Origin of the sequence: Pseudoalteromonas sp. S2721, assembly GCF_005887425.1 — a bacterium.
In the GTDB taxonomy this organism is placed as follows: domain Bacteria; phylum Pseudomonadota; class Gammaproteobacteria; order Enterobacterales; family Alteromonadaceae; genus Pseudoalteromonas; species Pseudoalteromonas simplex.
Genome location: NZ_PNCZ01000009.1, coordinates 115,343 through 203,246 on the forward strand (window position 1 = coordinate 115,343; position 87,904 = coordinate 203,246).

The 87,904-nt window shown below is 41.6% G+C and carries 77 protein-coding genes (1 of these 77 only partly in view); 39 read left to right on the top strand and 38 right to left on the bottom strand.

Translation table 11 applies throughout. From position 1 onward, the window contains the following. Together ppnN and CWC02_RS04245 are read right to left on the bottom strand one after the other, a co-directional pair. Nucleotides 1-1,115, bottom strand: the 5' portion of a protein-coding gene (gene ppnN / locus CWC02_RS04240; protein WP_138616608.1) for a nucleotide 5'-monophosphate nucleosidase PpnN. 229 nt of this gene lie to the left of the window's left edge; 1,115 of the gene's 1,344 nt are visible here — the first part of the coding sequence; it begins with the start codon at nucleotides 1,113-1,115; its stop codon lies off the left edge, out of view. 71 nt (nucleotides 1,116-1,186) lie between these two features. Beyond that, nucleotides 1,187-2,722, bottom strand: a complete 1,536-nt coding sequence (locus tag CWC02_RS04245; RefSeq protein WP_138616610.1) for a GGDEF domain-containing protein — start codon at nucleotides 2,720-2,722, stop codon at nucleotides 1,187-1,189. A 201-nt stretch (nucleotides 2,723-2,923) separates the two neighbouring features. On the opposite strand from CWC02_RS04245, the gene CWC02_RS04250 reads away from it, so the two are divergent. Then, nucleotides 2,924-4,705 carry a M61 family metallopeptidase gene (locus CWC02_RS04250; RefSeq protein WP_138616612.1) on the top strand — a complete coding sequence of 594 codons (1,782 nt, stop codon included), beginning with the start codon at nucleotides 2,924-2,926 and terminating at the stop codon, nucleotides 4,703-4,705. Between the two features lie 20 nt (nucleotides 4,706-4,725). Here the strand turns inward: CWC02_RS04250 and CWC02_RS04255 are convergent, their stop codons facing one another. From CWC02_RS04255 to hisG, 12 genes are all read right to left on the bottom strand, one after another. Next, a complete protein-coding gene (locus CWC02_RS04255; RefSeq protein ID WP_138616614.1) occupies nucleotides 4,726-5,520 on the bottom strand; it encodes a glycosyltransferase family 25 protein in 795 nt (264 codons plus the stop codon). Between the two features lie 64 nt (nucleotides 5,521-5,584). Next, on the bottom strand, nucleotides 5,585-5,770 hold the full coding sequence (locus CWC02_RS04260) for a DUF1289 domain-containing protein (RefSeq protein ID WP_138600737.1): 186 nt from the start codon (nucleotides 5,768-5,770) through the stop codon (nucleotides 5,585-5,587). Nucleotides 5,771-5,806: 36 nt separating this feature from the next. Beyond that, entirely contained in the window at nucleotides 5,807-6,319 is a 513-nt protein-coding gene (locus tag CWC02_RS04265; RefSeq protein ID WP_138616616.1) for a hypothetical protein, read from the bottom strand. Nucleotides 6,320-6,470: 151 nt separating this feature from the next. Next, the gene (locus tag CWC02_RS04270; protein WP_138616618.1) at nucleotides 6,471-7,208 is read right to left on the bottom strand and encodes a DUF4097 family beta strand repeat-containing protein; all 738 of its coding nucleotides are present in this window, start codon (nucleotides 7,206-7,208) and stop codon (nucleotides 6,471-6,473) included. Between the two features lie 191 nt (nucleotides 7,209-7,399). Further along, nucleotides 7,400-8,014, bottom strand: a complete 615-nt coding sequence (gene hisIE / locus CWC02_RS04275; protein WP_138616620.1) for a bifunctional phosphoribosyl-AMP cyclohydrolase/phosphoribosyl-ATP diphosphatase HisIE — start codon at nucleotides 8,012-8,014, stop codon at nucleotides 7,400-7,402. Further along, nucleotides 8,005-8,784, bottom strand: coding sequence for an imidazole glycerol phosphate synthase subunit HisF (gene hisF, locus CWC02_RS04280; protein WP_054552014.1), 780 nt, complete (start codon nucleotides 8,782-8,784; stop codon nucleotides 8,005-8,007). The genes hisIE and hisF overlap by 10 nt, the downstream gene beginning before the upstream one ends. Beyond that, complete coding sequence (locus tag CWC02_RS04285; protein WP_063707479.1) at nucleotides 8,766-9,500, bottom strand: 1-(5-phosphoribosyl)-5-[(5-phosphoribosylamino)methylideneamino] imidazole-4-carboxamide isomerase; 735 nt, start codon at nucleotides 9,498-9,500, stop codon at nucleotides 8,766-8,768. The genes hisF and CWC02_RS04285 overlap by 19 nt, the downstream gene beginning before the upstream one ends. Before the next feature lie 27 nt (nucleotides 9,501-9,527). Further along, complete coding sequence (gene hisH, locus CWC02_RS04290) at nucleotides 9,528-10,118, bottom strand: imidazole glycerol phosphate synthase subunit HisH (protein ID WP_063707478.1); 591 nt, start codon at nucleotides 10,116-10,118, stop codon at nucleotides 9,528-9,530. Further along, entirely contained in the window at nucleotides 10,115-11,176 is a 1,062-nt protein-coding gene (hisB, locus tag CWC02_RS04295) for a bifunctional histidinol-phosphatase/imidazoleglycerol-phosphate dehydratase HisB (protein WP_138616622.1), read from the bottom strand. Before hisB ends, hisH begins: the two co-directional genes overlap by 4 nt. Continuing rightward, nucleotides 11,173-12,270: a histidinol-phosphate transaminase gene (gene hisC / locus CWC02_RS04300; RefSeq protein WP_268842737.1), complete on the bottom strand. Its 1,098-nt coding sequence runs from the start codon at nucleotides 12,268-12,270 to the stop codon at nucleotides 11,173-11,175. The genes hisB and hisC overlap by 4 nt, the downstream gene beginning before the upstream one ends. After that, nucleotides 12,260-13,561 (bottom strand): histidinol dehydrogenase, encoded by a 1,302-nt coding sequence (gene hisD / locus CWC02_RS04305; RefSeq protein WP_138616626.1) that lies wholly within the window; start codon nucleotides 13,559-13,561, stop codon nucleotides 12,260-12,262. The genes hisC and hisD overlap by 11 nt, the downstream gene beginning before the upstream one ends. A gap of 6 nt (nucleotides 13,562-13,567) precedes the next feature. Continuing rightward, complete coding sequence (gene hisG / locus CWC02_RS04310) at nucleotides 13,568-14,467, bottom strand: ATP phosphoribosyltransferase (protein ID WP_138616628.1); 900 nt, start codon at nucleotides 14,465-14,467, stop codon at nucleotides 13,568-13,570. Between the two features lie 344 nt (nucleotides 14,468-14,811). On the opposite strand from hisG, the gene CWC02_RS04315 reads away from it, so the two are divergent. Both CWC02_RS04315 and CWC02_RS04320 read left to right on the top strand, forming a co-directional pair. Continuing rightward, the gene (locus tag CWC02_RS04315) at nucleotides 14,812-15,045 is read left to right on the top strand and encodes a hypothetical protein (protein ID WP_054552021.1); all 234 of its coding nucleotides are present in this window, start codon (nucleotides 14,812-14,814) and stop codon (nucleotides 15,043-15,045) included. Between the two features lie 90 nt (nucleotides 15,046-15,135). Continuing rightward, nucleotides 15,136-16,101 carry a sensor domain-containing diguanylate cyclase gene (locus CWC02_RS04320; RefSeq protein ID WP_138616630.1) on the top strand — a complete coding sequence of 322 codons (966 nt, stop codon included), beginning with the start codon at nucleotides 15,136-15,138 and terminating at the stop codon, nucleotides 16,099-16,101. A 27-nt stretch (nucleotides 16,102-16,128) separates the two neighbouring features. Here CWC02_RS04320 and CWC02_RS04325 read toward each other — a convergent pair whose 3' ends face one another. Together CWC02_RS04325 and CWC02_RS04330 are read right to left on the bottom strand one after the other, a co-directional pair. Next, nucleotides 16,129-17,412 (bottom strand): cation:proton antiporter, encoded by a 1,284-nt coding sequence (locus CWC02_RS04325; protein ID WP_054552023.1) that lies wholly within the window; start codon nucleotides 17,410-17,412, stop codon nucleotides 16,129-16,131. Between the two features lie 225 nt (nucleotides 17,413-17,637). Then, nucleotides 17,638-18,717, bottom strand: a complete 1,080-nt coding sequence (locus tag CWC02_RS04330) for a mechanosensitive ion channel family protein (RefSeq protein ID WP_138616632.1) — start codon at nucleotides 18,715-18,717, stop codon at nucleotides 17,638-17,640. A gap of 387 nt (nucleotides 18,718-19,104) precedes the next feature. Here CWC02_RS04330 and CWC02_RS04335 point away from each other — a divergent pair, with 387 nt between their 5' ends. The 5 genes from CWC02_RS04335 (at nucleotide 19,105) to CWC02_RS04355 (ending at nucleotide 26,356) form a co-directional block, all read left to right on the top strand. Beyond that, nucleotides 19,105-21,300: a M4 family metallopeptidase gene (locus CWC02_RS04335; protein WP_138616634.1), complete on the top strand. Its 2,196-nt coding sequence runs from the start codon at nucleotides 19,105-19,107 to the stop codon at nucleotides 21,298-21,300. A 69-nt stretch (nucleotides 21,301-21,369) separates the two neighbouring features. After that, a complete protein-coding gene (locus CWC02_RS04340) occupies nucleotides 21,370-23,232 on the top strand; it encodes a M28 family metallopeptidase (RefSeq protein ID WP_138616636.1) in 1,863 nt (620 codons plus the stop codon). A gap of 104 nt (nucleotides 23,233-23,336) precedes the next feature. Continuing rightward, nucleotides 23,337-25,253 (top strand): DNA repair helicase YoaA, encoded by a 1,917-nt coding sequence (yoaA, locus tag CWC02_RS04345; protein WP_063707466.1) that lies wholly within the window; start codon nucleotides 23,337-23,339, stop codon nucleotides 25,251-25,253. A 10-nt stretch (nucleotides 25,254-25,263) separates the two neighbouring features. Continuing rightward, entirely contained in the window at nucleotides 25,264-25,956 is a 693-nt protein-coding gene (gene tsaB / locus CWC02_RS04350) for a tRNA (adenosine(37)-N6)-threonylcarbamoyltransferase complex dimerization subunit type 1 TsaB (protein WP_054552026.1), read from the top strand. A gap of 76 nt (nucleotides 25,957-26,032) precedes the next feature. After that, nucleotides 26,033-26,356: a hypothetical protein gene (locus tag CWC02_RS04355; protein ID WP_054552027.1), complete on the top strand. Its 324-nt coding sequence runs from the start codon at nucleotides 26,033-26,035 to the stop codon at nucleotides 26,354-26,356. 102 nt (nucleotides 26,357-26,458) lie between these two features. On the opposite strand, the gene CWC02_RS04360 is transcribed toward CWC02_RS04355, so the two are convergent. After that, complete coding sequence (locus CWC02_RS04360; RefSeq protein WP_138616638.1) at nucleotides 26,459-27,748, bottom strand: alkaline phosphatase; 1,290 nt, start codon at nucleotides 27,746-27,748, stop codon at nucleotides 26,459-26,461. A gap of 110 nt (nucleotides 27,749-27,858) precedes the next feature. Here CWC02_RS04360 and CWC02_RS04365 point away from each other — a divergent pair, with 110 nt between their 5' ends. From CWC02_RS04365 to rnd, 3 genes are all read left to right on the top strand, one after another. Continuing rightward, a complete protein-coding gene (locus CWC02_RS04365; protein ID WP_054552029.1) occupies nucleotides 27,859-28,710 on the top strand; it encodes an alpha/beta fold hydrolase in 852 nt (283 codons plus the stop codon). 117 nt (nucleotides 28,711-28,827) lie between these two features. Further along, nucleotides 28,828-30,489: a long-chain-fatty-acid--CoA ligase FadD gene (gene fadD / locus CWC02_RS04370; RefSeq protein ID WP_138616640.1), complete on the top strand. Its 1,662-nt coding sequence runs from the start codon at nucleotides 28,828-28,830 to the stop codon at nucleotides 30,487-30,489. 48 nt (nucleotides 30,490-30,537) lie between these two features. Next, a complete protein-coding gene (gene rnd / locus CWC02_RS04375; RefSeq protein WP_063707455.1) occupies nucleotides 30,538-31,668 on the top strand; it encodes a ribonuclease D in 1,131 nt (376 codons plus the stop codon). 30 nt (nucleotides 31,669-31,698) lie between these two features. Here rnd and CWC02_RS04380 read toward each other — a convergent pair whose 3' ends face one another. Then, complete coding sequence (locus CWC02_RS04380) at nucleotides 31,699-32,145, bottom strand: hypothetical protein (protein WP_138616642.1); 447 nt, start codon at nucleotides 32,143-32,145, stop codon at nucleotides 31,699-31,701. 412 nt (nucleotides 32,146-32,557) lie between these two features. On the opposite strand from CWC02_RS04380, the gene CWC02_RS04385 reads away from it, so the two are divergent. Beyond that, nucleotides 32,558-32,875, top strand: a complete 318-nt coding sequence (locus CWC02_RS04385; protein WP_138600778.1) for a hypothetical protein — start codon at nucleotides 32,558-32,560, stop codon at nucleotides 32,873-32,875. A 132-nt stretch (nucleotides 32,876-33,007) separates the two neighbouring features. Here CWC02_RS04385 and CWC02_RS04390 read toward each other — a convergent pair whose 3' ends face one another. From CWC02_RS04390 to CWC02_RS04420, 7 genes are all read right to left on the bottom strand, one after another. Further along, complete coding sequence (locus CWC02_RS04390; RefSeq protein ID WP_138616644.1) at nucleotides 33,008-33,838, bottom strand: sugar phosphate isomerase/epimerase family protein; 831 nt, start codon at nucleotides 33,836-33,838, stop codon at nucleotides 33,008-33,010. Nucleotides 33,839-33,905: 67 nt separating this feature from the next. Continuing rightward, the gene (locus tag CWC02_RS04395; RefSeq protein ID WP_138616646.1) at nucleotides 33,906-34,661 is read right to left on the bottom strand and encodes a gluconate 2-dehydrogenase subunit 3 family protein; all 756 of its coding nucleotides are present in this window, start codon (nucleotides 34,659-34,661) and stop codon (nucleotides 33,906-33,908) included. Between the two features lie 2 nt (nucleotides 34,662-34,663). Then, the gene (locus tag CWC02_RS04400) at nucleotides 34,664-36,343 is read right to left on the bottom strand and encodes a GMC family oxidoreductase (RefSeq protein WP_138616649.1); all 1,680 of its coding nucleotides are present in this window, start codon (nucleotides 36,341-36,343) and stop codon (nucleotides 34,664-34,666) included. A 1-nt stretch (nucleotide 36,344) separates the two neighbouring features. Beyond that, on the bottom strand, nucleotides 36,345-37,037 hold the full coding sequence (locus CWC02_RS04405; protein ID WP_138616651.1) for a 3-keto-disaccharide hydrolase: 693 nt from the start codon (nucleotides 37,035-37,037) through the stop codon (nucleotides 36,345-36,347). Nucleotides 37,038-37,063: 26 nt separating this feature from the next. After that, complete coding sequence (locus CWC02_RS04410; protein WP_138616653.1) at nucleotides 37,064-38,284, bottom strand: MFS transporter; 1,221 nt, start codon at nucleotides 38,282-38,284, stop codon at nucleotides 37,064-37,066. A 34-nt stretch (nucleotides 38,285-38,318) separates the two neighbouring features. Then, nucleotides 38,319-39,371 (bottom strand): sugar phosphate isomerase/epimerase family protein, encoded by a 1,053-nt coding sequence (locus CWC02_RS04415; RefSeq protein ID WP_138616713.1) that lies wholly within the window; start codon nucleotides 39,369-39,371, stop codon nucleotides 38,319-38,321. 5 nt (nucleotides 39,372-39,376) lie between these two features. Beyond that, nucleotides 39,377-40,537, bottom strand: coding sequence for a Gfo/Idh/MocA family protein (locus tag CWC02_RS04420; protein WP_138616655.1), 1,161 nt, complete (start codon nucleotides 40,535-40,537; stop codon nucleotides 39,377-39,379). Between the two features lie 163 nt (nucleotides 40,538-40,700). Between CWC02_RS04420 and CWC02_RS04425 the strand changes: the two genes are divergently transcribed. Then, nucleotides 40,701-41,426, top strand: a complete 726-nt coding sequence (locus CWC02_RS04425) for an AraC family transcriptional regulator (protein ID WP_054552042.1) — start codon at nucleotides 40,701-40,703, stop codon at nucleotides 41,424-41,426. On the opposite strand, the gene CWC02_RS04430 is transcribed toward CWC02_RS04425, so the two are convergent. After that, nucleotides 41,423-42,283, bottom strand: coding sequence for a glucosamine kinase nucleotide-binding domain-containing protein (locus CWC02_RS04430; protein ID WP_138616657.1), 861 nt, complete (start codon nucleotides 42,281-42,283; stop codon nucleotides 41,423-41,425). The two genes, CWC02_RS04425 and CWC02_RS04430, sit on opposite strands and share 4 nt — an antisense overlap. Before the next feature lie 2 nt (nucleotides 42,284-42,285). Continuing rightward, entirely contained in the window at nucleotides 42,286-43,014 is a 729-nt protein-coding gene (locus CWC02_RS04435; RefSeq protein ID WP_171043814.1) for a copper homeostasis protein CutC, read from the bottom strand. A 390-nt stretch (nucleotides 43,015-43,404) separates the two neighbouring features. Here CWC02_RS04435 and CWC02_RS04440 point away from each other — a divergent pair, with 390 nt between their 5' ends. Both CWC02_RS04440 and CWC02_RS04445 read left to right on the top strand, forming a co-directional pair. Then, nucleotides 43,405-46,194: a TonB-dependent receptor gene (locus tag CWC02_RS04440; protein ID WP_138616661.1), complete on the top strand. Its 2,790-nt coding sequence runs from the start codon at nucleotides 43,405-43,407 to the stop codon at nucleotides 46,192-46,194. Between the two features lie 73 nt (nucleotides 46,195-46,267). Then, on the top strand, nucleotides 46,268-46,684 hold the full coding sequence (locus tag CWC02_RS04445) for a GNAT family N-acetyltransferase (RefSeq protein WP_119852929.1): 417 nt from the start codon (nucleotides 46,268-46,270) through the stop codon (nucleotides 46,682-46,684). A gap of 39 nt (nucleotides 46,685-46,723) precedes the next feature. Here the strand turns inward: CWC02_RS04445 and minE are convergent, their stop codons facing one another. The 3 genes from minE to minC are packed head-to-tail and all read right to left on the bottom strand — an operon-like array spanning nucleotide 46,724 to nucleotide 48,508. Continuing rightward, the gene (gene minE / locus CWC02_RS04450) at nucleotides 46,724-46,987 is read right to left on the bottom strand and encodes a cell division topological specificity factor MinE (protein WP_054552047.1); all 264 of its coding nucleotides are present in this window, start codon (nucleotides 46,985-46,987) and stop codon (nucleotides 46,724-46,726) included. Between the two features lies 1 nt (nucleotide 46,988). Further along, entirely contained in the window at nucleotides 46,989-47,798 is an 810-nt protein-coding gene (gene minD / locus CWC02_RS04455; RefSeq protein WP_054552048.1) for a septum site-determining protein MinD, read from the bottom strand. Between the two features lie 5 nt (nucleotides 47,799-47,803). Then, on the bottom strand, nucleotides 47,804-48,508 hold the full coding sequence (gene minC, locus CWC02_RS04460) for a septum site-determining protein MinC (protein WP_054552049.1): 705 nt from the start codon (nucleotides 48,506-48,508) through the stop codon (nucleotides 47,804-47,806). A gap of 156 nt (nucleotides 48,509-48,664) precedes the next feature. On the opposite strand from minC, the gene CWC02_RS04465 reads away from it, so the two are divergent. Then, on the top strand, nucleotides 48,665-48,946 hold the full coding sequence (locus CWC02_RS04465; RefSeq protein WP_054552050.1) for a YcgL domain-containing protein: 282 nt from the start codon (nucleotides 48,665-48,667) through the stop codon (nucleotides 48,944-48,946). Then, nucleotides 48,939-49,964 (top strand): lytic murein transglycosylase, encoded by a 1,026-nt coding sequence (locus CWC02_RS04470; protein ID WP_138616663.1) that lies wholly within the window; start codon nucleotides 48,939-48,941, stop codon nucleotides 49,962-49,964. The genes CWC02_RS04465 and CWC02_RS04470 overlap by 8 nt, the downstream gene beginning before the upstream one ends. Nucleotides 49,965-50,077: 113 nt before the next feature. On the opposite strand, the gene CWC02_RS04475 is transcribed toward CWC02_RS04470, so the two are convergent. From CWC02_RS04475 to CWC02_RS04485, 3 genes are all read right to left on the bottom strand, one after another. Next, nucleotides 50,078-50,467 carry a hypothetical protein gene (locus CWC02_RS04475; protein WP_138616665.1) on the bottom strand — a complete coding sequence of 130 codons (390 nt, stop codon included), beginning with the start codon at nucleotides 50,465-50,467 and terminating at the stop codon, nucleotides 50,078-50,080. Between the two features lie 509 nt (nucleotides 50,468-50,976). Beyond that, a complete protein-coding gene (locus tag CWC02_RS04480) occupies nucleotides 50,977-52,011 on the bottom strand; it encodes an IS110 family RNA-guided transposase (protein WP_138616667.1) in 1,035 nt (344 codons plus the stop codon). 226 nt (nucleotides 52,012-52,237) lie between these two features. Further along, nucleotides 52,238-52,795, bottom strand: a complete 558-nt coding sequence (locus tag CWC02_RS04485) for a GbsR/MarR family transcriptional regulator (RefSeq protein WP_138616669.1) — start codon at nucleotides 52,793-52,795, stop codon at nucleotides 52,238-52,240. A 250-nt stretch (nucleotides 52,796-53,045) separates the two neighbouring features. Here CWC02_RS04485 and adhP point away from each other — a divergent pair, with 250 nt between their 5' ends. The 6 genes from adhP to CWC02_RS04520 all read left to right on the top strand — a co-directional run bounded on the left by adhP (nucleotide 53,046) and on the right by CWC02_RS04520 (nucleotide 58,163). Next, nucleotides 53,046-54,056 carry an alcohol dehydrogenase AdhP gene (gene adhP / locus CWC02_RS04490; RefSeq protein WP_138616671.1) on the top strand — a complete coding sequence of 337 codons (1,011 nt, stop codon included), beginning with the start codon at nucleotides 53,046-53,048 and terminating at the stop codon, nucleotides 54,054-54,056. A gap of 387 nt (nucleotides 54,057-54,443) precedes the next feature. Beyond that, a complete protein-coding gene (locus CWC02_RS04495) occupies nucleotides 54,444-55,112 on the top strand; it encodes an HNH endonuclease signature motif containing protein (RefSeq protein ID WP_138616673.1) in 669 nt (222 codons plus the stop codon). Beyond that, nucleotides 55,112-55,528: a hypothetical protein gene (locus CWC02_RS04500; protein ID WP_138616675.1), complete on the top strand. Its 417-nt coding sequence runs from the start codon at nucleotides 55,112-55,114 to the stop codon at nucleotides 55,526-55,528. The genes CWC02_RS04495 and CWC02_RS04500 overlap by 1 nt, the downstream gene beginning before the upstream one ends. Before the next feature lie 281 nt (nucleotides 55,529-55,809). Then, nucleotides 55,810-56,871, top strand: a complete 1,062-nt coding sequence (locus CWC02_RS04510) for a DUF6236 family protein (RefSeq protein WP_171043812.1) — start codon at nucleotides 55,810-55,812, stop codon at nucleotides 56,869-56,871. Nucleotides 56,872-56,988: 117 nt separating this feature from the next. Then, nucleotides 56,989-57,465, top strand: coding sequence for a S8 family serine peptidase (locus CWC02_RS04515; RefSeq protein WP_138616681.1), 477 nt, complete (start codon nucleotides 56,989-56,991; stop codon nucleotides 57,463-57,465). Between the two features lie 11 nt (nucleotides 57,466-57,476). After that, a complete protein-coding gene (locus tag CWC02_RS04520; protein WP_138616683.1) occupies nucleotides 57,477-58,163 on the top strand; it encodes a hypothetical protein in 687 nt (228 codons plus the stop codon). 254 nt (nucleotides 58,164-58,417) lie between these two features. Here CWC02_RS04520 and CWC02_RS04525 read toward each other — a convergent pair whose 3' ends face one another. Next, nucleotides 58,418-60,826 carry a TonB-dependent receptor gene (locus CWC02_RS04525; protein WP_502705395.1) on the bottom strand — a complete coding sequence of 803 codons (2,409 nt, stop codon included), beginning with the start codon at nucleotides 60,824-60,826 and terminating at the stop codon, nucleotides 58,418-58,420. Between the two features lie 197 nt (nucleotides 60,827-61,023). Then, nucleotides 61,024-62,292: a Xaa-Pro dipeptidase gene (locus tag CWC02_RS04530; protein ID WP_138616685.1), complete on the bottom strand. Its 1,269-nt coding sequence runs from the start codon at nucleotides 62,290-62,292 to the stop codon at nucleotides 61,024-61,026. A 147-nt stretch (nucleotides 62,293-62,439) separates the two neighbouring features. On the opposite strand from CWC02_RS04530, the gene CWC02_RS04535 reads away from it, so the two are divergent. The 3 genes from CWC02_RS04535 to CWC02_RS04545 all read left to right on the top strand — a co-directional run bounded on the left by CWC02_RS04535 (nucleotide 62,440) and on the right by CWC02_RS04545 (nucleotide 65,364). Then, nucleotides 62,440-64,263 (top strand): DUF885 domain-containing protein, encoded by a 1,824-nt coding sequence (locus CWC02_RS04535; RefSeq protein WP_138616687.1) that lies wholly within the window; start codon nucleotides 62,440-62,442, stop codon nucleotides 64,261-64,263. 79 nt (nucleotides 64,264-64,342) lie between these two features. Further along, nucleotides 64,343-64,840 (top strand): YcgN family cysteine cluster protein, encoded by a 498-nt coding sequence (locus CWC02_RS04540; protein WP_138616689.1) that lies wholly within the window; start codon nucleotides 64,343-64,345, stop codon nucleotides 64,838-64,840. Next, entirely contained in the window at nucleotides 64,840-65,364 is a 525-nt protein-coding gene (locus tag CWC02_RS04545) for an RNA methyltransferase (RefSeq protein ID WP_138616692.1), read from the top strand. Before CWC02_RS04540 ends, CWC02_RS04545 begins: the two co-directional genes overlap by 1 nt. 26 nt (nucleotides 65,365-65,390) lie before the next feature. Here the strand turns inward: CWC02_RS04545 and CWC02_RS04550 are convergent, their stop codons facing one another. Beyond that, a complete protein-coding gene (locus CWC02_RS04550) occupies nucleotides 65,391-67,127 on the bottom strand; it encodes a hypothetical protein (protein WP_138616694.1) in 1,737 nt (578 codons plus the stop codon). 179 nt (nucleotides 67,128-67,306) lie between these two features. On the opposite strand from CWC02_RS04550, the gene CWC02_RS04555 reads away from it, so the two are divergent. Then, nucleotides 67,307-68,992 (top strand): M1 family metallopeptidase, encoded by a 1,686-nt coding sequence (locus tag CWC02_RS04555; RefSeq protein ID WP_249364078.1) that lies wholly within the window; start codon nucleotides 67,307-67,309, stop codon nucleotides 68,990-68,992. Nucleotides 68,993-69,051: 59 nt separating this feature from the next. On the opposite strand, the gene CWC02_RS04560 is transcribed toward CWC02_RS04555, so the two are convergent. Then, entirely contained in the window at nucleotides 69,052-70,005 is a 954-nt protein-coding gene (locus CWC02_RS04560) for a carbohydrate kinase family protein (RefSeq protein ID WP_138616696.1), read from the bottom strand. Continuing rightward, nucleotides 70,005-71,222, bottom strand: a complete 1,218-nt coding sequence (locus CWC02_RS04565) for an AGE family epimerase/isomerase (RefSeq protein ID WP_138616698.1) — start codon at nucleotides 71,220-71,222, stop codon at nucleotides 70,005-70,007. The genes CWC02_RS04560 and CWC02_RS04565 overlap by 1 nt, the downstream gene beginning before the upstream one ends. A gap of 137 nt (nucleotides 71,223-71,359) precedes the next feature. Between CWC02_RS04565 and CWC02_RS04570 the strand changes: the two genes are divergently transcribed. The 12 genes from CWC02_RS04570 to CWC02_RS04625 all read left to right on the top strand — a co-directional run bounded on the left by CWC02_RS04570 (nucleotide 71,360) and on the right by CWC02_RS04625 (nucleotide 87,579). Continuing rightward, nucleotides 71,360-72,631, top strand: a complete 1,272-nt coding sequence (locus tag CWC02_RS04570; RefSeq protein ID WP_054552064.1) for a sugar MFS transporter — start codon at nucleotides 71,360-71,362, stop codon at nucleotides 72,629-72,631. Nucleotides 72,632-72,978: 347 nt separating this feature from the next. Next, nucleotides 72,979-74,877 carry a methyl-accepting chemotaxis protein gene (locus tag CWC02_RS04575; RefSeq protein WP_138616700.1) on the top strand — a complete coding sequence of 633 codons (1,899 nt, stop codon included), beginning with the start codon at nucleotides 72,979-72,981 and terminating at the stop codon, nucleotides 74,875-74,877. A 19-nt stretch (nucleotides 74,878-74,896) separates the two neighbouring features. After that, entirely contained in the window at nucleotides 74,897-75,976 is a 1,080-nt protein-coding gene (locus CWC02_RS04580) for a diguanylate cyclase (protein ID WP_235373360.1), read from the top strand. Then, a complete protein-coding gene (locus CWC02_RS04585) occupies nucleotides 75,977-76,582 on the top strand; it encodes a DsbA family protein (protein ID WP_138616702.1) in 606 nt (201 codons plus the stop codon). It abuts the gene before it with no gap. A 176-nt stretch (nucleotides 76,583-76,758) separates the two neighbouring features. Beyond that, on the top strand, nucleotides 76,759-77,511 hold the full coding sequence (locus CWC02_RS04590) for a DUF3450 domain-containing protein (protein ID WP_138616705.1): 753 nt from the start codon (nucleotides 76,759-76,761) through the stop codon (nucleotides 77,509-77,511). Between the two features lie 10 nt (nucleotides 77,512-77,521). Then, entirely contained in the window at nucleotides 77,522-78,889 is a 1,368-nt protein-coding gene (locus CWC02_RS04595) for a MotA/TolQ/ExbB proton channel family protein (RefSeq protein WP_054552069.1), read from the top strand. A gap of 3 nt (nucleotides 78,890-78,892) precedes the next feature. Then, complete coding sequence (locus CWC02_RS04600) at nucleotides 78,893-79,420, top strand: MotA/TolQ/ExbB proton channel family protein (RefSeq protein WP_054552070.1); 528 nt, start codon at nucleotides 78,893-78,895, stop codon at nucleotides 79,418-79,420. Nucleotides 79,421-79,465: 45 nt separating this feature from the next. Then, nucleotides 79,466-79,879, top strand: a complete 414-nt coding sequence (locus tag CWC02_RS04605) for an ExbD/TolR family protein (RefSeq protein ID WP_036971869.1) — start codon at nucleotides 79,466-79,468, stop codon at nucleotides 79,877-79,879. 12 nt (nucleotides 79,880-79,891) lie between these two features. Next, entirely contained in the window at nucleotides 79,892-80,497 is a 606-nt protein-coding gene (locus CWC02_RS04610) for an energy transducer TonB (protein ID WP_054552071.1), read from the top strand. 17 nt (nucleotides 80,498-80,514) lie between these two features. Next, nucleotides 80,515-81,822 (top strand): tetratricopeptide repeat protein, encoded by a 1,308-nt coding sequence (locus tag CWC02_RS04615; protein ID WP_138616707.1) that lies wholly within the window; start codon nucleotides 80,515-80,517, stop codon nucleotides 81,820-81,822. A gap of 291 nt (nucleotides 81,823-82,113) precedes the next feature. After that, a complete protein-coding gene (locus tag CWC02_RS04620) occupies nucleotides 82,114-84,867 on the top strand; it encodes a beta-helix domain-containing protein (RefSeq protein WP_138600834.1) in 2,754 nt (917 codons plus the stop codon). Between the two features lie 78 nt (nucleotides 84,868-84,945). Next, nucleotides 84,946-87,579 carry a TonB-dependent receptor domain-containing protein gene (locus tag CWC02_RS04625; protein WP_138616709.1) on the top strand — a complete coding sequence of 878 codons (2,634 nt, stop codon included), beginning with the start codon at nucleotides 84,946-84,948 and terminating at the stop codon, nucleotides 87,577-87,579. Nucleotides 87,580-87,904: the final 325 nt, after the last annotated feature.

The window sequence follows — 87,904 nt, forward strand, 5'->3', positions numbered from 1 at the left end:
TGATCTAAATGTAAATCTAAGCTCGACATATTAGCATGAGTTGGTGCAAACGGCTGTTGGAAATCATGGTCGATTTTTAGCGTCCAGTTAAAGTAGTAAGCGTCACCTTGACTCTTTCTGTATTCACGCACATCAGCCATTTTCGCTTTGAGTGTTTTACCCACACGTTCAGGGTCATCAATAATTACTTCAAATTTCTCAAGCGCCGCTTTACCGAGTGTTTTCTCAACGAATTTACACAGCTCAATAAAGTAGTTTTCACTTTCTTTAGGTCCAGTTAAGATCACTGGTAAACATTGTTTTTCGTTATCAGGATGCAACAAAATACCTAAAAGGTATAACAACTCTTCTGCAGTGCCTGCACCACCTGGGAAAATGATAATGCCATGGGCGGTACGAATAAATGCCTCTAAGCGCTTTTCGATATCGGGTAAAATCACCAATTCATTTACAATCGGGTTAGGTGGCTCAGCGGCAATAATACTTGGCTCGGTTAAACCTAAGTAACGATTATCTGTAATACGCTGTTTAGCATGGCCGATGGTGGCACCTTTCATTGGGCCTTTCATTGCACCTGGGCCACAACCAGTACAAATGTTTAAGCCACGAAGGCCGAGTTCGTAGCCAACCTGTTTTGTATATTTGTATTCAACTTCGTTAATTGAGTGGCCGCCCCAGCAAACTATCATGCTCGGATCACTATTCACTCTCAGTGCGCCTGCATTTCGCAGCATGTCGAATACCATATGAGTAATGGTTTTTTGCTCTGTTAAGTCTTTTTCGTATTTTTGACAAATAAACAGAATATCGCGAATAACCGAGAAGATATGTTCATGTATACCAGTGATAATTTCACCATCAACAAAAGCGGATTCGGGTGGGTTTTCAAGTTCAATTTTAATACCACGCTCGCGGCTTAATAAGCGAATATCAAAGTCTTCGTATTTATTGTAAATTTCAGAGCTTGAATCGGTGTGGCTGCCCACATTGAGAACCGCGAGCACACAGTTCCTAAATAATTTATAGCGCTCGCTGGTGGATGACTGTTCGAGTAGATCAACTTCTAGTTGCGATAGTAAATCCAGTACACCTGTAGGATTCAGTTGTTTTAACATAAGCACTCTCCTGGCTCATCTATGAGCCTTTATCATTGTGTGTCAAAGACCTCACCATTGAGATAAGGGCTTTATTTGCTAATGCAAACTTTATTTCGTCCTTCATTTTTTGCTTTGTACAGAGCATCGTCGGCACGATCAAAAGCAATCAGCGGGGTATCACCTTTTTTAAGTTGGGTAGCACCAAGAGAAATAGTGATTTCTACTTGCTTATCTTTAAATTTAAACGGTATTGCCTGAATATTTTTGCGCAGTTTTTCAAGAGAGCTAACTGCATTTTCAATAGACATGCCTGTCATTAATAACACAAATTCCTCACCACCGTAACGGGCAATAAAGTCTGATTTACGAATTGATTTTTGTAGTGCTTTAGCAATAACTTGCAATGTTTTATCGCCAGCACTGTGGCCATACCTATCATTAATAGATTTAAAGTGATCGACATCAAGCACCACAAATGTCACATCAGACTCTTGGATGTTAAATAAATGAAATTCATGATTAAAACGTTCATCGAACGCGGCTCTGTTTGGTAGCTTTGTTAAACCATCAAGTAAGCTTTTATAGCGTTGTTCATTTAACCGTTTTTTGTAAGTTGAGAGTTTGCTTTCTAAATGACTTATTCTTTTATTAATGTCGTTAAAGCTATTTAATAAATGCTCTCTTTCACTCTGTTCTAATTTTTCTTTTGCAATTAAATCATCACTTAATGATTTTAACTCTTCTTCGACTAGCTCTTTGAGGGACGATATTGACGTTGCTTGTTGCGTCTGAGTATTAAGGTTTTTAATTTTTGCTTCTATTTGCTTATTTAGCGACTCGTACTCAGCGCTAAGTGACTCAGAATGTTTACTGGTTGAAACAATTGAATGATGTAAATCTTCAATTGTTTGATTTAAAGAGATCAAAAAACTCTGTGCTGATTGACGCTCTTTACTCATATTACGAGTAATAATCGTGATAATTTTTAGAGCAGAATCAAGTAAATCATCAATACAGTCGTTATGTGTAATGTTATTCTTTATTGCTTTGATTTGTTCAGCGCTTTCATCCTCTAAAACGAGATCATTTGCTAGGTTAAGTAGTTCGGCTGCAAGCTCGGGTTTAATTTGTGATTCAGTTTCACTTTTTGTCGAAAGCTTTGCCTGTAAAGCTTGATGATAAATTATTACCAGTTTAGATAATAAAGGGATAAAGTCATGGTTAGATTGGATGTTATTTAACTCATGATCAAGCAAATGGCGTAAAGAACGACGGGCATCATCCGGTAAACCTTTTACTTTTTGTAGCTGCTTTCCTGCATCATTGACACTGTTGTTAAGTTCGCGTTGTAAAGCAATTTGCTTTGCTTCTTGGTGTTTTAATAGCCCTAGAACATCATCAATAAAAGGTGAAAGAAGGTTAAAGTCAACCCCTTTTTTCAGAGCACTTCTAAACTTAGCGAGGCGATTATCTAACTCAATATCTAAGCCCTTACAACTTAGAGATAACTTTGCAGCAAACTGAGAAAGAACCTCAACTTGGTGTTTGCGTGCATCCTCAACAACCGTCCGGGCATCGATTGCTTGTTTTAACTTTTTATTAAGAAGATCATGCTGTTGCTGCACCGAGTAATACCGCCGTTATTAATCAACTGTCTATAAGCTAAGTTTACAACAAAATAGTACGAAATGTAGGTTCCAAGTCAAAAACTTAGCTATTTTGTCTATCAAACTTGTTGCAATGGCTGTTTATCGGTTTTTAATTCACATTTTTTATCGCAATTGTTAGTCTATTTCGTAATTTTGATAGTAATAAAAAGAGTTGTTATGAAAAAGTTTTTGGCAATGTCTATTTTGGCGGCCTGTTCTAGCAGTGCGTTTGCAGATGTGAACTACTCACTGTCTATCACTCAGCCAGAGCACCATTTAGGTAATGTAAGTGTTGAATTTCCGCAAACAGCACAAGCGCATTTAGATATTAAACTTCCAGCTTGGCGTACTGGCCGTTACGAAATTTTAAATCTTGCCAATGGTGTGCGCTTTTTCGAAGCAAAAGATGATGATGGTAAAGCATTAAAGTGGGAAAAAATTGACCACAGCACGTGGCGTGTTCATCTAAACGAACCTACTCAAGTCAATGTTGATTACCAAGTTTACGCTAACGAGCTAGGTAAACGTGCTCGTCATATTGATGACAGCCATGCCTTCATTGATGCATCAGGCTTTTTCATGTTCAGTGAATCATTCCGTCAAGATCCAGTTAAAGTTGAACTAGATGTACCAAAAGCATGGCGTTCAGTATCGGGTATGGAAAATGCGGGCTCTAAACACAGTTTTAAAGCCGCTGATTACGATATTTTAGTTGATTCACCAATCGAAACGGGTATCAACGAGCTACACAAGTTCACCGTTGATGGCCGTGAATATGAGTTAGTTATTTGGGGTGAAGGCAACTACGACGTAGATCAAATGCTAACTGACCTTAAAAAGCTAGTGACAACCGGTAATGTAATTTGGGATAGCTACCCGTATGAGCGTTATGTATTTATGGTGCATGCTACGTCAGGAGCAGGCGGTGCAACAGAGCATTTAAACTCAACAATTATCCAGCGCCCACGTGACCGTTTTGGTTCTCGTAAAGATTACCTTGCGTTTATCAGCACCGCAGCACACGAATTTATTCATACTTGGAACGTAAAAGCATACCGCCCTAAAGGTATCGCACCGTACGACTACACCAATATTAACTATGCGAAAACATTATGGATTGCAGAGGGCTCAACCAGCTACTTTGAAGATCACTTAATGGTGCGTGCTGGTATTGAAACAACTGATGAGTTCTTCGGTACGTTAACGAAAACCATTAATCGTCACTTACAAACACCGGGTCGCGAAGTACAAAGTGCAACTGAAACAAGCTTTGATAAGTGGATTAATCAAGGCGGCGACCACGCTCGCAACTACAGCACTAATATCTATTTAGAAGGTGCGTTGATTTCAATGGCACTCGATATTGATTTGCTAGAAAAAAGCGATGGCAAAATTAGTTACCGCGATGTTCACCGTGCGCTTTATAACAAGCACCGTTTACCAGATGGTTTTACACCAGATGATGTTAAAGCGATTTTAAAAGAGCTAACTGGTCGTGATTACAGTGCTTGGTGGCAATCGAATGTGGACGAGCCAGCTGCTATCGACTTTGATTTGTTACTTGCAAAAGTAGGCTTAGGTTTAATTCGCCCAGAAGGCGCAAAATCAATACCGAGTATTGATTCGTTTGCTAAAAACAGCGGTGAGTTACTCACCCTAACGCATGTTCGCCGTGGTGGCGCTGCATGGCAAGCGGGCTTAACAACGGATGATAAAATCGTCGCGTTTAACAAAAAGCATGTGGGTAAAGATTTAACAGCCAGCCTCGAAACGTTCAAAGCAGGCGACACAGTGACTGTTGACTTCATTCGACGCGATGCACTGCAAAGTACAACGCTAACACTTAGCGAAGATTTTGATAAAGAGAAAAAGGTCAAAGCATTAAAAGATGCAACACCAGCTCAAATGGCATTGTTTAAAGCATGGATGGGTGTTGGCCACCCAAATCAAGCTAAATAACAGCCAAGCTAAATAAATCGTTAATGATTTTTGATTGGTAAGAGAGGAGCTGCGGCTCCTTTCTGTTTGCTTGGTACTTGCTGCGCTTTTACAAACTGATTAGTGTATTTTGCGTTTAGTAGTGCACTTTGTAGCTGCTGTTTTTTACGTCGCCAAAACGACTTTTTAACTTTGCTTGATCTATCACGAATATCGCTTTGTGAATTATCGGGTTGTGATACCGGATAGGGCAGTAAAGAATACCCATAAACACCGGTTTCCCACACATGTTGTAAATCGCAGTCAACGGGGCGGCCAAATTCGGCAGTGGCTCGTAATAGCGCTTTTGCACCTTCAAAACTAACAGCCGTAGCACAGCAGCCAGACATAAGCTTTTTATGAATAACTAAATGTTGCTCATCGGCAAGGGGTTTAGTAAAGGCAATGTCGCGATTACGGTCTTTATAAGCCGCTAACTTTATTAGCTGCCAAGGCTGTTTTAATGTATTTATGTTTTCAATTGCACTGTGAATAGAGCGGTCGAGAACAAAGTCATCTTCTAAAATAATGGCGTAATCTAATTGCCTATCGACAATGGTTTGCCATGCTTTTCTGTGACTCAGGTAACAGCCAATTTCACCTTTACTCAAGGGCTTATGGTATTTGTTTAGGTTTAAATCAGCACTATAGTGCTTGGTTATCTCTATATCAGACAGCTCTCTACCATCAATTGCATCAAGGCGTTCAAATGCCAAATTTTGTGCATTTAGCTCATGGCTAACACGGTTTAATCGTTCAGTAGAGCTTGCTAAGTTAATTACAAAAATAGCGGTCATTATCGTTACCTGATGGTCAGTTTGAATCAGGCTAACAAGCTTTAATGACGCTTGGGTGTCAGAACTATTTCGCTTTTATGTCAGGGCGAGGAGTATTTAAAATCGCTTGCTTTTCTTGCTCGGATAAAATGATCCAATCAAAAATTTCATCATTACTGCGACCACAGCCAGTGCAATAGCCATTTAGGCGATGACATTGACCGATGCAATCTGTTTTAAATTGGCTGGTTGGTTTTTTTGATTTTGTCATAGTGATGTGAAGGCTAATATAGCCTTCATGAGTGTATTACTTGCCTTCAATTGGCTTACCAATTTCAAGAGTGGTAGACCAAGGCTGTTTGCGTGATAGGGTTTTACCCGAATGAATTGAGATAACAGGGTTGTTTTCATCAAGTACAAACGTGGTGCGTAGCGATTCAGCAGACTCTTTTTGTGTTTGATGCCAGTTATTACTTGCTAAACAAGCTTGGGTAAAATTAACCGCACGGGTGTGATCGGTAACAGCTTGTTGCTGTTGCTCGTAGTTGCCTACACAGCGGTAGGTAACATTGTCTTTATCAAGCGCCGTGATTTGACAGTTATCGGCAATAAGGTTGTATTTTGCTGTCCATGTTTCCATGTATTTTGTATTTACACGGCTACGTTTTAAGCCTTCAAAGCGGTTATCGTAAGCACCTAATAGGGCGTTAATTTTCTCGCAAGGGGTTAAGTTATCAATGGCTGTTTGTTGTTCAGTTGTTAGTCCTGTACAACCGGTTAAAACAAGGCCAGTTAGTAAGGCGGCGAGTGGCTTTTTCATATCAGGCTATCCTTTTAAATAGCAGTTCCTTAAACGTTTCCTAAAGGATACCTAAGCCCTTGTAAAAATGCTAATAAAGATTGGTGATTACAAAGCAAAATGCCCTCGTAAAGGAGGGCATTTTAGTTGCGTATATGGTAAAAGCGCAGGCTTACATTTTAGTTTTACCAGCAATGTTGGTCACTTTTACTGAACCAGAGCCATCACTTAGTAACTCAAAGTTTGCTGCAGTATCAACGCGAATGCTGCCTGAGCCATCTGAAACGACAACATCACCCGAAATATCATTTAAGTCGATACCACCAGAACCATCGTGTACTTCGATATTGCCTTGTGCGTTGGCAACATCAATATTACCTGAGCCGTCATGAATTTTAATATCACGGCTGATATTACGTGCCTCTATGCTACCCGAACCATCATTGATTTCTAATGTGCCTGTAATGTCATTTGCGGTAATTGAACCTGAACCATCGTTAATCACTGTATCAGCGACTTTGCTGATAATAATTTCACCAGAGCCATCGTGCACTTTTACATTAAATGAACGAGGGATCGCAACAGTTAAATCAATGCGAGTTTGCTTATTGGTGTGGTAATCGCACTGGCCTGCACTAAGTGCTGCGTTATTGCCTTTAGCTTCAAGGTTTAAGCAGTATTCATCATGAGGCTTTTCTTGATAAATCTCGGCTTTAACGGTTACTTCATCACTGTCACTACCGGTTATGTGTAAAAAACCAGAGCCTGCTTCTACTTTTAAAGCGCTTAGTGAAGCTGCATCTAGCGCTAGGTTTTTAGTTTCTTGTAGTGACATATCACCCCAAGCAAATGTTTGTGCTGATAATAAGCCTGCGGCAATGAGTGAGAGTGTTTTTACTGTACTTAACATGGTTCTTCCCTTCATATCTATGGTGTTATTAGCTTAGTCGCAGGTGCTGATAAAAAAGGTTTAATGGGTTTAAAAACTTTTTACTATCGAAAAGCTTTTTGGCGTTTAGAGTTTAGAAGTATACAGTCTGAATGTAATAGTTTATAAATTGAAAAGATGCACCTAAAAAGGTGCATCTAACTGAACTTAATTTACTTATGGCGACCTTGTAAACAGCTCACCACATCAGCCAATGATAGGCCTTGGCGCTGTAATAACACGGTTAAGTGATACAGTAAGTCTGCCGATTCATTGGTTAATTCATCGTTATCATGCTTCATGGCTGCAAGGGCAACTTCAACGCCTTCTTCACCCACTTTTTGGCAACTACGGCTTAAGTCTTTTGCAAACAAAGACGCAGTGTAGCTTTTGCTTGGATCATCGTCTTTACGCGAGACAATCACATGTTCAAGCTCAGCTAAAAACGACAAGCTAGGTTTAGCATCATCGCCGAAGCAGCTTTGTGTACCAAGGTGGCATGTTGGCCCAAGTGGGTTTGCCAGTACTAATAGTGAGTCGTAATCACAGTCGGTGTGCACAGAAACGACTTCAAGGTAGTTTTCTGATGTTTCGCCTTTGGTCCATAAACGCTCTTTAGAACGCGAGTAAAAGGTTACTTTTTGTTTGTCGAAAGTGGCAGCTAATGCATCTTGATTCATAAAGCCTTGCATTAAAATCACCCCAGAGCTTGCGTCTTGCACAATAGCTGGGATCAATTCGCTTTTGGCAAAATCGACTTGAGAAAGAGTGTCTTTGGTTAATTGCATAGTCTTGCCGCTACATTATTATCAGTTAAAAATTGTTTTAGTTCGCCAATATCAATGACGTTCTTGTGAAATACGCTAGCAGCGAGTGCGCCATCAACTTGACTTTGCTGAAACACATCAACAAAGTCTTGCATCGTACCTGCGCCGCCTGATGCAATCAGAGGAATATCGCACAGTGCACGCATTTTTGATAGCTGAACATTGTCGTAGCCTTTACGCACGCCGTCTTGGTTCATACAATTGAGCACGATTTCACCAGCACCTAGGTCTTGCACGCGCTTAACCCATTCTTCGGTTTTGTAGCGAGTACGGCTTGATGCATTTGGGTCGCCAGTCAGCTGGTACACTAAATATTCGCCAGTGTTTTCATCATAAAAGCTATCAATACCCACAACTACGCATTGTTTACCAAACTCATCGTGTAATTCTTTGATAAGCTCTGGGCGAGCAATTGCAGGGCTATTAATACTGATTTTATCTGCACCACGTTCTAAAACACGTGCTGCATCGGCAACAGATTTAATGCCGCCTGCCACACAAAATGGAATATCAATGTGGCGTGCAATATTCTCTACCCAATTAACATCAAGTAGGCGTTTTTCGACGCTGGCACTGATTTCATAAAACACCAGTTCATCCGCACCGGCATCGCTGTAGGCTTTGGCAAGCGTTAAAATATCACCAACCACTTCATGGCCTTTAAATTTAACGCCTTTAACGACTTGGCCGTCTTTTACATCTAAACAAGGGATTATGCGTTTTGATAACATGCTAGCGCCTCCTCAACATTAAAGGCACCATCAAGCAATGATTTACCTAAGATAACACCGCCAACGCCCAGTTTTTTCAGCTTTGCAATATCATCAAGTGAGCTTACACCGCCTGATGCTTGAACTTTAATCTCGCTGTTGTGGTTGGTTAAATCTTCATAAAGTGCAAACGAAGGGCCAGTCATGGTGCCGTCTTTACTGATGTCAGTACACAGAAAATCAACCACGCCAAGTGCCACGTAAAAATCAACAAGTTCGAACAAACCAAACTCAGATTCACTTAACCAACCATGTGTTGCGGGTGCCCAGCCGTTGTCAGTTTTATTAACATCCAGTGCGATAACAAAGTGAGAGCTGCCAAATTTTTCAATCCACGCCTTTACTTGTTCGCGCTTTTCAACGGCCATTGAGCCGATCACGACTTGGTTAGCACCGGCTTCAAGCCAGTCAGCAACATCTTGCTCAGAGCGAATACCACCGCCCACTTGATAAGGCACATTAAGCGCTTTGGTTGCAGCTTGAATATGCTGCCACTGTTTTTTATTTGGATCGCGCGCGCCTTCTAAATCAACTAAGTGCAGTTTGCCTGCGCCGCTGTTTGCGTACTCTTGCAAGCGTGCGCCAAGTTCGTAAGGGTAAAATTGTGCTGTATCATACTTACCTTGGTATAAGCGCACAATTTGGTTTTGTAATACATCGAGTGCTGGAATAATCACGTTTATTTCTCTTATTTTTTGCTGCGCTTACAGCTGCCAATCTAAAAAGTTTTGTAAAAGTCGCGTGCCTACTTTGGCGCTTCGCTCTGGGTGGAACTGCATGCCTGCGTAGTTATCTTTAGCAACAATTGCTGAAAAAGCTTGCCCGTATTCACCGCTAACTAGGGTGGCATCGTTCACTGTGTGAGCAAAGCTATGCACAAAGTACACTTGATCTTGCGCCGATAACCCTTTGGTAAGGGCATGCTCTTTTAACACGCTTAGGTCATTCCACCCCATGTGTGGTGAGGTTAATGTGCCCACTTCTAAGTGCTTAACAACACCCGGAATTTTGCCAAGGCAATCAACATTGCCTTCTTCTGTGCTGTCGCAAAGTAATTGCATGCCTAAACAAATGCCCATTAGCGGGCGTTGATATTCATCAATTGCTTGCTGCCAACCACCGTCTTTTAAACGCTTCATGGCAACAGAAGCATGACCTACGCCGGGTAAAATCGCACGTTCAAAGCCTTTCAGTTGTTCAGGGGAGGTGATCACCTCTGGCGTCTTCCCTAAGCGCTCAAAGGCAAAACGAACTGAGTTAATGTTGGCACAACCGGTATTAATTATGGCAATCATAAACACCCCTTAGAGCTGGCAGTTTGTTGTGTGGCATCTTTTGCAATCGCAGCGCGAAGTGCTCTTGCAAACGCTTTAAATAAGCCTTCAACTTGGTGATGACAGTTACCATCGCTAACCGACAGAATTAGGCTCATGGCGGCATTATCACTTAAGCTTTTAAAGAAGTGTTCAACCATTTGCACGTCTAAGTCGCCCACTTTTTCACGGCTAAAATCGGCATTTAATACAAACGAGGCGCGACCCGATAAATCAATTTGCGCTTCTGCTTTGCATTCATCCATAGGGAGTGCAAAACCATAGCGACCAATTTGCGTTTTTGTACCTAGCGCTTGTTTAAGGGCAAGGCCAAGTGCAATGCCGATATCTTCAACTAGGTGATGCTCATCAATGTGTAAGTCGCCAGTGGCCTGAATATTAAGTCCGATATTGGCGTGTGTACGAATTTGGTCAAGCATGTGGTCGAAAAAGCCAAGGCCAGTGCTAATTTCGCCATTTTTTGTTTGGTCTAAATTAACTTGCACATCAATTTGCGTTTCTTTGGTATTACGAGTGACACGGCCTTCACGGTTTGCGGTTGTCAGCTTAGTGACAATGGCATCCCAGCTGCCGTCATACAAAATGCCTTCGCAGCATAAGTTATTGGCAAGTCCGATGTCAGTTTGACGGTCGCCAATCACAAATGAACGCGCTAAATCGACTTTACCCGAGCGCATAAGCTCAGTAAGTAAGCCTGTTTTTGGTTTACGGCAGTCACAATTTTGTTCATCAAAGTGAGGGCAGATCAGAACTTCATCAAATTTAATCCCTTGGCTATTTAAGATATCCATCATCTTGTCTTGAGCAATATCAAAATCAGCCGTCGGGAAGCTATCAGTGCCTAAACCATCTTGGTTTGAAACCATAACAAGGCGGTAACCTGCCGCTTGAAGTTGTAATAGAGCAGGGATCACATTCGGCAAAAACACTAATTTTTCGAGGCTATCAACCTGTTTGTCGGTGATAGGCTCTTCGATAATCGTGCCATCTCGGTCAATAAATAAATACGGGTTGCTCATGATAATTCCTGTTCTACTGTTTTACTGGTCAGTGATAAGCCATCTAACCAAACTTTTACTTGTTCTAGTTCTTGCTCGTTACCGATAGAAATTCGTAACCAATCATCTTCGCCATATAAAGTGAAGGCACGCATCACGAGTCCTTGCTCAAGTGCGATATTAAATGATTGTTTGTCTTTTAATTTTAAAGTGACAAAGTTACCTTCACCGCTCAGTACTTTGATAACGGCAGGTGATTGCTCGAGCCAACTTTTTAGTTTGTTTTTTAAGCTATTTAGAATTGTCACCTGACGGCGCATTGAAGCGATGTTGTCGCTACTTAATGCATCTGCGGCAATGCTCGCCACCACCGTTGATACAGGGTAAGGCGCAATCACTTTACGAATAGGCGCAAGTAGCTTGCTGTTGGCTAAGGTGAACCCTGTTCTTAAACCCGCAAGTGCAAATGCTTTTGATAAAGTCCTTAGTACCACAAGGTTACTAAACTCGTTGATCAGGCTTGCCGCTGTTTGTTCTGGGCAAAATTCTATATAAGCTTCATCCACCACGACAATCGCTTTACCCGCAAGTTGTTGGGTGATTTTTCTGATTTTGTCTAAGCTTGTCATGCTGCCGGTAGGGTTATTTGGATTACAAATAAACACCAGCTTTGAATCAGCAACCGCAGTGACAATCTCATCAACCGTGCCTTTTAATAACAGCTCTTGAGTTAAGCCGTTAATCGCAATGTTGTGGGTATCAGCAGTGACTTTGTACATGCCGTAAGTTGGCAAAAAGAGTGCAATGCTATCTTTAGCAGGGCTACAAAAAGTACGTACTAATAGCTCAATACCTTCGTCAGCTCCACGAGTCATCAATACTTGCTCTGGCTCCAAATTAGCATAGCAAGCGTAACGATTGATCACTTGCTGAGGCTGCGGATCAGGGTAGCGATTTAAATCCGTTAAATTGATATTTGGCGTACGTGAATACGGGCTTTCATTGGCATTTAACCACGTTGTGCCTGTCAGCTTTTCACTTTTCGCTGAACTATAGGCTGTTAGCGCTGCAATGTTGTCTGGCAACAGCGTTGTTATTTTTGAATTATCGCTCATTATTCATAGCCTCAAGACGAATTGAAACAGCATTAGCGTGAGCATCAAGCCCCTCTGCTGCAGCTAAAGGTAAAATTGCTTTAGATAATTCACGTAAGCCATTTTTACTGATGGTTTGCACTGTGTAAGTTCTAAAGAAGTCCAGTAAGTTTAAGCTCGAATAGGTCGCACTGTAACCATACGTTGGTAGTACGTGGTTCGTACCCGATGCATAGTCTCCGGCAGACTCCGGAGTGTAATCACCCACAAATACTGAACCGGCATTTTTCACTAAGCTTAAATAAGGCTGCGCATCAGCAAGCTGTAGAATAAGGTGCTCAGGACCATATTGCGCAGACACTGCAAAGGCTTGATCAACCGAGTCGACTAATATCAAGCTTGAGTTAGCAAGGGCTTGCTCGGCAGTGTCTTTACGACTTAATTTTGCTAGCTGCTCTGTTAATGCTTGCTGTGTTTTTTCAATAATGCGTTCGCTGTTACACAGTAAAATAACCTGTGAATCTGCACCGTGCTCCGCTTGCGATAATAAATCTGCCGCAATAAAGTCTGGGTTTGCACGCTCATCAGCAATCACTAGCACTTCAGAAGGGCCCGCTGGCATATCAATCGCCATACCCGGAATAGTTTGCGCAACAAGTTGTTTTGCCATGGTGACAAAGCTATTTCCCGGGCCAAAAATCTTGTTCACTTTAGGCACTGATTCTGTACCGTAAGCCATCGCTGCAATCGCACCCGCGCCGCCACTTTCTACAATGGTTTTAATACCACATAGTTTTGCCGCATATAAAATGGCAGGGTTGATAGTTTCATCGGCTTTCACAGGTGTAGTAAGCACAACGGTTTGTACACCACTCAACTGTGCAAGCACCCCTTGCATAATTACTGACGATGGCAGTGGCGCACTACCACCTGGCACGTAAATACCTACCGCTTCAATGGCTTGATATTTAAGTTCACACAATACGCCAGGTTGCGTTGTTAACTTAATGTCTTTAGGTAATTGTGCTTGGTGAAAACGTTTTACATTGGCATAGGCCGTTTCGATGGCAGCTTTTAACTCGTTTGATAATAGCTGCTCAGCTTGGTTTATTTCTTCAACTGGCACTAATAAGCGAGGTGTTTCGCGCTTATCAAACTCTGTTGCCATCTTTAATAACGCTGCGTCACCTTGTGTTTTAACTGCATTTAAGATGTCGATGCAAATTGCTTCAACCTCTTTACTTGCGGTAACAGCAGGGCGGGTAAGTACCGCCTGCTGTGCTTGTTGATTTTCCTCATTCCAGCGAAACATGGATAATTACTCCATCATTTTTTCAATTGGCATAACAAGAATTGAGTTAGCGCCTAGTGCTTTTAACTGTTCCATTGTTTCCCAGAAAAGGGTTTCGCTGCTAACCATATGTAGCGCAACATAATCGTCGCTACCAGCAAGCGATAGTAAAGTTGGTTGACCTGTGCCAGGTAGTAAGTCGCATACTTCATCAAGCTTTGCTTTTGGTGCGTGTAGCATGATGTATTTACTTTCTTTTGCTTGGCGTACACCACGTAAACGTGGCATTAGCGTATTGATTAAATCAAGTTTGCTTTGATCAGTTAGATTCTTGTTTTGAATTAAACATGCGTTTGATTCTAAGATGGTATCGCCTTGCATTAAGCCGTTTGCTTCTAACGTTGCACCTGTAGATACTAAGTCACAAATTGCATCAGCTAAACCAGCACGCGGCGCAACTTCAACAGAGCCCGTTAACATAACTGTGCTTGCGTTAATACCTTCGCGTTTTAGGTATTGGCTTAAGATTTCTGGGTAGGTAGTGGCAATGCGTTTACCTTCGAACCAGCTTTTATTTTGTGGACCAAGTTCTTGCGGCCATGCAAGTGCGAGGCGACAGTAACCAAAATCAAGCTTAGAAAGTTTGTTTACTTCGAATTCCACACCTTGGCGTTCGCGTTCGGCTTGTACTTCAACAAGTACGTTTTCACCTACGATACCCAGATCACACACACCGTCCATTACTAGGCCCGGAATATCGTCATCGCGTACACGCAGTACATCAATTGGCATATTGGTGGAGTGTGCGATTAAACGTTGTTCACGAAGATTTAATTTCACACCAAGTTGCTTTAGCAACTCTTGGCAGTCTTTTGATAAGCGGCCGCCTTTTTGGATGGCGATTCGTAAACGGTTGGTATTGCTCATTATTCATTTTCCTTTAATTCAAAAACTAAAAACCCCGAGGGAACCTCAGGGCGAAAATAAATAATTGGGTTGATTGCTCGCCAGAGGTTCCTTTTAGGAATAACCTCTCAGCGAAAAACCTGACAGGCTATTCCGGTGAATGATGGTGATGATGGATAGTTGTCAGATTGAAGCGCATAATTTTTCCTGTATTGCACTCGTTTGTATAAACCAGTGCGTAAATCTGTTTAAATAAGTTACGCATATAGATAAACATGCTTTGCTAATATTTGGCAAGCATTTTTTTGCGAAATTAAAGTATATGCTATAACCGCCGATAATAAATGGATAGATAGGAGGTACAAATGGATATCATGATCCCCTTTTTAGGTCGAATTACACGGCTACAGTTAGAAAGTAAAGGCGCATTTCACATTGCGGGCGTAAAAGATGCGAACGTGCAGCGAATTGAACTTGAAAAACGCCAAAAACGAGAAATAGAGCGACGAAAAAAAGCTGCTAAAAAAGATGATAAAAGCGGTAAAAATGCCATAGAAGAAGATGAAGAGGGTAATAAACACCTAGATACATGGGCATAGCAGAAATTTAAGAAATTGTTTGTATGCAATAGACCATTTTTTTCTGCTAGGGTTAAGAAATACATGTGATTTTGATCAAAAGGCAATCTAATGGAACGACCAGCAGTGCCGTTAAATGAGCAAGCAAGGCTTGAAGAGCTTCGCTCTTTGGATGTATTAGACTCTCAGAGCGACCCCGCCTTTGACCGAATCACTCGCCTTGCCCAACAGTTTTTCTCTGTGCCAATTTGTGTCATTAGCTTAATTGACGAGCATAGACAGTGGTTTAAGTCATGTGTGGGGTTAGATGTGACAGAGACTGCAAGAGACATTTCTTTTTGCGCCCATGCAATTTTATATAAAGACCCCCTAGTGGTTGAAAATGCCTTAAACGATAAACGTTTTGCAGATAACCCGCTGGTAATGGGTGACCCAAATATTCGTTTTTATGCAGGTTGCCCAATCACACTTAAATCAGGAAATAGAATTGGCACTTTGTGCCTTATTGATCACCAACCTCGCAGTTTTAACAATAAAGATACGAAAGTTTTAAAAGACTTTGCAGCAATTGTCGAGCGTGAGTTTGCGGTTATGCAATTAGCAACCACAGATGAGCTTACCTTATTACCCAATCGTCGGGGTTTTATTAGCACAGCTGAACATTACCTTGATTTATGCATTCGCCAGCATTTAAAAGCAAAATTGGTATTTATAGATTTAGATAACTTTAAAGCAATTAACGACCAGTTCGGTCATGCCGCAGGTGATCGGTTGCTAAAAGATTTTGCAACGTTGCTGGAAAGCTGCTGTCGCAAAGCGGATTTATATTCGCGGTTGAGCGGTGATGAGTTTGTAATTTTGTTTACAGATTTAAATACCAGTGATTGCGAGGCTATTATGCAGCGTTTATTTTTGTCATTCAGTCACTTACCTAATAGTTTTAATAACCTGGTTGAACTTAGCTTTTCCTATGGCATTGCCGATTTTTCAGATCAGCAGCCTTGCTCGCTGACTAAATTACTTGCTGTTGCAGACGCACGAATGTATTCCGATAAAGCACAAAAAAAGGCTCGATAATCGAGCCTTTAAAGTAAAAATTAGTGCTTAATTTTTGGCTTCTGCTGATTGAATACTGCTTTGGATCAACGGCGAAATTGTCAAACCTTGTACGATAATCGAAAAGATCACCACCACATAAGTGACAATAACAATCAAGTCATGTAAATCAGAGCCTGCGATCATTACCTGATCACGTGGGATGGCAGCTGCCATTGCAAGCGCTAAACCACCCCGTAAGCCACCCCAAGTGAGTATTTTCACTGAGTGCTTATCGTACTGGCGGTACTTTTTAAAGAATACAAATGGCGTGCCTACACTTAAAAAACGAGCCAGCAACACCACAGGCACCATGAGTAAACCTAAGCCAATTTCTTCAAGAGTAATAGGCATGGTGACAATTAGCATTCCGATGATCAAAAACAGCAAGGCATTTAAAAAGCTATCTGTGGCATGCCAAAAGTCTTTCACGTAGCGAGTATCTTCAGGCCCGGTACGCTCTGTTGCTTTTGAACGAGTAATATTGCCAAGTAAGATACCACTGGTGACCATAGCAAGGGCACCTGAGATTTCCCAAATATTTGCTGCTGCAAAGCCGGCTGTTGGAATGGTCAGGGTTAGTAGTAAACGAATGTTCACATCGCGGCTATTAATAATTAAAAAATGCCCGACTAAAGCAATCACCAGACCAAACACGATACCGCCAATTGCATCAACTAAAAACAATTCTGCAACGTCAGTAAAGGTGGCTTCGGTGCCATAAAAGGCCACTGAAAATATCGTTGTGAAAATCACCAAACCAATACCATCATTAAACAAAGACTCACCTTCAACTTGCACAGAAATACCTTCTGGGGCTCGCATTTGTTTAATAATGGCTAACACTGCAATCGGGTCGGTTGGGCTGATCAAAGCACCAAACAACAAGCAATAAATAAACGGTACTGGCCAGCCAACAAAAGCAAACAAATAATAGCTTAAGTAACCAACAATGACCGTTGAGGTTATGGTTGAAAATAATACTAATGCGGTAATTTCCCACCGTTGCTTTCGAAGGGCTGCTAAGTTGATTTCTAGCGCACCCGCGAACAGCAAAAAGCCGAGCATCCCTTTTAATAGCAACTGATTAAAGTTGATACTGGAGACAACTTGAGTCATTTCGAGGGCGGTGGTATCACCAAGCATTTTAACGGCAAGTATAAGAAGTAGAGAAATAACAACAGAACCTGTTGTTATAGCAATTGTAGTTTGCATTTTGAGGATGAATTGGTTAGCAAAAGCAATAAAAATAGCTAATGCTGAAAGAAAACAAATGAGGTACCAAGCATTCATTGTTTGACCTTAAATATTTTTATAACAAGACGCAGAAAGCAGTCACTTTCTGGCCGCATATAGTACGCCTCTAAAATAGGTATGTCACAGTGTTTATGCGATTTTTATGACATTTTAGAGTAAAAATTCAAGGTGCTGATTGCATATGTATAATCGCTGTTAATAATGTCTCAAAAGAGACAAAAAAAACCTGATGAATGTGCAATTATGATAACTTCAGTTAGGTCAATCAGCCTGTTTAAAGTGAGCCGATTCTTGGCTGGTATTTATAGCTCTGATTGGGTAAGGGATCACAATTCCTTCTTTTGCGTAACGTTGATGTAATGCTTTGATAAACGCAGATTTTACCCAAAAGCGGTTAAAGTACTCTTTTGCTCTTAACATCACCGTAAAATTGATGCTTGATTGGTCAAAAGTATGAAAGACCACAAAGGTCTCGTAATCATCAATGCCCCATTCATGGCTTTTTAAGATCTGTCTTGCTACATCCAAAGTTACTTGCTCAACTTTTTCAAGGTCGGAGCCATAATGAACACCCACCTCAACGGGGACGCTGAGCTCTTTTTCGGGGTAAAAATAGTTAATGATGCGTGATTTAGAAAGCTGACTATTGGGGATGACTATCATGTTGTTCGGCAACATTTTCACCCAGGTTGAGCGCCAACCAATTTTCTCAACAAACCCTTGGTCGCCACTTTCAAGCTCTATAAAGTCGCCGACCCGAATTGGTTTATCAATCACCAACTGCACGCCAGAAAAAAAGTTTTCGAGTGTCGGTTGCAAAGCCAAAGCGACGGCAAGAGAGGTAATGCCTAATGAGGCAATAATTGGGGTGATTGATATGCCTAACGTGCCTAATAACACCAATAAGCCAACACACACAATTGCACAGCGGATCAAGCCTTTAATGATGCTATGACTATTCGAAACCACCACCGAGCGGGCACTGTAATAATCAACGGTACCAAATAAGAAATGATCTAAAAATAACACTAAGGCAAAAATACAAATGGATTTAGCGGTGGCCGCAATAGGTAAGGGGTGCTCAGCCATAAAGCCGGTGGTGTTCAATAACTGACCAAAAATGATCACAAGCACCATCATTGTGCACAAGGTCAATGGTGTAGAGAGTGAGTCAACCAATAAAGAGTCGAACACAAAGTCAGTGCGTTGAGTCCATTTTTTTAAACAATAGATAATTACAAACCTCAATAAGAACAAAGCGATAGCGGCTAGTGCAGTGCCTCCAATGACAACCAGCCAAGGCTCATTTAGCCATTCATTTTGTATCAACTCAGTATTCATGCTTAGTCCTTAAATTCTAGGTACTTGGTATTGCTGCAAATTATGTACCCAGGCTTTTTGTGGATATTTAAGCCTTCAGCTTTGAACCACAAATAATGAAATGAGCAATATTAAATGCAAATAAAAGGTACAAATGTATATCAAATGTTATTATTTTGTATCAATAATTTTACACTTTAACTTTATTTGTTAACAATTAATAAACTTTAATTTTCTTATCCTGCTGTTAATTATAGGGTTTTAGTTTAGAGTTAATACTTTATTTGTAAATTTTTTGTTTCATTTTCAATTTCGTTCCAATCAATCTAGGCTGGTCACTAATCGGGAACAGTGCAGTCCGGTTACTAGGAAAATATTAAATACATAACAATCTAACGGAGCGTAAACGTGAATTTATCTAAAATCACACTAGCAACTCTTGCTGCTTTTGCTTTGACTCAAGCAACAAGTGCAGTAGCTGCGAACAAGAAATACCTAAACGAACAAACAGGGATTAACCAAGCTTTGCAAACCAATGCATCATCTGTATTGAGTGCAAATCCAAATCAGTTAGTTGGTTTAGGTGCAGGGAATGATTTAGTTGTATTAAAAGAAATCAAAACCAGTAACGGCAACACCACGCGCCGTTATCAGCAGATGTATCAAGGTCTACCTGTCATCGGCGATACGGTTAGCCTTACATTTGATGGTAATGGCCAATTAAAACGCGCACATGGTGCAGCAGTGTATGACATTGCCGCCGACATCGATTCAGTGTCTCCGGCACTTAACAAGAAAAAAGCAATGGCGAAGGGCCTTGCTAACTCACCCGCTGCAATTAAATCAGTTGGGTTAAAAAAGCATAATGAACAATCCCGCTTAGCTATTTGGCTAGATGAAGACAGCGTTGCACACCTAGTGTATGAAGTATCTTATGTGACGTATGGCGATAACCCATCTCGTCCGTATCAAATTATTGATGCAAACAGCGGTGAAGTTTTATTTAGCTTCGATAACTTACAACATGCTAGTGCAACGGGCCCAGGCGGTAACTTAAAAACCGGCAAATACATTTACGGTACTGATTTTGATAGCCTAGATGTTACTCAGTCAGGCAGTACTTGTACGATGAATAACGCTAACGTAAGAACCATTAATTTAAATGGTGGTACAAGTGGTTCGTCAGCGTATTCGTTTACATGCCCAGAAAATACCTTTAAAGAAATAAACGGAGCATACTCGCCATTAAATGATGCACATTATTTTGGTAACGTTATTTTCAATATGTATAGCGACTGGTTAGGTACCGCGCCTTTAACCTTCCAGCTAAAAATGCGTGTTCATTATGGTAATAACTACGAAAATGCATTTTGGGATGGCAGTGCCATGACATTTGGTGATGGTCAAAATACGTTTTATCCACTGGTTAGCCTTGATGTATCGGCCCATGAAGTGAGCCATGGTTTTACCGAACAAAATTCAGGGCTTATTTATTCTGGTAAATCAGGTGGTTTGAACGAAGCTTTCTCTGATATGGCAGGTGAAGCAGCTGAGTTTTACATGAAAGGCTCAAATGACTGGTTAGTGGGTCAGGAAATCTTTAAAGGTAACGGTGCATTACGTTACATGAATAACCCCACCCAAGATGGCAGCTCGATTGACCATCAAAACAATTACTACTCTGGTATGGATGTGCACTACAGCTCAGGTGTATTCAACAAGGCATTTTATAACCTTGCAACCACACCAGGTTGGGATACGCAAAAGGCATTTGTTGTGATGGCGCGTGCTAACCAACTTTACTGGACAGCCAGCACAAACTGGGATTTAGCAGGTAACGGCGTGATGGATGCAGCGTGTGATTTAAATTACGAACCAGCAGATGTTCAAGCAGCGCTTGCGGCGGTTGGTGTGACTTCGAGCTTGAGTGCGGGTAGTAGCTGTGGAACAACTGAGCCACCTCCGGGCGGTGATGAAGAACTAACCAATGGTGTGCCACGTACAGGGATCAGTGGTGCTGCTAAAGATCAAATGTTCTTTACTCTTGAAGTGCCAGCAGACGCAACGAACTTGCAATTCAATACAACTGGTGGAAGTGGTGATGCAGACCTTTACGTTATGTATGGCGCAAAACCAACACTGAGCAACTTTGATTGTAAAAGCACTTCATCTAGCAGTACAGAAAGCTGCGCTATTAGTAACGTACAAGCAGGTACTTACTACGTAATGGTTGAAGCGTGGAATCAAATTTCAGGTGTATCACTCACAGGTAGCTATGATTCGGGCAGCGGTGGTGGTGTAACGCCGATTAACCGCACTGAGTCTAACTTGAGTGTAGCAAGAAATGGCTGGACTCGTTTTACACAAGATCTAGATGCGGGTTATTCGTCACTGGATGTGACTATTTCTGGTGGCTCTGGTGATGCTGACTTGTATGTGAATTTTGGTTCGCAATCGACAACATCTAGCTATGACTGCCGTCCATATAAAAACGGCAATAGCGAAACCTGTACATTTACAAACCCTCAAGCGGGTACTTGGTATATCGACCTTCGCGGCTACAGCGCTGCAAGTGGTGTAACTCTCACCATTTCGGCTAACTAGCCACCCTTTTAGGGAGCTTCGGCTCCCTTTTTTATTTTCATTAAAATACACATCATAAAAGGATTGATTATGACAACCCGCCTAACACAGTGCTTAGTAGGCTTTGCCACACTGTCACTGAGCCAACTAAGTTATGCAGCGCAAGACGAAACAATTTGGGTCACTATTGATGCCCTTGCTGCTGAGCACTTTCAACAAGATACCGTGAGTAAACGTAAACCAAACAGCAATTTTGCGATGCAAAAATCGGTTTTGAATCAAGTTAATTTTATGCGCGTTAACAAGCAGGATATCGCTGGTTTAAGTGAGTTTATGCACGATAACTATCATCGCTGCGGTGGTTTTGTAGCCCATGACTCATTAGCAGATGCAGAGCTCTATACTCAGCAATTAAATGCGGTTTCGCAGACTGCGATGAATGCGAGCCTAGTAAACTACAGTATTGATAATGCCTCGACAGTTAACGCGCTAATATCATCGATTGATAGTAGTGAACTGAGCGATACGGTTAATAGCATGATGAACTTTCATAACCGATATTATGCCGTGCAAAGTGGTGTTGATGCAGCTGATTGGTTAAAGAGCCATTGGCAGCAAATAGCTAGTAGCCGCAGTGATATCAGTGTTGAGTATTTTAACCATAGTTTTTCGCAATCATCAGTTATTGTGACCATTCCTGGTGCAGAAAAAGCAGATGAAATAGTCGTTATTGGTGGCCATTTAGACTCAATCAATCAGTCTAATCCAAGTAATGGCCGAGCTCCTGGTGCAGATGATAATGCCTCGGGTATTGCAGTGCTCACACAAACCTTAAAAGCAATAGTGGAAAATAACTACCAACCTCAGCGGACCATACAAATTATGGGGTTTGCTGCTGAAGAAGTAGGCCTAAGGGGCTCAAAAGATATTGCTCAAAGTTATAAAACACAGGGTAAGAATGTTGTAGGCATGGTACAGTTTGATATGACTGGCAATAACGGCAGTAGCACAGATATTGTGATGATGACAGATTACACAAACTCATCGCAAAATCAGTATTTATCGCAGTTGCTCGATGCTTACCAGCCCGCAGTGAGCTATGGCTTTGATCAATGTGGTTATGGCTGCTCAGATCATGCCTCTTGGTATCAACAAGGGTTTGCCGCCTCAATGCCATTTGAATCAACGATGAGTGACATTAACCCTTTGATCCACACATCAAATGATGCCCAATTTGATGCGGCTCACGCGAGTAAGTTTGCAAAACTAGCTGTGAGTTATGTTGCTGAAATGGCAAAAAATGCCGGTGATGTAGTAACTGAGCCGACTAATCAGCTTGAAAATGGCGTAGCTAAAACAGGTTTGTCGGGCGCAGCAAAAGAGCAGTTATTCTTTACACTTGATGTACCCGCAATGAGCAGTAACCTTGAGTTTGTAACTGAGGGCGGCTCGGGCGATGCCGATTTATACGTTAAATTTGGCAGTAAACCAACATTACAAGACTTTGATTGTAAAAGCACAACCTCAACAAGTAATGAAAGTTGTGTGATGTCGTCAGTTCAAACTGGCACGTATCATGTCATGGTTGAAGCGTGGAATGAGATTTCGAATGTGTCACTCACGGGAAGTTATAGCACCTCAGGTGGCGGCGAAAACGTTGACCGAACTGAGACAAACATGAGTGTCGCTACCGGTAGTTGGCAGCGCTTTACTCAACAAATACCGGCAGGCCTTAGTAATTTAACGGTGACTATATCTGGCGGTAGTGGCGATGCAGATTTGTATGTTAACTATGGCTCAGCGTCAACAAGTTCAAATTATCTATGTCGGCCCTACAAAAATGGTAACGAAGAAAGTTGTCAATTTGATAACCCACAAAGTGGAACTTGGTACATAGATTTACAGGGTTACCGAGCTGCATCGGGCGTGACATTAACGATTCAAGGACAATGATTTAAACGCAATCATACTTTTAACCATGAGGAAGCCTTGCTTCCTCATTTAGTCTTGCCCTTGGCAAGTCAGTTACGTAAAATCTGCCCATCACTTTTAATCTATTGGCGAAGTTTATCAAACAACTTTTCAGTGCCACTGGCCCCCTTGCACTTTCTCTTGATGGATATACTCCTCGGCAGCCACAAATTGACATGGCTGTTGCAGTTGACGATGCCTTAAAAAAACGTCACCAATTAGTGGTTGAGGCGGGCACAGGCACGGGTAAAACCTATGCTTACTTAGCGCCTGCGTTAAAATCAAAAGGCAAAACCATTATCTCAACGGGTTCAAAAGCACTACAAGAGCAGTTGTTTCACCGTGATTTACCCAATTTAGTCAAAGCACTGAGCGCCACAAAAAAAGTCGCTCTTTTAAAAGGCCGCGCGAATTATTTGTGTACCTATCGTTTAAGTCAGCACGTTGCGCATGTGCCAACTGATGATCCAGATGTAATGCATCAACTTGCGATGGTGGCAAAGTTTGCAAGTGAAACCCGTTCGGGCGATTTAGCAGATTGTATAGGCATAGAAGAAGACGCCAAGGTACTACCTTATGTTAGCTCAACGGCTGATAACTGTTTGGGTAAAGAGTGCCCCGATTTTCAAGATTGCTATATTCGCAAAGCCCGCTTAAATGCCATGGAAGCTGACGTGGTGGTGATCAACCATCATTTATTCTTTGCAGATATGGCTGTAAAAGACACAGGCTTTGCTGAATTAATGCCTACGGCAGACGCCTATATTTTTGATGAGGCTCATCAGCTCAGTGAAATTGCCAGTGACTATTTTGGTGAAAGTGTTAGTACCAAAAAGCTGGTGGATTTAATTAATGACTTACGAGCAATTTACCGTGCCGATATCCCTGATATGCTGCAATTAGGCAAAACCCTCAACAAGTTAGAAACTAGCGTGGCAGATTTACGCTTGCAGTTTGGGGTTGATGGTAGCCGTGGTGATTGGCGTGAAAAACTGGCTGATAAAGAGATTTGTGCAGCACTGCACCGGGTCATTAGCGACCTCGACTTTTTATACCAAGTATTAAAGTTATGCTTAGACCGTAGCGAAAAAATAGAGCATCCGTTTGAGCGCACACTGGCCTTTAAAGGTCAGTTAGAGCGGGTATTTGATACCGCACAAACGGGTTATAGTTATTGGTACGAAACCACTCGCCGATACCTAACGGTAAACATTACACCGCTTAATGTATCGGCTAAATTTGCACAGATGATGAAAGACACAGGAGCAGGTTTTGTGTTTACATCGGCGACTTTATCGGTCGATAACGACTTAGCGCACTTTAACGCTAGTCTTGGCTTAAAGCCAACGCAAAGCATGATTGTTGAAAGTCCGTTTGATTATCAACAACAAGCATTACTTTGTTTGCCGCGCTACTTACCTGAGTCTCATGCGAATAATATGCCCCATGCAATTATCAAGCTGACCCTTGAGTTGATTAAATCAGCAAAAGGTCGCTGCTTTGTGCTGTTTACTAGCTATCGTATGATGCACTTAGTGGCGGAAGGTTTAACCACGCAGATGGATTATCCGGTTTATATGCAAGGGCAAATGTCTAAACGCATTATCCTTGAGAAGTTTACCCGTCACGGTAATGCCGTTTTACTTGGCACAGCTTCATTTTGGGAAGGCGTAGATGTTAGAGGCAGTACATTAAGTTGTGTTATCATTGATAAATTGCCGTTTGCCGCACCAGATGACCCATTGCTGCAAGCAAAAATGCAAGATTGCCAGTTACAAGGCAAAGACCCATTTGCGCATATTCAATTACCCCAAGCGGTCATTGCATTAAAGCAAGGGGTAGGGCGACTTATTCGCGATAGTAAAGATAAAGGTGTGTTGGTTATTTGTGATAACCGCCTAGTAACACGCCATTACGGCCAAGTATTTTTAAAAAGTTTGCCACCTATGCGCCGCACGCGCGATTTAGCAATGGCAAACGCGTTTTTAGAACAGATCAATTAGAGTAACTTAGATGATTAAACACAATATTCTTGCCTTAGATGCATCAACTGAAGCGTTATCGCTGGTGCTACATTATCGAGGGCAAACATTTCATCATTTTGAAGAGTGCCCACAGCAGCACAGCCAAAAGATTTTGCCTTTAATTGATGAGTTACTCGCAAAGGCGCAATGTAAACTAACCGACTTAGATGTGATTGGTTTTGGTCAAGGACCGGGTAGCTTTACGGGCGTGCGTATCAGTGTTGCGATTGCACAAGGTTTAGCTTATGCAGCACGCTTACCTTTGGTTGGCGTATCAACATTGCAGATGATGGCACAACAAGCGTTTGAGCAAGACCAAGCTAACGATGTGTTTTCTGCTATTGATGCACGTATGGGTGAGATTTATTACGCTCATTATAAAGCTGATAATAATGGCCTGATGACGCTTGTTGATGAAGAGCAAGTCATTAAACCTGAGTTGCTAACGCTACCTGAAATGGCTGCAACAGCGGTGGGTACAGGTTGGCAGACCTATCCTGCACTTGTTACTGAACTTGCAAATGTAAGTCTAAATGAAAACATCTTACTGCCTGATGCAAAGTACATGCTGGCCTCGATTGCAACTGCTTATGCTCACGGTGATACAGTGACTGCAGCCAATGCGCAGCCTAAATATGTTCGTGATACAGTGACTTGGAAAAAGCTACCAGGCCGAGAGTAACTGAAAGAATAACGGGACTTGCGTGCCCGTCAGTTATGGCACATAATTTAGTCATGTTTGATGTGGAATTACGAGTTTGACTTTACCTATTGGCTCAGGCTTTTATACCGGTGACATTCCCGGTCAATATAGCCGTAAAAATACCATTACTGATAAGCCTAAAGCGATATCAGACCAAACGGCTGAGCAAAAATCGTCAACAGAGTATGTTAAATCAAGTCCTCAAGCTGTTGCTATTGCCGATGAATTTAAAGCTGAGTCGCAAAGCTATCAGCAAACAATTTATGACAAACCAAGCAACCCAAAAACCAGTCGCGCGATTTCAACCTATACGGAATTTGCTAACTTAGAGCGCCGCGCCGAAGTGCAAAGCCTTATTGGCGTTGATGTATATGCATAGCTAATTGGTATGAATAATAAAAGCTAAAACTGAATTCACAAAAAAGCCTAAACAATATGTTTAGGCTTTTTTATGATTGAACAGTATTTCTAAGCAATAAAATTACTGCTTAATAAAATCTATCAGCTTGTCGGCAATCGCAGTATTGTTTTGCGAACCGTAGAAATCTTCTGCACGTTTACCATAGGCAAATACTTGTACATCAATAGCGGTGTGGCCACCAGTAGTCCACCCCGTGAAGCTGGCATGATTGATGATATCTTTTACAGCAAGTAGCAGAGCTTTATCGCCCATTTTCTTAGCTTCGTTTAGCTTGATGCTGTTTGCATCAGTAAATTCGATATCAGAATATTTTTGCCATACTGCTTTTAAGTCATCGTTTTCAAGTAGATCTTTTGTGATAGTGCCGGCAGTTGCTTTAACACCTTTAACAACGTCAGTTTCCCACTTATATTGACCATGCGCGCCCAGTGTTAAGCCACCTGTTGAGTGATCGGCAGTGATAACAAGTAGGGTATCTGGGTTTTTATCTACATACGCTTTTGCTTGATCAATCGATTTAGCAAAGTCGTCCATTTCGCCCATTGCACATGCAATGTCGTTTGCATGACCACACCAGTCAATTTGGCTACCTTCGATCATTACAAAGAAACCTTTGTCGTTTTGACCATCAAGTAAATCAAGCGCTTTAGTCGTCATTTGCGTAAGGCGTGTTGGATTTTCGTCAAGGGCAAACGGTAAACCTACTTCAGCGAATAAACCAAGTGCAGGAACCTGTTTTAAGTCATTCATAGCTGTAAAGTCATCGCTGTACTGATAGCCAGCTGCTTTGAATTCTTCCACTAGATTACGGTCTTCTCGAACGTAATATTTCGTGCCGCCACCTAACATTAAATCAACCGGTAATTTACCCGCGATTTTGTTATCGATATAGTCGTTAGCAATCTCGTCGTAGTTACGGCGTGATTCGTTATGTGAAGCAAAGCTTGCTGGTGTAGCGTGGTTGATTTGCGAAGTAGCTACGAGTGCTGTTGTCATACCGCGCTCTTTGGCAACTTCAAGCATAGTTTTTACAGGTTTTTTATCAGTATCAACGGCAATTGCGCCATTATAACTTTTATGACCACTGCTTAGCGCTGTTGCACCTGCAGCGCTATCTGTTACATAGGTATGATCGTCAGGGTAGGTATGTGCCATACCACGCAAAATAGTATCGAAAACAGTTGGGTCAACAACTTTAGTATTTGGATCATCTTTAAAGTAACGATATGCAGTTGTGTACGCCGGGCCCATACCATCACCAATCATATAAATGATGTTTTTTGGTGCTGATTCAGCCATTACTGAGCCTGCTGAGCATAATAATGCTAAAAGACTTAATTTTAATTTCATTGATGTAACCTTATTATTGTGCCCTTATTTATACTGCGAGGATTATTGTATACTAGCCAGACGATAAATAAACGCCTTTAAGTTGAAACGCTTAATAAATAGGAGCAATTGTGCAACCTTTTTCTTTTCAAACTGGCACTCAGGCAATGCATGGCCTAACCTTTGGTCATGGCGAAGAGGTTGTGATTGCCTTACATGGTTGGCTTGATAACGCACATAGTTACATACCTATGTTACAAAATGCGCAGCTAAATCAGCGTTGGTATTGCCTTGATTTTCCTGGCCATGGTTTATCTGATTGGCGAAGTAGTGACGCCCATTATTACTTTATTGACTACATTGATGACGTCTATAAGTTTATTGAGTCGCTTGATGTAACGAAAGTGCATTTAGTTGGCCATTCTATGGGCGCCATGGTGGCTGGCGTTTTTGCGAGCTGCTTCCCTGAAAAGGTAGCATCGGTAAACTTTATTGAGGGAATTGGCTGCGTTACAACCAACAGCAATGAAGTGAGCGGCCAACTTCGTAAAGCAATATTAAATAGAGCGCGGGTAAACAGCAAAGGCCCTCGCGCATTTGACTCAAAAGCGCACATTATTAGTGCAAGGCTTGCAAGTGGTGACCTTGAATACCCACAAGCTGAGTTATTAATGACACGAAATAGCTACGAAAAAGCAGGTAAGTGGTACTTAACAACCGATCCAAAGCTTAAAAATCACTCAGGATTTCGCTTTGATGAAGCACAATGTATTGCAACCATTAAACAAATTAACGCGCCATGTCAGCTTATTTTAGGCGATGAGGGGTTTCCTTTTGTAAAGCAAAACTTAGAAGCATATGGTAAATATTACAAAGAGTTAAAAATTCATAAGATACCTGGTGGTCACCATTGCCATATGCAATTTCCTGCATTAACCTTAGAACACGTTCATGCATTTATTGGGCAGTATAAAGCAAGTTAATTGTATAATTGCACCAAATGTGGGATTATCTGCACCATTAGAGTATTTACTCCATTGAGAAACGGCCTTAGTTAGCTTAAGGTTATTAAAAAATATAATTATAAACAGGAGCTAAGAGTGGAAAAAATCTGGCTTAAACGCTACCCAGAAGGTATGCCTGAAACAATCGACCCTGAGCATTATCACTCGCTACTCGACTTGTTTGAAAAAAGTTTTGCTGACTTTAGTGACCTTCCAGCTTTTACCAACATGGGTAAAGAGTTGACCTATCGTGAGTTAGACAGTGCTACAAAACGTGTTGCGTCGTACATTCAAAATGATCTTGGTCTTAAAAAAGGCGATAAAGTAGCGGTTATGATGCCGAACTTACTACAAACGCCTGTGACTATCTTAGGTATTCTTCGTGCAGGCTGTGTAGTGGTGAATGTAAACCCACTTTATACCGTGCGTGAATTAGAGCATCAGTTAAATGACTCAGAGTCTTCAGCAATTTTTATTCTTGCAAACTTTGCCGATACTCTAGAGAAAGCATTACCAAAAACTAACGTCAAGCACATCGTGGTTACTCAAGTGGGTGACATGGTCGGCGGCCTTAAAAAGTACATCGTTAATTTTGTGGTGAAGCACGTTAAGAAAATGGTGCCTAGCTACTCATTGCCAAATGTGATCAAATTTGCAGATGCGCTTGCTGGTGATGAAGCGGGTTACAAAAAACCTGAAGTTGATTTAAACGACTTAGCATTTTTGCAATACACAGGCGGTACAACGGGTGTATCTAAAGGTGCAATGCTATCGCATGGCAACATGGTTGGTAACCTTGAGCAAGTATCAGGTTGTCTAGACAAAGTATTAGAGCGCGGAAAAGAAGTGGTTATCACAGCACTGCCGCTTTATCACATCTTTGCACTGACAGCGAACTGCCTAACATTTATGAAATACGGTGGTTTAAACGTACTTATCACAAACCCTCGTGATATGCCGGGCTTTGTTAAAGAGCTAGCACAGCACAAATTTACGGCGGTAACGGGTGTAAATACGCTATTTAACGGTTTACTAAATACCCCAGGTTTTGCTGAACTTGATTTCTCAAGCTTAAAAATGTCACTTGGTGGTGGTATGGCGGTACAGCGTCCAGTTGCTGAAAAATGGCAAGCTGTAACGAAGACAAAATTAATGGAAGGTTATGGCTTAACTGAATGTGCGCCACTTGTAACTGTTAGCCCTTACGACCTTGAAGGTTATAACGGTTCAATCGGTTTACCTGCTCCTAGCACTGATATTAAGCTTATGCTTGAAAATGGTGAAGAAGCAGCGAAAGGTGAGCCGGGCGAGCTTTGGGTTAAAGGCCCACAAGTTATGCAAGGTTATTATAACCGCCCAGATGCAACAGCAGAATGCTTAAAAGATGGCTGGTTTGCAACAGGTGACATTGCTACTTACGATGATGAAGGCTTCTTCTACATTGTTGATCGTAAGAAAGACATGATTATCGTATCTGGCTTCAACGTGTTCCCAAATGAGATCGAAGAAGTAGTCGCTATGCACGATGGCGTGCTTGAAGTAGCAGCTATCGGTATTCCTCACGAGGTCAGTGGCGAACAAGTTAAAGTTTTTGTCGTGAAAAAAGATCAATCTTTAACTGAAAAAGATATAATAAAGCACTGTCGTGATAATTTAACGAACTATAAGGTGCCTAAACTCGTTGAGTTTAGAGATGAACTACCAAAAACAAACGTTGGTAAGATTCTAAGAAGAGCCTTAAAGGACGAAGAAAAATAATTAAAGCCGGCATTAGCCGGCTTTTTTATGGTAAAGAAAGGGGTATAAGTGCAATATCAACTGATCGAAACGCAAAATCAATTAAATGATTTTGTAGAAAAAATTACAGGTAAACCGGTTCTGGCAATTGATACCGAGTTTATGCGTCGTCGTACGCTTTACCCTGAAGTTGCACTTATTCAAGTATACGATGGTGAGCATTTAGCGTTAATCGACCCTCTGGCAGAGCTGTCGCTTTTTGATTTTTGGCAAGTACTTAAAAACCCTGAGGTGTTAAAGGTACTACATTCGCCGTCAGAAGATATTGAAGTGTTTCAAAAATACGCTGGCTTTGTACCAACACCACTGTTTGATACCCAGTTTGCACTACAAATACTAGGCCATGGTAACTGCATGGGCTTTGCGCACATGGTTAAAGAGTTACTTGATATCGAAATTGATAAAAGTGAATCGCGTACTAATTGGTTACAGCGCCCGCTCACTGAAAAGCAGCTAGATTATGCCGCTGCAGATACGTATCACTTATTGCCTTGTTTTGAAATTATTAAAAAACAAATTGATGAAGCTGGCTTTTTTGACATTGTTATCAGCGAAAGCGAGTTAGTCGCGCAAAAACGTGCTTACCAAACGCCCGCAGAGCAGCTCTACAAAGACATTAAAAATGCATGGCAATTACGACCGCACGACTTAGCGGTATTACGCGAACTTGCCGCATGGCGCCGAGAAAAAGCAGAGCGCAAAAACCTCGCTCTTAACTTTGTAGTAAAAGAGCACAACATGGTTGAAATTGCTAAGCGCAAGCCTGCAAGTTTAAATGCGTTACGCAGAGTGCCAGGTGTTGAGCCAATGGAAGTTAACCGTTCGGGCGTTGAAATTTTAAAATGTATTGAGCGTGGTAAAGCCGTTCCTGTTAGTGAACAACCTGCACAATTAAAACGATTAATTGATTTTCCGGCATATAAAAAAGCCGCAAAAGATATTAAACAAAAAATTACTAAAGCTGCAAAAGAGCAGGGCATTCCTGAAGATGTATTGGCCTCTAAAAAACAGATTAACCAGCTGATCAGCTGGAATTGGAAGCTCGATGCCGATGAGCGTAAAGCAGCATCAAAGCCAGATCTATTCAACTCATGGCGCTATGAGTATGTGAAAGACGTACTTAAAGAGTGGCAAAACTAATAAAAGCCCTTTATTGCTATTTACTTATCATTATAGGCCCTGAAACTTGCTGCGTTTATGAGTTACCTGTAACCAATGCAGCAAGTTATAATCATACCGTTTTAATCTTTGTAGTTGTCTAGACGTTAAACTATAAAAAGGGGCAAAAATAAAAAACTTTTCACCTATAATAATTACACAATTAAACCCAAACTTAGAATATTGTTTAATCAACTTCGTTTTAGTTGCTTCTATATGCGCGTTGCCAAAAGGCGAGCTATAAAATACTCCGTGGCGACAGATTGTGAGTTCATTTTTACTACTAAGTATTAATAATGTTAGAACTAACGAAATTAACATGAATAGTATAAGAAGCGGCTCATATAAAAAGTGCTTCTGTGAAAGGGTTTTTAAAAGGTATACAAAAATAGCCTCAAGGGTAGCTAACATCAGCCATATGCTTTTTTCAGAAGTCTTTCTTAAATTCAATACTTTCATTCTCAGTCCTTGAGAGGCTTTTTTAATATAATACTTCGCAACTTAGATAAAACAATCTGCCGAAAAAATGAAAGTAAACGCTGTACTTAATATTTTATTATTAATTTTGTATTGTAATGCTTGTTTATCTTTTTGAATTGAAATGACTATTTAAAATAGAAAAACTTTATGGGAGTCTATTTTTGGTTAGCAAAAAAAAGAACGTTATCTATCTAATTTTAATCAAAGTATACTGCTTATTTTTATGTTATTTATCAAGCTTTTCGTAATTATCTGAATTTTAGATATTCGCTTGGTAAACTTCTTTTGGCTAGAAATTAGTTAATGACTCTGCTACAAATAATATATTCAGTAATCGCGCCAAGCTAACAATCATTCAAACTTCAGTGTTAAAAAATAAAAAGGTTAGGTTATGGAAAACGATAATAAAATAGAGCAATTCGCTCAGGATTTAATTGGAATCAAGCGTCAAATCAAGGCTCTACTTTATCAAGAGAAATTACTTAAAGATCAAATTAAACCCCTTTTACAAGAACATGGTGCAGTAAATTTTGATTATGGAAAGGTGTACTATGGTGAGTCAAAAGGTTCTTCAACATTTAGTCGATCAGAAGTATTGTCATATATTCGTGATAACTACGGTGATGCTTTAGCTGATCAAATTGATGAAGATTGCACTAAGGTTGGAGAACCTAGGCAAGTTGTGTACATAAAGCTTATTGATCCATAACAAACTAGCGTTCTATAGGCAATAGCTCCTGGCAAGATGAACCCTAATATAGATCTGTGAGTGAACGACTATTTAAATTAAAGCCAAGCCATGAGCTCACGTGTTTAAAGCGAGCTCATTCCTAAAATAACCCTACAAACCAAGTAAAATCTTATCTAAATTTTGTTTTGATTTAGCAACGCTTTGCAGTGGGGTTAACCCGTTTGGGTATTCTTCTTGTTCAAGCACTAACCATTTGGTGTTGCCGTGCGACTCTAAAGTATCGATGATGGCAGGCCAATCAATGTCGTTTTCGCCGATAATAGGGCTCAAGTTGCTCCCCTCAATCGTACGTACTTTAATGTGCGTAGCAAGCGTGCGGTTAGGGTACTTTTTAATAAAGTAGATTGGATCTTTAGCAGCGTAATTGACCCAGCCAATATCTAACTGCAATGGCATGGTCTTGGGGGTATTACTGGCAATGTAATCCCAAAACGTTGCGTTATTAAATGCATTAAACTCTTTATTATGATTGTGAAAACCGATCTTCATATCAAAGCGGGTCGCATAATCACTGACTTTAGTAAGCTCTTTAACCAGAGACTTAACTCCCTCAGGGTGCCATGCTCTTTCATCCCAAGGTACATATAGTGTAGTAACGCCAAGGGTCTTGTAAAACAGCAGGGTGCTATCAATTGTGTTTTCACTGAGTGCATCAAAGCCGATATGGGCGCTACTGGCAACTAAGCCTAATTCACTGAGCTTTGCTTTTAAGGCTGCTGGGTTATGTGAGTATGGGCCAAAGTCTCCGGCAAACTCCACACCGGCAAACCCCATTTCGGCAAGAGACTTAAGCGTACCATGAAAGTCATTTTTTAAGGTGTCTTTGACTGACCATAGCTGCACACTCACGGGCAGTTTTGCGAATAATTGACCACTAAATACAAGGCTAATAATGAGCAATAAAATGCGGGTTTTAAACATACTTCAATCCTAAAAAAGCAGGGGGCTGCCCCCCTGCACAGTGTTACAAATAACACAAGGGGGAAAGTTAATCGATATAGGCGTACTCGCTTAAACCAAGCTCAGCTAAAACCTGATCTAAATGGGCTTTTGCTTCATCAGAAGGGCCAGGGTAATCGCCTGCAATAGGCACATTACCAAGGTAACCTATGTCTTTACAGCCTTCAGGTGTACAGAAAAAGGCAGCAAGCACTAACTCTTTAAAGCGTAAAAAAGCTTTACCAATACGCTGAAATTGTAGAGGTGTTTGCTCTTTTAAAAACGCAATATCATCTAAAATCTCACGATGTTGCTTTTCATTAAGTGCAACAAATTGCTTTTTAAAACGAAGCTGTGCTTCATCGTTAAGCCACGCTAATGAATTTAAAATTTTAATTCTATCGCGTTGTTGACCTTCATAAGGCGCGCTCACCCACTCATTAATAACAGCCGGTACTTGTAGCTCACTGGCTGAAGGAATAGTGCCTTCGCGCGGCACAATGTAATCAGCTAAAAGCGCTACTAACGTGAGTTCGTCTGCTGTTAAGGTCAGTGGCCAAGGTGATTCTGGTGGCATCACCAAATTAGGATCTTGACCATAGCCTTTAGCGGTTACAGGCTTGATATCTAAATCAGGCCAATGCTCTTTTGCAGAGACTGCAGCGTCACCTTCAAGTGCTTTTGTGCAGCCAGCTGTTAAACCAACCGCTGAGCCCGCAGCTAATAGTCCAAGCCATTTTAAAGACTCACGGCGGCTCATGTTAGAAACATAGTTATATGAGTCGTGTTCGTTACGATGATGCATAATTAAAGTACCCCGTTATCAATTTGTTGAGCAAGCCAAGTTGAATTACGCATTGCCAGTGTCATGATGGTGAGCGTACAGTTTTTATGAGGGTTTGAAGCAAATACACCCGCATCCATTACAAATAGGTTATTACAATCCCATGTTTGGCCCCATTGATTGGTGACTGAGTCTTTCTTTGAGCTGCCCATTCGGGTGGTGCCCACTTCGTGAATGATTTCGCCACCTTTTGAAATTGCTTTTTCAGCAGGCGGGAGTTCGCCAACAGTCGCACCCATGTTTTCGAGGATTTGCTTCGCGGTTTTTAAACCATGCTCGATTTGCTTTAATTCTCTGTCAGACCACTTAAAGTGGAACTTTGATACCGGAATACCCCATTTGTCTTTAACGTTTTCGTCAATTTCCATGTAGGTATCTTTGTTCGGTAACATCTCGCCACGCAGAGCAAAGCCAACGTAAGAGCCATATGCATCACGAACTTGCTGTTTAAGAGCTGGGCCATAGCCTTGTTTATCACCTGACACACCCGAACCCGGCTGGCCAAAGCCACTGCCAATTTCAAAGTGATAACCACGTGGGAAATCTAATTCATTGTTAGCTTGTGCTTGATGACCCCACCAAGGAATAAATAAGTGATTAGCGGTATGTCCATCTTCGTTATAACGTGGGCGACCTTTAAGTGCCGGAATTTGCGCACCTAACCATGCACCCGTCGAATCCATTAAGTTTCGACCTACTTGGCCACTTGAGTTAGCAAGGCCTTTAGGGTGCTTTTTATTCTTTGAATTTAATAAAATACGCGCTGATTCACAGGCGCTAGCCGCTAAGATAACCACATCGGCATCAACAGCGTGTTCGGTTACTGAGTGTTTATCAACATAGGTGACGCCAGTGACTTTACCTTGCACATCAACCTTGACTGATTTAACCATGGCATCAGTAATAACTTTTAAGTTACCAGTGGCTTTTGCCATTGGCAGTAATGATGTCGTAGTTTGAAAAGCTGCACCAATTGAGCAACCAGAGCCACAAGGTGTTGCATAAAAACACGCCATGCGATCATCTTTAGGGCGAGTTAATACCGCGCGATGCATAGGCACTGCTTGAATGCCCATTTTCTTTGCAGAAGCGGCAATTAAAAGCTCAGGAACACGCGGCTTTGGTGGTGGCTGTAAAATACCCGGTGACGAATCTGGCATATCTTCATGGCCTGTATTGGTGCCACATACACCCACAAGTTCTTCAGTTTTATCGTACCAAGGTGCTAAATCAGCGTACTCAAATGGCCAGTCGGCACCGTGACCATCTCGGCTTTTGCCTTTAAAATCGTGCTCACTAAAGCGTAATGAATAGCGTCCCCAGTGGTTAGTTCGACCACCTAACATACGTGCGCGCCACCAATAAAAGTCGCTTCCTTTGGCGCTGGTGTATGGTTCATCAGGCACTTGCCAGCCGCCATCAACGGTTGCATCGTAAAAGCCAAAGTTTTTGTCTTTGTTACCAGCCCCCATAAGTGGAGCCTCACTGTTACGACGAAACATCGGGCTTTCTGTTTTCGGGTCATAATTACGTCCCGCTTCAAGTAATAATACTTTGTGGCCAAGTTTGGTTAGCGTATAAGCGGCCATTGCACCGCCAGCACCCGAGCCAACAACTAATACCTTATGTTTAAAATCAGACATCTTATAGCTCCTTGATTTTTATATTTTTAAACCACACTTTGTCACCATGGTCTTGAAGCCCGATATGACCTTGTTCAGCCGTTGCAAAGTTTTTCCAGGTTGCAAACTTACTGCCTTTTACAAGGGTGTTCCATGTTGTACTGCCAATCACAATGCTGGTGGTGTTAATACCGTTTTGCCAAACTTGTAAGTGGTTGTCTTGCATTTTAATGCGTACATGGTTCCAGCTATTTGCTGGTTTGTGCGCCGCAACTGGCGCTGCAAATAAATCGTAAATTGACCCTGCTAAGTGCGAGTCAATTTCAGTATCTGGGTGTTCTTCGTTATCGATAATTTGAATTTCAGGTGCATGAGAGTAAATCATCTGTCCGGTTTCATCTGCTAATACAAAAATACCGCTATTGCCTTTAGTAGAGATTTTCCAATCAATCTGTAATTCAAAGTTTTGGTACTGCTTTTTAGTAAGCAGGTCGCCACCACCTTTGGTTAATGTCATAGCGCCATCTTCAACGACCCATGCAGGATTTAAAGATTCGCTTTTAAAATTACGCCATTGCGACATATCTTTGCCGTCAAACAACAACTGCCAGCCAGCTTGCTTTTCTTGTTGTGTTAGCTGATTGTCAGCCGCATTAGCGAGTGCACAGCTACTAACGGTGAGCATTAAAGTCAGTGCTTTAAGAGATTTAAACATTGTGTGTTCCTCGACGATTTACTTGCTTAAGACGCACATTTTTCGGTGCGTTTGTTGTTATTAATTACCAAATGCAACCCAATGAATGCGACGATTAAAATAATTGGGAAGATCAGTAGGTTTTGTAATACAGCCTGTCCGGCTAAAATTTCAATTTGTTCAGCGCTTGCGCCACTTGCTTCTGCCGATGAGCGTGCCGTATCTATCCAGCTACCAATTACAGGGTTCCAGATGCTCATAGCAAACATGCCTGCACCGCCCATTAACGACATACCCAGCGCCCCTGACTTTGGAATGTATTCAGCAACGCAGCCAAGCATGGTCGGCCAAAAGTAGGTAACCCCAAGAGCAAATAATATCGCTGCTAAATAAATCATGCTGCCCTCGGCTTGGCTCATCATAAAGATACCTAAGCTTGCACAAATGGCAGAGCCAAGTAATACACCGGTAGGGTTGAGCTTATGCACAATAGGGCCTGCAAAGAAGCGACCAACCGCCATTAGGCCAGTGATCAAGGCTAATACCACCATAGGAGAGGCACCCGATGAACCTAAAATACGCTCAATCCATTGTTGTGTGCCAAATTCAGTAGTTGCGGTAAACGTCATACAAGCAATTAAAAAGATGTATAACGGCGTAAATAAGTGGCGAATATTGCTGCTGGTAGAGTGAGTACGCGTATCAAAGCGTGGAAATTGTGCTTTGATCAGCATAGCGCCATAGATAACAGTAGGAATTAAAATTAACGCTACTTGCCATTGCCAGTTTAAACCTGCTCCCGACATAAAGTTCGACGCAAGTGCGCCAATCACAATGCCACCTGGGAACCAAACATGAAAACGGTTTAGCATAGTGGTGGTGTTTTTAGGGTACATTTCTGCAATCAGCGGGTTACAGCCAGCTTCAACAGCGCCGTTGGCAAAACCAATTAAAAAGGTAGAAACCAGTAAGCCCCAAAAACCATCAGCTGTTATGGTCAAAACAAGGCCAAGTAAATGACAGATAAAGGCTAACGCCACTAATTTCTTAGCGCCAATGGCATTATAAATAATACCGCCGACCATAGTCGCAACCGGAAAGCCTAAAAATGCCATGGCATTAACCCAACCTAATTCGGTGTCGGTTAAGCCAAACTCACTGCCAAGTTGACCCAAAATACCAGCACGAATGGCAAAGGTCATAGAGGTCACAATCAGTGCTATACAGCAAAGCCGAAAGACAATGCGGTTATAATTATTGTTGTCCATATTGTGTGTCCTGTGTGTTCTATTGTTGTCGGTTTTATAAACCTAAAATTCGATTATTACGCCCAGTGTTTGTTGCGCCACTGGCAAAATCGTCAAAGGCTTTGTCTGTTGGGTTTATTAAATGTGCTTTAATAAACTCAGCGCCTTCTCTTGCCCCATCTTCTGGGTGCTTTAAGCAGCATTCCCATTCAAGTACAGCCCAACCATCAAAACCATATTGAGTTAACTTGCTGAAGATTTGCTTAAAATCTACTTGGCCATCACCTAAAGAACGAAAACGTCCTGGTCGGTCTTGCCAGTTTTGAAATCCGCCATAAACACCTGAGCGGCCATTTGCGATAAATTCGGCATCTTTGACATGGAACGCCTTAATGCGCGAATGATAGATATCGATAAACGCTAAATAGTCGAGCTGTTGCAATACAAAATGGCTCGGATCATAAAGAATATTAACGCGTGGGTGATTATTGGTTGCTGCTAAAAAGCGCTCAAATGTCACACCATCATGTAGGTCTTCACCCGGATGCAATTCATAACACACGTCCACGCCATACTCGTCAAAGCAATCTAAAATGGGTAGCCAGCGCTTAGCAAGTTCACTAAAGCCTTGTTCAACAAGTCCTTGTGGACGCTGTGGCCACGGGTAAAAGGTATGCCATAAAAAAGACCCCGAGAATGTCGCATGGGTTGTTAAGCCAAGATTTTTACTTGCTTTAGCAGCCATCATCAGTTGCTCTGTTGCCCATTTTGTTCGCGCTGCAGGGTTACCTTTTACATGCTCTGCGGCAAAGTTATCGAACATTTCATCGTAGGCAGGGTGCACAGCAATTAACTGGCCTTGCAAATGTGTTGATAACTCTGAAATTGTAAGTCCATACTCTGTGGCAATACCAGTGACTTCATCGCAGTAATGCTGGCTTTGAGCTGCTTTTTCTAAATCAAAAATAGTCGGATTTGAGGTTGGCACTTGAATCGCTTTGTAACCTAAACCGCTTGCCCACTCACATAAACCACGAAAACTATTGAAAGGGGCTTGATCTGAAATAAACTGCGCCAAAAATATTGCTGGCCCTTTGATTTTGTTCATTCTTTTTATCCAATCTGTAATTTGTGCCATTTAGTATCTTGCTTCGATGAAGCAACAACATGCTCAATAAACGCCATACCACGCACAGCCTCATTGATGCCTGGTACATCAAATGCTGAATTTGTTGCGTTATCGCCTTGCTTAAATGCGTGGATCTGCGCTGCAAAATTGCGGTAAATATTGGCAAAGGCTTCAAGGTAGCCTTCTGGGTGACCGGCAGGGGCGCGCAGGGCATTTTGCGTGTCAGGGTGTAATTCACCTACGCCCGCTCTAAGTAATGTTGCGGCTTGATTGTGGCCTCGTAGCCATAAGCTATTTGGCTCAAGTTGCGACCATTCAAGACTGGCTTTATCGCCATAAACACGCAGGCGTAAGTTGTTCTCATCGCCAATAGCAATTTGGCTTGCCAGTAAAACGCCTTTACAACCATTATTGAATCTAAGAAGCACAGTGCCATCATCATCGAGGGCTCGGCCTTCAACCACATGATTTAAATCGGCGCAAAGCTCGGTGATTTCGAGATCAGAAACATACTCGGCTAAGTTAGCTGCATGCACGCCAATGTCGCCCATACAACAACTAATGCCAGATTTACTGGTGTCTAAACGCCAGCTTGCTTGCTTTGAACCTTCGTCTTCGCTGTGCGCTAACCAGCCTTGAGTGTACTCTACAATGACTTTACGTATGCTGCCGAGCTCGCCTGCTTTTACGCGATGCTTGGCTTCTTTGACCATAGGGTAACCGATGTAAGTGTGGGTTAAGCCATATAAAACCTGCTGCTTTGCAATAATGCTTTGTAATTGCTCTGCTTCTGCGAGAGTCAGCGTTGCAGGTTTATCTGAGAGCACATGAAAACCATGTTCAAGCGCCATTTGCGCGACCGGAAAATGCAAATGGTTTGGCGTAACAATAGCCACAAAATCAATACGCTCATCAGCGGCTAATTTTGCTTCTTCGGTAAATAACGTATGGTAACTGTCGTAGCAGCGGTTGCTATCAAGCCCAAGTAATTCGCCAGTTGCTTTACATTTGTTTGCGTCTGAACTGAATGCGCCTGCAACAAGCTCTATCATTCCGTCTAATCGCGCTGCAATTCGATGAATAGCGCCAATGAAGGCACCATCGCCACCGCCTACCATTGCCATGCGGATCTTAGCTTTGCTCATCTTAAGCGCTCCTAAATTTAAATAGCGTCTGCTACTGTTAATGTCATGTTATTGATAATAGGAAAGCTTTGCCAATAAGCGCTAATAAAAATTCGGTTGACAATGCAACAAAATCGGCGTTTAAAATATATAGGCTTGTTCTTTATTGAGACAAAATTAAGCGATGGATATTCAAGAAATAATAAAAAAAGCTGGTGTAAATCAGCTAATTGCTGCATTTGATTTACTGCCAGATATCCTCTTTTGGGTAAAAGACACAGATAGTAGAATCTTGCATTGTAATCAGCATTTTATTGAGCATCAGGGTTATAAAACACTGGAGCAAATATTGCTAAAAACAGACTTCGATTTCTCGCCAAAGCACCTCGCGTTTCAATACGTCAATGACGATAAACGAGTGATGGAAGGCTATATAGTGACTGACCGTTTAGAGCTGAACCAAACCCAACAAGGTGAGCTTGGTTGGTTTTCTACATCAAAGCATGCTTTAAAAGATCACGATGGCAATGTGATTGGCACTTATGGAGTGACCCGACATCTACAAAAAACCTCAAAAGCGCTTTCTCATGTAAGGGCTATTGAAGAGCCAGTAAAATTTATTCGCGAGCATTATCATCGTCAGATCAGCATTGATGAATTAGCAGAGCTTGCGCATTTGTCGGTAAGTGCTTTAGAGCGTCGTTTTAAAAAGCACTTAGCAAAAACACCCAATCAATTTATAAACGAAGTACGCCTCGAAAATGCCCGCAAGCTACTGATTGAAACGCAACTGCCAATTTCACAAGTAGCCTACCAGTGCGGGTTTTCGGAGCCGAGTTACTTCAGCAAACAATTTCGGCGTTTGTTTGGTGAAATTCCCTCACAAATGCGCTCGCAATTAGGCGATTAAATTGCAGCTCTTGCCATTAAAATAGCCCCTTGCTCTGCACTGGCAAGGGCGGGGGTTAAATGCGCTTTACTGGCATCAGTTAAGTAAGGTGTGATGGCAGTGGCAATGCCGCCCATCAAGGTGACGTTTTCAATGCCTTGCTTTTCAAAGTAAGCGATATAGCGGCTAATGTATGCGCACGCTTCATTGATTAGTTGCTGACAAAAAGCATCGTCAGAATGGCTAAAAACTAGGGGCGCAAATTTGGCAAGCTCAGCAGGGCGCGCTGATATTAAACGCTGACTTAACGCTTGGCTTGAGTCGCAGTTAAGTTGGGTGAGTAGGGTATCTATTGCTGCTGAACTTTGCGAAACACCATCAAGTACTGCAAATGCTTTACGGCAAAGTTGTAAGCCTAACCAACCCCCACTGGCACCATCGCTCAGTAATAACCCGTAACCACCTAATTCGCTAAATTGGTTTTGCTGCTGGTAACCCGCACAAAAGCCCGTGCCCAGAATAATCACTGCGCCATCATGGTGTTGATGTGCGCCTTTACAGGCAATCAGCATATCTGTTGACAGGGTAAACTTGGCAAAAGGGTGCTGCCATTTGGTCATGGCTTGATAGGAAGAGTCGATATTAGCTCCGGCAAGCCCTGCATGCACATAGGTATTTTTCAGCTCGCTTAAGGCAAGCTCAGCGTCATGAAATGCAAGTTCAGTGGCGTGCAGTATTGACTCTTGGCTTTGTTGGCAGCTGGTGGCCACATTTGCTGAACCACTTATGGCTTCACTCAGCAATGAGCCGTTTTCGTTTTCTAAACGAACTTTACACTTACTGCCACCGCCATCAATACCTAAAAAATACGTTGCCATGTTTAATCCTTTGAAAGTAGCTTATTGATAGCCTCAGCATTAATTGCACCATTTTCGTTGTGAACGCATGAGTGTACATGCACAGCCGCTTTTGCTGAATGGTTTTTTATTAATTGCCAAAGTGTTGCCGCGTTTTCTAAAGTAACGCCACCACCCATAACAATTTCTATCTGATTAGCGCTGTGCACTAAGTATGTGTTGAGCTGATTTAGACCATCAACAGCACTTTGACCGCTTTGCCACGGCATGCCTGCTGTTAATACGCGGTCAACGCCTAAACTAATCAGTTTATCAAGTGCGCTTAACGGGTTTGTAAGGGTATCGAATGCACGGTGATAGGTCACCATCAGGCCATGCTGTTTGGCTGTGGCAACTAAAGAGCGGGTCACTTTTAAATCAAGTTCGCCGTTTTTAACTGCACCAAATACCACGCCATGCGCTCCCGCGTTCGCTGCCATTGTTATTTGTTTTTGCATAACTTGGTGACACTCAGCACTAACGAAAAAGTTGTTTGCTTCGGGTCGTATCATCACCACTAACTTTGCACTATTAGTCAGGTTTTTAACAGCACAGTCAATCGCATTAACACTTGGTGTTAAGCCTCCTAGGTGTAAATTACTGCATAATTCAAAGCGTTTTGCGCCTAAGTTACTAGCCAGCGAAATGTTGTTAGCAAGCAGCTTTAAGCACCCTTCGTTTAGGCATACTTCAAGAAATTTACCATTGTTCATGGACGTGTTTTTACCATATCTATTACACCTACTCATTAGTTAATTAATTTAACGTAAACTTAAAATTGTAATGAAAAATAATTTGGTGTTTACTATCAATTGGTTACTATTTTAACTAAGTCTGTGTTGATGAGTGAACTAGCTCTGCAACGACAGGCCTAACTATAAAGCAGAAATTATAAAAATGAATATAAAATATTCCAAACGCCGATTTTGTCATATCTCTCACCGAATTTATATTATCACTTTTTGACCGCTCACCCTATTCTGAGTTTGAGTTTAACAAGCTGTTAACTACCGATAATCAGTTTAAAAACCGACAACAATAAATCGTTTTTGCAGAGGCTAAAGCCTCTTAAACAAAAACAGAACACACAACTGGAGATAGGCATGGGCAAGCAAACTGTAATAAAAACAAAAGGGCAAGGAAGGCATTTTAAGCGAAATGCAATTTTGATTTCGCTACTGGCGGCAATCAATACAAGTTACGCAGCAGAGCAAGTAAATGAAGATGTAGAAGTGATTGAAGTACGAGGTATTCGTTCTTCAACTGCAGAAAACTTAGCAATAAAACGACTTTCAACGGCTACCGTTGATGCAATCACCGCAGAGGATATTGGTAAGTTTCCTGATAAAAATGTCGCTGATTCTTTGCAACGTGTATCGGGCGTTTTGATTGACCGCGACGGTGGCGAAGGTAGCCGCGTGAGTATTCGTGGTACGTCACCAGATTGGACACTTACCCAATTAAACGGTAACTATATTGCTTCATCAGGTTCTGGTACTCCTACCCGTAGTTTTAATTACACGTTATTGCCTTCAAGCATGATCAAAAGTGTAGAAGTGTACAAAAGTGCAGAAGCACGCATCGATGAAGGCGGTATTGGTGGTACGGTTATTTTACACACCCGTAAACCGCTTGAGATGGAAGCAAATTCAGGGGCGTTAAGTGCCGAGGTGACTTACGATGATGTGTCTGAAGACACTAAGCCGCAAGTTAATGTGCTGTATTCATGGAAAAATGACGACGAAAACTTTGGTGTATTGGCCGGTTTTACTCGTCAAGATCGCACTGTAACAACCATCACTAACAACGCATCACACTGGCGTTTTCACTCAGATACCGTTGAAGGTGCAGAGCGTCCTGCGCTGGTAGACCAAGCCACTGGCGAAGTGTACAACAATGTATGGGCGCCTCGTGCGATGAGTGTTAATAACTCAAACCAAGACCGTACACGCGATGGGTATCAAGTCGCTGTGCAGTGGGCACCGAGTGACAGACTTGATTTAAACTTTAACTATTTTGGTGCCAAGTTAGGCTACGACCAAACAGGGCAAAGCATTACTTTTGCCGAGTGGAATGATAACCACAACCCGTATTACGGCATTGTGCTTGATGGCGATACTGTGGTTGCCTACGGTAATGGCGATAATGGGTTACTTAATGATAATAACTGGGGTGATGCCGATGTAAATGGTGGTGTGGCTGTTCGCCGTGGTTTGTTATCGCCGCAGTTAACAGGGCGTGAGCGTTTTGGCGAGTCAAAATCAAACACCTATGATTTTGAAGGTACTTATTTTGGCGATACGTACAGCATTACATTAAAGCTGGGTCATACTGAAGCTGAAGGCGGCACCTCAAAAGAAACCTACGCCAATATTGATGCGCGTTTAGGCTCAGTAAACAGCTGGTTATGGTCAATTGAAAACGGTAAACCAAGCTACGAAGTGTCGACTGATTTAGCCACCGATAAAGAAGCATACCAGTATTATGATTGGTTTGACTCTTACTCATCTGAAAATGAAGACTCAGAAGATTACATTCAAACAGATGTAAAATTTGACCTCGATGGCAACTTTTTTACCCGTGTCTATGTAGGTGCTAAATACCGCGACCACGAAATTAAAGGTATTCGTAACGACTTTCGTTGGGATGACGGCATTGCTGATAACGGCGGTTACCGCGGTTACTTGCCAGGCACTGAGTGGTTCCATAATCCAGATTTTCACCCAGATGCGCCAACATTGGTAAGCGACCATGTGGTTGATAACAGTGCAGGTGATACAGGCGCATTTAACTTTTTAGCGTTTGATTTTAGAGCGCTGGATGATTACTTAAAAGAAAACTTTAGCCAGACAGTGGTGCCAACGCTTTCGGGTACTTATGCTTTAGAAGAAAAAATTTGGTCTGTTTATACACAAGCTGATTTTGAGTGGCAAGATTTCCGCGGTAATGTTGGTGTGCGCTATGTTAATACTGAACTAAGCACCTTGACCTACGATGATGTTATAGGTCAAGACGATGACGACACGGATCCAAACGAGCGTAGTAGCGATGGCAGTGAAGTACTACCAAGCTTTAACCTTGCATGGGATGCAACCGAAGATCTTGTGGTGCGCTTTGCCGCAGCACGCACCATGGCAAGAGTGAGCTATTCAGACTTAAGCCAAGCAGAGTCTTACGGTCCTCCAGTTAATATTAACTCGCCAGATTCATGGACAGGCCGTGGTAATGGTACCTCGGTAAACACAGGCCTTGAACCTATGTTATCTGACCAATTTGATTTAGGTATTGAATGGTATTACGGCGATGGTTCTGCACTAGGTGCCACGTTATTCTCTAAAGATATTTCTAACTTACCAATCTCGACCGTAGAAATTGTAGAGCGTGAACACGATTGTTGTAACGGCCCAATTGAGGTCGAAATGAACACCAAAGTGGGCGGGGGTGATGCAAAATCAGAAGGCTTAGAGCTGTTCTTCCAGCACTCGTTTGATAATGGTTTTGGTATTTTAACTAACTATACCTACACAGATACCAGCACCAGCGAAGTCTCGACAGACGGACAAAAAACAGAGGCCGAAATACCAGGCACCGCTAAGCACCAATATAATGTGTCGGTGTATTTTGAGAATGACGACTTTAGTGTTCGTGCGTCTTACAACTGGAAAGATGACCGTGCCAACGGTGTTCACCAAGGCTACAACTTGTATACCAAAGACTATGGTCAGCTAGATGTAAATGCCTCATATAACCTAACAGAGGATCTTTCGTTTACTGCGTCAGTGGTAAACCTAACTGAAGAAATAGAAGAAGGATACTGGAAACAAAGCAATCGCTTTACCTATAACCAATATTCGGGCCGCCGTTTTTACTTAGGCGCAAATTATAATTTCTAACCCAAGAGATGTTGTTTGTTGCAACCTAAAAAGGTACTTTTATTAAAGTACCTTTTTCTTTTTTAAGACAATAATGATTGAATTTGTAGCGGTTACAGAGCAAGACAAAGCCTATTTACTCGACTTAAGATTAAATACCATGGTTGAGCACTTAGAGAATCAAGGGTTATTTTTATCACTTGAGCAACATCAAGCAAGAGTGGCAGAGCATTTTGAGCACAGTCATTTAGTGTTAAATGATGGGCAATGTGTAGGAGCAGCCAAATTCATTGTGAGTGACCAAGCAATCAGTTTATTACAGCTTCAAATTGCACCTAAAGAGCAGGGCAAAGGGTTAGGCACTAAGGTGTTAGATGCACTCAAAGCACAAACAGCAGAGATTAATTTAACGGTGCTAAAAGCGAATCCAGCGTATGGGCTATATCAACGGGCAGGGTTTAAAACTCTAGGCGAAGACGACTATGAGTTTCATATGCAGTGGCAGAAATAAAAAAAGGGCGCTGTTAAAAAACTAAGCGCCCAATTTTGACTATTTCTTTTCTTCGTCAGGTAAGGTGACGTTTAGCTCAAGTACGGCTAAGTCATCTTCGTTTTGGTCAAACTGCACCTGAACTGCATCAGTGTTTACATTCACGTATTTACGAATAACATCAAGGATGTCTTGTTTTAGCTGTGGTAGGTAATCTGGTGTACCACGCTGTGAACGTTCGTGCGCGACAATGATCTGCAATCGCTCTTTTGCTAATGACGCACTGCTTTTCTTTTCTGAGCGGAAGTAGTCAAGTAAAGACACATTAACCTCCAAAAATCCGTTTAAATAAGCCTTTTTTCTCTACGTCTAAGAAACGAAAATCAACAGTTTCGCCTAATAAACGATTGATTGCATCTGTGTATGCTTGGCCTGCATCCGATTCACCATCAAGGATAACCGGTTGACCAGAGTTCGATGCACTAAGTACAGCTTGTGATTCAGGAATAACGCCCAGTAGTTTAATCGCTAAGATTTCTTGTACGTCTTCTACCGAAAGCATTTCGCCTTTTTCAACACGCTCAGGATTATAGCGAGTTAATAGTAGATGTTCTTTTACGCTTTCAAGGCCTTCTTCAGCACGTTTTGATTTGCTGTGTAAAATGCCAAGAATACGGTCAGAGTCACGTACTGATGATACTTCTGGGTTCGTTGTTACAATCGCTTCATCAGCGAAGTACATTGCCATCATTGCACCAGCTTCGATACCCGCTGGAGAATCACACACAATGTAATCAAAATCTTTTTTCAGCTCGTTTAGTACGCGCTCAACACCGTCACGGGTTAGGGCGTCTTTATCACGGGTTTGTGAGGCAGGTAAAATATGTAGCTTATCTACGCGCTTATCTTTAATAAGTGCTTGATTTAGGTTAGCTTCGCCATTGATTACGTTTACGAAATCATAAACAACACGGCGTTCACAACCCATGATAAGGTCAAGATTACGTAGACCAATATCAAAGTCGATAATAACGGTTTTAAAGCCTTTAAGCGCTAAACCTGTGCCAATCGCAGCACTCGATGTGGTTTTACCAACACCACCTTTACCAGAAGTAACGACAATCACTTTTGCCATGAGATTTATCCTTTAACCAAAGCTGAAATTTCTAATGAATCATTTTTTTGTTGGATTTGTACTGCGCTGCCCCAGTGTTCACCTTGTAGAGAGTCGCTGATCCAATAACTACCATTAATCGAAACAAGTTCTGCTTCTAATTTTTGGCAAAATATATTTGCTTCGTTGTAACCTTTAGCCCCTGCAATTGCACGGCCGCGAAGGGTGCCATAAATGTGCACGTTGCCATCGCTAATCACTTCGGCGCCATGACTTACAGCACCAATTACGATTAGGTCGCGGTCTTTTGCATACACTTGCTGGCCCGAACGTACAGTGCCATGAATAACTTGCGCAGGCAGGTGAACGGTTTTTTCAACGATAGATGTATTTGTTTGTTGTTTAGCGGTTGCACCCTTAACGTCTTGTGAATAATTTAACACCGACAGGCCCGCAGCTTTTGCGCTTTCGTTTTGCTCTTGAGAGCCATTACAAACCCCAACTGGGTTTAACGAAAGGCCGCTTAACATTGATTTTAAGAAAGAGAAATCAAGCGCTTCATCTTGTACGTCGCTTAAGTTGATTACGATAGGCGCACCGGCAAAGAACTTAGGTGCTTGGGCGATTTTCTCATCTAACTGCTTACTTAAAAGGGCTGTATCTGCTGAAAATAAATGTAAAACAGATAACGTAAAAAGGTTCCCTTTTAATTCAAAAATTTGTTCCGACATACACGCTCAATTGAATTGTCTGGATTAGCATTATTTAAGTATAAACACAGGCTGAACAAGGCATATACAGTAAAAATCTAATCTATTTTTTCTAACTTATTATATCACTCATGTTATAGTGTGCGCCTTCGTTAAGCAAGATATTATAGGGCCATAATGCTAACTGCGGTGTATAAAAGTATTAAAAAAGCGGATACATACCTTTTTGTAGAAAAAAGAGATGATTTCTCACGCGTACCTGAACCATTACTAGAAACGTTTGGTCAACCTAAGTACGTGATGATGATTAATCTAGCAAGCCGTGAAAAGTTAGGTGTGGCAGACTTAGACGCGGTTAAGCAAGCGTTAATTGACCAAGGGTTCTACTTGCAATTACCTCCGCCGGAAGAAAATCTGTTAACCCAATTTAAAAAAGACAAGGGAGTTGAGAGTGATTAAAAAACTTGCCGTCATTTTACTCAGTGCTTCACTAAGTACTTCAGTATTGGCAGAACAAAAGACACAAGCTGATTTTGACGTTTACGTTGCAGCATTAAAAAAAGAAGCACTTGAAAAAGGCTATGATGAAGCCTTAGTTGATCAAGCACTTGCAACAGCTAAATTCAAAAAGAAAGTGATCTCAGCTGATAAAAACCAGCCAGAAGTAAAAGAAACCCTCGAAACTTATTTACCAAAACGTGTGCCGCAATGGAAAATTGACCGCGCGCGTAAGCTATACAAAGAAAATCAAGAGGTTCTTGAAAAAGTAGCCAAAGAATACGGCGTACAAGCACGTTTTATTGTGGCACTCTGGGGCCTTGAAAGTAACTTTGGTAAAATCCAAGGTGGTCACAGTGTCATTGCATCATTAGTTACACTTGCTTTTGATGGTCGCCGCGAAACCATGTACAAAAACCAACTTTGGGCAGCACTTGATATCTTAAAAGAGGGTCACATTACCCTAGATAAGTTCAAAGGCTCTTGGGCTGGTGCAATGGGGCAAACGCAGTTTATGCCAACTTCATTTAACGCTTACGCTGTTGATTACAACGGTGATGGCCGCAAAGACATTTGGACCACAGAAGAAGACGCCTTTGCTTCAATTGCTAACTACCTTAAGCAAGCAGGTTGGAACGATGATTTAACCTGGGGCCGCCAAGTTAAACTACCTGAAGGCTTTGATAACGCAAATATTCTTAAGCGTGGCACTAAAACGCGCAGCCAATGGTTAGAGTATTGGAAAGATTCAGAGCGCAGCCTTGCTGATTGGCAAGCAATCGGTGTTCGTAAAATGGATGGTAGCGACCTACCAAACGTTGATGTTACTGCCGCAATGGTAATGCCTGATGACGTAAACGGCCGTATGTATCTAGCCTACGATAACTATAAAGCACTTATGCACTGGAATCGCTCGTATTACTTTGCAACCAGTGTTGGTTACTTATCAGATCGCATCGGTTACCCAGCGATTAAGTAATTGAGTAATAAAAGTTAGCAAGCACCAAGGGTAAAGCTACAAGTTTTACCCGAGCAACTTGCTAACTTATTCGGCGTTAAAACGCCTCCTACAAACTTACAAACTTATCAGGGTTAAAACGCCAGGTTTCCTTTTCCTGTGATTACACTTTTACAAACAACGTCATAAATCTCATCATAAAACATTATTTGAAAATGCTTACACCCAGCGATTTCGTCTTGATTGAATGATAGTAGCCAATTCGAATTAAGCACTTCAAATATGGCCGCCACACACTTTGTATTCGCTAGAATACAGTCATGAACATCATCCGTTGCCATTGAATATGCTTTTACGTTATCTAATTTTATATGCTTAAGGTTAGCTAATGAATATTCATCATCGGGATTGAAGTACTCAAAGCCTAAAAGGTCTTTACCATTTCTTTGCCAAATAACCTTCTGTAGTTCAGGTCCTCTGCCATCATGATAAAAGTGTTTTTCTAAAATTGGTTTGGCAGTCATAGTGACCTTTTAAAAGCTAAAATAATTTAAGTTTGTATAGTATTAAGAGCCCAACACCCGTAATCAATAAATGCAGTCTATAGTTTAAAATCGAAAAGGTATCACTCGACACTATTTTTATATAAGAGTCTTCTTTGTTAGCAACTCCGGCAGGTAAAAAGTCATATAAGAACAGAAGTATGCCTGCCAAAATTAATACAATACTGATTATCAAAAGAAGCTTGTTCACATGACTATCCTTATTTTTAGCTACATGTTCGGCGTTAAAACGCCTTATATGGACTCCTCCTATTGCACAATACCCTTCGTTAATTTTGTCAGACTGCGTGCTTATATGCGGGCTCATAATGAGGAGCTACCTCGGCCCTTTGATGTATTCGCGCCCTTGTGCCTCTTCTCCTACTCGGTGTTTTAACACCCAGGCACTTTACAGGCTATCAAGGGTGGGTCTAACCGCTTAACGCAGGTTCTTGGTCAATACTGTTGTTTCTGTTATTGAAGGCTAAATATTAATTGGCTAATAAACTGGGTTCATAACTCGTGCCCTTTTTCAGCATGGCATACGCCGTCCTAACTGTTTTATTTGCTAATGCAATGGCGGCACACTTCACACCCCGTCTTTCAACTAATGCTTTGAGCCATTGTTCTTTTTTCGTTTTTGGTTCTCGATGCTTTAGCTGACTGATGACCGCTCTGGCTCCCAGAAACAAGTGGCTGCGTAATGTTATCTCGCCACGGTATTTGGCTATATGACCTATTCGCACTTTTCCACCACTTGAGTGTTGGCGAGGGGTGACACCAACATTGGCTGCCGCATTGCGTCCGCTCGTAAAATGGGTTGTGTCACTTAAGCTTATTAATAAACCAACCGCTGTGATAGGCCCGACACCCTCAAGTTCCAGTAAGCGTTCACATTGCTCATCTTGTTTTACCAAACCTGTCAGTAACTCATTTAATGTTTCTTTTAATGTTGATTGCGCTTTAAATAATTCATAGCACTGAGCTAGACACTGCCTTAAACCAGCGGTTAACCCATTATCGCTATCCTCTAGAATCTCAGGAATAGCTTGCCTAAACGCGCATTCTGATTGCTTGATTACAATCCCAAACTCAAGTAACAGGCCTCTGATTTGATTAGCCAGCTGTCGTTTCTGCTTTTCAGCTAAGGCGCGCATTCGCTCTATTGACTGTAAGCTTTGCTGTGCTTGCGTCAGTGATTTACACGGGCGGACATTAGGTGAGAAAGAAGCGGCAGCTATTGCAATGACATCATTTGCATCTGTTTTCTGGCCAACTCTAAATGCTTTGACAAATCGAGGATCTAGAATCACGACTTCATGACCAACACTACGTGCTTTGCGTGCCCAATAATGAGCACCACCACATGATTCCATAACAACTTTACAGCGAGGTGACGTAGTGAGTATGGTCAGTAGCTCTTTTCTGCCCACCGCTTTATTACTTTGAAGTTTTTGATGAAAAAACTTACCGACTTGAAAAACATTTTTTGCCAAGTCGATGCTAATTAGGTTAAATTTTGACATGTATGGATTCCTTATTGGTAAAAGTAATTGTCCAATCTCTTTATACCGTACTCACCCTATTTGGGGGAGGAGTCCATACATCTCCTACACCGAGGGGGATTGGTGTAGGTCGTTATTTATGGCGACACAATCTTGAACATTTTTTGTAGGAACGGCTTCAGCCGTGAACTTTAGATGTTCGGCGTTGAAACGCCTCCTACAAACTTTCCCTTAGCAACTCGCTAACTTACTCACTCTTCCCCGGCTTTTTCAAAATCTTGTCTTTAAAATCAAGAACCTTGCCAATGCCAGAGCCTAGTTTCATTAGGCTTTGAAGTTGTTCAGGGCTTAAGCGTTGTAGCTCTGCAGACCATTTAGTTACAGTTTCGAGCAGGTCGTGAATTTCTTGCATTTGCTGCTGAGCAAAGCGTTCATCATCATTGTGGGCTTCTTCTAAAATGTTATCGCGAAGCAGGCTAAGGGTAGGGTCTATCTCGCGCTTTTTACGCTCTTCGAATACGCGGTTGGCCATATCCCAAATGCTGCCAGCAGGGCCGTAGTATTCTTTGCGGTCACCCGGAATATGATGCACTTTAATTAAGCGCCAAGACTGTAGCTCTTTAATACCCATACTTACGTTTCCGCGCGAGATACTTAAGGTATCGGCAATTTCATTGGCGGTCATTGGCTCTTTAGTAATGGTTAATAATCCACACATTTGACCAATGGTGCGGTTAAAGCCCCAACGGCTACCCATTTCACCGCAGTGCATAACAAAAGCTAAGTTTTTTTCAGATAGGCTCATAATTTTTAGTATTCAAAAATTTCAGAAATTAAATGCTAGCACGCTCGGGGTATAACTAAAAGAAATAGCCACTATGCAATCTGCTACTACTAAAGTGTAGATACGCCATTATTTAGTTTTAAGTTATTGAATTTAAAGTGTAGTTTAATTAAATGCCGCAGTGATTAGCTATTTGATGTGGATCAATAATAGTGACAGTTAATAAGTTTATCGTATAGGCTGAAATCCAATAATACCATGGAGGAACGTTATGAAAGCTGCAGTAAATAAAGAGTACAAAGGTAAATTAACAATCGAAGATATCCCATGCCCTGAGGTGGGAATTAACGATGTGCTAGTTAAAATTGCCGCGTGTGGAGTGTGCCATACAGATTTACATGCTTGTCATGGAGATTGGCCAGTCAAACCTAAAATGCCATTAGTACCGGGCCATGAAGGGGTAGGTACTATCGAAAAAGTAGGCGCAAACATTAAACACTTATCAATGGGAGATCGTGTTGGTGTTCCTTGGTTATACAGCGCCTGTGGTCATTGTGAGTTTTGTTTAGAAGGTAAAGAAACTTTATGCCTTGAGCAGCACAACACAGGTTATTCAGTCGATGGTGGTTACGCCGAGTACTGTGTAGCCCATGGTGATTACGTGGTTAAAATTCCTGAAGGATTAGGCTTTGCAGAAGCCGCACCACTATTTTGTGCGGGGGTTACAACCTATAAAGCGCTTAAAGTGACTGATGCCAAAGCGGGCGACTGGGTTGCAATTGTTGGTGTTGGAGGCCTTGGGCACTTAGCAGTGCAATACGCGAAAGCAATGGGTTTTAATGTAATTGCCGTTGATACCGGCGAGAGCAAATTGGCACTAGCCAAAGAGCTTGGCGCAGACATCACCATAGACTTTATGAAGCAAGTGCCTTCAGAAACCATTTTTGAACAAGTAGGCGGGGCACATGGCGTTGTGTGTACGGCCGTATCAAAACCCGGTTTTGAGCAAGCTTATAAAAGCGTACGCCGTGGCGGTAAATGCGTGCTTGTAGGTTTGCCACCGGAAGATATGCCACTGCCAATTTTCGATACCGTATTAAATGGAGTGTCTGTTGTTGGCTCAATCGTTGGTACGCGTAAAGACTTACAAGAATGCCTCGACTTTGCAGCAAAAGGGAAAGTTAAAGCCATTATTGAAGAAAAACGCCTAGAAGATATCAACGATATTTTTGACGATATGCTAAAAGGCGACATCACTGGTCGAATTGTAATGACGCTTTAAGCTGAGTCAGTTAACGCTGTCAGGTTTGGTCGAGTAATCAATTGAATCTGACAGTTTTTCGTATGCTCAAAGTAGTGTATTGTAACTCGTTATTGCCTTAAAACGTGTTTAGGCGAATTTCTCAAAAGAGCGAACTTCGGCCGTTCACAATTGTATCTCTATTTCGTCAAAGTTTTTTACTTGCATAGTTAGAAAACGACCCAATCGATCGTTTTTATCCTGAGGTAAAGCCGAGAACTCCTAAATTTTAATAACACTGGCAATTAGTTAACAAGTTTGTTAAAAATAATCTAATAAGAAAAACGAGCTACGCTGTGGTATAAAAACGCGCCATTAGCTCGCTATAAACATGTTCGGTTTTTAAAAAGTTACAAGGAAAGTAATAAAGTGGCAATTGGTTCAGTTGATACAAAAATTCTATGGGGTAGAGCTGGTGGGCGTTGCTCAATGCCGGATTGCAATGAAGACTTAACTTCTCTGGTTGGGTCAGGAAGTTATGTCGTAGGAGAAATGGCCCATGTTATTGGGAGTAAACCTACTGCTGCTCGAGGAACACCAGAGGGTGGTGCTGATACATATGATAATTTAATTCTGTTATGCCCGACTCATCACACTCATATCGATAAAGCTCCAGAGGGTACTTATACGGTTGATATGCTTCATGAATGGAAGAGAAATCATGAAGCGAAAATTAGCAGCGCAGGTAAAGCAGCGAAGTTTGATAACTTCGCAAAACTACAAGTTGCAATAGCTCGATTAATCGCTAAGAATAAAGCGATATTTGATGCGGTAGGCCCCTCAAGTGACGTTGCTCAGTCAGATCCTAGTTCAAATGCATTTCTTGTGTGGGAACTAAGAAGAATCGATAGTATCCTCCCCAATAATAGAAAGATATTAAACCTTATTGATGCAAATGAAGATCTCATAGAAGAAGTTACTACTATAAAAGCCATAGAAAAATTTCGTGTGCATGTAGAGTCGTACGAAAAGCACGTGTATGAACGGCTAGATTCTTATCTACTTTTTCCAACTGAATTTGTAGAGGTGTTTTCATAATGTCAAACGGTTCTAATTCATGGGGTGTATCATACAGTCGAATTGCATGGCTAGAGTCTGCAATCCAATCTCATGGTAATGTTGTTCGCTATTCTCGTCGTGATGATTTAATTATGGAGTTCGACAGAAAAGAGGGTCGTTCTATTACGTTAATTTGCTTAGATGAGTATGCTCTTGGGGAGTCTTTAGTACACAGAGTTATGCAAGAGTTTCCCGAAGTAAATTTCATATCGGTTGGTGGTAATTGGAATGGTTATACTCGAGAAGCCAAGCAACTTTGCTTGTCAAATAATATTGGGCTTTTCAATTCAAGTGAAATAACAGGGGCTTTGTGGAAAAATGATTTTTGGCTGTATCACCAACGAGATGATAAAGGAAATCCAATTTATCCATACAAAAAACAGCAACCTGCTTAATGTATTTGGATTCGGTTCATTTTTTAGAAGCAATAACCCAAAAGATTGCGACTTGCTACTTGTTGTAAAAGATGACTCTCCAAATTTGGGAAAACTACATGCAGACTTATCAAAGTCCTTCTTTGCTTTAGGGAAAAAGCTTGCAATTGATTTTGATTTAACAATCCTTACAGAGCGTGAACACAGATCAGCTCCACTCAGGGAACATGACATGCTGGTGACCATCTCTACTCATGAGCTAGTGGATACCTAACAAAGTATTTAATAGTGATTACCAACGCATGGCATTTTTTCTTTCCATCGTTGGGCATAATGTTTACGGAGGTATGGTCAAGTTTTGTGGTAGAGTTGCCCTCACCTTAAAGGGTATTACATGTTTATCTGGTTCGGAGCTAATTTTAAGGGTTGAAATGGTAAAAAGTAGAGGGTTGATTTTTTGTCCTGACTTTGTAAAGGAAGGTAATAATACGTATATTCCTCATGTGCAGATAAGACCTGATCAGTTAAGGTTCTTTTGTTTGTACTGGGATTACATAATCCAGCCAGTTGCACCTAATATAGCCAAATGGAAAAGAAGTAAAGATGAAATGATTCTGGAAGAAGCATCTTTACTAATAAAACATAATCTCGAAATCCCAGTAAATACACATAAACTATATGTTGATGATTACGCATACAGTATGAAAGTTACAGAAAGTAATAATTGGCTAGAAGTGTTTTTGGATTCTCAAGTCAAATCACTTCAGTACGCAAAAAGCAAATATAGTGATGTATTGTGGACACCACAACAATCTTTTAGAGAACTTTCATTTAATGATGCAGACTCTATCGATATACATGCAATCCAAATGGAATTGCATAAAAAATTACCTACTCCTACCCCTAATATATCAATCAAGAAAATCATAGATTTTAAACATGCTAATCAAGAGCTGTTTATTGAATTTAAGCTTTCTATAGATAAATTAACAACATTTGTCGCACGAGATGGCCTGAATTCTGAATATTCTCTTAATTTGGCAATGTCTGATATTGATAAAGTAGTTGCTGAATTATTAAAAGCGTCTAAGTCTAAGTGGGGTAATAATTTACGCTTCAATGATCTTGACATGGTTCTTGGCTCTCCTAGTTTAAATACGCTTTTATCTAGTTTTGTAAAAGGAGGCTCATTGTCATATTTAGCAAGTGAAAGTCCAATTATAGCTGCGATCGGAGGCGCTGCGAACTCGCTAACCAACTTCTTTAATTTAAAACCTATTAAAACAAAGAGGTTAAATTGTATTCCGGCAGACCAATTGGAGTTAGGTTACTTAACAAAAGCTATAAAAAGTGTGGCAAAATAAACATGTAATAAGCGCTAAAACCAAAGGATGCAAAACAGCAGGGGTGAGCTCCTTCATCGCTAATTTTAGCCTGTTATTTTCACCGGTATAGCGAGGCGTTATGTTAAAAGGATAGTAATGCGCGATTTATTTATCACAATAATTATATTTATTATATTGGTCCCCCTAAGTGTTAAAGCTTCTTCTGCTACAGACGATAATTCCGTCTGTGGGATAGGTTTTGTTGATAGCGGGGTAGATAAAGAACACCCAGCTATAAAAGGGTTGATAGCAGAATACAAGGACTTCACTGGAGAGGGCCTTGAGGATTTCCATCAACACGGTACAGACGTGGTACTTATGTATCTTAATAAATTGCAGAATAAAATTGATATTGCTCAATTGGGGGGGAAGAGTAGTAGTTTTATGACGGCAGTAGAATCCGCAAATCAAATGGCAAACTGCCAGAAACCTAAATTGTTTATAGCAAAAGTAGTAACTAGCCTCCCAGAAGATAAAGAGTCAACTTTAAAGAGAGTGGCAAAAGCTATTCGATGGTTGGGGGACAAAAATATAAAAGTCGTAAACATAAGTATTGCGATACCAACTAAATAGGACTAAATAAATTGGTTAAAAAGAAAACTAAAAATAAAAATAAAAACAATAAGTTAGCAGCTTTAGCTGTTATAGTTTCTATTTTGTTGTCCGTTACTTTGTTTTTTAAAGAAATTAAACAGATTTATTCTGATTATTCAACTGAAGAATTTTCTGAGCCGTTATTAATTTCTTTAAAAATAAAGGATTCGATAACAGGCAAAGAGATTCCAAGACTTAAGGAAGGAATCAGCAACTTACTTGAGATAAAAGTAAGCTATAAAGGTGCTAAGAAGTTTGTATTTGAACGAATAGATATTAAGCATATTCAAGGAGCATGTGCATCTATGCCTTCTGGTTCTTTTAAGTCAGATGCTAAATATAAATTGATTTATGAATTCAACAAAGAAAGTACTCATAGCCTTCAGCCTGAAATAATTCTTAATCCAGCTGACAGAAGTGTCATTAAATTTGATTTGGAATTAGTTGGCAAAGGTAGGTTTCCAGCTGCTTGTGGACGAGTTTTTGCAAAAGTCAAGTACATTGATGAGAGTGGTAATATTGGTTATTTACCTCTTGTTCCTTTAAGTGAGGTCAGAAATGGAATTGTTAAAATCCCAATGTTTGGTCTTAAGGAAGAAGAAAGGATTAAATATGAAGAATTCCAAGTAAATAATTCTGGTGCAATCAAGGGTAAAGCCAAGCCCCCTAGCCATTGATTAACTAGCATTTTCTTACTTGGTTGAAGCATATAAGCATAACAAGGGTTTTCAAGTTGTACAAATTATAGTTGGCTGTAGTTCGTTCCTCATACATTTTAGCCAACTGTAATTTTCCGCCTAAAACGACGTTACAGAATAAATACTCTGACTCAGTCATGTCCAAAAGAAAGCCACTACTCAAACTCGCTCTCATTAAACAAAACAAAAAAGCGCGGCTTAACTAAGCCGCGCTTTTTGCTATCAATTCACAATTAAAGTGTGTAGCTAAAAGTTAATTTAGCATTACGTTCTTCTCCTGGCATTCCGCCTAAGAACATTGCTTTTGAATAATAGGTTTTGTTAAACAAGTTATTTAGGTTTAACTGTAGTTTCCAATCATCTGTTTGGTATTGAATTGCGGCGTCGTAAACCGTGTAGCTCGGTACGTAGCCATCAGGAATACCAAACGAGGTTGAGTTTGTGCTGCGGTCATCAACATACTGTACGCCTGCGCTAATTGTCAGTGGTTCGGCTAAATTAAACCATTTAGCGTCATAGCTTAACCAGCTGCTTGCTGTTACATAAGGCACACCTTTTTGACGAGTATCGAAAGATGATGAGTTAGGGTTTTTCTTATCGCGGGCGTCTTGATACACCGCGTTTACGTTAAGTTTCCACTGCTCGTTTAAATCGGCATTTAAATCAAGCTCAACACCTTTGGTTTGCTCTTCCCCATCGTAAAAGCTTTTTGGTACTGAGGCATCAGATACACCGGCTTCGTACTCTGGGTTGGCATACTCAAGGTTGGTACGAGCACTATCAAATACCACAAGTGAGGCTAGTAGTTGATCGTCAAAGGCTTTTACACGCATACCAATGTCGTTACTGACTGACTCGGCGTCATCGCGGTCTGCTTCGTTACCCGATACACTACCAAGTACGCTGTAGGCAGTACGGCCTTTAGAGTGGTTTACAAAGAACGAGATATCATCGCTAAGTTTGTAGGTTGCACCTAGGTTGTAGGTCATACCGCTGTCTGATGTATCTGCTTCTGGTGTTGGCTCGGCGGCACTAGCGCGGTAGCGCGCATCAACACCAAAGTGTTCGTAGCTTTGTTTAATACGGTTAAACGCAACACCTACACGGGTTGTGAAAGTGTCGTGAATATAGGCAACATGTTGAATACCCACACCCCAAGCTTGAACCTTTTTGTTGTAATCGCTGGTTTTTAGCGGATCGTAGTCGTAAAAGCTGCCTTCGCCCCAGTTCGGGTTACGAATATCAAAAATGTAAGGTAATTGACCTTGGTAAATAACCTCTCCATCTTTGTTTTTAATGACCTTGTCGGCATCGTAAATTGAGTATTGTTTAAAACGAATATCGCGGTCTTCGTAGTTGGCGTTTACAAGTAGTTCGTTATCGATTCCGGCAAAGCTAAAGTCATAACGTAAGTCAGCAAAGTATTGCCATGATTTTTCGTCAGCCTCTACTTGGCGGTATTCTTGGCGACGCGCTGCAAATGGGTAAAGTACGTCATCAACCACTAAAGGAGCGCGCGGGTCGGCATTGATCACGCCATTACGGTTCCAATAAACATAGTTATAAGCACCCGTTTGGCGGGCAAAGCTCGATTCGTAATTACGGTATTGAAGTTGCTGATTTAAAAATAAATTATCAGTAATAAAGTAGTTATGGGTTAACTTAAAGCGCAGCTCTTCGCCTTCGTTGTCATTCGCCATTGGCGAGATGATACCGTTATGACCAAAAGTGTAAGGTGTTAGGCCATCATTTGCTGCCAGTGAGTCAGCTAATTGTTGGCGTTGCTGTTCGGTTAGTTGCAGGCCTTGTGCAGTTGCGTCGTTAATTAAATCGGCGGCGGTTACTTCACCTGCGGTTTTGCCATTCACTGAGTCGCTGTTAAAAATACGAATAGGGTGGCCAATTGAGTCAACGGCAATGGCATCTTTAATATAAGCGGCAGAAATCATGATGTCTTGTTTGTCGCTTAATACGTATTTTAACGCGCCATAAATTTCATCACGGTCGTCTTTTAAGTCGCGGTAGCCATCGCTGCGAGCGGTTTTTGCGTTAACGCGATAAGCAAGGTTGTCGGTTAATGCTGCTGTGCTATCAAAGCCTAATGAGTAGCTATCCCATTGACCAAGTTCTGCATTTACCGTGTGTTTTTCAGTAAATTGTGGTTTCTTTTCAATAAGGTTGATAACACCACCTGCGCTACCCATACCATATAAACCTGTTGCAGGGCCTTTAAGTACTTCTACAGATTCAACATTGGTCATTGAGCGTGTAGGGTTAAAGGTGTTACCTAGGCCTGCACCGCCGTACATGCCATCGTAAGTATAGTTTGCACCTAAACCGCGGATCACTAAGTTATCACCAATACCGTAGTTGTTACCGGCTTGGGTTACACCACTGATGTTACGCACTAAGTCTTGTAAGTTAGTTGCGCCTTGCGAGTTGATAAGCTCTTGATCAACAACTACAACAGGTGCAGGTGTTTCCATTAGGGTCATATTTGACTTTGTGGCAAGGCCAGATTCAAGTACCACACGGTTTTGTTTGTCGTAAACGGTAATACGTTCAACTGAGTCTAAATCGTTGGCGTTTGCATTGAATGCGCTTAAGCAGGCTAGGGCTAAAATTGAATATTTATATGTCATGATTATAGGTAATTGTCGAAATTTTTCGGCAATGATAATGCGAGACATTTTCATTTCAAGTTTTATTTAACCATTATGAGTATTTTTTTAACCTAGATACATTTTTTTAACGGGTGTGTTTTTTGTTGGTAAATTTGTTTTCAAAATGGTTACATGAGGTGTGGTTGGCTTTGCAAGTGCAAAGCCAACATTGTGGCTTATTTAAAAACTTTACCGTCTTTCATTACAAATTGTACATCTTCAAGTACTGCAATGTTTTCAAGCGGGTTGCCTTTAACGGCGATAATATCGGCTAAGAAACCGTTTTTGATTTGCCCAAGTTGATTATCAGCTTTAAGTAGTTTGGCACTATTGATGGTGGCAGACTGCAATGCTTGCAGCGGTGTCATACCAAATTCAACCATACGCGAAAACTGCTTTGCGTTATCGCCATGAGGGTAAATCGCTGCATCGGTACCAAATACCATGTTTACACCTGCTTTTACTGCGCGGCTAAAGCTATCACGTTGCTTTTTAGATACTTGGCGTTCTTTATTGAGGTTTTCTTCTGCAACCCCATTTTGTTCACCAAAGGCAAGGGTGTACTCAGTGTTGTAAATATCCATTGAAAACCAAGTGCCGTGTTTTTTCGCAAGTTTAATGGCTTCGTCATCAACAAAGCTAACGTGCTCAACACTGTCTACACCGGCAACAATGGCCGCTTTAATACCACTGGTACCGTGCGCATGGGCTGCAACGGTTAGGCCACGTAAATGAGCTTCGTCAACAATGGCGTTCATTTCATCTTGGCTATATTGTTGAATACCGACTTTTGTGCCTTTTGAAAATACCCCGCCTGTAGCGCAAAACTTAATAGCATTGGCACCGTACTTAATGTTTTCCCGTACTTTAGCGCGCACTGCCCATGGGCCATCAGCAACACCTTCGGCGGTGTATTTCATTTCTGGTGGTAAACGGTTGTTATCACAGTGACCGCCAGTAACACCTAAAGACGGGCCAGCCGCCCAAATACGCGGGCCAACAATATCGCCTGCATTAATGCCATCGCGTACTGCAATCACGCTGTAGCCTTCTGCGCCTAAGTTACGCAGCGTTGTAAAACCTGCATACAGTGTTTTTTCGGCAAAGTGTGCAGCTTTAATTGCTTTACGCGGAATCGATTGACCAATTCGCTCACTGCGCGGCACGGTAGGATCGCTCGTTAAATGCACATGCATATCCATTAAACCCGGCAGCAAAGTCAGTTCTGGTAATTGAATGTGCTTATCGCCGTCTTTTAAGTTTGGCTGTTTATTGCTTTGCACAGCTGTAATTTGACCATTATCTATACTAATAAGTGGTGATTTAATCAGTTTACCTGAATTTACATCTACCATGGCTTTTGCCGATAAGTAGGTTGTTGCGTAGGTATTTAAAGAGGTTAGGCAAGCTAGGCCTAGGCTAATAGCAAGAGCTGTCTTTTTCATTTTTATTCAAAATTGGTAAGTCGAGCCGCCACTCTAGCAATCAGCTTACAAAGTGTAAATAAACTGCGATAAGTTGCAGCGATACTTGCTAAATAGGGAACTAAACCCTCATAATTTACGCGTACTTAATATAAGGGCAGGGAAAGAATGAAAAACGTAAAACTAGCACTACTTAGTTCGGCAGTGATGTTTGCATTACTTGGTTGTAATGAATCAACGCCAAGCAACGAAAAAACAACGCAGGCAGTAAGCAAACAAGCACCAAGCGCAACGTCAGCCACAGAGCAACTTGATACATTACTAGCAGATTACTTTGAAGCAGGCTTAAAGTTTAGCCCTGTTAGCGGCACTTACATTGGCCGTAGCGAATTTAACGATCAATTTATTGCACCCATTAGTAAAGCTAACCGCGAAGAGCGGCTTAATTTTGTTAAAGAATACCAAAATAAATTAGCAAATATCGACAAAGCGCAATTAAAGGGTCAGTCATTATTGAGCTACGAAATTCTAGCTCGCGATTTAGACCTTGCGATTGAAGGTGCTCAATTTCCAAGTTACTTAATGCCAATTAATCAAATGGGCGGGGCGCACAATACCTTTGCTGCGTTAGGCTCTGGGCAAAGTGCACAGCCTTTTAACACGGTTGAAGATTATCAAGCATTTGAAAAACGTGCTGACGGTTTTATCGCGTGGTTAGACAGTGTTGAGCAATCAATGCGCCAAGGCATGAAAGACAAAGTGGTTCTTCCTAAGCCGCTTGCTGAAAAACTATTACCGCAATTTCAAACTCATATTGTAGAAAAACCAGAAGAGTCATTATTCTGGGGGCCAATTGCTCAGTTACCTGAGTCTTTCAGCGACGAGCAAAAAGCACAGCTAACAAGCGCGTACACGGCGATGATCAGCGAGCGTTTAGTTCCTGCGTATCAAAAAATGGCTGACTTTTTAGCGAATGAATATATTCCAAATGCCCGTGAAAGCATTGGTTACAGCGACCTACCAAATGGTAAAGCATGGTATGAGTATCAAATTAAACAGCATACAACGCTTAGCCTAAACGCCGATGAAATTCATGACATTGGCTTAAGCGAAGTATCGCGTATTTTATCTGAGATGAAAAAAGTCAAAGAGACTGTTGGTTTTGAAGGCGATTTAAAAGCGTTTTTTGAACACCTAAGAACCTCAGATGAGTTTTACTACGATACGCCAGAAGAGTTAATTGCCGCGTACGAAGCTGTAAAAGAAAAGATTGATGCTAAGCTGCCGCAAATGTTCGATATTGCGCCAAAAGCGCCATACGTTGTAAAAGCAGTTGAAGATTTCCGCGCTGAATCTGCTGCGGGTGCATCTTACCAGTCGCCAGCGCCAGATGGCTCACGCCCAGGTATTTTCTATATCAATACCTTTAACCTAAAAGCACAGCCTAAGTTTTTGCTTGAAACCTTGTCTATCCACGAAGCCGCACCGGGTCACCACTTTCAAATTGCCTTGCAACAAGAAATTGAAGGACTACCGCTGTTTCGTAAATTCGGTGGCTACACGGTATTTGCAGAAGGTTGGGCATTGTATGCAGAAAGTTTAGGTAAAGAGCTTGGCTTATTCACCGACCCTTACATGTGGTACGGCCGTTTATCAGATGAGCAATTACGTGCAATGCGCTTAGTGCTTGATACTGGTTTCCATGCAAAGGGTTGGACACGTCAACAAGGTATTGATTATATGTTGGCGAACTCATCAATGGCCGAAAGTGACATTATCGCCGAAGTTGAGCGTTACATTGCATGGCCGGGCCAAGCGTTGTCGTACAAGTTAGGTCAGTTCAAAATTCAAGAACTACGTGACTACGCGAGCAAAGAGTTAGGCGATAAGTTCGACATTAAAGCTTTCCATACGCAAGTGCTGATTGATGGCGCATTACCAATGCCAATTCTTGAAGAGAAAATTAAGCGTTGGGTTAACGAGCAAAAGTAATAGCTCAAACACGCTAAACTTTGCGCGCATGCTGGCTTTACGCTAGAATGCGCGCTGTTTAGGGGCTTTGAGTAATACCATGTTAGAAGATCAATTTTGGCTTAAGCGCTCGCTTGAGCAAATGTCACAACCCGAATGGGAAGCTATTTGTGACGGCTGTGGTAAATGTTGTTTAAACACATTTATCGACAGTGAAGACGAAGATGAATTTACCGCAACGGATCAACTTCGCGAGGGTGAAGAACTCATTTTCACTAATATCGTTTGCCAATACCTAGACAACGACACCTGTGGGTGTAGCGAATATGCGAACCGCCAAACTTTGGTGCCTTCATGTGTAAAGCTCACTAAAGAAAACCTCAAAGATATCTTTTTTATGCCGCAAAGCTGTAGCTACCGTCGCCTTTACGAAGGCCGTGGCCTTGCGTCTTGGCACCCGTTACTGAACGGTGGCAGTAAAGACATGATGCATCAGCTGGGTATTTCTGTGCGTGACAAAACAGTGAAAGACTGTGATGTAGACCTAGATGACTTCGACCTTTACGTGGCCGAGTGGCCAACCAGAGACATTGATTAATGAGCGTCCTTAAAGCAAGCATTGGCTTGTTAAATCCAAAAAGCCCAACCAATGTGGGTGGGGTATTACGTGCCGCGGGTTGTTACAACGCTAAGCAGGTGTTTTTTACTGGTAGCCGCTATTTACGTGCAAATAAGTACCATACCGATACTAAAAATGTGCTTGAGCATATTCCGCTCACGCAAGTCGAAAGCCTTGAGCAAGCAAAGCCTGAAGGTGCCACAACGGTGGTGATTGAGCTTGTTGAAGGTGCAACGCCGCTGCCTGAATTTAAGCACCCTGAAAACGCATTTTATGTGTTTGGCCCTGAAGATGGCTCAGTCAGTAAAGACGTGCTGAAATGGTGTGATGAAGTGGTTTATGTACCAACCATAGGCTGTATGAACCTAGCTGCAACCTGCAATGTTGTACTGTACGACCGACTTGCCAAACTCGGTGGTATTGAGAGTTCTAACGACACCATCTGTAATAGTCGAGACACCAACAACTCACTTAAATGGCAACAAAAAAAGAGCGCTAAATAGCGCTCTTTTTAGATTTAAACTCAAAATTACTTTTTAGTAATTTGTACGTTACTCTCAAGGCCGATGCCGTTGTCGGTAATGTCTGTGGCAAAATAAACACCGACAGGTTGGTCGCGTAGCGAATCAAGCTCAGCCATTTCTTCATCACTTAATTGACCCGTTGCAGCAATCGTATCAAGCAAAGGTAATAAGATTTTTTGTACGTCGAATGCCATGTTCACAAAGCCATTTTTAGTGACACTTTGCGACTCTAAAGTCTCGGCAATCTGCGCTGACTTATCACCCGTAAAAATCACAATATGATTGCCTTTAAGGGCCATTTTTATATCAAAGTTAAGTGGCACAGGCGATGGAATGTATTCATTGATCAACACTGCATCACCATTGGCTGGTAGTTTTATGTTAGCAAGCGGCGGCACAAAACCTTGCGCAATTGAATACAAGCCATGGGCATCAGTCGCCGATAGGGTAACGATGGCATCAAGTTTGTCTATTTGTGGGCCATTGTAGTCATCGATAGTAAATGCAGCATCTTGAACGCTGACACTCATGCCTTGCACGCCGTTTGCAAAGCCCGACATCATAGCAAGGCCTGCGGTGCTTACTTCTTGCATTTCATTTTGTAGTGCGACAATTGGCCCACAGTTAAATTCAGCTGACTTAATTGCACCCGTTAATGTATTGGCTAGTGGCAGTACTTTTGCTACATCAATACCATAAGCAACACTCATCATTTGCCCGTCAAGCCCAGTGGTATGTTTTGGTACAAAACCACGCACAGCTTGTAGGGTATTTAGTAAGTCTTGATCTGTGCTTTGCAATACTGCTTTTACGTCAAAGTCAGCGTAGTCGGCGGTAATACGGGTTTTTGTTGTGCCAGATACTGTTGCAGGCCATTTAGCGGCAATGGCAGCAATATCATCTTGACACTCAGGAGTTGAAATCGCTGCTAACGCATTCGCTTGCTGGGCTTTATCAAGTAGCTCTTTGAGCATCTGGTGTAAGCGAGAGTCTTCTTTGCCTGTTACAGCATTGGCTATACGTTGATGATCAACAAAGCCAACCGAATTGCCATCAAGTGAGAAAGTTTTAATAAGCTCAGGTAGTTTTTTAGTTTCAGCCAGTGATTGAGCCGGTTTTTCTACGCCAAGGGCTATACGTAAGTCTTGGTCATTAGAAAGCGCAGTGGTCAGCGTTAAGGTAGCCCAATTATTGTGAGTTGATGCAATTAGGTTGAAGTTATCTAAGCCTTCAAGCTCAATCGCAAAGCGCGTGTAACTTACACCTTCAAGGTTTTCTGTAGTATAAGCAATACCGGCTTCATCAGCAGATTGTTTAATGCTTTTGATAATGCTGCTTTGATCAGCGACCTGAAAACGCACAATCGGCATTAAACCTTGCGCGTACATCATGCCTTTGTAGTCATCACCAAAGCCCCATATCGATTTGAAGGCATCGTAAGAGCTCAATGATTGCTGGTATTTTTCCATCAGTGATGCAAGGAATAGGGCATTCTTATCATCAACTGTTTTAAGCTCAGCAATGATGGGCGTTAAATCGCTCGTGCCTTTCATTGCATCTGGCATAAGCGCAAAGTATTTACTGTACGGAAACGGTTTAAGTTGACCATAAAAAACTGCCGTATCGGCAGGTACGTAGGCAAGCTCAGGTAAATCTACATCAACACTGGCTTTATTTTGTGAGTACAACAACGCACCTGCAACAATGGCAATCGCGCCCCCAGCAAGAAGCTTATTATTCATAGCATGAATTCCTTTTTCTAAAATTAGGAGAAAACATACCATGAAAGCTGTTTTCTGACCAATGTTGCTGTTTTAAACGGATTGAATTTTTGTAACAAGTTATTCACCGCAAAGCACAGTTTAAACTTTTAACCTATGTCATATTTTAATAATACAAATAACAACATGGAGTAGATGTTTTGCAGGTAACTCAATTATTTAAAAGCGTGTCAGCCGTTGCTATCACCGCCATTCTAGCTGGCTGTAGTGTTAAACCTTTGCCACTTGATCCAAGCGTTGGTGATACTGGTCAGCCATTATCGGCAGTTGCACTAAAAAGCGATGTGCAATTTTACGACTTATCACTTGAAGTGTTTCCTGATGATAAACGCATTAAAGGGGTGTCGAAAACGCAGTTTAAAATGCTATCTGCAAGCCAATTTGTTGAACTAAAACTTGATAGCCGATTTTTAATCACTGCAATTACCTCAGACGATAAAACACTTAACTATACCCGCAATGCAGGTGTGCTAAACATTGATTTAGGTAAGCAATACCCTGCGGGTAGCACAGTAAGTGTTGCTGTGGCCTATGAGGGCAACCCCCATATTGCTAAAAACGCGCCTTGGGATGGCGGGTTTGTATTTGCTGAAACAGAAAGCGGCGAGCCGTGGATAGCTACCGCAGTGCAGGGCGAAGGCTGTGATTTATTCTGGCCTTGTAAAGATCATTTTGCTGACAAAGCCGATAGCATGCGCATAAGGCTCACGGTACCAAATGGCTTAAGTGCAGTAACCAACGGGGTATTGCAAAGCGTAAAACCAGTCGGAGCAAACAAACAACAATTTGATTGGCTGCTATCTGTGCCTGCAAGCGACTATAACATTGCCCTGAACATAGGCCCGTATCAACGTATTGAGCGTAGTTATACTAGTATTAATGGCACTGAGGTTCCGATTGAATTTTGGGCACTTGCTAAACACACACAGCAAGCGTCGATGCTAATAGAGCAGGATTTGCGTTCTCAAGTCGCGTTTTTTGAGCGCTTTTTAGGGCCTTACCCATGGGGGAATGACAAACTGGGCTTTGTTGAAACACCGCATTTAGGTATGGAACATCAAACGATCAATGCTTATGGTAAAAAATATAAGCGTGATGCTGGCGGTTATGATTGGTTATTACAGCATGAGTTAGCTCATGAGTGGTTTGGTAATTTAATGACCCATGAAAAACTCAACGATGCATGGCTACACGAAGGCTTTGGCAGTTACATGCAGCCAAGTTATAGCTTGTATAAATTCGGTGAAGCGGCCTATAACCACAGCATGTATAAGTCGTATTTAGGGCTTAAAAACTGTAAAGCCATTGTACTTGATGGCGACATAACCTCAGATCAAGCATTCAACCCTGATATTTATGGCAAAGGCAGTTGGACTTTACATACCTTACGCTGGTTAATTGGTGATGAGTTATTTTGGCAAGCCACCCGTGAGCTGCTTTATGGGGTGAACGACACCAAGCAATTAGCTTACCCAATTTCACCGCGATATCGAAATACCGATGAGTTTATTGCTATTGTTAACCGCTTAACGGCGAAAGATTATAGCTGGCTGTTTGATGTGTATTTAAAGCAGGCTCAATTACCGGAACTTGATGTTATTCAATCAGCTAACAGCTTGACGCTGAAATGGAACAAAGACTCTTTGCAAGGTAAGCCATTTCCTATGCCAGTTCCGGTGCAAATAAACGGCTCGTTGCAAACTTATTCTGTTGAGAATGGCGAGATTAGCATTGCTTTAAAAGCGGGGGATCATGTGGTGATCGATCCAAACATGAAGGTGTTTAGGTATTTACCAATTATCGATAAATGTAAAACTGAGCAATAGCGAAGAAGCCCAGCATAAACTACTTTATACTGGGCTTATTACTCAACCTAAACAAAGTTCTAGGCTAAATCGGCAGCGCTAGGTAAAGACGCAAATGCACCATAGCGGCTTACTGCAAAAGCGCCGGCTTTAGCTGCATAAGCAATGGTTTGTTCGATATTCTCTGGCGTTTGGCAAAACGCTTTAAAGCTTTGTTTGTTTTCACAGTGCTGACCAACCTTTGACAGCATGCCGCCAATAAACGCATCGCCTGCGGCTGTGGTATCAACTACTTTTGTTGCTGGTGGGCTAACTTGACCTTTAAAGTCTGCGTGATAAAAGCTGATTGCTTCGCCGCCATTGGTAACTAGCAAACAGATTACACCGGCCTTTAAAATGGCATCAATAGTATGCTCAAGTGGCATTTCTTGATGGCTTCTTTGATTTAAAAACTCAAGCTCTTCAAATGAGAGTTTAACGATATCTGCCAGAGAAATAACATGCCACATTCTATCAAGCGTATGGCGCATACTTGGCCACAGGTTTTCGCGCAGATTCATATCAAAGCTACAAATTGCACCTGCTTTTTTCGCCTGCGTTAAACCATAAATTGTTGTTTGATAGATATTGTGCTCAGTTAAACTGTTGCTGCATACGTGCATGATGGCGTGATTTGCAAACATTGCATTCTCAAAGTCGTCCACTCGATACAGTAAATCGGCAGCTGGTGGGCGATAAAAACTAAACGAGCGTTCGCCATTTTCATCGAGTGATACAAACGCCAATGCTGTTTTAGCCGCATCGGTGAATGTACAGTAATCAGTGTTTACCGCATGCTGCTCAAGCTCTTGTTTAATAAAGTGACCGAACATATCATCGCCTAGCATACCGCAAAAGCTGGTGTTTAGGCCTAGTTTTGCTGCTGCAACAGCCACATTGGCAGGTGCGCCACCTGCGTATTTGGTAAATGACTCTGGTTGTTTACCATCTGATAAAAAGTCGATTAATGCTTCGCCAAAACACACTAAACTCATTATGCATTCCTCAAGGTTAAGGTTCTTAATACTTCGTAGCAGGCACCCATAGTATGGTAGTCGGTTTTGCCTGCTGGCGATTTTTCGTCACTGTAGGGTTGGTTTTGTGCTGATAAAATGCGATACCACGCACCATATTGGTGATCTACCATATGTTGCCAACTGTATTGCCAAATTTTTTCGTACCATTGCCAATAGCTTTCGTCATTTGTGGCATCAGCGAGTAGGGCTGCTGCGGCTAATGATTCGGCCTGCACCCAAAAGTATTTATCGCTATCACAAATTTGTTTATCTGGTGCAAAGCCATAGAAAATGCCCCCATGTTGCTGATCCCATGCAATCCTAAGGGTTTCATCAAACAGGCTTTTAGCGCGCGTTACCAGCCAAGGTTCATCAATATGGCGGTTTAAAATAAGTAACAGTTTTGCCCACTCAGTTTGATGACCTGGTTGAAATCCCCAAGGTCTAAATAAATGCTGCGGGTCATCTTTGTTGTAATCTAAATCGAGTTGCCAATTTTTAGAATAGTGTTCCCAGACAAACTGTTGGCTCTGTGCAGCCAGTTTTACTGTGAAAGTTTCGGCAAGTTGTTTAGCACGTTTTAAATAACGGGTCTCGTTGGTTGCTTCAAAACACATCAGTAAGGCTTCGCATAAATGCATATTGGCATTTTGGCCGCGATAGTCATCTGCACAGCTAAAATCGGCATTTTGCTCATCTAAATAGGCATTATGCTGGGGTTCAAAGTAGTGCTGCTCTAATAAATCCCAAACTTGCGAAAGGGTATTTTTGCAGTCGTTTACCCCTGCTTTTAAGGCTACTGCGTTTGCAAGCATAACAAAGGCAAGCCCGTAGCAATGATTGGTGTCGTCTAACACGGTTACTTTGCCGTTATCATCTTGCTCAATAAGCCAAGCATAGCCACCAGATGCTTGTTTATGCGCATGTTCAAGGTGGGCTAAACCATGTTTAGTGAGGCTTAAATATTCTGGCTCTTTGAATTCGATATACGCCATTGCATAGTTAAAAACAAAGCGGGTACTCGAGACTAAATGGCGAGTATGTTTATCGTAAATCTCGCCATTATTTTTAAAAAACTGATAAAAGCCAGCTAAGCCATAGGCTGAATGATCAACACAATGGGGGTGATAAAAAGCAAGGGTATCTTGAATATGCTGCTTAAGAAAATCAGGGCTTTTAAAGTTAACTGTGGCCATGCGTTACTAATAAATCTGTGTACATCTTGCAACTATAGCAGGAAATAAAAAAATTGGAACGTTCCTAGTAAATCTTTGTGCTATTTTTACTTCAATGTGTAGAATCAAAGGTAACTTGTTAACGGAGTGAAAACCACGTGAGTGAAATAAATACAAACCAATCGTTTGTCGCCGATGGTTCGCAGCAAAATAAAAACTACCTGCTACCACTGACAGCAATGACAACCCTGTTCTTTTTATGGGGTTTTATTACAGTTTTAAATGACGTGTTGATCCCGCGCTTAAAAGGGGTATTCGATTTAACCTACACAGAAGCAATGCTGGTTCAGTTTTGTTTCTTTGGTGCTTACTTTATTGTGTCGCTACCAGCGGGTATGTTGGTTAAAAAAATGGGCTACAAAAATGGTGTACTAACTGGCTTAGTCGTAGCATCAATTGGCTGTATGTTATTTTACCCAGCGGTTGTAGTACACGAGTACTGGTTATTTTTAGGTGCGTTATTTGTATTAGCGGCAGGTATTACCGTATTACAGGTATCTGCTAACCCGTACGTTGTGGCGTTAGGTCCTGAAAAAACGGCGTCGTCACGTTTAAATTTAGCTCAAGCACTTAACTCACTCGGTACCACAGTTGGTCCATATGTGGGTGGTATTTTATTCTTTGGTACAGCAGGCACACTAGCTGCAAACGCGGCCACCGCTGAATCTGTCAAAGTGCCTTACCTCATGCTTGCAGCTGCACTACTAACCATTGCTGTGGTTTTTGCCTTCTTTAAATTACCCGTGATTGCAGAGCACACAGAAGAGCAAGACTGCAAAGCGAAAGGTCACAGCCTAGCTGAGGCACCTCATTTAATGATGGGTGTTGTAGGTATCTTCTGTTACGTCGGTGCTGAGGTTTCAATTGGTAGCTTCTTAGTAAACTACTTTGGCGAAGCGCACATTGCTGGCCTTGAAGAGCATGCGGCGGCAAGCCTAATTGCTTATTATTGGGGCGGTGCAATGGTGGGTCGTTTCATTGGCTCTGCAGCATTGCAAAAGATTGCGCCTTCAAAAGCGTTATTCTTTAATGCCATGATGGTTATTGTATTGCTGTTAGTGACTATATTCACTGAAGGTGATGTGGCGCTTTATTCAGTACTTGCGATTGGTTTATTCAATTCAATCATGTTCCCGACTATTTTCTCTGTTGCTATTGAAGGCCTAGGTTCACTCACAAGTAAAGGTTCGGGTTGGTTATGTTTAGCAATCGTTGGTGGCGCCTTAGTACCATTAGTACAAGGTGTGGTAGCTGATACAGTAAACATTCAACAAAGCTTCTTTGTACCTGTGATTTGTTATGCATTTATCGCTTGGTATGGCTTAAACGTTGTACGTTTAGCAGATAGCTGGAAAAAACGCATCAGCTAAAAATAACTATTAATAAAAACCCCGCACAGAGTTGCGGGGTTTTTTTGTGCCATTTTTTGCTTTAGCCAACAAAATTAGATGACAGAATGATTTAATGAATACGTATTCAGGGGTGATTAAAGCGGTAATTTATAGGAACGTTCCAAAGAGTGTTTTGCTGCTTTTTATTAATGTGGCTTTAGAAGTTGAATGTGCTGCCGCTAATAAAGTAATTGATTTATAAAGAAAGCGTACTTTAATTATAAGTAACGATTTCCTAGTTTTAGCTTAATTTTATAAGACAAATGGCTTTAAATTTGTTAAATATAAAAGTGCTAACAACGAAAAAAATAACAAATAGGTTTGTCATGCAAAGCTCCAAAAGCACTTTGAAATTTACCACCAAGGTAACTGCGGCTGCATCACTGGTTTTAGTGATTGTGCTCGGATTATTTACCGTCAATAACTTCGTCTCTATGCGCAGTCAAACACAGGAACAACTTTCGCTTGTTCTGCAAGAGATTTCTCAATCAGTATCGCAAAATATAGCTAACTGGTTAAACGCTAAATTAGCGATTGTTTCGTCTGTCGCAGACACCTATCAGCTAGGTGATAGTAAAGAGTTAACACTTAAACAACTAAACACAGCCGACAAAGCAGGTGATTTTAAAAATACCTATATTGGCATCACTGATGGCACTTTTGTATTGAATGATCAATCGGTTGTCTTACCACCCGATTACGATGCTACCAAACGTCCATGGTACAAACTTGTTGAAAATAAAAGCAGTACTGCGTTTACAGCCCCTTATATTGATGTAACTACCAATGAACTAACTATTTCTGCTGTAGCGCCAATGCAAGCAAACGGTGTGTTTAGTGGTGTTGCGGGTGCCGACATCGACATGAAAACGATTACCAAAATCGTCAACGAAATTGACTTTTTAGGGTTTGGTTATGGCTTTTTACTTGATAGCGAAGGGCATATTTTAAGCCACCCAGAAACGAAGTTTATCGATAAAAACATGCGTGACTTATTTGGCAAAGACTTATCGCTTCAATCTGAGTTCGTTGAAGTTCAAATTGATGACTCAGACAAATTAGTATCGTTTACCAAGGTTAAAGGTATTCAAAACGTTGATTGGTATTTAGGTGTAGTTATTAACGAGGAAATAGCTTATTCATCGGTTGCCTCATTTAGAAATATGGCAGCTATTTATATGCTGTTAGGTATTGTCGCGATTGTACTGATGATGCAGTTTTTACTTCGCTACTTAATGCGCCCAATGCAGCGCTTGAACGATGCAATTAAGGATATTGCACAAGGCGAGGGGGATTTAACCCGTCGTCTTGAAGTTGAAAATAATGACGAGTTTGGTGAGTTGAGCCATTACTTTAATGCGTTCATCGAGAAGATTCATACATCAATCGAGCAAGTTAAAAATACCACCGTTGAGCTTGAGCGCTTAGTTGAGAGTTTAGTTAATCAAACGCAAGGCACGCTCGACATGTATGCTGACCAAACAAAGCGTACAGATAACGTAGCAACTGCAATCAATGAACTGACATCGAGTGCGGTAGAAATCTCAAATAGTGCAAGTAATGCGTCAACCTTAGCAACCAGTGCTAACAGCCAATCATTACAAAGCCAATCTGCATTAGCTGATAATTTAACGGCAATTAATGCCTTGTCTCGTAATATGGAGCAGGCGCAAAAAACCATTAATAGTTTAGATGCACACACCGTAAGCATCGGCCAAGTGCTTGAAGTGATCAAAGGGGTTAGTGAGCAAACTAATTTACTAGCCCTTAATGCCGCAATTGAAGCTGCCCGTGCGGGTGAAGCGGGTCGAGGCTTTGCGGTTGTCGCCGACGAAGTACGCCAACTTGCGCATCGTACACAGCAATCAACGCAAGAAATCGAAGACACAATTTCTCAGTTACAACAAGGCTCTGCGTCTGCGGTTGAAGTAATGACTGCAAGTATTCGTGATAGCGAAAAGAGTGTTGAACAAGCACATGTAGCAGGCGATAAAATGGCTGAAGTAACTCGTGCCATTGAGTCAATTGATGAGGTGAACCACAGTGTTGCAAATGCCACGACTGAGCAAAACCAAGTCATTCAAAGTTTAGACAGTGACATACACTCAATTAGCGAGCTTTCTAATCAAGGCCAGAGCAATCTGAATAACACCTTAAACGAGTGTACAAAATTAAAAGCACAGTTTTATGAGCTCGAAAAATTAGTGCTCAAATTTAAAGTTTAGTTGTTAAGAGACTGCAATTTTGGATCAAAACTGGCTTAATGCCATTACTTTAAACAGTGTCGACACGGCGGATAAACAGCGCCGTGCCTTCACCTTATTCACCATGGCTTTTTTTGCCATTGTTTTAATCACTTCGTTGGTGTTATCTAACTATCAAATTTACGCTTTACCATTAACTATTATGTTGGTTGTGAGTGATGTAACCATCGTGCTGTGCATGCTGTATTACTTTCGCACAGGTGCTCTGGTGCCTGTTAGCTGCATTATTTTATCTATTATCTTATTGCTTTGTCTGGCCTTAGTGTACACCGGCGGTAAAGAGAATACCGCTTTATATTGGCTAATGTTTTACCCTATTGTGGCTTATGTCACCTTAGGGTTAAAAGTGGGCAGTGTGTTGGTTGGGATTATGTATGCTAGTGCAGTTGCACTGCTGTTTAGCCCTAATTTTGGTCAAGCACACTATGGGCAAGTTGAAACTTCACGCTTTTTAGCGTCCTTTAGTTTAGTAATTTTGTTCGCTGCGATTAGCGAATACTTTAGACAAAAAAGCCATCAAAAAATTGCTGGTATTACCTTAATAGAAAAACGCGATGCATTAACCGACCCACTTACTGGCCTTGCCAATCGTCGTTATATTTATGAACATATTCAACCCCGCCTTGAAGCTGAAGCGGCAAACTACTTACCTATGTCGGTATTATTGATTGATTTAGATAATTTTAAGTCACTCAACGATAGTTATGGCCATGATTTTGGTGATCAAGTACTTATTGCATTTACTTCTATGTTGCACGATAAACTGCGAGGAACCGATATAAAAGCACGCTATGGCGGCGAAGAGTTTATTATTTTGCTACCTAAAACAGGGCTAACAATTGCACACTCTGTAGCTGAAAAGTTGCGCGCTTTTGTTGCTCAAAAACAGATCCCCTATGATGTTGGGCAATCTATATCTATAACTTGCAGTATTGGTATTGCCAGCCTTGAAAGGGGAAGCCAATTTAGTAAAGCAATTAAGCATGCTGATGAAAACTTGTATAAGGCCAAAGCAAAAGGGCGCAATCTAGTTGTATCAGGTTTAAGTGAGGTTAATTAAATGGCAAAGCTAATTTATGTTTATGACCCAATGTGTAGTTGGTGCTGGGGCTTCAGAGAAACTTGGTTAAAGCTTCAAGCAGCCATTGGCGACAAACTTGCTATTGAATATAAAGTGGGTGGCCTTGCGCCTGATTCAGATGAGCCAATGCGAAAAGAAATGCAGCAGTTTTTACAGCAAACATGGCAGCGCATTGAGCAGCAACTTGGCACACCATTTAATCATGAGTTTTGGCATACCGCGCAACCGCGCCGTTCTACTTACCCAGCATGCCGTGCAGTGCTTGTCGCAAGGCAGCAAAATAAAGAGCAAGAGATGCTTTATGCCATTCAAAAAGCCTACTACCTAGATGCACAAAATCCATCTTACATCAGCACCCTTGCAAGCCTTGCTGAGCAAATAGGGTTAGAAAAAAACGCATTCCTTAAAGAAATAGAAAGTGAAAAAATAAATTCATTACTTATGGACGAAATAAACCAAGCGAGAAGCTTACCAATTCAAGGCTTTCCGTCTTTAGTACTTGAAAATAAAGGGCTATTTACTGCTGTTCCTGTTAATTATCAAGACTGGCAAAGTACTTATCAGCAAATAACATCTCATATTTAGTTCCCGAAACCCTGCAACTTTTGCCTTATCTTTGCGCAATATAAACTAATTGTTACAGCTGTCATATTTTTGTATTTTTTGCGCAACATGCTTGTCATTTTTCATCGTTATCCTTTCGCACAATAAAACAACCCAACTAGCAAATTAAGCTAACTTAACGAGTAAAGGTGTATGCGATGAAAGGCGTTAAACCACTGATTTTAGCAGGTATTGTAGCGGCATCTGCAGCAGTACATGCAAACGATCTAGATAAAGTAATTGATAAAAGCAGCGAGATAAACAAATCTGCAGCGCAATCACAAACTAAAATCGACAAGATTGCAGATTCAATGCAAGGTCGTTTACAACAATTCAAAGCCCTTAATAAAGAAATTGACGGCTTAACTGTTTATAACGCGCAACTTACTAAGCAATTAAACAACCAAATTGCAGAAATGGACGCGTTAAACGAGTCAATGGATCAGGTATCGGTTATTGAGCGTCAAATCACGCCGTTAATGATGCGTATGATCACAGGTCTTGAGCAATTCGTTGCACTAGACGTGCCTTTCTTAACTGAAGAACGTAGCAACCGTATTGCATCATTAAAAGAAATGATGGACCGCGCAGACATCACTTCAAGTGAAAAATTCCGCCGCTTACTTGAAGCTTATCAAGTAGAAGTAGATTACGGTCGCACTATCGAAGCGTACACATCATTACTGAATGTAGATGGCCAAGAGCGAGAAGTAGATTTCTTACGCATCGGTCGTTTAGAACTTATTTATTTAACACGCGACGGCAAAAAAGCAGGTAGCTGGGATACACAAACAAAATCGTTTGTTGAATTACCAGATTCTGCAATCAGCCAAATCAACAAAGGTTTACGCATTGCACGTAAGCAACTTGCCCCAGATATGTTAACACTGCCAGTCCACGCTGCTGAATAAGAGGTTTGAGATGAAATTATTAACGAAAATGACAAAAATGGCCGTGTTTGCAGCTGGCCTTGGTTTTGCTGGTAGCAGCCTAGCGGCTGAGCCAATGGATTTAGACTCATTACTAAAAACATTAGAGCAAGGTAAAGCACAGCAAAGCGCCGAAAATAAACAACGTGAACAAGAGTTCATGGCGCGTCAAAACGAACAAGTACAAATGCTTAAAGATACACAAGCAAAACGTACTGCAATGCTTAACGAATCAGAGCGTTTAGAAACTCAGTTTGAAGAAAACGAAGTAAAGCTAGCTAACTTAACAGACACACTTTCAAACCGCATGGGTTCACTTAAAGAGCTATTCGGCGTGTTACAACAAGTAGCGGGTGATTCAAGCAATAAATTCATGACGTCAGTTGTTTCTGCAGAGCTTCCTGGTCGTAGTAACTTCATGGATGAGCTGGCACAAAAAATGGGTTCAACGTCAAAGCTTGCTTCTATCGATGATATCGAAAAAGTATGGTTTGAATTACAACGCGAAATGACTGAGCAAGGTAAAGTATCTCGCTTTACAACAGATGTTATCGTCGAAGGTGGTAGCAAAGCACAAAAAGAAGTGGTGCGCGTTGGTGCATTTAACTTAATCGCTGATGGTAAATACCTAGAGTACACACCAGCTACAAATACAATCAGCCAGCTTACGCGCCAGCCTAGCAGCCGTTACACAGCAACGGCTGCTGATTTACAACAAGCAAATTCAGGTGTTGTACCGTTTGCGCTTGACCCTACAGGTGGTTCAATCTTAGGTCTTTTAGTTCAAGCACCAGATACAGAAGAGCAAGTTCACCAAGGTGGTACAGTTGGTTACATTATCTTAGGTGTTGGCTTAATCGCTTTACTAATTGCACTTGAGCGCTTTGTATCTCTGATGATTATGGGTAGCAAAATCCGTCGTCAGCTTAAAGACACAGTGGCACGTGATGACAACCCACTTGGTCGCGTAATGAAAGTGAAAGACCAGTACCCAGATGTAGCGTACGACACGCTTGAGCTTAAATTAAGCGAAGCAATCATTCGTGAAATGCCAAAAATTACTCGTAACCTGACGCTAATTAAGATTATCTCTGTGGTAGCACCACTACTTGGTCTACTAGGTACGGTAACCGGTATGATTAACACCTTCCAAGCAATTACCTTGTTCGGTACAGGTGACCCTAAACTAATGGCGGGTGGTATTTCTCAGGCACTTGTAACAACGGTACTTGGTCTGGTTGTTGCTATCCCTACAGTATTCTTATACACACTTCTTAACACGCGCTCTAAAAACATGCTGTTGATTTTACAAGAGCAAAGCGCAGGTATCATCGCAGAGCGAAGCGAGAAAGGAGCATAAATCATGGTGCTATTGATTGATGCAATCAATGCTCTACGTGATTTCCTCGACACAGGTGGCCAAGTTCTCTTGGTCATCGGGGTCCTCATCTTCGCGATGTGGTTATTGATACTTGAGCGTTTTATGTATTTTTTTGGTGGCTTTAAACGCTACAAGAAAGACGTAAAAAGCACTTGGAGCAATAGAGCAGAGCGTAACAGCTGGAACGCAGAGCAAATTCGCCAAGCGATGATTTCACGCGCTGGCATGCAACTAAATAATAACCTTGCGCTAATCAACGTAATGGTTGCGTTATGTCCACTTTTAGGTCTGTTAGGTACCGTAACTGGCATGATCGAAGTATTTGATGTAATGGCAATCACAGGCACAGGCAGTGCACGTTCGATGGCATCAGGGGTGTCTAAAGCCACTATTCCAACAATGGCCGGCATGGTGGGTGCACTTTCAGGGGTTTTCGCATCAACGTTCTTACAACGTCGTGCAAAACGCGAAGTGCAATTACTTGAAGACAACATGGTCTTAGACCACTAAACGAATTTTAGGGTGATGTGAGCATCACCCACTAGGAGACTAACAATGAGAGCGCCACTAGGTAACCTATTTCAAGAAGACGACGCTGAAGAAATCAACATGACGCCAATGCTAGACGTTGTTTTCATCATGCTTATCTTCTTTATCGTAACAGCATCATTCGTAAAAGAAGCCGGTATTGATGTAAACCGCCCTGAAGCAGCAACAGCAGTGAAAAAAGAGCGTGCCAACATCTTAGTTGCTATTTCTGACAAAGGTGAAATTTGGATCAACAAACGCCAAGTAGATGTTCGTGCAGTTCAAGCAAATATCGAGCGCTTAAAAGCTGAAAACCCACAAGGTAGCGTGGTTATTCAAGCTGATAAGAAAGCCACAACCGATGTACTTATTAAAGTAATGGATGCATCGCGTGCTGCAGGCGCATTTGATGTGTCGATTGCTGCGCAAGAAGCATCATAAGGAATGTGAGCAATGCGTTATATAGTTGCATTAATCATCGCTGGTATCGTGACTGTTATGCTGTTTTTAGGCATGCAGGCACTGATCACCGGTGGTGAAGGGGCCATGTCTGAGCCCGTAAAAGGAAACGTACTTGATTTTGTTCGTCTGAAAAAAGAAGAGACAGTGCAAAAGAAAGAACGTAAACCGCAAAAGCCACCAACGCCAAAAGAGCCACCTCCACCAATGGAATCACCGCAAATGCAAAACAGTGATCCTAACGCGAGTAATGCCAACTTTGACTTTGGTGCCAGTGTTGAAGCCGACGTTAACTTAGCTGGCGGCTTAGCCCTTGAATCAAGCGATGGTGAATACCTACCGATTGTAAAAGTAGCGCCTGTTTACCCGCGCCGAGCTTTATCGCGTGGTATCGAAGGCTATGTGATTGTTGAGTTTACAGTAACCAAGCAAGGCACAGTTCGTGACCCGAAAGTGATTAAAGCTGAACCAGAGTCACTGTTTGACCGCGCTGCGATGGATGCAGCACTTAAATTTAAATATAAACCGCGCGTTGTTAACGGTGAAGCTGTTGAAGTAGCGGGCGTACAGAACAAAATTTCTTTCCAAATTAACGGTTAGAAAAGAGGAATGCGATTATGAAACCTTTAAAAGTTGCCGTGATTTGCGCGGCTGCTTTCACAAGCAGCCTTGTAGTCCCAAGCGTTGTTAGCATGTTACCAGGTGTGACACTTGCTACAGCTTACGCTGAGGAGCAAAAAACCAAACGAGTACCTGCACTGCGTGAAAAAGTGTATAGCCAATTAGCACGAGCACAAAAGCTGGCTGATGATGGTGATGCAAAAGCAGGGCTAGAAGCACTCGATAGTATTCAAGAGCGCTCTTCAAGCATGAACTCGTATGAAATTGCCATGATGCATAATTTCTACGGTTTTATTTACTACAACGAAAACGACTTAGATAAAGCAATTGCCTCGTTTGAAAAAGTAGTAAACGAAGATGCGATTCCAGAAACATTACGTGTAAGCACCACCTTTAGCTTAGCGCAACTTGCCATGGCTAATAGCGATTACGAAAAGGTAATCAAATATTTAGCGCAGTGGGATGTGATTAACGACAAGCCTAAAACAGATACTTATTACGTATTAAAGTCACAAGCATATTATCAGCTTAAAGATTACCAAAAAGGCATTGAGAACATTAACCTTGCTATCGCAGAAGCCGACAGCAAAGGTGAAATGCCAAAAGAAAACTGGTTAATCTTACAGCGTGCTATGTACTACTCACTTAACCAGTCTGACAAGGTGGTAGAGGTACTTGAGCGTTTAGTTAAGCTTTACAACAAGCCTGAGTACTGGGTTCAGTTAGGTGGCATGTACGGTGAAACGGGCGCAGAGAAAAAGCAATTAGCGATTTTAGAAGCGGCATATCAACAAGGTTTCATGAAATCTAAATCAGATTTACGTCAATTATCGCAAGTTTATTTATACAACGGCCTGGCTTTTAAAGCGGCGAACGTGATGAGTAAAGCTATGCAAGACGGTGTCGCTGAAAAATCAGCGAAAAACTATGCCTTTGTTGCAGAAGCAATGGTACAAGCAAAAGAGGGTGAAAAGTCACTTGCTTATTTTGCAAAAGCCGCTGATTTAGTAACGCATGGTCAGTACGAACAACGTATTGCAGAGGTAAGTATTAATCTTGAAAAATACGAAGAAGCAGCGGATGCAGCACGTAAAGCCCTAGATAAAGGCGGCTTAGAGTTTGAATCAAATGTGTATGTTGCCTTAGGTATGGCGCAGTACAATTTACAAAACTTTGATGCCTCGATTTTAGCGTTTGAGCAAGCGGAAAAACACAAAAAGTCGCAGCGTTTAGCTGAGCAATGGATCAAGTATGTGAAGCGTGAAAAAGTGCACGCCGAAACATTACGTACCGCTTTACTCTAAATCGTATTCAACAGGTAAGCGTACAAAAGAACTAATTTATAATCGCAACACCAAAGCTGCCTTCGGGCGGCTTTTTTCCGTTCCTAAAATTTACTAACTTACTCTTTTTTAAATAATTAATATTGTCATTTTATGTTTATTAAAGTGTAACTAGTTTGTCATACAGCTCCCGTAAGGTAGTCGCAGTTTAAAACTCAAGTGACCCAAAAGCATTAAGTTTTAGTGCTTTTTCGGTGACTTGAGTTTATGCGCTAACACAATAATTAAATATCTATCTTAACGGAGTGAACAATGAAATTATCTGGCTTATTCAAGGTTAGTCTTGTAGCTACAGCAATCTCTTTAGCAGGTTGTGGCGGTGGTGACATCAACATCAACGTGGACGAAACAGTTGAGCAACCAACTACACCTACTAACCCAACTACACCACCAACAACTGAAGAGTTACCAGGTGTATACAGCCAAAGCCTTTCGAATGAAGTATCTGCTGCATTAGGTCGTGATGTAACAGTTCAAGTTCTTTCAGGCGTAATTACAGAAGATACAACATTATCAACAGACGCATTCTGGGCACTTGATGGTGCAGTATTTGTTGGTAACGATAAAGCAGACAGTGCAACATTAACAATTGAAGCAGGTGCGGTCGTATTCGGTAACAGCGGCTCTGATTACCTAGTTGTTAGCCGTGACTCTAAAATTGAAGCTACAGGTACTAAAAACGACCCTATCATCTTTACTTCTAAGCAAGATGTAGTGGGTGATGAAACATCTGCAGGCCAATGGGGCGGTATGGTGCTTCTTGGTAATGGTATTTCTAATAAGTGTCCTGCTGAAGGCGATTGTGCTCTTCAAGTTGAAGGTGTTGAATCAGGTGCTGTATTTGGCGGTACGGATAACACAGATAATTCAGGTACATTAAAATATGTTGTTGTTAAAAACGCTGGTTATGAAATTGCACCAGACAACGAACTAAATGGTATTACGTTTGGTGCTGTTGGTTCTGGTACTACAGTTGAATACTTACAAGTTCACAATAATTCAGATGATGGTGTTGAATTCTTCGGTGGTGCAGTAAACCTTAAGCACGTTGTATTAACAAGCATCGATGACGATAGCATCGACTGGGACAATGGTTACCAAGGTAAAATGCAATTCGTTTATGTTGAACAAGATCCTGATTCAACAGATGCAAACCGTGGTATTGAAGCAGATAACGACGGTAGCACACCTTCTAAAGAACCAAAATCATTACCAATCATCTCTAACTTAACAATCATCGGTAACAACTTTGATGGTGAAGATGATGCTGAAGGTATCTACCTTCGTGAAGGTACAGGTTTACACCTTTATAACTCAGTGATCACTGGCTCTGATGAAATGGGTGAGTGTTTAGAGATTGAAGGTGCAGAAGACGGTGCTAGCGAAACAGTAAATAACGCTAACGATGGCACTATCTTAATGCAAAACACGTTTATGTCGTGTACTAATGGCGAAAACTTCAAAAATCCAGTTGATGGTAGCGGCAACACGTTACTTGAGCTTGAAACATGGTTTACAGCACAATCTGGTAACGTAATCAATGACAAGCCAATGCTTGGTGCAAACGGTCAACCAATTGCAGGTTCTCCATTACTAGGCGCGGGCCAAGATGTAGCAAATACTGTTGATGCGTTCTTCGATACAGTTGACTTTGTTGGTGCATTAAATGACTCAGATGACTGGCGTGAAGGTTGGGCATTTGGTTACGGTGGCGGTGAAGTAACTGCACCACCAGCAGTAGCAGGTTGTCCATCAGGTACAACGTCAATTTCTCCAGTTGATGGCAGCACAACAACATGTGAAGTGTCTGGTCGCATTACTGCAGATTTAACACTTACTGCGGGTAACTACTACGCATTAAGCGGTGCAGTATTTGTAGGTGATGATAATGCAGATTCAGCTACTTTAACAATCGAGCCAGGCGTAACAGTATATGGCCGTACAGGTGATGATTACTTAGTAATTAGCCGTGGTTCAAAAATTAATGCTAACGGTACTAAAGATGAGCCAATCTCGTTCACTTCAAGCCAAGATGTTATGGGCGGTACTACAGCTGCGGGCCAATGGGGTGGTTTAGTTCTTCTTGGTAATGCACCATCGAACAAGTGTCCAGCAGAAGGCGATTGTGCACTTCAAGTTGAAGGTGTGGAGTCAGGTGCCGTGTTCGGTGGTACTGATACAACGGACAACTCAGGTACGCTGCGTTATGTTCGTGTGATGAATGGTGGTTACGAAATCGCACCAGATAACGAATTAAACGGTATTACGTTCGGTGGTGTTGGTTCTGGTACTACTGTTGAGTATGTACAAGTTCACCAAAACGCGGATGACGGTGTTGAATTCTTCGGTGGTAACGTACAAGCGAAGTACTTAGTACTAACAAGCATTCAAGATGACAGCATCGACTGGGACAATGGTTTCCAAGGTAAAATGCAGCATATTCTTGTTAAGCAAGCAGCTGATAACTCAGATGCAAACCGTGGTATTGAAGCAGACAACGATGGTACTACACCGTCTAAAACGCCTAAGTCAAACCCAACAATTGCTAACTTAACAATCATTGGTAATACCTTTGACGGTGAAGATGACTCAGAAGGTATGTACTTCCGTGAAGGTACGGGTGCACAAATCTATAACACAATCGTAACGGGCCCTGAAGGCATGGGCGAATGTCTTGAGATTGAAGGTGCAGCTTCTGGTGAAAGTGAAACAGTGAACAATGCTCAAGATGGCACCTTAATGATTAAATCATCAGTGATTGCATGTTCTGAAAACTTCAAAGACCCAAGTGGTGTAGATTTCAGCGTTGAGAACTGGTGGACAAACACATTAGGTAACTTAGTTGCTACAGGTCAAACGCAAGTTGTAAATGGTATCTTTACTATCGATACAACAACAGCAACAGACGTTAAAGCAATTGACGGTTTCTTCGATACGACAACGCACATTGGTGCAGTATCTGCTGATAACAACTGGACTGAAGGTTGGACGGTAGGTCTGGAATAACACAGTAAGCGAGGTGCTAAACAACGTGTTTAGCACCTTTAAACAACTTTCTGTAACTTATTTCAGATAGAGGTAAACATGAAACAATATTCAAAACAGTTCAGCTTAACAGCACTAAGCGCAGCTATCTTATGCGGCTTGAGTGTCTCAGCACACGCAGCTGAAGCAGACGAAGAAGCTGTTCTTGAAGAAGTTGTTGTTAGTGCAAGTCGTTTAAAAGGCACTGCAACAGCTGTTCTAGAAGAGCGTAAACAGCAAGCATTCGTTGCTGATATTATGGGTGCAGAGCAAATTTCACGAAGTGGTGATAGTGATGCTGCTGCAGCGCTACGCCGTGTAACAGGTTTAACACTTGTTGATGGTAAGTTTATTTATGTTCGTGGTTTAGGTGAGCGATATTCAAGTACACAGTTAAATAACTCTGCTGTACCAAGTCCAGATCCAACACGTTCTGTATTACCACTGGATTTATTTCCATCAGGTATTATCGAAAGTTTATCAGTACAAAAATCGTATTCACCGTCAATGCCAGCGTCTTTTGGTGGTGGTAACGTTGATATTCGTTTGAAATCAATTCCAGATCAATTTGTATTTGATGTGTCGGGTCAGCTTGGTTACAACACCAATAACTTTGATGATGGCCTTGAATACAACGGTGGTTCGGACGATTGGTACGGTGTTGATGATGGCACACGCGAAATTCCACGTCCTATCCTTGATGTATACCAAAGTGGTCAATCGCTTGATGATTTAACACCTGAGCAAAGCCGTGCTTTAGCACTGTCGTTAAATCGCGATTATGATCCAAAATCAGCAAAGGTTGATCCGAATACGAAGTTCACTGCCACATTAGGTAATAGCTTCGAATCAGATAAATGGCGCTATGGTTTCTTATCGTCGCTTAGTTATGATAATAAGCATGTTGTTGCAGATGAGTATCAAGGTCAAGGTTTCTTGATTGGTGAAAACTCAACAACCATGATCCGTGGTTATGACCAAGTACTAAGTACAGAACACACGGTTAAGACATCAGGAATGGTTACGGTTGGTGTTGAGTATGACAAAGCGCATAAAATTGACTACACGGCTTTAATCTTACGCGATACTGAAGATAAAATTTCAGACCGTTTAGGTATTGACCAAAACAACAATACCTCTGATAACAAGCGTGTACGCTCGTACGATGTTCGTTATGAAGAACGTGAACTGATTGTTAATCAATTAAAAGGTATGCATACCTTTGATTGGTTGAATTACGCGGGTTTTGACTGGAAGTATTCAATTGGTCGCTCAAATCGTTACGCACCAGGTAATATGGAAACGCGTTTTATTGTTACTGATGCTAACGAAGATGGGTTTTACGATACAGTTAACGAAAGCGCACTAACGAATGCAACAACAGCTGCACGTTACACTTTCCAAGATTTGGATGATGAAGTAGAGAACTACGGTTTTAACTTTACGTTGCCTATTATGCTTGATGGCGTGGATGTTGAGCTTAAATCAGGTGCTGACTTTATCTCTAAAGAGCGCTCAGCAACTAACCGTCGTTTTGATATCAATACACGTGCATTCTCAGATGTTGACTTAAACGGAAATGAGTTAAACACCATTTTATCTGATGATGTACTTACAAACGCGTCACTAACGCAGCCAATCTTAAACGACACAACGGTTTCAGGCGATGACTATAAGTCAGCGCAGAAAGTGGATGCCTATTACTTCGAAGCTGATTTCTTCTTCAATAACACATGGCGTATTACCGGTGGTTTACGTTGGGAAGATTTCCGTCAAGTATCTGTTCCTCTTGACCCATTTACTGGTGGCCTTGCATCTTCAATTGATTATGATGAGTTAGATCAGCTCGCATTCCGTGAAGATGACGTTTATAGCGCACTAGCTTTAACTTATGTACAAAGTGACGAAACGCAATGGCGCTTAAGCTATGGTGAAACTGTTGTTCGCCCAGATTTACGTGAGATTTCTGACGCAACTTACATCGATCCGCTTACTGAATACCCTGTAGGTGGTACGCCAGGTCTACGTACAACGCAAATCAAAAACTATGATTTCCGCTGGGAAAACTATTTTGATACGGGCGAGAACTTCTCTTTTGGTGTGTTCTATAAAGACATGGTTGATCCAATTGAGTCTGTTCAATCACCTGCACAAGATGGTCCACCATTGGTACGTATTGCTAATGCAGAAGATGGTTATGTTGCGGGTGTTGAATTTGAATACCTGAAAGATTTTGCTTTCTTAGGTGGATTCTGGCAAGACGTGTTCATGACAGGTAACGTGACGTTAAGTGACTCAGAAATCAACATGGACCGTCAGGCGATTGTTGAACAAACAGGAGTTTCTGCAGCGGTTACAAATACAACACGTCGCATGACGGGCCATTCAAAATATGTTGTGAATATGCAGTTAGGCTATGACGCACCTAGTGGGCAGCATGCTTCAACGCTAATCTATAACGTATTTGGTGAGCGAATTATTATTCCTGGCATTGAAGGTCAAGAAGATTGGATGGAGCAACCTTTCCACTCTCTAGACTTTAACTACACCTATTTCCCTGATTTCAACTCAAGCTTGAAGTTCAAAGTGACTAATATCTTGGGCGCAAAATCTGAAATAGAGTCAGCGGGAACTTTAACTCGCTCCAAAGAGAAAGGCACTGAGTTCTCAATTGAGTACAAATACCAGTTCTAATACTCTGACCAAGGAAGGATACAATAATAAATCCTAACGTTGATTTAGCCCTGCACTAGCAGGGCTTTTTTCTATACCCAAACCACCTCAAGATGCAGAATTCAGCGTTTCACAGGTGCTTAATATCAAGGCGTTACTTTGCAAGAATGGCAGTCCCTTTTAAGAAGTAACAACGATGAGAGTAAGTGCCTGTGAAGCGCCCAAAGGGTTGGTTTAAAAGCGATTTATACTGCGTTATTGATTTTAACAATAGAACCACTATTACTTGCAATCAATGCCTTGCCTACATCGCTTTTACTTCCAACTATATCTAACATCTTGAGTT

Bases quoted from the DNA above. Each gene is read 5' to 3' on its own strand.
- CWC02_RS04250 (WP_138616612.1), top strand. From the start codon at position 2,924: ATGAAAAAGTTTTTGGCAATGTCTATTTTGGCGGCCTGTTCTAGCAGT.
- CWC02_RS04255 (WP_138616614.1), bottom strand. From the start codon at position 5,520: ATGACCGCTATTTTTGTAATTAACTTAGCAAGCTCTACTGAACGATTA.
- CWC02_RS04260 (WP_138600737.1), bottom strand. From the start codon at position 5,770: ATGACAAAATCAAAAAAACCAACCAGCCAATTTAAAACAGATTGCATC.
- CWC02_RS04265 (WP_138616616.1), bottom strand. From the start codon at position 6,319: ATGAAAAAGCCACTCGCCGCCTTACTAACTGGCCTTGTTTTAACCGGT.
- CWC02_RS04270 (WP_138616618.1), bottom strand. From the start codon at position 7,208: ATGTTAAGTACAGTAAAAACACTCTCACTCATTGCCGCAGGCTTATTA.
- hisIE (WP_138616620.1), bottom strand. From the start codon at position 8,014: ATGCAATTAACCAAAGACACTCTTTCTCAAGTCGATTTTGCCAAAAGC.
- hisF (WP_054552014.1), bottom strand. From the start codon at position 8,784: ATGTTATCAAAACGCATAATCCCTTGTTTAGATGTAAAAGACGGCCAA.
- hisH (WP_063707478.1), bottom strand. From the start codon at position 10,118: ATGATTGCCATAATTAATACCGGTTGTGCCAACATTAACTCAGTTCGT.
- hisB (WP_138616622.1), bottom strand. From the start codon at position 11,176: ATGAGCAACCCGTATTTATTTATTGACCGAGATGGCACGATTATCGAA.
- hisC (WP_268842737.1), bottom strand. From the start codon at position 12,270: ATGAGCGATAATTCAAAAATAACAACGCTGTTGCCAGACAACATTGCA.
- hisD (WP_138616626.1), bottom strand. From the start codon at position 13,561: ATGTTTCGCTGGAATGAGGAAAATCAACAAGCACAGCAGGCGGTACTT.
- hisG (WP_138616628.1), bottom strand. From the start codon at position 14,467: ATGAGCAATACCAACCGTTTACGAATCGCCATCCAAAAAGGCGGCCGC.
- CWC02_RS04315 (WP_054552021.1), top strand. From the start codon at position 14,812: ATGGATATCATGATCCCCTTTTTAGGTCGAATTACACGGCTACAGTTA.
- CWC02_RS04320 (WP_138616630.1), top strand. From the start codon at position 15,136: ATGGAACGACCAGCAGTGCCGTTAAATGAGCAAGCAAGGCTTGAAGAG.
- CWC02_RS04325 (WP_054552023.1), bottom strand. From the start codon at position 17,412: ATGAATGCTTGGTACCTCATTTGTTTTCTTTCAGCATTAGCTATTTTT.
- CWC02_RS04330 (WP_138616632.1), bottom strand. From the start codon at position 18,717: ATGAATACTGAGTTGATACAAAATGAATGGCTAAATGAGCCTTGGCTG.
- CWC02_RS04340 (WP_138616636.1), top strand. From the start codon at position 21,370: ATGACAACCCGCCTAACACAGTGCTTAGTAGGCTTTGCCACACTGTCA.
- tsaB (WP_054552026.1), top strand. From the start codon at position 25,264: ATGATTAAACACAATATTCTTGCCTTAGATGCATCAACTGAAGCGTTA.
- CWC02_RS04360 (WP_138616638.1), bottom strand. From the start codon at position 27,748: ATGAAATTAAAATTAAGTCTTTTAGCATTATTATGCTCAGCAGGCTCA.
- CWC02_RS04380 (WP_138616642.1), bottom strand. From the start codon at position 32,145: ATGAAAGTATTGAATTTAAGAAAGACTTCTGAAAAAAGCATATGGCTG.
- CWC02_RS04385 (WP_138600778.1), top strand. From the start codon at position 32,558: ATGGAAAACGATAATAAAATAGAGCAATTCGCTCAGGATTTAATTGGA.
- CWC02_RS04390 (WP_138616644.1), bottom strand. From the start codon at position 33,838: ATGTTTAAAACCCGCATTTTATTGCTCATTATTAGCCTTGTATTTAGT.
- CWC02_RS04395 (WP_138616646.1), bottom strand. From the start codon at position 34,661: ATGCATCATCGTAACGAACACGACTCATATAACTATGTTTCTAACATG.
- CWC02_RS04400 (WP_138616649.1), bottom strand. From the start codon at position 36,343: ATGTCTGATTTTAAACATAAGGTATTAGTTGTTGGCTCGGGTGCTGGC.
- CWC02_RS04405 (WP_138616651.1), bottom strand. From the start codon at position 37,037: ATGTTTAAATCTCTTAAAGCACTGACTTTAATGCTCACCGTTAGTAGC.
- CWC02_RS04410 (WP_138616653.1), bottom strand. From the start codon at position 38,284: ATGGACAACAATAATTATAACCGCATTGTCTTTCGGCTTTGCTGTATA.
- CWC02_RS04415 (WP_138616713.1), bottom strand. From the start codon at position 39,371: ATGAACAAAATCAAAGGGCCAGCAATATTTTTGGCGCAGTTTATTTCA.
- CWC02_RS04420 (WP_138616655.1), bottom strand. From the start codon at position 40,537: ATGAGCAAAGCTAAGATCCGCATGGCAATGGTAGGCGGTGGCGATGGT.
- CWC02_RS04425 (WP_054552042.1), top strand. From the start codon at position 40,701: ATGGATATTCAAGAAATAATAAAAAAAGCTGGTGTAAATCAGCTAATT.
- CWC02_RS04430 (WP_138616657.1), bottom strand. From the start codon at position 42,283: ATGGCAACGTATTTTTTAGGTATTGATGGCGGTGGCAGTAAGTGTAAA.
- CWC02_RS04435 (WP_171043814.1), bottom strand. From the start codon at position 43,014: ATGAACAATGGTAAATTTCTTGAAGTATGCCTAAACGAAGGGTGCTTA.
- CWC02_RS04440 (WP_138616661.1), top strand. From the start codon at position 43,405: ATGGGCAAGCAAACTGTAATAAAAACAAAAGGGCAAGGAAGGCATTTT.
- CWC02_RS04445 (WP_119852929.1), top strand. From the start codon at position 46,268: ATGATTGAATTTGTAGCGGTTACAGAGCAAGACAAAGCCTATTTACTC.
- minD (WP_054552048.1), bottom strand. From the start codon at position 47,798: ATGGCAAAAGTGATTGTCGTTACTTCTGGTAAAGGTGGTGTTGGTAAA.
- minC (WP_054552049.1), bottom strand. From the start codon at position 48,508: ATGTCGGAACAAATTTTTGAATTAAAAGGGAACCTTTTTACGTTATCT.
- CWC02_RS04465 (WP_054552050.1), top strand. From the start codon at position 48,665: ATGCTAACTGCGGTGTATAAAAGTATTAAAAAAGCGGATACATACCTT.
- CWC02_RS04475 (WP_138616665.1), bottom strand. From the start codon at position 50,467: ATGACTGCCAAACCAATTTTAGAAAAACACTTTTATCATGATGGCAGA.
- CWC02_RS04480 (WP_138616667.1), bottom strand. From the start codon at position 52,011: ATGTCAAAATTTAACCTAATTAGCATCGACTTGGCAAAAAATGTTTTT.
- CWC02_RS04485 (WP_138616669.1), bottom strand. From the start codon at position 52,795: ATGAGCCTATCTGAAAAAAACTTAGCTTTTGTTATGCACTGCGGTGAA.
- adhP (WP_138616671.1), top strand. From the start codon at position 53,046: ATGAAAGCTGCAGTAAATAAAGAGTACAAAGGTAAATTAACAATCGAA.
- CWC02_RS04500 (WP_138616675.1), top strand. From the start codon at position 55,112: ATGTCAAACGGTTCTAATTCATGGGGTGTATCATACAGTCGAATTGCA.
- CWC02_RS04510 (WP_171043812.1), top strand. From the start codon at position 55,810: ATGGCATTTTTTCTTTCCATCGTTGGGCATAATGTTTACGGAGGTATG.
- CWC02_RS04515 (WP_138616681.1), top strand. From the start codon at position 56,989: ATGCGCGATTTATTTATCACAATAATTATATTTATTATATTGGTCCCC.
- CWC02_RS04525 (WP_502705395.1), bottom strand. From the start codon at position 60,826: ATGACATATAAATATTCAATTTTAGCCCTAGCCTGCTTAAGCGCATTC.
- CWC02_RS04530 (WP_138616685.1), bottom strand. From the start codon at position 62,292: ATGAAAAAGACAGCTCTTGCTATTAGCCTAGGCCTAGCTTGCCTAACC.
- CWC02_RS04535 (WP_138616687.1), top strand. From the start codon at position 62,440: ATGAAAAACGTAAAACTAGCACTACTTAGTTCGGCAGTGATGTTTGCA.
- CWC02_RS04540 (WP_138616689.1), top strand. From the start codon at position 64,343: ATGTTAGAAGATCAATTTTGGCTTAAGCGCTCGCTTGAGCAAATGTCA.
- CWC02_RS04545 (WP_138616692.1), top strand. From the start codon at position 64,840: ATGAGCGTCCTTAAAGCAAGCATTGGCTTGTTAAATCCAAAAAGCCCA.
- CWC02_RS04550 (WP_138616694.1), bottom strand. From the start codon at position 67,127: ATGAATAATAAGCTTCTTGCTGGGGGCGCGATTGCCATTGTTGCAGGT.
- CWC02_RS04560 (WP_138616696.1), bottom strand. From the start codon at position 70,005: ATGAGTTTAGTGTGTTTTGGCGAAGCATTAATCGACTTTTTATCAGAT.
- CWC02_RS04565 (WP_138616698.1), bottom strand. From the start codon at position 71,222: ATGGCCACAGTTAACTTTAAAAGCCCTGATTTTCTTAAGCAGCATATT.
- CWC02_RS04575 (WP_138616700.1), top strand. From the start codon at position 72,979: ATGCAAAGCTCCAAAAGCACTTTGAAATTTACCACCAAGGTAACTGCG.
- CWC02_RS04585 (WP_138616702.1), top strand. From the start codon at position 75,977: ATGGCAAAGCTAATTTATGTTTATGACCCAATGTGTAGTTGGTGCTGG.
- CWC02_RS04590 (WP_138616705.1), top strand. From the start codon at position 76,759: ATGAAAGGCGTTAAACCACTGATTTTAGCAGGTATTGTAGCGGCATCT.
- CWC02_RS04595 (WP_054552069.1), top strand. From the start codon at position 77,522: ATGAAATTATTAACGAAAATGACAAAAATGGCCGTGTTTGCAGCTGGC.
- CWC02_RS04600 (WP_054552070.1), top strand. From the start codon at position 78,893: ATGGTGCTATTGATTGATGCAATCAATGCTCTACGTGATTTCCTCGAC.
- CWC02_RS04605 (WP_036971869.1), top strand. From the start codon at position 79,466: ATGAGAGCGCCACTAGGTAACCTATTTCAAGAAGACGACGCTGAAGAA.
- CWC02_RS04610 (WP_054552071.1), top strand. From the start codon at position 79,892: ATGCGTTATATAGTTGCATTAATCATCGCTGGTATCGTGACTGTTATG.
- CWC02_RS04615 (WP_138616707.1), top strand. From the start codon at position 80,515: ATGAAACCTTTAAAAGTTGCCGTGATTTGCGCGGCTGCTTTCACAAGC.
- CWC02_RS04620 (WP_138600834.1), top strand. From the start codon at position 82,114: ATGAAATTATCTGGCTTATTCAAGGTTAGTCTTGTAGCTACAGCAATC.
- CWC02_RS04625 (WP_138616709.1), top strand. From the start codon at position 84,946: ATGAAACAATATTCAAAACAGTTCAGCTTAACAGCACTAAGCGCAGCT.